A 114,474-nucleotide genomic window follows, 5' to 3' on the forward strand; every position below is an offset into this window, starting at 1 on the left:
GCGCGCACCACGTTGGAGGATCGCCGATGTCAGGCAGAAACCGAGCCGCCGCCCTCCTGTTCTGTCTCTACGCGTCCGGCCCGGTTCTCGCCGACGAGCCGGTGCTCCAGACGGTCGAGTACGCCAACACGCGCTATTCGAAGCTCGACCAGATCAACGCCGGCAGCGTGAAGCAGCTGCAGGTGGCCTGGACGTTCTCGACCGGCGTCCTGCGCGGCCACGAGGGTTCGCCCCCCGTCGCCGGCACCATGATCTACGTCCCCACCCTCTTCCCGACACTCTTCTACACCCTCGACCTCGACAAGGACGGCGTGATCGTCTGGAAGTACGAGCCCAAGCAGGACCCGAGCGTCATCCCGGTGATGTGCTGTGACACGGTCAACCGTGGTCTCGCCTATGCCGACGGCGCCATCATCCTGCACCAGGCCGACACCACCCTGGTGTCCCTCGATGCCAGGACCGGCCGGGTGAACTGGTCGGTCAAGAACGGCGATCCGGCGGTCGGCGAGACCAACACCGCCACCGTGATGCCGGTGAAGGACAAGATCATCGTCGGCATCTCGGGAGCCGAGTACGGAGCCCGCGGGCATATCACCGCCTACGATGCCAGGACCGGGACACGGCTCTGGCGCGGCTATTCGACGGGGCCGGACGCGGACATGATCGTCGACCCGCAGAAGACCACCTCCCTCGGCCGGCCCATCGGTGAGAATTCGTCCCTCGCGAGCTGGGACGGCGACCAGTGGAAGACCGGCGGCGGGGCAACCTGGGGCTGGTACTCCTACGACCCTGAGCTCGACCTCATCTATTACGGCACAGCCAATCCCTCGACCTGGAATCCGAAGCAGCGTCCCGGCGACAACAAGTGGACGACGGCGATCGTCGCCCGCAACCCCGATACCGGCATGATGCGATGGGTCTACCAGATGACGCCCCACGACGAGTGGGACTACGACGGCGTCAACGAGATGATCCTCACGGATCAGACGATCGACGGACGCACGCGTCCGCTTCTCACCCATTTCGACCGAAACGGTTTCGGCTACACGTTGGACCGGAGCACCGGCGAGCTGCTGGTGGCGGAAAAATTCGATCCGGCGGTGAACTGGGCCACCGGAATCGACATGGACACGGCCTCCGGCCGTTACGGGCGCCCCTTGGTCGATCCGCGCCGTTCGCCCGACACCACGGGGGAGGACGAGACCACGACCGGCATCTGCCCCGGCGCCATCGGCGCCAAGAACGAGCAACCCGCGGCGTATTCTCCTGTCACGCGGCTGTTCTATGTGCCGACCAACCACATCTGCATGAGCTACGAACCGTTCCACGTCACCTACACCCCCGGCATCCCCTTCGTCGGCGCCACGGTGACCCTGCAACCGGCCGAGGACGGTCCCGAGACGGGTCGGTTCATCGCCTGGGACGGCGTCGCCGGTAAGGTCGTCTGGTCGAACACCGAGCCGTTCTCGGTCTGGTCCGGCGCCCTCGCCACGGCCGGGAACGTGGTCTTCTACGGCACGCTGGAAGGCTACCTGAAGGCCGTCGACGCACGGACGGGCCGCGAACTCTACCGGTTCAAGACGCCCTCGGGCATCATCGGCAACGTGACGACCTACCTCCATCGCGGCAGGCAATACGTGGCCGTGCTGTCCGGCGTCGGCGGCTGGGCGGGAATCGGGCTCGCCGCCGGTCTCACGGATCCGGCGGACGGGGCCGGCGCGGTGGGCGGTTACGCCGGCCTGTCGCGCTACACGGCGCTCGGCGGGCAACTCACGGTCTTCGCCCTTCCTGAAACCCGGGACTGATGCCTCAGGAGACGCTCGTCACGCCCTCGCGGGCGCGGAGGGCGGCTACGATCTCGTCGAAGCTCTTCTCCGGGATGTGGACATAGGACACGTCGATCGTATCGATGCCGTCCTCCTCGGTCGGCTGCGCCACGAACTGGACGAGGCGGGAGGCGAAGGAGCCGGACATCGCCCGCAGGTGCTCGATGGTGATCGCACCGCGTCTGGCCGTGATGGTGAGCGTCCGTGTCTGCGTGCGCTCACGGTAGCGCTTCTCCAACGGCTTCATTCCGGCGAGGATCAGGAGAACGATCACGGTGGTCGCGATCGCCGCCACGTAGAGGCCCGTTCCCGCAGCCAGGCCGATGGCGGCCACGGCCCACAACCCCGCCGCCGTGGTGAGGCCCTTCACCATTTCCCCGCGCAGCATGATCGTGCCGGCGCCGAGGAAGCCGATGCCAGACACAACCTGCGCCGCCATGCGCGACGGGTCGAGGGCGACGTTGGGCGTACCGAGAATATCCGAAAAGCCGAAGGCCGAGACGATAACGATCAGGCAGGAGCCGACGCAGACGAGCATATGCGTCCGCATGCCCGCCGCCCAGACGAGGCGCTCACGCTCGAAGCCCACGGCGCTGCCGAGCAGCGCCGCGAGGAGGAGCCGACCCAGGATCTCGAGATTGCCGATCACGCGTTCTCTACTCGCTCCAACCTTGTCGGCCGGTCCTAAGCAGAGACGGGGACGGCGACAATCCTGTCACCGGACCCATTTGGCTGTTCGCCCGACCTATTTGTCGGGCTTCTCGGAGAGGATCGCGCCGGTCTTCGGATCGGCGTGGAATTCCATCTTCACGCCGTTCTTCATGCCCTCGCCTTCCCAGTGGCCGTCATCCGCCTCGAACTCGGTGATGTCGGTATAGCCGGCGGCCATCAGCTTTTGCTTGACCTGCTCGGCCGGCATCCAATCCGCACCCGGCTTGTCGGCGAGCGCGATGCCGGCGGACCCGGCGGTGAGGAGAAGCGCGAGGAGCGCGGGTCTCAAGGTCTTCATGAATTCCTCCGGGGTTTCTTTTGCCGTCTAAGGGCAAATATCCGCTCCGGTTCCCCGGTTCCGGAGGAGACTCACCTCAGCGAAGCGGCGATCGCCTGCTGGATGCCGAGGATGTCGGCGCCGCGTTTCAACGTCTTCCTGATCGGCTCGGGTCGTCCGGAAACCCAGATCGCCAGTTCCGAATCGAAATCGAAACTGCCGGCGGTCTCCACCGAGAAGCAGGTGATCGCGCGGTAGGGCACGGTCATGTAGGCGACCTTGCGCCCGGTCACGCCCTGCTTGTCCACGAGGATCAGCCGCCGGTCGGTGAAGACGATGAGGTCGCGGATCACCCGGAAGGCGACCTGCACCGCCTCGCCCTGGGTGAGAACGCCGCCGAGCGCCTCATGTACCTCCTGCGGAGAGAGGTCGCTGCCATGGCCGAACAGGCCGTCGAGAATTCCCATTGCGCCGCCTATCCCGAAAATGCCGCCGTGCCCCTATCTAGGGACGAGCCGGCCCGGCACATCCTCTGCCGGTCGTCCTTTTTGCGGGACTCGCCTGCCGTCCGGAGCCGCATGATGTCCGCCAGCCCCCCCGTTCCCCTGCGCCTCGGGGTGAATATCGACCACGTCGCCACCGTGCGGAACGCCCGTGGCGGCATCCATCCCGATCCAGTCGCGGCTGCACTGCTCGCGGTGGAGGCCGGGGCGGATGGCATCACCGCGCATCTGCGCGAGGACCGCCGCCATATCCGCGACGCGGATATCGAGGCCTTGATGGCGCGACTCTCCGTGCCGCTCAATTTCGAGATGGCGGCCACCGACGAGATGGTGGGGATCGCGACGCGTCTCCGGCCGCACGCCTCCTGTCTCGTTCCCGAGAAGCGCGAAGAGCGCACCACCGAGGGCGGCCTCGACATCGTCGGACAGGCAACCCATCTCGCGCCCCGGATCGCCGCCTTGTCGGCCGCCGGCATCCGCGTCTCTCTGTTCGTCGAGCCCGACGAGGCGGTGATGGACGCGGCTCTCCGCCTCGAAGCGCCCGTGGTCGAACTCCACACGGGGAGCTATTGCGAGGCCGTGGCGGAGGGCGACGGCGCCCGGGTTGCGCATGAACTCGGCCGCATCGCGCGGGCCGCCGCCTACGGCTCGCGGATCGGCCTCGAAGTCCATGCGGGTCACGGTCTCGCCCTCGACAGCGTCGGGCCGGTGGCGGCCCTGCCGCAACTCGCCGAGCTCAATATCGGCCATTCGCTCATCGGCGAGGCGATCTTCTGGGGCCTCGGTCAGGCGATCCGCGACATGCGCGCCGCGATGGATCGAGCCCGGATGGAGGTCGCAGCATGATCGTCGGCATCGGCTCGGACCTCTGCGACATACGCCGGATCGAACGGTCCCTGGAGCGCTACGGCGAGCGCTTCACCCACCGGATCTATACCGATGGCGAGCGTGCGCGGTCGGACGGCCGCGCCGCGCGTGCCCCCTCCTATGCGAGACGGTTCGCCGCCAAGGAGGCCTGCGCCAAGGCGCTGGGCACCGGCATGAGCCACGGCGTCTTCTGGCGCGACATGGAAGTGGTGAGCGCGGCCAGCGGGGCGCCGAGCCTGCATCTCACCGGCGGCGCCGCCGAGCGCCTGCGGGCGATGATTCCCGCCGGGCACAGCGCGAAGATCCACGTGACGCTCACCGACGATCCGCCCATGGCGCAAGCATTCGTGATCATCGAGGCCGTGCCCTCCTCCTTGCCGTCCCCGATGGCGGATGCGAAGCCGGCCACCCCTCGCGTTGCGGCTCAAGACGGCATGGTCTAGACCGCCGGTCATCACCGACAGTCGATCGGGTTCGCGCGTCGAGCCGGAGATTGCAGACAGATGGAACGAGCGCGCGTGGATCACCAGACGAAGCGAGACCTGAGGGCGGCCGATACCGGCGCCTGGGCGAGCATCAAGGAGACGGTCAAGGTCGGCGTCCAGGCGCTGCTGATCGCCCTCGTGGTGCGCACGCTGCTCTTCCAGCCCTTCAACATCCCGTCCGGATCGCTGGTGCCGACGCTGCTGGTGGGCGATTACCTGTTCGTCTCAAAGTACTCCTATGGCTATTCCAAGTACTCGCTGCCCTTGAGCGAGTACCTGCCCTTCAAGGCCGATGGTCGGATCTGGGCGGCGGAGCCGAAGCGTGGCGACATCGCCGTGTTCAAGCTGCCGAAGGACAACGCCACCGACTACATCAAGCGCGTCATCGGCCTGCCCGGCGACAAGATCCAGATGAAGGCCGGCATCCTCTACATCAACGACGTGGCGGTGAAGCGCGAGCGCATCGCCCCCTACGAGACCACCGGTCCGTACGGCGAGGAGACGAAGGTCGAGCAATATACCGAGACCCTGCCCAACGGCGTGGTGCATCAGGTGATCGAACGCGAGGGCGACAACGGATACTGGGACAATACCGAACCCTACCTCGTGCCGCCCGGCCGTTACTTCATGATGGGCGACAACCGCGACAATTCCACCGATTCGCGCGATCTCGCCAATGTCGGCTTCGTCCCGTTCGAGAATTTCGTCGGCCGCGCCGAAATGATCTTCTTCTCCATCGACGAAGGCACGCCCGCCTGGCAGATTTGGCAATGGCCGACGAAGGTGCGGTGGGGCCGCATCTTCAGCAGCATCCATTAGGACGATGGACCGTGGGTGAGGAGGCACGTCCTTCCAGCCGGGCGCGTCGCGCACCGCGACCGAAGCCCGGCCTGAACGTGCTCGAGGAGCGGATCGGCCACGTCTTCGCCGACCGGGCCCTGCTGTCCCTGGCCCTGACCCATGTCAGCAAGGCCGGCGGCGGCGGACGGCTGGGCAGCTACCAGCGCCTCGAATTCCTCGGGGACCGGGTGCTCGGCCTCGCCATTGCCGATCTCCTCTACGAGGCTTTTCCTCAGGCGGATGAGGGCGACCTGTCGCGGCGTCTCGCCGGGCTGGTGCGCCGGGAGACCTGCGCCGCGGTGGCGACGGCCTGGGATGTGGGACCGCATCTCGCCCTCGGCCCGGGCGAAGTCCAGAGCGGCGGCCGCCGCAACCAGACGATCCTGGCCGATGCCTGCGAATCGATCCTCGGTGCGGTCTTCCTCGATGCCGGATACGAGGCGGCCAAAGCCATCGTCGCCGCGGCCTTCGCCCCCGGAACCGACACGGCGGCCCCCCGTGGCCGCGATGCGAAATCCGCCCTGCAGGAATGGGCGATGGGCCGCGCCCTGCCGATCCCGGTCTACGAGGTGGTGGAACGGTCCGGCCCGGATCATGCTCCCGTCTTCCGGATCGCCGCGCGGGTGGAGGGACTGGAGCCCGGATACGGCACCGGTCCTTCGAAACGCCTCGCCGAGCAGGAGGCCGCCCGCCTCGTCCTCGACCGCGAGGTTCACGGCGTGAGCCGGCAGGCAGGCGCGCCCCCCCTCAACGGAATGGAGACGTCGGCGGACGTCGGTGAAGAGAGCAACTCCGATGCCTGACGACCACAACGACTTCGACGACGAGGACGACCTGCCCCGACAGGCCCCGATGCCCGAGATCAAGCCTCTGCCGGTCATCCCGGCGGATTCGAGCGCCGGGTTCGTCGCCCTGATCGGCGTGCCCAATGCCGGCAAGTCGACCCTGCTCAACAGCCTCGTGGGCACCAAGGTCTCCATCGTCTCGCGCAAGGTCCAGACGACGCGGGCCCTGGTGCGCGGCATCGTCATGGAGGGGAGCGCCCAGATCATCTTGGTGGATACGCCCGGCATCTTCGCGCCCAAGCGCCGCCTCGACCGGGCGATGGTGCATTCCGCCTGGAGCGGCGCCGCCGATGCCGACGCGATCTGCCTGTTGGTCGATGCCCGCAAGGGCGTCACCGAGGAGGTCGAGGCGATCCTCGCCCGCCTGCCCGAGGTGCGCCGCCCCAAGGCCCTGATCCTCAACAAGATCGACCTGATCCCGCGCGACCGCCTGCTGGCCCTGGCCGCCTCGCTCAACGAGCGCATCGCCTTCGCCCATACCTTCATGATCTCCGCCCTCAACGGCGACGGCATCGATACGCTCCGGAAGACCCTGGCCGGGATGATGCAGCCCGGCCCCTGGCTCTACCCGGAGGACCAGGTCTCGGACGCGCCGCTGCGCATGCTTGCCGCCGAGATCACCCGCGAGAAGCTCTACGACCGGCTCCACGAGGAACTGCCCTACCGCTCCACCGTGGAGACCGACCAGTGGGTGGCGAAGACCGACGGCTCGGTCCGGATCGAGCAGACGATCTTCGTGGAGCGGGAGAGCCAGCGTTCCATCGTTCTCGGCAAGGGCGGCCAGACCATCAAGGCGATCGGGCAGGCGGCGCGGCGCGAGATCGCCGAGGCGGCCGATCAGCCCGTCCACCTGTTCCTGCACGTCAAGGTGCGCGAGAACTGGGCCGATGACCCGGCGCGCTATCGCGAGATGGGTCTCGAATTCCCGCGCGGATGACGACAGGCCCAATGTGGCACAGCATGATTCGAGGTATCGGACGCTCGTTTCGTGCTGCGCTGCCGCATAAACCACAGTATCGCTCGCGGAATGGCATGCTTCTCGAGGCGTGGTTGCAATTGAGCGGCGTGCTTTGAACGATTCCGTACAGAAGAGCTTGGCAATGACTTGACACGGTGTTGCCAACCGATTCGCTCGATTTTGCGAATTTAGCGGATGCGGCGAAGATAACCTTTCCAACGCGGCCATCGCCGGCTACCAATCGCGAAGCCGGACTCGTTTCCGAGTCGTGGCGCCCAATATCCTTCCCCCCGACGCCCGACTCTCGAGGCGCGCGTGCTGTCGCGCCGGATCCATCAATGATGCCTTCTCCCTCCGTCCCGGATGCCGTCTATGGTTCACCTCCCCCCGAACTCGCCGACGTGTCCGCAGGGGCGGCTCAACTCTCGCCGCTGATCCCCGGATCGGTCCGGCTCGAGGACATTGCCGAGGGCAGTCTCGAGAGCGTGACCATGCTGGCTCCGGCGGGGACGATCGAGCGGCGCTACGCCCTGTCCCTCTCGCTGCGCGCCCTGCGTCCGGGCGGTCGCCTGCGCGCCCTGGCGCCGAAGGACAAGGGCGGCGCCCGCCTCGGTCGCGAGTTGAAGGAGTTCGGCTGCGAGCCGGCCGAGACCGCCAAGCGGCATCACAGGATCTGCGATGTCGCCCGGCCCGCCGCGATCATCGATCTCGACGAGGTGATCCAGGAAGGCGCCCCCCGCCATATCGACAACCTCGCCTTATGCACGCAGCCCGGCGTCTTTTCCTGGGACCGGCTCGATCCGGGCACCGCGCTGCTCCTGGCCAACCTTCCGGCTCTGTCCGGCCGGGGCGCCGATTTCGGCTGCGGCATCGGGGTTCTCGCCCGTGCCGTCCTCGCCTCGCAAGGGGTCACCGCGCTGACCCTGATCGATATCGACCGGCGCGCCGTGGAAATGGCCCGCCGCAACGTGGGCGATCCCCGCGCCGATATCCGCTGGGCCGACATCCGCTCCGCCGACGTTGCCCTGGAGCGCCTCGACTTCGTGGTGATGAACCCGCCCTTCCACGATGGCGGGATCGAGGATCGCTTCCTCGGCGAGGCCTTCATCCGCCGCGCCGCCGAGACCTTGAGGCCCGGCGGCACGCTCTGGCTCACCGCCAACGCGCACCTGCCCTACGAGGCGCCCCTGAAGGCCGCCTTCAAGGCCGTCACGCTGAAAGCCTCGGCCGGCGGCTACAAGATCTACGAAGCCCGCAAGTGAGCGCGGCTCCGTGAGCAAGAGCCCGAGCCTCAGGCTCGATCGCCTGCTGGCGAATCTCGGCTACGGCTCGCGCCGGGAGATCGGTCTTCTCGCCAAGGCCGGTCTCATCGTCCTCGACGGGGCGCCCCTGCGCGATGCTGACCAGCGTATCGCCGTGACGCCCGACCTGTCCGGGCGCATGGTCGTCGACGGCGAACCCCTCGATCCGCCGCCCGGCCTCGCGCTGATGCTGCACAAGCCGTTGGGCGTGACCTGCTCCCACAAGGAGGCCGGCCCCCTGGTCTACGGCCTGCTGCCGGAGCGGTGGCGTCGGCGCGACCCGGCCCTGTCCACCATCGGCCGCCTCGACAAGGAGACTTCCGGCCTGCTTCTCCTCACCGATGACGGGGCGCTCCTCCACAAGGTGATCTCGCCGAAATCGAACGTGGCCAAGCGCTACCGAGTGGCCCTCGACCGTCCGCTCAAGGGCGACGAGGGCATGGTGCTGGGCAGCGGAGCCATGCTGCTCGACGGCGAGGACAAGCCGCTCCTGCCGGTGGAGATGGAGGTCGAGGACGAGACCCATGTGGTCGTGACCCTGCATGAGGGCCGCTACCATCAGGTCCGCCGCATGTTCGCGGCACTGGGCAATCACGTCACCGCCCTGCATCGCGACCGGATCGGCGGCCTGACCCTGCCGGACGACCTGGACGCCGGCGCGTACCGCATCCTCACCGAGGCCGATCTTCGCGCCGTCCTGGATGCGCCGTCGGTGGCCTGACCGACCGAGGAGCGCCGCACGGGCGACTGAACTCCCGTCATCTTGCCTCGGCGGATATCCTCTGCTAAGGCCCCGCCCATTCCACACGCGGAGCCGGCCTCATGCCTGAATGAGGCGTTTCCGGTGATCGTTCCTTTCGGGGGGCGGTCGCTTCCTCCGCGGCGGCATCAACCGGAAGAGAAAGAAGATCATGGCCGTTGATTTCACGATGCGTCAGCTCCTCGAAGCGGGCGCCCATTTCGGACACCAGTCCCACCGCTGGAACCCGAAGATGCAGACCTACATCTTCGGTACCCGCAACAACATCCACATCATCGATCTAGCCCAGACCGTGCCGGCCCTTCACCAGGCCCTGCAGGCCGTGAGCGACACCGTCGCCAAGGGCGGCCGCGTGCTGTTCGTCGGCACCAAGCGTCAGGCCGCCGACACGATCGCGGAAGCCGCCAAGCGTTCGGCCCAGTACTACGTCAATTCCCGCTGGCTCGGCGGCATGCTGACCAACTGGAAGACCATTTCGGGCTCGATCGCCCGTCTGCGCAAGGTCGACGAGACCCTCGAAGGTGGTGGCCAGGGCCTCACCAAGAAGGAGCGCCTGATGCTGTCCCGTGAGAAGGACAAGCTCGAGAAGGCGCTGGGCGGCATCAAGGACATGGGCGGCGTGCCGGACCTGCTGTTCGTGATCGACACCAACAAGGAGCAGCTCGCGATCAAGGAGGCCCAGCGCCTCGGGATCCCGGTGGCGGCCATCGTCGACACCAACTGCAACCCCGACGGCATCACCTACGTCGTCCCCGCCAACGACGATGCCGGCCGCGCGATCTCGCTCTATTGCGACCTCATCGCCCGCGCCGCCATCGACGGCATCTCCCGCGGCCAGGGCTCCAGCGGCATCGATCTCGGCGCCTCCGAGGCTCCCGTCGCCGAAGAGCTCCCCCAGGAAGAGGCCGCCATCTCGGTGGAGTCCGGTGCTCTCGATCCGGCCGACGTGGCCGCCCTCGTCGAGTCCACCGAGCATTTCGAACTGCTCTCCGCTCCCCGCGGCGCTCCGGACGACCTGTCCAAGCTCCACGGCGCCGGCCCGCAGATCGTGCAGAAGCTCAACGATGCCGGCGTCTACCATTACTGGCAGATCGCCGCGATGACCGACGCGGAAGTCGCCAAGGTCGATGCCGACCTGAAGCTCAACGGCCGCATCAGCCGCGACGGCTGGGTCGATCAGGCCCGTGGCTTCGCCGAGGCCGCTGCCGCCGCCTGATCGCGCGGGCATCCCGGTAACGGGCTGCCGCCGCTGACGTCGAAACCATTCACGAAGCCCGGCGCTCACCCTAGCGTCGGGCTCCTTTATCATTTGAGACAGACCCGAAGAGAGGACTCGCCATGGCCAACATCACCGCCGCACTGGTGAAAGAGCTCCGCGAAAAGACCGGCGCGGGCATGATGGACTGCAAGGGCGCACTCAACGAGACGGACGGCGACATCGAAGCCGCGGTCGACTGGCTGCGCAAGAAGGGCCTCGCTAAGGCCGCCAAGAAGGCCGGCCGCGTCGCCGCCGAGGGCCTCGTGGCCGTCGAATCGTCGGGCCATCACGCCGCCATCGTCGAGGTGAATTCCGAGACCGACTTCGTCGCCCGCAACGACAGCTTCCAGGGCTTCGCCCGCGAGGCCGCCAAGCTCGCCCTCGACACCGACGGCTCGCTGGAAGGTCTCGAGTCGGCTCACTTCCCCGGCGGCTCCACCACGGTGAAGGAGACGCTCTCCAGCCTCATCGCCACCATCGGCGAGAACATGACCCTGCGCCGCGTCGCCAAGCTCGACGTGACCAAGGGCGTGATCGCCTCTTACGTCCATGCCCAGGTCGCCGACGGCCTCGGCAAGATCGGCGTGCTGGTGGCTCTGGAATCCGAGGGCGACGTGGACGTTCTTTCCACCCTCGGCCGTCAGATCGCCATGCACGTCGCGGCCACCAACCCTGTGGCCCTGGACGCCGCCGGCGTCGATCAGGCCGTGCTGGAGCGCGAGAGCAACATCCTGCGCGAGAAGAACGCCGGCAAGCCGGACCACGTCCTCGCCAAGATCGTCGAGAGCGGCCTGAAGAGCTACTACAAGGAGGTCACCCTCCTGGAGCAGCCCTTCGTCCATGACGGCTCCAAGACGATCACGCAGGTGCTGAAGGAAGCCGAAGGCAAGGCCGGCGCGCCGGTCAAGCTCACGGCCTTCGTGCGCTACGCCCTCGGCGAGGGCATCGAGAAGGAAGAGGCTCCCGATTTCGCCACCGAAGTCGCGGCCGCCGCCCGCGGCTGACGCCGCCTTCGATCCGAGACGGGTCTTTATCTGGGACGGGCGGCGGCAGCGATGCCGCCGCCCGTTTCGCGTTTCCGGTCCCACGGCCTCGCGGTGTTTCTCCACAGCATGGGGGGCATGATGGGGGATGACGCACGAACGACGTCCTGCCCCTCGACCTTCGCAACCGCCTTGCGATAGACAGCGCACACTTCCGATTGGATCGTTCGGCCTTGCGCCGGTGCTCGAGGGGACTGGCGCCATGCCGGAGACCAAACCGTTTCACCGCGTGCTCGTGAAACTATCGGGCGAGGCCCTGGCCGCCCCGGACGGGTACTGGCTGCATCCCCCGCTCCTGGCGGCCCTGGCGGAGGATATCGCCAAGACCCTGGAGGCCGGCTTCCAGGTCGCCCTCGTGGTCGGTGGCGGCAACATGATCCGGGGCGCGCGCATCTCGTCGGCGGGCTGGATCGACCGTGCCACCGGCGACTCCCTGGGCATGATCGCCACGGTGATGAATTCCCTCGCCCTCGAGACGGCGCTCAATGCCGCCGGCGTGCCCGCCCGCACCATGTCCGCCGTGTCGATGCCGACCATCTGCGAGACCTATGCGCGTCAGCCGGCCCTGCATCATCTCGACAAGGGACAGGTGGTCGTCCTCGCCGGTGGCACCGGCAACCCGTATTTCACCACCGACACGGCCGCCGTCCTGCGCGCGGCCGAGTTGCGGTGTGGGGCCGTGCTCAAGGCGACGCAGGTGGACGGGGTCTACTCGGCCGATCCGAAGAAGGACCCGTCGGCGGTGCGCTACGATCGCCTCACCCATGACGATGCCATCGCCCGCGATCTGAAGATCATGGATACCGCCGCCTTCGCTCTCGCCCGCGAGAGCCGCATCTCCATCGTCGTCGGCTCGATCCACGCCCCGAGTTCGGTGACGGCGATCCTCACCGGGAACGCCCCATCGACGCACGTCGTGCCCTGACGGCGCGGCCACCCCTTCCGTCGGGCGTGAACGCTATTTGCGACGCGCCGGATTTTGGTTCATTGAGGCCGCACGCACGGGCCCCGGCGGCCCAACGCCCTTTCTCCCTAATCTCGTCGGGACACACAGTATGGCGACCCCAGAGTTCGACCTGAACGATATCAAGCGCCGGATGCAGGGCGCCGTGAGCGCCTTGTCGAAGGATCTCGGCTCCCTGCGCACCGGACGCGCCACTCCGAGCATTCTCGATCCGATCAACGTCGATGCCTACGGGTCGTCGATGCCGATGGCCCAGGTCGCCACGGTGAGCGTGCCCGAGCCGCGCCTCCTGTCGATCTCGGTCTGGGATCGCAGCATGGTCGCTGCCGTCGAGAAGGCCATCCGCGAATCCGATCTCGGGCTGAACCCCCAGACCGAAGGCCAGACCATCCGCTTGCGCGTGCCGGAGATGAACGAGCAGCGCCGCAAGGAAATGGTCAAGGTGGCCCATAAATACACCGAGGAGGCCCGCGTCGCGGTCCGCCACGTCCGCCGCGATGCGCTCGACCATCTCAAGAAGCTCGAGAAGGACAGCGCCATCAGCGAGGACGACGAGAAGCGTCAGGCCACCGAGGTGCAGAAGGTGACCGACCAGCACATCGCCGAGATCGACGGCGTTCTCGCCTCGAAGGAAAAGGAAATCATGCAGGTCTAGGTTTTGGACAGGTATGGATTCGACGGAATCAGGGACGGGGAGAAGCGCGTTGGGTCGCTCAGAGGGCGCGCGTCAGATCGAGGTATCTGCGGCCGGGGATAGGGAGAACGCCAGCGTCGCGGTCGGCCTCGCCTCGCGCGGTACCGAAACGCCGGGATCGGGCCCGTCTCCCTCGCCCCGTCCGGCGGCGCCGGCCCATGTGGCCATCATCATGGATGGCAACGGCCGCTGGGCCGCGCGTCGCGGTCTGCCGCGCGTGGAGGGGCACCGCCGGGGCGTCGAGGCCGTCCGCCGCGCGGTCCGCTCCGCGATCGAACTCGGCGTCTCCTATCTGACGATCTACAGCTTCTCCTCCGAGAACTGGCGCCGGCCGCCCGCCGAGATCGCCGATCTCATGGGCCTGCTCAAGCTGTTCGTCCGGCGCGACCTCGCCGAGCTTCACGGCAACAACGTCCGCGTCAGGATCATCGGCGCCCGCGAGGGCCTGAGCGCCGATATCGCCGGGCTGCTCGACGAGGCCGAGACGCGGACCCGCGGCAATACCGGGCTCACCCTGGTCATCGCCTTCAATTACGGTGGCCGCCAGGAAATCCTCCGGGCGGTCCGGACCCTCGCCCAGGCCGTGGCCGACGGTCGGATGAGTCCGGCCGAGATCGGCCTCGAAGCCATCGCCCTGGCCCTCGATACCACCGGCATCCCCGACCCGGACCTCGTCATCCGGACCTCCGGCGAGCAGCGCCTGTCGAACTTCCTCACATGGCAGACGGCCTACGCCGAATACGTCATCGTGCCGGAATTCTGGCCGGATTTCGATCACGCCTGCTTCCATGCGGCCATCGACGAGTATCATCGCCGCGACCGCCGCTTCGGCGGCCTCAGCGGCAAGGCCGGGTGATGGTCTCGCCCGGCGACGCGGCATCCGCGCCGAGGCGCGGCCTCCTCGGCGGCCGCGAGTTCCAACTCCGGACCGCGTCGGCCATCGTGCTGGCGACCATCGTGCTCACGACGCTGTTCCTCGGCGGCTGGGCCTTCGCCGCCATCTGGCTCATCGCCGGCATCGTCTTCGCGGGCGAGTGGATCACGATCAGCCGGATCGTGCCTCTCAGGCTCTCCGTGGCGCTCTCGGCCCTGGGTCTGGCCGGCCTCGGCCTCTGCCTGCGCCTGGATGCATCGCCGCCGATCTGGCTCGCGGTCTCCATCGCCGCCCTCGTGGCGCTCGCCGTCACCGTGCGGGATTCGGACGCTCGGGGCCGCGTCGTCATCGGTTTCCTCGGCGCCGCCGTCCTGGCCCTGGTTCCCCCGGCCCTGCGCGACGACCCCGCCATCGGCATCTTCGGCCCGGCCTGGATGTTCGCCGTGGTCTGGTCCACCGACATCGTCGCCTACATCACCGGCCGCACCTTCGGCGGGCCGAAACTGATGCCGTCGGTGAGCCCCAAGAAGACGTGGTCTGGCTCCCTCGGCGGCCTCGCGGCGGGCGTCGCCGCCGGCACCCTGCTCGTGATGGCGGCCCGCTCGCAGGGGTGGAGCGCCCTCGCCAACGCCAACCTCGCCGTGGTCGCGCTCACCAGCGCCCTCGCCTCCATCCTGAGCCAGGCCGGAGATCTCGCCGAATCGGCCCTGAAACGGCATTACGGCGTGAAGGATTCGGGCCGTTCGATCCCGGGCCATGGCGGTGTCATGGACCGCCTCGACGGCTTCTGCGCCGTGGCCGTCCTCGCCGGCCTCTATCTCATCGCACACCGCTTCGGCGTGGTCTGAAGGAATCGATCCGTTGACCCATACCGTCACCATCCTCGGCGCCACCGGGTCCATCGGTCGTTCCACCACGGACCTGCTGGCCCAGCACCCGGAGCGGTTCCAGATCGGCGCCCTCGTCGGCGGTCGCGACGCCGCGGCGCTGGCCAAGCTCGCCCGCGAGATCGGGGCCGACTTCGCCGCCCTCGCCGACGAGAGCCAGGGGCCGGCCCTGCGCGAGGCGCTCTCCGGCACCGGCATTGCCAACGGGGCGGGGGAGGGCGCCGTCCTCGAAGCCGTGGCCCGTGACGCCGACATCGTCGTGGCGGCGGTGAGCGGCGCGGCAGGCCTGCGTCCGACCCATGCGGCCCTGCGCCTCGGCCGCACGGTGGCGCTCGCCAACAAGGAGAGCCTCGTCTGCGCCGGCGACGCCTTCATGCGCGACGCCGCGCGGTTCAAGGCGACGCTGTTGCCCGTCGATTCCGAGCACAACGCCCTGGCCCAGGCTCTCGGCGATGGCCGGGTCTCGGACGTGACCAAGATGACCATCACCGCCTCCGGCGGCCCGTTCCGCACCTGGACGAAGGAACGCATCGCGGCGGCCTCGCCCACGGAGGCGGCGGCTCATCCGACCTGGTCGATGGGGATGAAGATCAACATCGACTCGGCCTCGCTCATGAACAAGGGCCTCGAACTCATCGAGGCGCATCACCTGTTCGCCATCGAGGCCGAGCGTCTTGACGTGATCGTGCATCCGCAATCCATTGTGCACGGCCTCATCACCTGGCGCGACGGCGCGGTGACGGCCGGTCTCGCCATGCCGGACATGCGTGTCCCCATCGCCCATTGCCTCGGCCTCGGCGACCGTTTGACCATCGAGCTCGGACGCTCCCTCGACCTCGCCTCCGTCGGCAGCCTCACCTTCGAGGCGGCGGACGAGGCGCGCTTCCCGTGCCTGCGCATCGCCCGCGCCGCGCTGGCGGAGGGCAGGGCCGCGCCGACGGTGATGAACGCCGCCAACGAGATCGCGGTGGCCGCCTTCATCCGGGGGGAGATCGGCTTCTACGGCATCGCCGAACTGGTGGAGCGGGCCTGCGAGCATTTCGCCCCCGAGTATCGCCGCGCGCCGGCCGACGTGGACGAGGCTTTGGCCATCGACGCCCATGTCCGCGCCTGGAGCGCCAAGGCGCTGCCGTCCGCCGCCTGAGGCTCCTTCAGAACAGGGCGAAGCGTGGTTTCGCCGTCATCAGCCAGAGAATGGCGAGCATGGCGGCGAAGGCGGGAAACCCGCAGGCGAACCAGATCCGGTACAGCCCGTGATAGCGCGGCGGCAGGGGCGTTCCGGATGCCGCCGCAGCCCTGGCGAGATCGCGCAGGATCATCTGGATCCTGACGACGGGCAGCCAGAACAGGCCGATGACGACGTAGAGGACGAGCGACAGGACGATCCACCCCTCGGTGAGGGGCCAGCCCACCGCGCGCGCCAGGAGCCAGCCCGTCACCGGCTGGATCACGGCCGCGGTCGCCGTGAAGAGCGCGTCGGCGACGACCACCGTCCCCGCCACATGGGCGATCAGGTCGGGCCGCCCCGTCCGATGCGCCATGGTCATGAAGAAGGCGATGCCGGCCCCGGTGCCGAGCAGGACCGTCGCGCCGATGACATGGAGCCAGCGCAGGACCTCGACAGACGCCATCGAGGTCAGCGCTCGTCGGCCAGCGCATAGGCCACGAGGGCCAGCATCGCTCCGGGCAGGGTCTTGAGATAGGCGCCGAGGGGATCGAGCCAGAGGCCGGCGGCGATGGCCGAGCCGAAGAAGAGGTAGATCCCCGTCATCGCCGCCATGCCGAGGGCGGCGAGCGGCATCGTGCGCCTCACCAGGATCGCGGCCCCCAGCGCCAGGTCGACGAGGATGCCGGCGAGCACGGTGACCCGCGCGGTCGCCGCATCGATGCCGTGGGCGGTCATCGCCGCCATGGCGGCGTCGAGATGCGTCAGGGCGATCAGCCCCGAGAGCAGCCAGAACAACGAGAGCGTGACGAGGATCGCCGGCTTCAGGAGCCACAACCGTCCGAACCAGCGCTCCTGCACACCGGACGGCATCCGCCGAAGGCTCTCCGACAGGGAGGAGGGCGGCGACCCGGCGGCCCGCTCCCAGGCGGATGGGTCTCCCCCGATGCCGGCCTCGATCTGGCGCAGAGCCGTGGTGCGGATGGGAGTCCGCCAGCCGAGGCGGCCGACGAGATCGCCCATGCGGAAACCGACGCCGAGAAGCCAGGACGGGACCGGCAGCGCGAGCCAGGCCGGAGGACGCCCGAGCCAGGCACGATAGGCCGCGACGATGTCCGGCAGGGTGTAGCCGCGCTCCTCAACGAGGTCGTAGAGTGCCCGCGCGGCGATCCCTCCCTCCACCGCGAGAAGGACCGCCCGCGCCACCTCCTCCACATGGACGGTCTGGATGGGCCTCAGGGAGTGCATCCCCGTGCAGGCCACCGGAAGCGAAGCCAATCCGCGGATCAGGCCGGTTGCACCGTAGGAGACGGGCGCGAGAACGAGGCCGGGCCTCAGGATCACCCAGTCGCAATCGAGGGCGGCGAGGGCCGTGTCGGCCTCGGCCTTGCTGCGCATGAATTCGGTGGGGGCGTCGTGCGAGGCCCCCGCGGCCGAGACCTGGACGACACGCCGGATGTCCAACCGCCGACAGCATGCGAACAGGGCACGCATGGCGACCGCCTGGACGGCGCGGACATCGTCGCGCGGGCCATCCTGCAGGGCGCCCGAGCAATTCACCACCGCGTCGAACCCGGTTAGGATCGTGGTCCAGTCCTCCGGTGCGACGAGCCCCGCGATGTCGCGTTCGATCCAGTCGGCATCGGGGTGACGCCGTCGCGCTGACCGGACGTCCCGCCCGAGGCCCGTCACCGCATGCCCGGCGGCGAGGCAGCGGGTCACCACCGCCGAGCCGATGAGGCCATAGCCTCCCAGAACCAGGATTCGCATTGCTTGGTGACCTGCCGCTCCGGTCGTGTCTCGAGCCACCCTTGCCCGGTTTGCCTGAATCGAGCGTAACCGTTCGCAAGGCGCCGACTCGTCAGTCCTCGGGCCCGTAGGCTGCGAAGAACACGCGGATGGCCTCGCTCACGCGCGGGCCGATCTCGGCTTGCGTCACCGGACTGCCCGCCGCGAAGAGCAGGCGCGTCAGCAGCCCGGCCTGGCACAGGTGCAGGAAATGCTTGGCCGCGAGTTCGGTATCCGCGCGGCGCAGGCGGCCCGCGGTGACCTGACGGTCGAGATAGGCGGTGAGCCGCGCCACTCCCTGCGCCGGGCCGGCTTCGTAGAAGGCCTGCCCGAATCGCGGAAACTTCTCCGTCGCGCCGATCACCATGCGGATGATCGCCACGTGATCCGGGCGGATCATGTGGACGAGGTAGCTGTGTCCCAGCCGGGTGAGGACCCCGCGCACGTCCGGATCGTCGGCATCGAGCTGGAACAGGGCTTCGGCGAGGCCGCGCTTCTCCTCCAGCGTCAGAGCCCCGAACAGAGCCTCCTTACTGTCAAAATAGACGTAGAGCGTCCCTTTCGAGACGCCGGCCGCCTTGGCGATCTCGCCCATGCTGGCGCCGTCGAAGCCCGACGCCATGAAGACGGAACGCGCACCATCGAGGATCTGGCGGCGCTTATCCGTCTCCGCCACGGATCGTACGCTCGCCTTTTCGCCGCCCAAGCCTTCCACGACTACTGCCACCGCGCCCCTCGATTGACCGAACCGTTCAGTCATTATACCTAGAGGCAATCGACGGTCTCGGTCAATCCGACGTCGAAAATGACCGAACGGTTCGGTCAATTCTCTTTGTTCGGGACGGGATCATGTCTCTGCGTGACGATGACGGGCACCGCGAAGCGCCCTCGGGCGCCGTCCGATCCGACGATGCCGAGCCGGTGGCGACGTCGCCGGCGATCCCTGTCGTGGCCGGACCACCGGTCGCGCCGCCGGCCGGAACGGTCGCATCACCTCCGAAACGGCGTCCGCTGCGCAAGGCCGTTCTGGCGAGCCTCGTCGTCCTCGGCCTCGCCGGTGGCGGCTACAAGGGCTACGAATGGTGGACGGTGGGCCGCTTCTTCGTCTCCACCGACGACGCCTATGTCCAGGCCGACATCTCGATCCTCGCTGCCAAGGTTTCGGGCTATCTCGCCGCCGTGCCGGTGATGAACGGGCAGGCGGTGAAGAAGGGCGATGTGATCGCCCGCCTGGACGACGGCGATTATCGCCTCGCCGCCCAAGCGGCGCACGACAAGCTCCTGACGCAGCAGGCGACCATCGCCCGCATCGGCCGGCAAGTGGAGGCCGCGCAGGCACAGATCCTCCAGAGTGCCGCGCAGATCGACGCGGCCAAGGCCGATTCCATTCGCGCCGCCGCCGATTACGCCCGCCAGCAGCAGCTGGAGAAGGTCGATTTCGTCGCCAAGTCCCGCATCGAGCAGGCCCTGGCCGACCGCAACCGCACCGAGGCCACGGTGAAGGGCGCCGAGGCGAACCTGTCCATGATGAAGGCCAATGTCGAGGTTCTGCGGGCTCAGGGCCGGGAGGCGGAGGGGCTCGCGGCCGAGCTGAAGACCGCCGAGGACAGGGCCGACCGCGACCTCGCCTTCACGGTGATCCAGGCTCCCTTCGACGGTGTCGTCGGCAACAAGGCGGTGGAGGCGGGCGCGTATGTCTCGCCGGGCTCGCGCATCGCCGCCCTCGTTCCCCTCGAGAGCGTCCGCATCGACGCGAACTTCAAGGAGACGCAGGTCGAACGGATGCATCCCGGTCAGCGCGTCCACATTGCGGTGGACGCCTATCCCGGCCAGGACATCGTCGGCGAGGTCGAATCCCTGTCGCCGGCTTCGGGCTCCGTCTTCAGCCTGCTGCCGCCCGACAACGCCACCGGCAACTTCACCAAGATCGTGCAGCGCCTGCCGGTGCGGATCCACGTACCGGCGGATGTTGCCCATGAAGGGCTGCTGCGGCCGGGTCTCTCCGTCACGGTGCGCGTCGATACCCGCGAGGCGGCCGCGCCTGTCCGCACGGCGTCCCGGCACTAGGCGACGAGCATGGCCGCGTCCGCCGCCCTCGCACCCGCCGCCGAGCCGCCCCTCGATCGCCGCCGCATGGTGGCGTTCGTCTGCATGGTGTTCGGGATGTTCATGGCGATCCTGGACATCCAGATCGTTTCGGCGTCCCTGGCCGAGATCCAGGCCGGGCTCTCGGCCTCGGGCGACGAGATTCCCTGGGTCCAGACCAGCTATCTCATCGCCGAGGTCATCGCGATTCCGCTTTCCGGCTTCCTGTCGCGGGTGATCTCGACCCGGTGGATGTTCGTGGTCTCGGCCGGCGGCTTCACCCTGATGAGCCTGATGTGTGCCACCTCCACCTCGATCAACGAGATGATCCTGTGGCGGGCGCTGCAGGGCTTCATCGGCGGCGGCATGATCCCCACCGTCTTCGCCGCTGCCTTCACGATCTTCCCGCCCTCGAAGCGCCCCGTCGTCTCGCCGATGATCGGGCTCGTGGCGACCCTCGCCCCCACCATCGGCCCGACGGTGGGCGGCTACCTCACGGACGCCTTCGACTGGCACTGGCTGTTTCTCATCAACGTGGTGCCGGGCATCGTCGTCACCGTCTCGACCTACCTGCTCGTCGATTTCGACGAGCCCAATCTCGACCTGTTCAAGCGCTTCGACTGGTTCGGCCTCGCCTTCATGGCCGCCTTCCTCGGTTGCCTCGAATATGTGCTGGAGGAGGGGCCTAACCACGACTGGCTTCAGGACGAGGCGGTGTTCGCCTGCGCCATCGTCTGCGTTCTGGGCGGTGTCGCCTTCTTCTGGCGCGCACTCACGGCGGCCGAGCCCATCGTCGACCTGCGCGCCTTTTCCGACCGCAACTTCGCGGCGGGCTGCATCTTCAGCTTCGTGCTCGGTATCGGCCTCTACGGCCTGACCTATCTCTACCCGGTCTATCTCGGGCGGGTGCGCGGCTACTCGGCCTTGCAGATCGGCGAGACGATGTTCGTCTCGGGATTATGCATGTTCGCCACCGCACCCATCGCCGGGCGGTTCTCGGGCAAGGTCGATCCGCGCATCCTCATGGGGGTCGGCTTTACCGGCTTCGCCGCCGGCACCTGGATCGTCACGGGCCTGACCAAGGACTGGGATTTCTGGGAGCTCCTCCTGCCCCAGGTCCTGCGCGGCTGCTCGCTGATGCTGTGCATGATCCCGATCAACAACATCGCGCTGGGCACATTGCCGCCCGCGCGGATGAAGAACGCGTCCGGCCTCTACAACCTCACCCGCAATCTCGGCGGGGCGGTGGGCCTCGCCCTCATCAACACCGTGCTCAACGACCGCTGGGACCTGCATCTCGCCCGGCTCCACGAGCGCTTCTCCTGGACGAGCACCGCCGTCCTGGAGCGGCTCGACATGACCCGGCGCCAGTTCGACGCGCTGGGCCTCGACGGCAACGCCATGGCCCTCAAGGCGATGATGAACACGGTGCGGATGCAGGGGCTGGTGATGAGCTTCGGCGACGTCTTCCTGGTCCTGACATTCCTGTTCCTCGCCATGGCCTGCGCGACACCGCTGATCCGCCGGCCCCGCACCGCCGCGCCGGCGGGCGGCGGCCATTGAAGCGGCCGCTCAAGTCGGGCCCTTAACCGTCCACCGAGGAAATCGGGGACGGTCGGGCCGCATGCGACGATCTCGCAGGCCGCGCCCGGTTTGCGTTCGCTCCACCATGATCCGATCTGCTATGGACGTGTGTTGGCCCCTCGCGAGGCCTTGAGGATCGACGAATGGACTTTCTAGCTTCGATGGGGGGGACGGCCTCCGGCTTCTTCGGGTCGGTGATCCCCTTCGTCATCGTGCTCAGCATCGTGGTGTTCGTCCATGAGATGGGCCACTTCCTCGTCGGCCGCTGGTGCGGGGTCGGCGTCCACGCCTTCTCCCTCGGCTTCGGCCCCGAACTCTTCGGCTTCAACGACCGTCACGGCACCCGCTGGAAGGTGTCGGCGATCCCGCTCGGCGGCTACGTCAAGTTCCACGGCGACGCCAACGGCGCCAGCGTGGCCGATCCCGCGGCCCTGGCGCGGATGACGCCGGAAGAGCGCGCGACAAGCTTTCCCGCCCAGAGCCTGGGCAAGCGTGCGGCCATCGTCGCCGCCGGACCCATCGCCAATTTCCTTCTCGCCATCGCGCTTTTTGCCGGGGCGATCTATGTGTCCGGCCGCTACGAGCTTCCGCCGCGCATCGACGGCGTGATGCCGGGGAGTGCCGCCGAGCGGGCGGGCTTCCAGCCCGGCGACCTCGTCACGTCCATCGACGGGACGCAGGTGACGAACTTCCTCGACATGCAGCGCACCGTCTCCGGCAGCGCCGGCGCCAGCCTCGCCGTCACCGTCGACCGCGGCGGCGAGACCAAGATCCTGACCGCGATCCCCGATGCGGTCGAGGAGCGCACGCCGTTCGGCAAGCATCGCCTCGGCCGTCTCGGCATCAAGGGACCGAACGGCGCCGACGCCCAGGTTCGGCATTACGGCCTCGTCCAATCCCTCGGGCTCGGCGTGTCGGAGACCTACTTCGTCGTCGACCGGACCATGAACTACCTCGGCAAGCTGGTGACGGGGCGCGAATCCGCCGATCAGCTGTCGGGGCCCATCGGGATCGCCCGCGTTTCGGGCGAGGTCGCCAAGGTCGGCGGTGTCGGCGGCCTCATCGGTCTCGTGGCGCTCCTGTCCGTGTCGATCGGCCTGCTTAACCTTTTCCCGGTTCCCCTCCTCGATGGCGGACACCTCCTGTTCTATGCGTTCGAGGCCGTCCGCGGCCGTCCCCTGAGCGAGAAGACCCAGGAGATCGGCTTCCGGATCGGGCTCGCGCTGGTGTTGTTCCTGATGCTGTTCGCTGCCTGGAACGACATCCTGAACCTCGGCGCGTCCTGGTCCGGACGGGGTTCCTGACCGAACGCCGACGTCTCGTCCGCGGCGCGGCGCCCGTCTCCCGCGCGGTTGTGGATTTCTCCATAACGCTTTGATCGGGTTGAATAATCGAAAAGCCCGCCCGGTTCTCCGGGCGGGCTTTTGGCTGCAAATTGATGATTGATTCACCTTATCGAGCGATGAACGGGAACCGTTAAGTGACCGGAAGGCCACGTCTCCCCAAAATCCCCCCTACAGCCCAGGTCCGAGCGTTTGCTTCGCTCGGGAAACTCGGTAGAAGCTGAGCTTGGGACCAGGTGACGGGACGGTCGGATAACGACCGCCTGTCTGCGGGTGCAAACCCGGACTGTTAATAAATAGAGACGGGCGATTACATGATGTCGATGACGGGGAAGCGCCGGCGTAAGTCGGCCGAACGGACCATCGTCCTAGTCGCTGCCGCGGCCGCAGGGCTGGTTCTGGGCGGCACGGCTCAGGCGCAGCAGATCGTCGTCCAGGGTAACAAGCGCGTCGATGCCGACACGATCCGGTCCTACGTGACCGGTACGGCCTCGGGATCTCCCGAAGAGGCCCGCCGCAATCTGCTGGCGAGCGGCATGTTCTCCGACGTCAAGGTCTCGCGCAGCGGCGCCGGGACCGTGGTGACGGTCCGCGAGAACAACCTCATCAACCGGGTCGTTTTCGAGGGGAACAAGAAGGTCGAGAAGGGGACGCTCGAAGCCGAGGTCGAGGCCAAGGCCCGCGGCGGCTTCAGCGAGGGCATCGTCCAGGCCGATCTTCAGCGCATCCGCGAGATCTACCGCCGCGCCGGTCGCGGCACGGCCAAGGTCAGCTTCCGCACCGTCGATCTGCCCAACGGCCGTATCGACCTGATCTACGTGATCGAGGAAGGCGACAAGACCGGCATCAAGGCGATCAACTTCGTCGGCAACAGCGCGTATTCCGACAGCAAGCTGCGCGAGCTGATGAGCTCGTCGGAGATGAACTTCCTGTCGTTCATCAAGACCTCGGACGTCTACGATCCCGACCGGATCACCAACGATCTCGACCTCGTGCGCCGCTATTACCTGAAGAACGGCTATGCCGACTTCCGGGTGGTGAATGCCGATGCGCGCTACGTCGAAGGCGAGGGCGACGCCGGCTGGGTCATCACCGTGACCGTGGACGAGGGTCAGCAATACACCGTCGGCGCGGTGGCCATCGATTCGCGCCTGCCGGGTGTCGACACCCAGATCCTCGACGGTGAGGTCCGCGCTTCCGTGGGCGACGTCTACAATGCCGAGGACGTCGAGAAGACCCTCTCCGGCGTGACCAATCAGGTCGCCCGCCAGGGCTTCCCCTTCGCCCAGGTCCGCCCGACCGGCCAGCGTGACCGTGCGACCCACACCGTGGCCCTCGGCTTCGTCGTCGAGGACGGCCCCCGCGTCTATGTCGAGCGCATCAACATCCGCGGCAACACCCGCACCCGCGACTACGTCATCCGCCGCGAGCTCGATATCACCGAGGGCGATGCCTATAACCGCGTCCTGACCGATCGCGCCGAGCGTCGCCTGAACGGTCTCGGCTTCTTCAAGAAGGTCCGCTTCTCCAACGAGCCGGGCTCGTCGGCCGACCGCGTGGTCATCAACATCGATGTCGAGGATCAGCCCACGGGTTCGTTCTCGGTGGCGGGCGGCTACTCCACCCAGGACGGCATCATCGGCGAAGTCTCGGTCTCCGAGTCGAACTTCCTCGGCCGCGGCCAGTATGTCCGCGTCGCCGGCACCGGCGGCCAGTACTCCCGCGGCGTCGACTTCTCGTTCACCGAGCCGTACTTCCTCGGCTACCGTCTCGCCGCCGGCTTCGATGCCTTCTACAAGTACAGCGACCTGACCCGCTACTCGCGCTACGAGACCACGGTTTATGGCGGTCAGCTCCGCGTCGGCCTGCCGATCACGGAAGAGTTCGGCGTCACCCTGCGCTACTCGCTCTACAACACCGAGTTGCAGATTCCGAACAGCACGAAGCGGCCGTATAACGACTGCTCGAACCCGATCCCGGGCTATACCCAGATTCAAGGTTCTACGGCTACGAACCCGATCCTTGCGACGGGGCTGCCTGGCCAGCAGGCTCTGTACCCAACCTGCGCTTTCGACGGCGAGGCTTCGATCGCGCTCAAGGGTTCCGTCGGCAACACGCTGACTTCGCTCGCGGGTGTGACGCTGGCCTACTCGACTCTGGACAACCTCGCTCAGCCTCGTAACGGTCTCTATGCCGAACTGAAGCCTGAAGTTGCCGGCCTTGGCGGCGATTCCAAGTTCTTCCGTGTGTCCGGCGACATGCGATACTACAAGGAATTCTACGAGGACGTTGTTGGTTTCGTGCGTTTCCAGGGGGGGCATATCTCGGCCCTCACCGACGAGAAGCTGCGCATCACCGATCAGTACTTCCTTGGTCCGTCGCTGGTTCGCGGCTTTGCTCCCAACGGCATCGGCCCGCGTGACATTGGTAGTGCTGACTCGCGCTCGAATGCTGTCGGCGGCACCACCTACTTCGGCGGTACCCTCGAAGTTCAGTTCCCGATCTACGGCATCCCGCGGGATCTTGGTCTGAAGGGCGCTGTGTTCGCTGATGCTGGTACTCTGTTTGGGTACAGCAGCGAGACCCAGTTCGACGTGAACAAAGATAAGGCAATTAACGGATTCGCACCCGGATCGGGATGTAACTTCAGTTCTAACACGATCACCGTCGAGCCGGAGTGCTTGAACGTTCGAGACAAGATGACGATCCGGTCTTCGGTCGGTGCGTCTATCCTTTGGAACTCCCCGCTTGGTCCGATCCGCTTCGATTATGCTTACGCCCTTTCCAAGGACAATGGCGTGATGACCGCCTTCGGCCGCGTCGGCAAGGATCAGCTCCAGGCCTTCCGCTTCTCCGGCGGTTCGCGCTTCTGAGCCAAGACGCACGGGCTTCCTTTCGCGAAGCCCGTGCGTTGTCGCATCATGTCTGATCCCATCTTCTTCGCATCCAACACGGCCCTCAGCCTCGGCGACATCGCCGGGGCTGCCGGCATTTCGCTTCCCCAAGGCGCGGACCCCCATGCGTTGGTCGGCGGGGCGTCCCCCCTCGAGAATGCGGGCCCCGGCGACCTCGCCTATATGGACAATGCCCGCTACGGCGACGTCCTGGCCCAGACCAAGGCGCTGGCCTGTCTCGTCTCGCCGCGCTTCGCGGCGAAGGTCCCCTCCACCACGGTGGCCCTCGTCACACGCGACCCCTACCGGGTCTATGCCGGTCTCCTGGCCCGCTTCCATCCGGAGGCCATGCGGCCTCGATCGCAGTTCGCCACCGAGGGCGTGTCGCCGGGAGCCCATGTCCATCCGAAGGCGCGTCTCGAAGACGGCGTGATCGTCGATCCCGGCGCCGTGATCGGTCCCGGTGCCGAGATCGGCTCGGGCACGGTCATCGGCCCGAACGCCGTCATCGGCCCCCATGTCCGTATCGGGCGCGACTGCTCCATCGGAGCGGGATCGACTTTGGCCTATGCCCTCGTCGGCAACCGCGTGATCCTTCATCCCGGCGCGCGCCTCGGCCAGGACGGGTTCGGCTTCGCCATGGGGCCGGGCGGACATCTCAAGGTGCCCCAGACCGGGCGCGTCATCGTGCAGGACGATGTCGAGATCGGTGCCAACACCACGATCGATCGCGGAGCGGGCCGCGATACCATGATCGGCGAGGGGACCAAGATCGATAACCTCGTCCAGATCGCCCATAACGTGGTCATCGGCCGCCACTGCATCATCGTCTCGGGCGTCGGCATTTCCGGCTCGACCACGCTGGAAGATTATGTGGTCCTCGGCGGTCAGGTCGGCGTGGTCGGGCATCTGCGGATCGGCATGGGCTCGCAGATCGCCGGATCCTCGAACGTCAACCGCGATGTCCCGCCGGGAAGCCGCTGGGGCGGCACGCCGGCCAAGCCCGTGCGCACCTGGTTCCGCGAACTCACCGCGCTCGCCCGCCTCGCGGAGAAATCTGGCCAGGACGGGACTGACCCCGCTAAGGACTGAGCCGGAGCCGGTCCCGGCCCTGGATGACCGGCGACATCCTTCTCCGAGACTTGCATCCGTCGGCGTTTATGCCGATGACGACGTTCGGTTTTCTTCCAAGGGTTGAGGCGAGGCGTCAGGGGCGCCGGGTCGCCATGGGATTGTTCGATCGATGAGTGACATGCCGAAAGATCTGGGCTCGGCCGACATCCAGAAGATCCTGGAACTTCTGCCCCATCGCTACCCGTTTCTGATGATCGACCGCATCATCGAGATTGACGGGGACCGTTCCTGCATCGGGATCAAGAACGTCTCGTTCAACGAGCCGCAATTCACCGGGCATTTCCCGGGCCTGCCGGTGTTCCCGGGCGTCCTGTTGATCGAGGGCATGGCCCAGACCGCGGGCGCCATCTGCTGCCAGCACATCAAGACCGATGACGTGCGCGCCAAGCAGGTCTTCTTCATGACCATCGACAAGTGCAAGTTCCGCAAGCCCGTCGTCCCCGGCGATACGGTGCGCTACCACATGACGAAGATGAACCAGCGCCGGACCATGTGGTGGTTCCGGGGCGAGGCGCGTGTCGGCGACACCCTCGTGGCCGAGGCCGAGATCGGTGCCATGCTGGTGACGGAGTGAGCGCCGTGGCCGAGATCCATCCGAGTTCCGTCATCGAGGACGGGGCCACGATCGGCGCGGGCGTGCGGATCGGTCCCTTCTGCCATGTCGGGCCGGAGGTCGTCCTGGGCGAGGGCTGCGAACTCATCAGCCATGTCGTCATCGCCGGGCGCACCGGGATCGGTCCCCGCACCAAACTCTATCCCTTCGCCTCCATCGGCCATCCGCCGCAGGATCTGAAGTTTCGCGGCGAGGCGTCGACGCTGACCATCGGAGCCGATTGTCTGATTCGAGAAGGCGTCACGATGAATCCCGGCACGGCCGGTGGCGGGCTCGAGACGGTCGTCGGCAATACGTGCACCTTCCTCGCCAATTCCCATGTGGGGCACGATTGCCGGGTGGGCGACGGGGTCGTCTTCTCCAACAACGTCATGCTCGCCGGCCATTGCAGCGTCGGCGATTATGCGATCCTCGGCGGTGGCGCGGCGGTGATCCAGTTCGCCCGTGTCGGGGCCCATGCCTTCGTCGGCGGCCTCTCCGGGCTCGAGAACGACTGCATTCCCTACGGCATGGCCCTGGGCAACCGCGCCTATCTCTCGGGCCTCAACATCATCGGCCTGCAGCGCCGGGGTTTCGCCCGCGAGGACATCCATGCCCTGCGCCGGGCTTATCGCCTCCTCTTTGCCCAGGAGGGCACGCTGATGGAGCGGGTGGAGGACGTGGCTGCGGAATTCGAGTCGCATCGTGCCGTGGCCGAGATCATCGCCTTCATCCGCGAGGGCGGCAAGCGCTCGATCTGCACCCCGCGCGAGAATCCGGGCTCGGCTTGACCGCGTCTCCCCAGCCGGTGTCCCTCGTCGATCCGCGTCCGGAGGAGCGTCTGGTTCTGGTGGCCGGGGCAGGGCGGCTCCCCGAACTCGTGGCCGAATCCCTCGACCGGTCGGGCCGCTCATTCCGGGTCCTCGCCATCCGTGGCTTTGCCGAGCGCCCGATGCGCGCACGCGCCGACGCCACCGTCGATCTCCTCGACATCGCCGGGGCGTTGAAGATCCTGGAGGCCTGGGGGCCGGCCTGCGTCATACCCGTGGGCGGAGTCTCGCGCCCTAACCCCGCCGCCATCCTCAACGCGGCGGCGGCCTTGCGGAATCGCGACGCGCTGAAGGCCATTTCGGGGGGAGGGGACGACCGGCTGCTGCGGGGTGCTCTCGTCCTGCTGGAGGATAACGGCCACCGCGTCGTCGGCATCCACGATGTCGCGCCGGATCTGCTGAGCCCGGAGGGGCAACTCGGCCGCCTCGCGCCAGATCTCGCGGCGCGGGCCTCCATCACCACGGGGTGCGGCATCCTCGCGGCGCTGGCCGCCTACGATGTCGGCCAGGCGATCGTCGTCGCGGCACAGCGCGCGCTCGCGGTGGAGGGGCCGGAAGGAACGGACCGGATGCTCGCCCGTGCGCGTGCCCTCGGGCGCAAGCCCTTCGGGCTGGGGGCGGCCCAGCCCGGTACCGTGCTGGTGAAACTCGCCAAGACCGGCCAGGATCTGCGGGTCGACCTGCCGGCCATCGGTCCGCGGACGGTCAGGGCCGCGGCGGCGGCGGGCTGCGCCGGCATCGCCATCCAGGCGGGCTACACCCTCATCATCGACAGGGACGCGACGGTGGCCGAGGCCGACCGTGCGGGCCTGTTTCTCATCGGTTTGCGGATCGAGGCATGACCATCCATCCGTCCAGACGCATCTGGCTCGTCGCAGGCGAGGATTCGGGCGATCAGCTCGGCGCCAAGCTGATGCGGGCGCTGTCGGACCTCTCCGGTGGGCAGGTGACGTTCGGGGGCGTCGGCGGCGAAGCCATGGTGGCGCAGGGCTTCGTCTCCCTGTTTCCCCTCGATGACGTGGCGGTGATGGGTTACCTGCCCGTGGCGGCACGCCTGCGCACCCTCCTGCGTCGCATCCGCCAGACCGTGCGCGACATCGTCGAATCGCGCCCCGACGTCCTGGTCATCATCGACAGTCCCGGTTTCACCCATGCGGTCGCCTCGCGGGTGCGCAAGCGCCTGCCCGGCCTGCCCATCGTCGATTATGTCTCCCCCAGCGTCTGGGCATGGCGGCCCTGGCGCGCGGCGAAAATGCGGCCGTTCATCGACCACGTCCTGGCGCTCCTCCCCTTCGAACCGGACGCGCATCGCCGGCTCGGCGGACCGGACTGCACCTATGTCGGACATCCGCTGATCGAGCGCCTGGCCGAGCTGCGCCCGGATTCCGCGGAGGCGGCGGCGCGGGAGGGGACGCCCCCGACCCTGGTGATCCTGCCGGGCTCGCGCCGTTCCGAGATCGAACGTCTGATGCCGGTCTTCGGTGCCACCCTCGATCTGCTCGTGCAGCGCCACGGACCCATCCATGCCGTTCTCCCGGCGGTCACCCGTCATCGGGCCATGATCGAGCGATTGGCCCTCTCCTGGTCTCGTCCGGTGACGATCGTGCATGGCGAGGCGGCGAAATACGCGGCCTTCCGGCGGTCCCGCGCAGCCCTGGCGGCCTCGGGCACGGTCACCCTCGAACTGGCATTGGCCGGCGTGCCCATGGTCGTCGCCTACAAGGTCTCCCGTCTCGAGGAGGCGGTGGCGCGGCGCCTGATCCAGGTGCCGACCATCGTGCTGCCGAACCTGATCCTCGGCGAGAATGCCATGCCCGAGTTCATCCAGGCCGAATGTACCCCCGGGCGCCTTGGCGAGGCCCTGCTTCCGCTCCTCAGGGGAGGCGCGGCGCGCGACGCGCAGGTGCGTTCGCTTCAACGCATCGACGGCTCGATGCGCCTCTCGGGCGATGACGAGCCGAGCCGCAAGGCGGCGAGAATCGTGCTGTTGGCGGCCCGCCCGGCGGTCAGCGGACCGTCGTCGACGTAGCGCCCCTCGTTCTCGCGCCCCGCATGACCTCCGAAGCCTGGAGCGCGCTTGGCGGGAGGGCCCGGTCGTCCGCTCCGCGTATCGAGGACGGGGACGGCACGTCCGGTGTTCGCGCGGCCTCGTCACGTCCGAAAGCGTAGCCGGCATTCACGCCGGCATAGAAGCCGGTGAAATCCTCGGCCTTCGCTGGCCCGGCGAAAGCCATCGGCGAGCACAGGATCATCGTCACGAAGACGGCACGCATCGCTGCTTCCGGCACCTGAGATCGTTCCTTCGGATCGGTTCGTTCGGAGACCGCCATCCGGTCTCCCCGACGATGCTGGATACGAAAAACGGCGACCCGAAGGCCGCCGTCGATTCGTCTCTCAGTCGAGAAGACCGCGTAACCGCCGTCTCCCCGGTAACGTTCTCACACCGATCAGTAATCGGCGTTGATGCTCTGGGCCTCGCGGCCCTTCTGGCCGTCGATCACGCTGAGGGTGACCTGCTGACCTTCGGCGAGGGACTCGAGTCCAGCGCGCGACAGGGCCGAGCGATGGACGAACACGTCCTTGCCGCCGTCATTGACGGAGACGAAGCCGAAGCCCTTGGCCGGATCGTACCACTTCACGGTGCCGCTCATTTCGACCGACGGACCGCTGGCGAAACGACCGCCGCCGCCGCCACCACCGCCGAAGCGATCGTTGCCGCCGCCGTAGCTGCCGCCACCGCCGCTGAAGCGATCACCGCCACCGAAACCACCGGCGCGCGGTGCGGGTGCACGACGCGGGGCCTCGGCCTCGGCCGTGGACGTGTCGACGCTGGTCACGTCCGTGACCTGCGGCCCCTTCTGGCCCTGCGCGGTGTGGACGGTCAGGCGCGTGCCGGGAAGCAGGTCGGCATGGCCCGCAGCCTCGACGGCGCGGATGTGAAGGAACGCGTCGCCGGAACCGTCAGCCAGTTCGACGAAGCCGAAGCCCTTCTCCTTGTTGAACCACTTGACCGTCGCGTCACGCTCCGGTCCAGAGGGAGCGGCTGCTGCACGGGACGGACCACGATCGAAACCGCCGCCGCCACCGCCATATCCACCGCCGAAGCCACCGCTCGGGGGTGCCTGATCCGGCCAGCGAGGCTCGGCACCACCCTCATCGAAGCCGCGCTTCTGCGGCCCCCTGAAATCACGACCACGTCCCATCGAAAGCTCGCAAAAACCGTCCGCCGTCCATCTGTCTTTGAATACCGGGTGCGCGCCGTCCCAGACGGGCGCTTCACCACACTATCATCACTCTCAGCAGCGGTGACCAAGAATAACGCCTTAGTCCTGACTGAATCTTGGCTCTCTCGCAAGGTGCTTCTCGCCGGACTCTGCAAGGTTCCGCCGATTTCCTGCGACAGATTGTTAGCTCCGTTGCGCTTCGCGCCTGTCGTCCCTGTCGAGGGCCATTGCGTACAGGATGCGCAAACGCCATGCGGATGAACGACTTCGCGGTTCGAATTTTTCTCGGTCGCGTTAGGAGAATGCACATCGATGGCCGCTAGGATGCGCGCAGGCGCCTGCGAAAGCCGGTAGCCCGGAACCCCTGGCCGATGATCGCAACCCCGTCATTCCCGGACCTTTCGGCCCTCGTCGTGGACGAGAGCCTCTATATCCGCCGAATCGTTCGCGACATGCTGATGCGCGTGGGGATCAAACGCGTCCTCGAAGCGCCGGACGGTGCCGAGGCGCTGGGCGTGCTGGCCGAGAGCAAGCCGGACATCACCATCATCGACTGGGACCTGGCCATCCTGTCCGGCGAGGAGTTCATCCGCCTCGCCCGCACCCCCACCACTTCGCCGTCGCCCACCGTTCCGATCATCCTGATGCTGGCGCAGCCTCGCCGCAACGTCGTCGACCGCGCCATCTCCCTCGGGGTCAACGAGATCATCGCCAAGCCGTTCTCGCCCAAGACCCTGTGGTCGCGCCTGGACGAAGTCATCAACCGGCCGCGGCCGTTCTCCCAGGTGAAGAGCCTCCTGCGTCCGGTCCCAAGAACGACGGCAGCCGGCAAAGCTCTCTGACGGGATCACGGATCGAGGCTTTGCACTGACGCCCAAGGCCTGTAGGCTTCTTATCGCATGATGGCCGATCTATCCCGGTCGGGCCACGATCGAGGATGCCGGCTAGGCCGATGAGGGAAGAGAGCGCCGCCATGATGCCGGCCCGCCCCATGGCAGGCCCGTCTTCACCGAGCGCTCCCGCTGTGCCGAATGCGGGTCCGCCGTCCGTGGTGGGCTACCGTCCCGGACGGCGCAACACCTACGCCGCCCTCGACCTCGGCACGAACAATTGCCGCTTGCTGATCGCGGAACCCGCGTCCCACGGCTTTCGCGTGGTCGATGCCTTCTCCCGCATCGTCCGCCTCGGCGAGGGGCTGGGCACGTCCGACCGTCTCAGCGACGCCGCCGTGGAGCGCACGCTGGAGGCTCTGCGCGTCTGCCGCGCCAAGATGGAGTCGCGCGGTGTCGCGCGTGCCAAGATCATCGCCACGGAAGCGTGCCGGCTCGCCGTCAACGGGGCGGATTTCGTGACGCGCGTGCGCGACGAGGTGGGGCTCGATCTCGAGATCGTCGACCGGCAGACCGAGGCCTACCTCGCCGTCACCGGCTGCGCGGCCCTGGCCGACCCCTACTCGGAATCGGTGGTCATCTTCGATATCGGCGGCGGCTCCACCGAGATCGCCTGGCTCGACGGGGCGGCCACCAACCCTTCGGCGGACCCGACCCTGCGGATCCGTGCCTGGGATTCGCTTCCCGTCGGCGTGGTCACCCTGGCCGAGCGGCACGGAGCTGCCGATGTCACCCGCCTGACCTTCGAGGGCATGGTCGAGGAGGTGGCCGACCTGCTGTCGCGCTTCGCGATTCGCGCCGCGCCGGCGGCCAATGCCCGGCATTTCCACCTTCTCGGCACGTCGGGAACCGTGACGACCCTCGCCGCCATGCACCTGCGACTGGCGCGCTACGAGCGCCGCCGTGTCGACGGGTTGTGGATGAGCGACGGCGAAGTGAGCGATGCCATCGACGATCTGCTCGACACGCGCCTCGACCAGAGGGCAGACAATCCCTGCATCGGACGGGATCGGGCCGATCTCGTGCTCGCGGGTTGCGCCATCCTGGAAGCGATCCGCCGGGCATTCCCCTCCGAACGGCTACGCATCGCCGACCGGGGGCTGCGCGAAGGTCTTTTGATGAACATGATGCGCGAAGACGGCGTCTGGCGCCGCGGAGGCTACCGTTGACCGACAGGCGTGGTGCGGGCGGCGGGTTGCGGGGCGATCTCAAGCAGCGAGTCAAGACGGGGCGCGGCCGCACCGCCTCGCAGAAGCGCTGGCTCGAACGACAGCTCAACGATCCCTACGTGGCGCGGGCCAAGCGCGAGGGATACCGCTCCCGCGCGGCCTTCAAGCTCCTCGAGATCGACGAGCGCTTCAAGATCCTGAAGCCCAACCAGAAGATCATCGATCTGGGCGCGGCGCCCGGCGGCTGGTCCCAGGTCGCCGCCAAGATCGTCGGGCCGAGCGGCAGGATCGTCGGCATCGATCTCCTGGAAATCGAGCCGATGGTCGGCGTCGAGTTCATCACCCTCGACTTCCTCGATCCCGACGCCCCGAAACGGCTGATCGATCTTCTCGGCGGGCAGGCCGATATCGTGATGTCCGACATGGCGGCCAACACGACCGGCCATAAGCAGACGGACCACCTGCGCATCATCGGCCTTGCCGAGACCGCCGCCGAATTCGCCCGCGAGGTGCTGGCGCCGGGGGGAACCTATCTCGCCAAGGTCTTCCAGGGCGGGACGGAGGGGACCCTGCTCGCCGACCTGAAACGGGACTTCACCCTGGTGCGCCACGTGAAGCCTTCGGCGAGCCGCGCCGATTCGAGCGAACTCTACGTGCTGGCCACCGGGTTTCGCGGCGCTGCCGAGACCGCCGAGGACGACGTCTGATCCCGGACGGCGATGCGTTTTCTCATGGGTGATCGTACCGCGGCAGCCGTTCGCCGCTTGCCATGATTCTGACCGTGGGTCGCGGTTGGCGTCCCTCAATGTGAACCGGTGGGGTCAAAGGCCCGGCGGGATCAGGATCGGGTAGCATCGCGCCCCGGCACCCGCCGCCAGGACTTCGACGGCGCCCACCGTGGAGGCGTCGCCGGCCACATGCACGACGTCGGTGGTCTTGAGGCCGGTGAGATGCGCGGTGAGGGGGCCCGGCCGGACATCCGGCGGGCGCTGTCTCGTCCTGTCGGCGACGAGGGTAATCCGCGAGACGCCCGTGGCCCTGAGCCAGTCGAGCGACGGACGCATGTAGAGGTCGAGGGGGTCGCTGGCCCCGATCACCACCACGATCTCGCGCTGTGGCTCGATGTAGCGCGCCGCCCGGGCGATCGCCCAGATCGGCGCGAAACCGGTCTCGCGGCCGACGAGCAGCAGGCGGCCGCCGCCGGGGCGATAGTAGCCGCGACCGACCGGACCCTTGATCTTGACCGGATGTCCGAGAAGGATCTCCTCGCCGAGAGCATGGGCCACCGCGTCGCAGGCATGTCCGAGGCGGAGGTGGAAGACGAGTTCGTTGAGCTCCGTCGTGCCGTCGAGGCGCAGGGTCGGGCTCACGTCGATCGGGTCGAACCCCTCGAACGTGGCGGTGACCTGATGGCCGGGTTCGATGTCGAGACGGCGCGTGATCGTGACGACGACTTCGACCACATGGGCCCCGAGGGGAACGATCTCGGTGACCGTGCCGACCCGGCGTGCCTGGGCGGCCGGCTTCACCTCGGCGAAGACGAGGCTCTCGGCCGCCTTGGAGGCGCGGGGCGTGGAGAGCTTGACGGGCTCCGCACGGTGCAGGCGGGCCTGGGCACGACGCGAGGACGGGCTGGCACCCTGGCCGAGGAGATGGGATCCGTGCAGGCCCGTGGTGGGGGCGATGACGCCGTCGGCAAGGGCGGCTTCGAGCGGCGTATCGCCGGTCGAGACCCGCACGGCCTTGCCGTTGACGACAAGCGAGCAGCGCGCGCTCATGGTCGAGCCTCGAAAGTTGAGAGAAGGCGAAAGGAAGCCGGCGTCGGGTGACGTGCGCCGGCCGATGGCGGAAACCTCAACGAGGTCCGTCGAGGAGCTTGTCCACGAGGGCGGCCCAGCGGTCGCGCACCGCGCAGGCTTCCGGCGAGAGCGGCTCAGGCCCGGCGAGGCGCTCGACGCTGGCGCGGATGCCGGCGTTCTCTTCCCGCTCGGCCCGCAACACCGCCTTCATCACCAGGATCTCGGAGCGCAGGCGCGCCAGATCCGTGTCCGCGGCGATCTCCTCGACCGCCTCCACCGGCGGTTCGGGCGGCAACGCCGCCGGACCGATGTCAACGCGCTTCCGGGTGGGGCCGGTGCGGATCGGCCGCGCCATCAGGCGCTTCACGATATCCGAGCCGAAATCCTCGCCGAGGCCGAAATCGTCGCCCAATCGCAATGCCGCTTCGGCCATCACGCCCGCCTCCTGACGAACGGCATGTCATGCCGCGCCGTTCGATCCATCTCGACCATGACGATGCGCGATCATGGTTAAGGGAGGTTTAATTCAACCGTCGCGGTTTGGCGATCAGGCCGCTTCCGGTGCCGCGCCGACCAATTGCCGGGCCTGGAGCATCGACATCGGATCGCCGAAGGCGGTCCCTTGCGCGTATTCGCACCCGAACTCGGCCAGGGCCTGCGCGTCGGTTTCGTTCTCGGCCCCGTCGGCGATGATCGCGAGGCCGAGTTCCTGGGCCATCTTGACGATGGAGCGCAGCATCACCGAGTGCCCGGCCGCCATCTGGCGTACGAAGGTCGGGTCGATCTTGATCGTGTCGAACGGGAACCGCTGGAGATACGACAGGGCCGAATAGCCGGTGCCGAAATCGTCCAGGGAGAGGCCTGCCCCGAGATCGTGGATGCGGCTCAGCATCTGGGCCGCGTATTCCGGGTTCTCCATCACCAGCCCTTCGCCGAGCTCGAGCTTGAGCGAACCGGGAAGCACCCCCGACCGGGCCAGGATCGTCTTCACGTCGTGAAGGAGGTCGTGTCGGAGGATCTGCCGCGAGGACACGTTCACGCAGGCGAAGATGGGCGGATCGACGTCGAGGGAGCGCTGCCAGGCGGCGAGTTCGAGGGCCGTGCGCTCCAGGGCGAAGATGCCGAGATTGACGACGAATCCGCTTTCCTCGGCAATGGGCATGAAGGTGGAATAGGGAATGCGGCCGAGCTTGGGGTGGTCCCAGCGCAGAACCGTCTCGAACCCCGCCACCGTGCGGTCCTCGAGGCGGACGACGGGCTGGAACAGCACCTTCATCTCGTTTCGGTCCAGGGCGCGGCGCAGGTCGGCCTCGAGCATCAGCCGGTCGCTGCGTTCGTTGCGCATGGAGGCACGGAACACCTCGGTACGGTCCCCGCCGTTGCGCTTGGCCTGGATCATCGCGATCTCGGCGTTCTTGAACACGTCCTCGCGCTTCAGGGCGGCACCGGCCTCGTGCAGGACGATGCCGATGGAGACGGTGAGGAAGATTTCGCGGTCGGCGTAGGTGATGGGCGTGGCGATGGCCCGGCGGATCATGTCCGTGAAGGCGATGATGCGGTCGGGCTCGCGCTCCGAGAGCAGGATCAGCCCGAACTCGTCGCCGGCGATGCGGGCCAGGGAATCCTGCGGGCGCAGGAGCCGCCCGAGACGGCGCGACAGGGTGAGCAGGATCGAATCGCCCGCCGAGAGGCCGATGGCGTCGTTGATCGCCTTGAACCGGTCCACGTCGAGGAGGATCGTCGTCGGCTTCAGGCGTGCGTCCTGGCTGGCGAAAGCGAGGGCGGCGTCGAGGCGGTCGTTGAACAATTCGCGGTTGGGCAGGCCGGTGAGGCTGTCGTGGATCGCGTCGTAGAGCAGGCGCTCCTCGGCGGTCTTCACCTCGGTGACGTCCGAGATGGTGCCGACGATGCGGATGACCTCGCCATCCGGCCCGATCACCGGCCGGGCCTTCAGCCGGTACCAGACATAGAGGCCTTCGGTGGAGCGCAGGCGGAAATCGTGGACGATGCGGCCGCGCCGCTCCTCGATCACCGTGTCCAGGGCAGCGGAATAACGGTCCACGTCGAAGGGGTGGACGAGACCGAGCCAGTTCGAGGCCGGCCCTTCGAGCGTGCCGCGCTTCAGGCCGAGCTGGCTCTCGATCTCCTGACCGGCGAACACCCGGTCCGCCGGTACGTCCCAATCGAACACCACGTCGCCGGCGCCCGTCAGGGCGAGGGCGCGCCGTTCGGTGTCCGAGACCAGGGAATGGGTCATCCCGCCCCCGGTGAAGGCGTGCTGCATCACCGTGAAACCGATGAGCATGACGATGAGGACGAGACCCCCGATGAGCGCCGGCTGGACGAGGTCGCTGCCGATCTGGCCGGTGATGGCGAAGCCCGCGGCCACGACCCAGACGAGGAGGAGGAACCAGGTCGGCACGAGCAGGATGGCCCGGTCGTAGCCGTTGTGGATGGCGAGATAGACGATCAGCAGCAGGCCGACGCCGGCGACCGCGGCGATCGAGATGCGGGCGACGCCCGCCGCCACCGGCGGATCGAACACCGCCAGCCCCACGAGGCCGGCGAGGAACGCGAGCCAGAAGAACGCCACATGGCCGTAGCGCACGTGCCAGCGGCTCAGGTTGAGATAGGCGAACAGGAAGACGAGGAGCGTCGCTCCCAGCACCGCCTCGGCGGAGGCCCGGTAGACCCGCTCGGCCACTTCGGTGACGGGAAAGACCCGCTGCAGGAACCCGAAATCGATGCAGGCATAGGCGAGCACCGCCCAGGCGAGGGCGGCGGCCGCCGGAAAGATGATCGCGCCCTTCACCACGAAGATGATCGTGAGGAACAGGGCGAGAAGGCCGGCGATGCCGATGATGATGCCCTTGTAGAGCGTCAGGCCGGTGGATTTCTTACGGTAGGCTTCCTGGTCCCAGAGATAGACCTGCGGCACGTTGGGCCCGTTGAGCTCGGCGACAAAGGTTACGGTGGCGCCGGGATCGAGGGTGATCACGAACTGGTCGGCTTCCGGGTTCTCGTCGCGCTCGGGCCTGATGCCCTGGCTCGCCGTGATCGCCGCGATGCGCGAGCCGCCGAGGTCCGGCCAGATCACGCCCGAGCCGACGAGACGGAAATGGGGCGCCACGAGGACCCGGTCGATCTGTTCGTCCGTGTCGTTGGTGAGCGCGAACACCATCCAGTCGGGCCGCGCGCCGCTGTCGCGGGCCTTCACCACGATGCGGCGGACGATGCCGTCCTTGCCCGGAGCGGTGGAGATCTGGATCAGGTCACCGTCCGAGCGGTACCGCTCGATCATCGGTGTCAGGTCGATCGCCGGAGCGTCGAGGGTCACGCGCACGGCTTCCACCGCCGAAGCCGGCGTCCCCATTCCCAGGAGGCCGATCAGGAGCGAAACAAAGGCGGTGAGGACGAAGAGGGATCTGCGCAACGGGCGAGTGTTCCGGCCGGGCGGGCACTGACGAGGAATACGGCTCAGCTTGTGGCCCAGTCGTACCGGCGGGAGGGTCCACGGACAAGGCGAGCGGTCTGCCCAACGTCGCGGCACCCACTGCTTCTTGGCGTAGCGCCGAGAAGGGTTCGATCGCGTCCCTTTGCGGCCAAAACAAGCCGGACGAGCTTTTGAGCCAGGGATCCGGGACGGGGAACGCTGCCGGGGGCGGCCATCGCCCGTATGGAATCAGACCCACGCAGAAGCTCCGGGCGCCCGACCCAAGGTCCGGCACCTGACGGTCATCGCCAGGTCGCCGGACCGGGACAGGCCCTCAATGCGCCTGGAGCACGCCCCTCATCTTCTCGAGGGACGGCAGTTTCTTGATCGGTCCGATCGCCGCGAGGGTCGGGGCGCCCGAGAGCAGGCGCAATCCCGCCGCCCTGACATCATCCACGGTGACGGCATCGATCTTGGCGATGACCTCCTGCGGCGGGATCACCCGGCCCCAGGCGAGCATCTGTCGGGCATTGCGCTCGATCCGGCCGCCGGGGGTCTCCAGGGCCGAGAGGAGCGCCACCTTCACCTGCGCCTTGGCGCGGGCGACCTCGACGGAATCGGCGTCGCGGGCCGCCTTGGCCGTGGCGGCCAGCGTCACGTCGACGAGTTCGGCGAGATCCGAGCCGGAGGTGCCGGCGCCGATGCCGAACAGGCCGCAATCGACGAAGGACCAGTGGAACGCCTGGATTTCATAGGCGAGGCCGCGGGTCTCGCGCACCTCGTGCCAGAGCCGCGAGGTGAGACCGCCGCCGAGCACCTGCGCGAACATGTGCAGGGCATAGTAGCCTTCGTCGCGAAAGGAGAGGCCGGGCAGGCCCAGCACGAGATTGGCCTGTTCGAGCTTCTTCTGAATCCGCTTCTCGCCGCCGACATAGGTGCCGGGCACCATCTCCGGGGCGACCGTCGCCGGCATTCCGCCGAAATGGTGCTCCGCCGCCTCGACGATGGCCTCGTGCGAGATGGCGCCCGCCGCAGCGACGACGATGCGGTCCGGGGTGTATTCGCGGGCGAGATAGGCCTCGATCGCGTCGCGGTCGAAGCTGGCGATGGTCTGCGGCGTGCCGATGATCGGACGGCCGATCGGCTGGTCCGGAAACGCCGCCGCGGTGAAGGCCTCGTAGACCACGTCGTCGGGCGTATCCTCGATGGCGGCGTATTCCTGCAGGATCACGCCCTTCTCGCGGGCGAGTTCGCCCGCATCGAAGACCGAGCGGGTGAGGATGTCGCCGATGACGTCCAGGGCGACGCCGGCATCCTCGCCGAGGACGCGCGCCGTGTAGCTGGTGCCCTCAGCGCTGGTGGCGGCGTTGATGTCGCCGCCGACATTCTCGATGTCCTCGGCGATCCGGCGGGCCGAGCGGGTCTCGGTTCCCTTGAACGCCATGTGCTCGATGAGGTGGCTGAGGCCGCCCTCGTCGGGCCGCTCGTGGCGCGATCCGGCCCCGACCCAGACGCCGAGGGTCGCGGTGGCGACGCCGGGCATCGTCTCCGTGGTGACGGTGATGCCGTTGGAGAGGCGGGACACCTTCAGGCCGGGAGACGCACCATGGGTCGCGAAATGCTGGTTCATGGGTTCTCAGTTCCCCGCCGTGATACGTGAATGTGCGCGGATGAAAGCTTCCACGGCCGCCTGGTCGTTGGCGACGCGGGTGAAACGCTCCTTGCGATCCAGCAGATCGGCGAGGTGCGGCGGCAGGACCGGACGAAGGCCGCCCGTCGCCTGAGCGACCGCATCCGGAAACTTCGCCGGATGGGCGGTGGCGAGGGCGACGACGGGGGTCCTGGCGTCCTTCTCCAGAAGTCGCCGGCCGGCATGGACGCCGATGGCGGTATGCGGGTCGATGACCATGCCGATCTCCCGGTGGACCCGCGCGATCTCGGCGACGACGGCTTCCTCCGGAACGGACGCAGCGTCGAACTCGTCGCGGACGGTCTTGAGCACCGCCTCGTCGAGATGGAAGCCGCCCGATTGCTTGAGCCCGGCCATCAGCCGCGAAAGGCTCGACGCGTCGCGGCCCAGGGCCTCGAACAGCAGGCGCTCGAAATTCGAGGAGATCTGGATGTCCATGGACGGCGACGTGGTCGGCTGGACGCCACGAACCTCGTAGGCGCCGTGCTCCAGGGTACGGGCCAGGATGTCGTTGGCGTTGGTGCCTATCATCAGGCGCTCGATGGGCAGGCCCATGCGCTTGGCGACCCATCCGGCGAGGATGTCGCCGAAATTGCCCGTCGGTACCGCGAAGGAGACCGGGCGGTGCGGCGCGCCCAGGGCCACGGCACTGGTGAAGTAATACACCGCCTGCGCGGCGACCCGCGCCCAGTTGATCGAGTTGACGCCGGAAAGCCGCAGCTCGTCGGCGAAATCCGCGTGCTGGAACAAAGCTTTGACGATGTTCTGGCAATCGTCGAAATTGCCGTCGATGGCGATGGCGTGGACGTTGTCCGCGCCCACCGAGGTCATCTGGCGCCGCTGGACCTCGGAGACGCGGCCATGCGGGAACAGGATGAAGATGTCGACCTGATCTAGCCCTCGGAACGCCTCGACGGCGGCGCTGCCGGTATCACCCGAGGTGGCGCCGACGATGGTGGCGCGGGAGCGGCGCGACCGCAGGACGTGGTCCATCAGCCGCCCGAGGAGCTGCATCGCCACGTCCTTGAACGCCAGCGTCGGACCGTGGAAAAGCTCCAGCAGGAACAGGTTGTCGTCGAGTTGCACCAGCGGGCACACCGCCGGGTGGCGGAAGGTGGCGTAGGAATCCTCGATCATCCGGTCGAGATCGGCATCGGCAATCTCGCCGTCGATCAGCGGACGCAGGACGAGCTTGGCCGCGTCGGCGTAGCGCTGTCCGGCGAGCCCGGCGATCGCGTCACGGGAAATCTGCGGCCAGCTCTCGGGCAGGTACAGGCCGCCGTCGCGGGCGAGGCCGGCGAGGAGAGCATCGGAAAAGCTGAGGGGCGCCGCGGCGCCGCGGGTCGAAACGTGTAGCAAAGGGGCCTCCGGGAAGGGGGCCGGTCTACACGAAGTGGATGGCGCTGTCGAAAGCGGGAGATCGCCGCCCGCGCGACGAGGGACCGCCGGCCCGCGACGCACGCGACGTGGGCCCCGTCATTCGGGCTCAATCAGGACGTCCTGACCTCGCCGAGAAACCGTTGGATCGACCGTTCCGTCTGAGTCTTCGTCCGGTGCTGAGCGATGTAAGCCAGCCCCGCCTCCGAAAGCGCCTCGGCGAAGGATTGCTCAGTGCAGAGGCGCTCGACCGCCTCGACCAGATCGTCCAGCGTCTCGGTCAGAGCGGGATAGGACGCCGGAAGCTCCTCCTCCAGATCGCCCCAGATCAGCCCCGCCAGCGGAACGCCCGCCGACAGGCACTCGTGCTGCGCGAGGCCAAACCCGGCCCAGGGAGGCAGCGGACTGACGTAGCACGAACACGCACCCTGCAAGTCGTACTTGGCACGTGAGTCGAGAAAGCCCCCCGCCGTCTCCTGCCCGTACATGACGATGTCGACCGATCGCTGTTTTGCCAGTTCGATGACTTGGTGAGTCAGCGCCAGATCGTAGCGATCGCGCGTGCTCGGCCGCGACTTCATCGTCCAGGCACGGTTCGCGCTCCAACGGTAGCGCCGCTCGGCCTCGTACCAGGGGCCGATCACCCAGGACGGTTTGTGCAGCAGAGCCGGATGATGGGTTCGCTGAAGGGCCAGGACCTTGCGGGACAAGGTGATGACGCCGTCCACCTCGTCGATCAGCTTCGGCGGGAGAAGGCCCGCGCGTCCGTTGTGGATGATCCAGACAATGGCGGCCCGGGGGAAATGCTTCCTGGCCTCTTCCAACTGCAACGGCGTCGTCACCAGGACCGCAGCGACGTCGGTGTCGCTCCCGTCCCAGGACGGTACCTCAAGCAGGGCCGTTTCCGCCAGGCCGTCATGGTCGCCGAGCTTGGCCGTTTCCAGGCTCCACCCTCCGGCGGATGCCCAGTTGTTGAGGAGCGTGGGCGATTGCAGGGCCGCGACGACGCGCGGTGACGCTCCCAGACTCGTAGACCGCACCGGACGCCGCAGGAGGGGCCGGGTTATCTCCGAGCGCCGGGACGATGGCCGTCCGGCGTCGAGATCGGATTGGGAGAGGTGGTTGGTGAGATCGATCTCGAACGATCTCACGTGATCGGATTGACTCTGTTCCAGACGGAAGACGACGAAGACCTCGTTCGAGAAGGTGAGTTTGGCCCTTCCGAAACTGGCGGCGAGAAGACGGACCGGAATCTGCTCGATCAGGCCCTTGTGGCAAACCACCTGCCGGACGGAGGAAATATCGTCGATGTCAGAGAAAGCGATCAGGTCCGGGCGAAATTCCTGAAGTCCGTCCGGTGCCGCCGTGGCGGAAAGAAGCGCACGATCCTCATCGAGGAAAGCGAGAAGGGCCGCCCAATACGGATCCGCCGGCTGCGTTTCGTTCATTCCACCCTCGTACCCTGTCCCTCAGCGAGTGCCTTATCGGCGAACGCGGCGTCGCGCATCCTTCGGCGTAGGAGAGGTCCGGGAATTCTGAGCCAATCACGCCTCGTCCGCGGCTCGGGAGGGGGAGTTGCCGCCCGGGATCCTAAGTGGCGGTGCCCGCTGCCTTGACGAGGCGGCAGCCATTGATCCGCCAGGCGCCGTCGCTCTGCTTCTCGAGGCTGTAGAGCGCCATCCAGTCGATGCCGTTCTCGTCCTGAAGCGTCATGCCCAGGGTGAGCCCGTCCTCGCCGCTCTCCTCCACGCGATCGATGCTGAAGCTGCGGGCGCGGTAAACCGCACCGTATCCCTTCCGGACCATCTCGATGAACGTGTCCGGTGAGGCGAACATCCCCTGGATCGACGGGGCGGCCTGGGCATAGGCAGTGGCCGCGTCGTCCTTGCGGAACGCCTCGATCTGCCGCTCCACCGTCGCCCTGGCTTCGAGCTTCGCAGCCTCATCGGCGGCATGGGCCGGCGAGACCCACTGGATCGCGATCAGACAGAGACAGGCGGTCAGCAGGGAGAAGATGGGGCGCATGGACCACACTCCGCTATGGGGGCGACCGGACGCAGGATAGGGCGATGCGTCCGGCCGGCAAGAGCGGGTCCATATCCTTGGCCCCGTCGAGCGAAGCTACGCGGCCGGGTTGCCTGCGGCGCCGTGCCGATCTTCCGACAAACGTTTCCACGCGAACACACCGAAGACGCCGACGAGGCAGGCGGCGATGCCGAACCACGTGAAGGCGTATTGCATGTGATTGTTGGGAAGGTCGACGCGAAGCTGTCCGCCCTTGGGCCAGCCGCCAGGGTTCGGCGTCGCATCCGCCTCGATGAGATACGGCATCACGGTGATGCCCTTCGCGGCGGCGATCCCGTCGATGTCACGATGAAACCATTCGCCCTTGGCGGGCTCCGGCGCCGGCACGAACATGGTCCGTATCTCCGGACCGCGCAGCATGCCGGTGATCGTGACCGATCCCGCCACCTGTCCCGCCTCACGCCGCGCCGCATCCTTCAGTTCGGTGGGTACGAAGCCCCGGTTGACGAGGACGAGGCTGCCGTCGTCCCGCTTCAGCGGTGTCAGGACGTAGAAGCCCTGGAGCGCCTTGCCCGGTACGGCACCCGCCGCGAGACCATGGACGAGGGTCTCCTGGTCGTTCAACAGCGTGCCGGTCACGCGCACGCGCTCGAACTCGTCCCGCGCGGGGTTCCAATCCCCACGGGCGGGGAGAGGGGCAGGAGGCTCGGCGCGCGAGCGGGCGACGATGCGGCCGATCAGGGCCTCCTTCTCCCCCTTGCGCTGCAACTGCCACACGCCGAGGCTCAGCAGGATGGCAAGACAGATCAGAGAAGCGAGGGCGGGCGCGGCCAGCGACCGCACGGCATCCGGACGAACAGGCCTCGGCATCAGCGAAAGCGCCCCTCCTCGGCCTTGTTGGCGAACTGGAGCGCTGCCAGCATGCCCTTGAGGGGGCGCACGAGAGCCAAACTCAGCCCCACCGACAGGGTGATGGCCACGAGGGCGTGGACCCAGATCGGCGGCTCGAAGGTGATCTCCAGCCACAGGGCCAAGCCGACGACGACGATGCCGACGATGGACATGACGAAGAAGGCCGGGCCATCGCCGGAATTGAAGTTCGAATAGTCGAGGCCGCAGACTTCGCAGGACGGCCGGAACGTGAGGAAGCCGTCGAACATCGCGCCCTTGCCGCAGCGGGGGCAGCGGCAGCGCAACCCGGTGGGAACTGCCGGCGGTAGCGGCCGAGGATGATTCACGATGCTTGCTCCACGGCGGCAGGTAAATCCGCCCTCCGTCCCATATGGGATTCCGGACGTGTCATGACACGAAAAAGGGCGGCTCGCGCCGCCCTCATTCTCATACCTGTGTCGCTTCGCCCCCATGGGGCATGACTTGTGTCAGTGAGCGGCGGTGCCGGCGCCCCAGACGTAGATCGAAGCGAAGAGGAACAGCCAGACCACATCGACGAAGTGCCAGTACCAGGCGGCGAACTCGAAGCCGAGATGCTGCTGGACCGTGAACTGGCCGAGATAGACGCGGTAGAGGCAGATCGCGAGGAAGATCGTGCCGATGATCACGTGCGCGCCGTGGAACCCAGTCGCCATGAAGAAGGTCGCGGAGTAGATGCTGCCCGAGAAGCCGAAATGCGCGTGGCTGTACTCGTAGGCCTGGCAGGCCGTGAACAGCACACCGAGGATGATCGTCAGCCACAGGCCATATTTCAGGCCCTTGCGGTCGTTGTGCAGCAGGGCGTGGTGGGCCCAGGTGATCGTCGTGCCGGAGGTGAGCAGGATCAGCGTGTTGAGGAGCGGCAGGTGCCAGGGATCGAACGCCTCGATGCCCTTCGGCGGCCAGGTACCCCCGGTGAAATCCAGGCGGGTGGTCTGGATCGGGTCGGCGGTGTAGAGCGCCGCCTCGAAATAGGCCCAGAACCAGGCGGCAAAGAACATCACCTCGGAGGCGATGAACATGATCATGCCGTAGCGGTGGTGAAGCTGGACGACGCGGGTGTGATCGCCGGCATTGGCCTCGTGCACGACGTCGCGCCACCAGGAGAACATGACGTAGAGCACGCCGATCGTGCCGGCACCGAAGATGTAGGGACCGGGGGTGAGCGTGCCGATCTGCAGGCTCTTCATCCAGAACACGGCGCCGAACGCCATGAGGAAGCCGGAGAAGGCACCCAAGAGCGGCCACGGGCTCGGGCTCAAGATATGGAAATCGTGATTCTTGGCGTGCGCCTCGGCCATCTGAACTCTTCTCCTCACCCCGGGCCCAATGCCGCGAACGGCTCTGACCTTCTGAACGTTCGGCTACACCGGAACCCTTAATCGGGACGGCGCAGTGTTGTCACGCTTGAGACCTCAAAAATCTGGCGCGTTGAAAACGCGTCCCGCCAAATTATCCGACGGCCTCAAAAATTGGTTTTCGCACCCCTGCCGTCCGTCGTCGCGAGAGCGGCCGAGGGCTGGCCGTTCTTCGACGCGAAGTAGGTGTAGGAGAGCGTCATCTCCTGCAGATGAGCGGTGTTCGAATCGGCGCGCACGGCCGGGTCGATGTAGAACACCACCGGAAAATCCATCGTCTCGCCGGGCTGCAGCGTCTGCTCGTTGAAGCAGAAGCACTGGATCTTCACGAAGAAGCTGCCCATCAGACCCGGCTGGACATTGTAGGTCGCGATCCCCGTGGAGGGGGTCGTGCCGGTATTCTTAACGCGGAAGAACACGGTCTTCGTCTCGCCGAGACGCGCCTCGATTTTCGGAGACTCGGCGACGAAGCGCCAGGGCAGGGTCGAGGCGACGTTGGTGTCGAAATGGACCACCATGCTGTCGTCCAGCGCCACCTGCGTCGGGGCGAGCCCGACCCGAGGCGTCCCGTCATAGCCCGTGGCCTTGCAGAACATGTCGTAGAGCGGGGCCGACGCGAAGGCGAGGCCGACCATGCCCAAAGCCAGACCCGCGCAGGCGAGGGCCGTGACCGACGCCTTGCGGTTGGGGGTGCTGCTTCGCTTCGGGGGCATGTCGGTCATGATGACGTCCGACTCTTTTCGCTGAACGGTCCGGTCGCTCGGGTCACAGGGGGCGGTTGAGGATCTGCGGTCCGAGCTTGGCGATGGTCAGGGCGTAGAAGATCGCCACGAGGACGAACAGCACCGTGGCGATGGCGATGGAGCGCCTGCGCTGGCGCTGCTGCTCCTCGGGCGTCAGGCGCCGCGGCGGCGTGGATTTCTCCGGCATCGAGGTCACGCGAGCACCGCGCGGAAGAGCCCGAGCCCCTGCTCGGCCAGGACCGCCGAGAACAGGAGGAACAGGTAGAGGATCGAGAAGCCGAACATGCCGAGGGCGGCCTTGCGTTCCGCCTCGCCCTCGCGGTTGCGGTAGACGTGGACGCTGAAGGCCAGCATCCCGAGGCCGCCGATGAAGGCGGTGACGCCGTAGAGCCAACCGCCGAAACCGAGGAAGACCGGCGCGAGGCCCACCGGGAACAGGACGATCGAGTAGTAGATGATCTGGCGGCGGGTCGATTGCGGCCCGGCGACGTTGGGCATCATCGGGATGCCGGCCTTGGCGTATTCGCCGGCTTTGATCAGGGCCAGCGCCCAGAAATGCGGCGGCGTCCAGATGAATATGATGAGGAACAGGATCGTCGATTCGATGCCCACCGATCCCGACACGGCGGCCTGGCCGATCATCGGGGGCAGGGCGCCTGCGGCGCCGCCGATGACGATGTTCTGCGGCGTCGCCCGCTTCAGCCACATGGAATAGACCACGGCGTAGAAGACGATCGTGAAGGCCAGCAGCGCGGCGGCGAGCCAGTTCGAGGCGAGGCCGAGCACCAGCACCGAGCCCACCGACAGGACGATGCCGAAGGCCAGGGCCTCGCCGGGCTGGATGCGGCCGCCAGGAATCGGGCGGGTCGCGGTGCGGGTCATGACCGCGTCGATGTCGGCATCCCACCACATGTTGAGGCAGCCCGAGGCGCCGGCGCCCACCGCGATCATCAAGAGCGAGATCACGCCGACGACGGGCTGGATGTGAACGTGCGAGACCACCATGCCGACGAGGGCGGTGAAGATCACCAGCACCATCACGCGCGGCTTCAGCAGTGCGAAGAAATCCGCGACCTCACCGCCGACCATCATCGGGGTCGGCGCGAAATCGTGCGGCTCGGCGGCAGCGGAGACGCTGTTCGACAGGCTCGTCATGGGGTCCCGATACTGTTGTCGGTATGGCCGGAATTCGGATTACGCCGTCCTTGGCGCCGCCCTTTGCGGGATGTCGCTCGATGACGAGGGGCATCCGGTAAAGAGCGAGGACCGCTCGCGCGATCCTCGCAATCCCTAGTGTCGTTTTAGAACAATCGCAATTTCGAGGCCGATCGCGATCGTGGAGACGGCAGCGTCTCAGTGACCGTGGTCGTCGACGATGGTCGGCAGCGTCTCGAACTGGTGGAAGGGCGGCGGCGAGGAGAGCGTCCACTCGAGGGTGGTGGCGCCTTCGCCCCAGGGATTGTCGGCGGCGCGGACCTTGGACCGGAAGGCGAGGACGACGCCGATGAAGAACACCACCATGCCCAGCGCGAAGATGTGCCCGCCCCAGGTGGAGACCTTGTGCCATCCGGCGAAGGCTTCCGGGTAGTCGGCGTAGCGACGCGGCATGCCGGCGAGACCGAGGAAGTGCATCGGGAAGAACAGGACGTTCGCACCGATGAAGGCCAGCCAGAAGTGCAGCTTGCCGGCCCATTCCGGGATGACGTAGCCGGTCATCTTCGGGAACCAGTAGTAGACGCCGGCGAAGATGATGAACACGGCGCCGAGCGACAGCACGTAGTGGAAGTGGGCGACGACGTAATAGGTGTCGTGCAGGTACTTATCGACCGCCGAGTTCGCCAGCACGACACCGGTGACGCCGCCGACCGTGAACAGGAAGATGAAGCCGACCGCCCAGTGCATGGCCGCCGTGAAGCGGATCGAGCCGCCCCACATCGTGGCGATCCACGAGAAGATCTTCACGCCGGTGGGCACCGCGATGACCATGGTGGCGAAGACGAAGTAGGATTGCGTCTGAAGCGACAGGCCCACCGTGTACATGTGGTGCGCCCACACGACGAAGCCGACGACGCCGATGGCGACCATGGCGTAGGCCATGGCGAGGTAGCCGAAGACGGGCTTGCGCGAGAAGGTCGAGATGATGTGGGAGACGATGCCGAAGGCCGGCAGGATCATGATGTAGACTTCGGGGTGGCCGAAGAACCAGAACAGGTGCTGGTAGAGCACCGGATCACCACCGCCGGCCGGGTCGAAGAAGGTCGTGCCGAAGTTGCGGTCCGTGAGCAGCATCGTGATCGCGCCGGCGAGGACCGGGAGCGACAGGAGCAGCAGGAACGCGGTCACCAGCTCGGCCCAGGCGAACAGCGGCATCTTGTGCAGGGTCATGCCCGGGGCGCGCATGTTCAGGATCGTGGTGATGAAGTTGATGGCGCCGAGGATCGAGCCGGCCCCCGAGAGGTGGAGGGCGAAGATCGCGAAGTCCACGGACGGGCCGGGATGGCCGGAGGTGGAGAGCGGCGGGTAGACGGTCCAGCCCGTGCCGGCACCGGTGGTTCCGGGCGCGCCTTCGACGAACAGCGAGCAGACGAGGCTCGCGAAGCCGGCGACGGTAAGCCAGAACGAGATGTTGTTCATGCGCGGGAACGCCATGTCGGGCGCGCCGATCATGAGCGGGACGAACCAGTTGCCGAAGCCGCCGATGAGCGCCGGCATCACCATGAAGAACACCATGATGAGACCGTGGCCGGTCACGAACACGTTGTAGGTGCCGGGATTCGAGAAGTACTGCAGGCCGGGCTCTTCCATCTCCATGCGGATGCCGAAGGAGAGGAACGCGCCGATGATGCCCGCGCAGAACGCGAACAGGAGGTAGAGGGTGCCGATGTCCTTATGGTTGGTCGACAGGAACCAACGGGCGAAGAAGGACGGCGTATGGGAGGCGTGGGCGTCGTGATGCCCTGATTGTGCTGTGGCGGTTGCCATCGTTGCAGACCCTGTTCAGGTTTCTCTAAATCTCTCGATTTGCGAATGGACCGACCCAATGAAGGGCCGGTCCAGCCGGTGCCGTCGGGCGGCGCCGGAAAAAGCCGTTACTTGGCTTCCGCGAACTTCGAACCGTCGTCGAGGCGGGCGAACTTGGTCTTCCCCTCGGCGAGCCAGGTGGCATAGGCCTCGTCGCTCACCACCTGCACCGTGATGGGCATGTAGGCGTGGCGGGCGCCGCAGAGCTCCGAGCACTGGCCGTGATAGGTGCCCTCGCGCTCGGCCTTGAACCAGAACTGGTTCAGGCGGCCGGGGATCGCGTCGATCTTGAAGCCGAAGGACGGCATCGCCCAGGAATGCAGCACGTCGGCGGCGGTCACCTGGATCTTCACGATCTTGTTCACCGGAACGACCATGTCGTTGTCGGTGCCCAGCAGCTTGGGCTGCTTGTCTTCGTCGATGTTGGCGTCGAAGGTGAAGCCGCCGCCATTCTCCACGGCCGGGTACTCGTAGGACCAGTACCAGGCATGGCCGATCACCTTGACGATGACATCGGCCTTCGGGTCCGAGAGCTGGGTGCGCAGCAGGCGGAACGAGGGGATGGCAACCGCCACCAGGATCAGAACCGGGACGATGGTCCAGGCCACTTCGATCATGGTATTGTGGGTGGTCTTGGAGGGGACCGGGTTCGCCTTCGCGTTGAACTTGAAGATGCAGTAGACGATCAGCCCCAGCACGAAGGCCGAGATGCCGAAGGAGAGCCAGTGCATCCCCTGCTCGAACGTGTGGATGTCCCGCGCGTTCTCCGTGACGGCGACCTGACGGTCCATCTGCCACGGCTCGGGCTGGCCGATGCCGGCCGCCAGAGCGGCTGTGGAAACGAGGGTGGTGCCGAGCGCAGCAAGAGCGCCCGCAGCAAGTCCCCATGATGACCGGTGTTGCGCCTGCGTGGTCCGCATGTGCCTCTCGTGGCTCCCCATTGGTATCGTTCTACGTCGTCCCGCAGCGTCTTGCGACTTTTGACGTCGCGCGCAAGTCCTTGCTCAACGGGAAAGGCAAGCCTCGATCAGGAAATCCGGGCCGGCATTGCCGGTGTCAGACCACATGGAGGTCGGCGGCGCAACCGCAACAGCGTCGCATGGATGTGGCTTTCCCCGTAGTCCAGGCTCGGCCGGGCTCGAATGACCACGGGGGTTCAAGGCGATTTTGCTCGGCGGCAAACTTAAATTTGTCTTACCGGCGTCTTCGGGGCCGAACCCCTCGCCAGTATAGCGCCGTCCCCGCTATGGAGAGGGGCCGGCCCCACGCGAGACATGCGGGCGTCCATTCCGAGAAGCGAAGTCGGGCATGAATGCGATGAGGTCCCGGCGGTGATCGAGCGTCTCGAATTTCTCCTTGCCCTGGCCCGCGAGCGGCATTTCGGCCGGGCGGCGCAATTCTGCAACGTGTCGCAACAAACCCTCTCGGCCGGGGTGAAGCAGCTCGAGGAACGGCTCGGTGTCCTGCTGGTGGAGCGCGGATCGCGCTTCCAGGGCTTCACGCCCGAAGGCGAGCGCGTCCTCGATTGGGCCCGCCGGATCGTCGGCGACGCGCGCGCCATGCGGGAGGAAGTCGCCAATTTGCGCCGGGGGCTGTCCGGCACCCTGCGGCTCGCCGCGGTTCCCACCGCGACGCCCATCGTCGCCTCGTTGACCACGCCCTTCCGCGCCCGCCACCCCGACGTGCGGTTCTCCGTCCACTCGACGACGTCCGGCGAGATCGGCCGTCTGATCGCCGACCACGAGATCGATGCCGGGATCACCTATCTCGAGAACGAGCCCCTCGGGAAAGTCATCGCCGTACCGCTCTACCGTGAGCGCTACCGCCTGCTCACCGCCATCGACGGCGTCTACGGCAAGAGGGATTCGGTGAGCTGGGAGGAGGTCGGGCGCCTGCCCCTGTGCCTGCTCACGCCGGACATGCAGAACCGCCGCATCATCGACGGTCACCTCCACAATGCCGGGCGGGACGCCGCGCCCCTGCTTCAGTCGAACTCGATGATCGTTCTGCTCACCCATGTCAGGACCGCGAAATGGGCGAGCGTGATGCCCGCGGTCCTCGCGGACAGCTTCCGCCTGAGCGAGCGTGTGCGCTCAGTCCCGATCGGGGAGCCCGACGTGAGCCACATGATCGGCCTCGTGGTGCCGGAACGGGACCCCATGACGCCTCTCTGTGCCGCTCTCATCGTCGAGGCCCAGGCGATCGCCCCGACCGTCGCCGACGACATAGCTTCGCTCTGACAGCCGCCCAACTGGCTCGTCACACTGATATTTTGCACTGCACAATAGAATTATAACAAAAAAGCATTGTCGTCCGACCGAACCGCGCGATTGATTCACGGTCGGAGATATACCACCTTGGAACGACAACAAGGTCACTGGGTAGGAACAATGCTGCAGCACGAGCCCTGGAGCGCACAGCGTGCGGCCGGCATCATCGCCGACCATACGCATCTCGAAGGCGCCACGCTCCCCATTCTCCACGCCTTGCAGGAGACTTTCGGCTACGTGGACGAGGGCGCGGTGCCACTGATCGCGGATGCGCTGAACCTGTCCCGAGCCGAGGTCCACGGCTGCATCACCTTCTATCACGACTTCCGCCGCGCCCCCTCGGGCAAGCATCAGGTGAAGCTGTGCCGGGCCGAGGCCTGTCAGGCCATGGGGTCGGACGCGCTTCACGCGGACATCCTCGCCCGCCTCGGGATCGATTGGCACGGGACGACGCCGGACGGTCAGATCACCGTGGAGCCGGTCTACTGCCTCGGCCTCTGTGCCAACGGCCCCGGCGCCCTGGTCGACGACGAGCCGCTGGCGCGCCTCACCGCCGATTCCCTGGAATCGGCCCTCACGGAGATGAAGTCGTGAGCATCACCATCTATGTCCCGCGCGACGCCGTCGCCCTCGGTCTCGGCGCCAACCGCGTCGCCCGCGCGATCTTCGCCGGTGCCGAGCGCCGCGGCCTCGACATCACCATCGTCCGCACGGGTTCGCGCGGGATGCTGTGGCTGGAGCCCATGGTCGAGGTCGCGACCCCGGAGGGCCGCATCGCCTACGGGCCCGTCACGCCCGGCGATGTCGACAGCCTCCTCGACGCCGGCCTCGTGAACGGCGGCGAGCATGCCCTTCGCCTCGGCAAGCCCGAGGACATGCCCTATTTCGCCCGTCAGCAGCGCCTCACCTTCCATCGCTGCGGCGTGGTCGATCCCGTCTCGGTGGAGGATTACCGGGCGCATGGCGGCTATAACGGCCTGGACGCCGCTCTGAAGCTCGATGCCGCCGGCATCGTCGCGCAGGTGCGCGATTCCGGTCTGCGCGGTCGCGGCGGCGCCGGCTTCCCGGCCGGCATCAAGTGGAACACGGTGATGCTCGCCCAGTCCGAGCAGAAATACGTCGTCTGCAACGCCGACGAGGGCGATTCCGGCACCTTCGCCGACCGGATGATGATGGAGGGCGACCCCTTCAACCTCATCGAGGGTATGACCATCGCCGGTATCGCGACGGGCGCCACGCGGGGCTACATCTACCTGCGCTCGGAATATCCGCAGGCCTTCGCGACGCTGAAGGAAGCCATCGTCAACGCCAACGCCGCCGGCTATCTCGGCGCGAACGTGGCGGGCTCGGGCAAGGCCTTCCACCTCGAAGTCCGCCTCGGCGCCGGCGCCTATATCTGCGGCGAGGAGACCTCGCTGCTGGAGAGCCTGGAGGGCCGTCGCGGCATCGTCCGCGCCAAGCCGCCGATCCCGGCGTTGAAGGGCTTCCTCGGCCAGCCGACCCTGGTCAACAACGTGATGACCTTCACCGCCGTGCCCTATATCCTGGAGCACGGCGCCAAGGCCTATGCCGATTACGGAATGGGCCGCTCGCTCGGCACCCTGGCGATCCAGCTCGCCGGCAACATCAAGCATGGCGGCCTGATCGAGTTCGCCTTCGGCATCACCCTGCGCGAGATCATCGAGGATTTCGGCGGCGGCACCCAGAGCGGCCGTCCCGTCCGCGCCGTGCAGGTCGGCGGCCCGCTCGGGGCCTACTTCCCCGATCATCTCCTCGACACGCCCCTCGATTACGAGGCCATGGCCGCCAAGAAGGGCCTCGTCGGCCATGGCGGCATCGTGGTGTTCGACGACACCGTGGACATGGCCAAGCAGGCCCGCTTCGCCTTCGAGTTCTGCGCGGTGGAATCCTGCGGCAAGTGCACCCCCTGTCGTATCGGTGCGACGCGCGGCGTCGAGACCATGGACAAGGTTATCGCCGGCATCCGTCCCACCGAGAATCTCGCCGTCGTGGCCGACCTTTGCGACGTCATGACCGATGGGTCGCTCTGCGCCATGGGCGGGCTCACACCGATGCCCGTCATGAGCGCGATCACCCATTTCCCCGAGGATTTCCAGCAGCGCGGACCGATGTCCGTGGCCGCTGAATAAGGAGGCGCGACCCATGGCCCTCATCAAAGAGATCGATTACGGCACCCCGATCCGCGTATCGGAGCAGACCGTCACCCTCAACATCGACGGCATGAGCGTCACCGTTCCGGCCGGAACCTCGGTGATGGCTGCGGCGATGCATGCGGGCACGCAGATCCCCAAGCTCTGCGCCACCGATTCGCTGGAAGCCTTCGGTTCCTGCCGCCTCTGCCTCGTGGAGATCGAGGGACGGCGCGGCACGCCCGCCTCCTGCACCACCCCGGCCGAGAACGGCATGGTGGTCTCGACCCAGACGGACAAGCTCGCCAAGCTCCGCAAGGGCGTGATGGAGCTCTACATCTCCGATCACCCCCTCGACTGCCTGACCTGTGCCGCCAACGGCGACTGCGAATTGCAGGACATGGCCGGCGCGGTCGGCCTGCGCGACGTGCGTTACGGCTATTACGGCGCCAACCACGTCAAGCCGACCTCGGACCAGTACCTGGCCAAGGACACGTCGAACCCGTACTTCACCTACGACCCGTCGAAGTGCATCGTCTGCAACCGCTGCGTCCGCGCCTGCGAGGAGACGCAGGGCACCTTCGCCCTGACGATTTCGGGCCGCGGCTTCGACAGCCGCGTCGCCGCCGGCCCCACCGACTTCTTCAACTCCGAATGCGTGTCCTGCGGCGCCTGCGTCCAGGCCTGCCCCACGGCGACGCTCCAGGAGAAGTCGATCATCGAGCACGGCCAGCCGGACCATTCCGAGGTCACCACCTGCGCCTATTGCGGCGTCGGCTGCTCGTTCAAGGCGGAGATGCAGGGCACCCGCATCGTCCGCATGGTCCCCTACAAGGACGGGAAGGCCAACGAGGGCCATAGCTGCGTCAAGGGCCGCTTCGCCTACGGCTACGCCACCCACAAGGACCGCATCACCAAGCCGATGATCCGCGACAAGATCACGGACCCCTGGCAGGAGGTGTCGTGGGAGGTCGCCATCGACCGCGCGGCGTCGGAGTTCAAGCGCATCCAGGCCAAGTACGGCAAGGATTCGGTGGGCGGCATCACCTCGTCGCGCTGCACCAACGAGGAAGCCTACCTCGTCCAGAAGCTCGTGCGTGCCGCCTTCGGCAACAACAACGTCGATACCTGCGCCCGCGTCTGCCATTCGCCCACCGGCTACGGCCTGATGTCGACGCTCGGCACCTCGGCCGGCACGCAGGACTTCGCCTCGGTGGCGCATTCCGACGTGATCCTGGTCATCGGCGCGAACCCGACGGACGGCCACCCGGTCTTCGGCTCGCGCATGAAGAAGCGCCTGCGCGAGGGCGCCAAGCTCATCGTCGCCGATCCGCGCAAGATCGACCTCGTGAAGTCGCCCCACATCGAGGCCGATTACCACCTGCCGCTGAAGCCCGGCTCCAACGTCGCCTTTATCAACGCCATGGCGCATGTCATCGTCACGGAAGGGCTCATCGACGAGGCCTATGTCCGCGAGCGCTGCGACCTCGGCGATTTCGAATCCTGGGCCCGTTTCATCGCCGAGGAGCGTCACTCCCCCGAGGCCCAAGCCGACAAGATCGGCGTGAACCCCGAGGACATCCGGGGCGCCGCCCGCCTCTATGCCACCGGCGGAGCCGCCGGCATCTATTACGGGCTGGGCGTCACCGAGCACAGCCAGGGCTCGACCATGGTCATGGGCATGGCCAACATCGCCATGGCCACCGGCAATATCGGCATGCTGGGCGCCGGCGTGAACCCGTTGCGCGGCCAGAACAACGTCCAGGGCTCCTGCGACATGGGCTCGTTCCCGCACGAGCTGCCGGGCTACCGCCACGTCTCGGACGATGCCACCCGCGAGACCTTCGAATCCCTGTGGGGCGTCCAGCTCGACAAGGATCCGGGCCTGCGCATCACCAACATGTTGGACGAGGCCGTCGATGGCGCCTTCAAGGGCATGTACATCCAGGGTGAGGACATCGCCCAGTCCGACCCGGACACGCACCACGTCACCGCCGGCCTGATGGCGATGGAATGCATCGTCATCCAGGACATCTTCCTGAACGAGACCGCGAAATACGCCCACGTCTTCCTGCCGGGCGCCTCGTTCCTCGAGAAGGACGGCACCTTCACCAATGCCGAGCGCCGCATCTCCCGCGTGCGCAAGGTGATGCCGCCGCTGGCCGGCTACGGCGATTGGGAGGGCACGATCCTGCTCTCCAACGCGCTGGGCTACCCGATGAACTACTCGCATCCCAGCGAGATCATGGACGAGATCGCCTCGCTCACCCCGAGCTTCAAGGGCGTCAGCTTCGCCAAGATCGACGAGCTCGGCTCGATCCAGTGGCCGTGCAACGACGCCGCCCCCAACGGCACGCCGATGATGCACGTGGACCGGTTCGTGCGCGGCCTCGGCAAGTTCATGATCACCGAATACGTCGCCACCGAGGAGCGCACCGGCCCGCGCTTCCCGCTCATCCTCACCACCGGCCGCATCCTGTCGCAGTACAATGTCGGCGCGCAGACCCGCCGTACGGAGAACTCGCGCTGGCACGAGGAGGACGTGCTGGAGATCCACCCGTTCGACGCGGAGGTGCGCGGCATCGTCCACGGCGATCTGGTGGCCCTGGAGAGCCGCTCCGGCGACATCGCCCTCAAGGCGATCGTCTCCGAACGGATGCAGCCGGGCGTGGTCTACACCACCTTCCACCACGCCAAGACCGGCGCCAACGTCATCACCACCGACTTCTCGGACTGGGCCACAAACTGCCCCGAGTATAAGGTGACGGCGGTCCAGGTGCGGCGGACCAACCGGCCGTCCGATTGGCAGGCGAAGTTCTTCGAAGAAGACTTCTCGCTCACGAGAATCGCGACCCAACTGAATGCTGCCGAGTAGACGAGACGAAATCGGGATCGCTCAAAACGATGCGTCGGCTCCCACGAGCCGGCGCGTCCCGACCCTGGTCGTGGCCTACGAGGATCCGACGCCCAGCGACGGGCATCGTGATCTCGCCGTCGAGATGCCGGTCAACCTCGTCTATGGCAGCGTGCCCTACGCCGTCATGATGACGACCCCGTCCGACCTCGTGGATTTTGCCTACGGGTTCAGCCTCACCGAGGGTATTGTCGACGCCGTCGACGAGATCAGGTCGGTGGAGGTCGAGGACGGCGAGGGTGGCCTTCGCCTCGTGGTCGATCTCGCACCGGGGCGATTGCGCGAGCACCTCGCCCGGAAACGCGCCATCTCCGGGCGTACCGGATGCGGTGTCTGCGGCATCGACGATCTCGCATCCCTTCCCAGGGCCGAGCCTCGTGTCCACGCGGCCGCTCAGGTTGGGATCGGGTCGGTCCAGCGGGCGCTGCTCGCCCTGGGCGACGCGCAGGTTCTCAACCATGCCACCCGCGCGGTCCACGCGGCGGCCTGGGCCGATCTCGAAGGCAACCTTCTCGCCGTGCGCGAGGATGTCGGCCGCCATAACGGCCTCGACAAGCTGATCGGCGCGCTGATGCGTGCCGGGACCGATCCACGCGATGGCTTCGTCGTGATCACCAGCCGCTGCTCGTTCGAGATGGTGGAGAAGACCGCGACCTTCGGTGCTGCGGTCCTCGTGGCGATCTCCGCGCCGACGTCGCTGGCCATCGACCGGGCGCGCCTGCACGACATGACGCTCTGCGCCATTGCCCGGTCGGACACTCTCACGGTCTTTTCTGGCCGCGACCGCCTTCGTCTTGCCGCCGAACGCTAAATCGCGCGCGGCCGTCCTTCACCCGTCGACAGAGCCAGTCCCATGAGCGCCCTGACCACCAACGACAAGCTCGTCCGCATGGCGAACCAGATCGCCGGCTTCTTCCGATCCTATCCGGACGAGGAGGCGGTTGCCGGCATCCATAAGCACATCGTGGCCTTCTGGACGCCGAAGATGCGCCGCGCCCTCGAAGCGCATGGCCCCACCGAGGGAAGCGGTCTCGATCCGCTGGCGTTGAAGGCGATCACGACATCGCCGAACCAGAGCGACAGCCCCGTCCGGGCGGCCACGAACGACCCCCACCTCCAGGGGGCGGGCGCCAGCGACGCCGGCTGACCGGCGCTTTCGTGTCCGCATGAGAGAAAGGCGCCGAGCCTGTTGTCGCTCGACGCCTTTCTTCATCATGGTGGGATTCGAGATGACGGCTACTCGGCCGGGCGGTCGCCCTGCTGATCCTTGTCCGTCGCTCCGGGAACCACCGTCGCGCCGCCGATGACCCGAACGGCCTTCCTGTCGGCCGGGGGATCGCTCCAGGTCTGGGCCGCCTTGGTCGACGGGGCCTGCGCGGCGTCGCGTCGGGGCTGATTCGCGGCAGGTGTCGGCGGTTCGGCCTTCGGCTGCTCGATGGCGGCGACCGGCGGCGTGGTGGTCCGAGCGTCGGAGGCTGCATCCGTGGCGGCCGGCGAGGGGGCTTCCGGAGCGAGCCGCGGCGCGGCCGGTTTTGCCGGCGGGGCCAACCGGGTGACCTTGCGGGGCGACGGCGCGTCCATCGGGCGTCTCGCGTCGCCGGTCCTGGCATCCGGGTTGAGGCCCGATGGGTTGCGGTCGAAAGGCTCCGCGCGCGTGCCGGCCTCGGGGCGCGCCGCCACGTCGAAACGCGGCTGCCGGCCGACGCCGTCTCCGGTCGGGATCCTGGCGGGAGGAACCAGCCGTTCCGCTTCGCGCATCGGTCGACGGGGCTGCTCGTCCGCCTCGGTCCAGCCATAGCCGGGGGCTGCCGGACGAGCGACCGGAACCGGCTGCATCGGTACGCCGAGACGCTGGCGGTCGAGGACCGCGCCGTCCCGTGCATCCACGAACAGCCGCACCCGGTCGCCATAGGGGCCGGTCGCCTCGACGATGTAGGCCCGGCCATCGAATCGCGGCCGCGTCACCTCGGTGAAGCCCCGGTCGTTGAGACGCCAGACAACGGCGCGAGGGGGGAGGAGCAGATCGGGCTCGTAGCCGTACTGGGCCTGGGCAGTGCCCGTCCCCAGGGCCGACAGGGTGATGAACCCCGCCAGCAGGGACAGGCTGATCGTATGGGAGCGCACAGGCGCCCTGCGGCTCGATTCCATGGTGCCTCGTCTTGCTTTGTCGTTCGTTCCGTAGCCCACTGTTGGCGCAGGTCTATGGAGGTCTCGGTGCGGTCCATCACCCCGCATGCCGCTTGTGCTTGGCCCATCCTGTAGACCGCTCGAATGGGGCGGGAATGCGGGTGAAGCGCGGCAAGTCGCGGGCGTCGCGTTTCTGTCGGTTTTCCCAGTCCCGTCGCCCGTCCGGGCGTCCCGGTGCATGCGTATCGCGAACCTCGATCCGTCCGCGAGGTCGCACTGCGCATCAAACCTGTCCAACACGCGCGCGAGCCTCTTGCTGGACCGTTTAAAATCTGTCACCTTCCGTAATTAGGACAGTACGGCTGTCCCATTTTTGGCAGGGCATCCCGGCGGCGAGCGATCTCCCGGGACGAGGTGCCTTCGAGGAACGTGGAAGGTCTGAAGCGGGTGTTGGGTCTCACGAAAAAACGAGATTCCAAGCCGGTCGCCATCGCGGCGATCCGGGCCCGCACGGCTTGAATTCAAGCCGGCGCTGAGCCCGCGGAGAGCGGGCGCTTCCTCACCGAAGATCCTGCCCGAATCCGACCGCGTCGAGGACGGAGCCTGAGTGCCGGATGGCATTTGGGCATGAAACATGCTCGCATGCGGGCACGGACGAACGAGGCTGAGGGGTTATGAACATGGCCGCATCTGAGGTTGCCGGGGTCGTCCAGAACCCGATCCCCGCCACGCGGGACGGCGTCGCGCCGCTCGTCGTCCGCGATCACGCCCTCCCGCCCAAGCAGGGTCTCTACGATCCCGCCCGCGAGGGCGATGCCTGCGGCGTCGGCTTCGTGGCGGACATGCATGACCGGCGCACCCATGCCATCGTCGCGCAGGGCCTCCTCATCCTCGAGAACATCGACCATCGCGGCGCCGTGGGCGCCGACCCGAAGATGGGCGACGGCTGCGGCATCCTCACCCATATCCCGCATTTCCTCCTGAAGGAGGAGTGCGAGAGCCTCGGCATCGCCCTTCCGGAGCCGGGCCATTACGGCGTCGGGCAGTTCTTCATGCCCAAGGACGCGGAAGGCCGCCGCATCGTCGAGGAGATCGTCGAGAAGGCGCTGCACGACGAGGGCCTGCCCTTCCTCGGCTGGCGCGACGTGCCGGTGGATTCGAGCGACCTCGGCGTGCGCGTCAAGGAGACGGAGCCGCATCACAAGCAGGTCTTCATCGGCCGTCCCGCCGCGGTCACGGACGAGGACGCGTTCGAGCGCCGCCTGTTCATCGCGCGCAAGGTGATCTCCAACAAGGTCTACGGCCTCAACGATCCGCGGGTGAAGGCCTATTACCCGGTGTCCGTCTCCACCCGCACCATCGTCTACAAGGGCATGGTGCTGGTCACGCAGCTCGGCCATTACTTCAAGGACCTGCAGGACGAGCGCTACGTCTCGGGCCTCGCCCTCGTGCACCAGCGCTTCGCCACCAACACCTTTCCGACCTGGCAGCTGTCGCATCCCTACCGGATGGTCGCCCATAACGGCGAGATCAACACCCTGCGCGGCAACGTGAACTGGATGGCGGCGCGTCAGGCCAGCGTCGACTCGGATCTGTTCGGCAACGACATCTCGAAGCTCTGGCCGATCTCCTACGAGGGCCAGTCCGACACGGCCTGTTTCGACAACGCCCTCGAGTTCCTCGTGCAGGGCGGTTACTCGCTCGCCCACGCCATGATGATGCTGATCCCGGAAGCCTGGGCCGGCAATCCGCTCATGAGCGAGGAGCGCAAGGCGTTCTACGAGTATCACGCCGCCTTAATGGAGCCGTGGGACGGCCCCGCCGCCGTCTGCTTCACCGACGGCCGCCAGATCGGCGCGACCCTCGACCGCAACGGCCTGCGCCCCGCGCGCTACATCGTCACCGAGGACGGTCTCGTGGTGCTGGCCTCCGAGATGGGCGTGTTGCCGATCCCGGACGAGAGCATCGTCGAATCCTGGCGCCTGCAGCCCGGCCGCATGCTGCTCATCGACCTGCAGAAAGGCCGCATCATCTCCGACGAGGAGATCAAGAGCGAGTTGGCCGCCGCCAATCCCTACGCGCAATGGGTCAAGAACACTCAGATCGTGCTCGAGGACCTGAAGCCCGTGATCCCGCGCGCTTCGCGCTCCGACGTGTCGCTGCTCGATCGGCAGCAGGCCTTCGGCTACAGCCAGGAAGACCTCAAGCTGCTGATGGCCCCCATGGCCGTCACCGGCCAGGAGGCGGTCGGCTCCATGGGGACCGACACGCCGCTCTCGGCCCTCTCGGACAAGCCGAAGCCCCTCTACACCTACTTCAAGCAGAACTTCGCCCAGGTCACCAATCCGGCGATCGACCCGATCCGCGAGGAGGCCGTGATGAGCCTCGTCTCGTTCATCGGGCCGCGGCCGAACCTGCTCGACATGGAGGGCGCCTCCCGCAAGAAGCGCCTGGAGGTGCGTCAGCCGATCCTGACCAACGGCGACCTCGAGAAGATCCGCTCGATCTCCCATTTCGAGGACCGTTTCGACACCAAGACCCTCGACATGACCTTCCCGGCCGAGTCCGGCGCGGTGGCCATGGAAGGCGCCGTCGACCGGCTCTGCGATCGGGCCGAGGCGGCGGTGCGCGGCGGCTACAACATCATCATCCTGACCGACCGCGGCGTCGGCCCGGATCGCATCGCGATCCCGGCTTTGCTGGCCACGGCGGCGGTGCACAACTACCTGATCCGCAAGGGGCTTCGCACCTCGGTCGGTCTCGTGGTCGAATCCGGCGAGCCGCGCGAGGTGCATCACTTCGCCTGTCTGGCCGGCTACGGCGCCGAGGCGATCAACCCCTATCTCGCCTTCGAGACCGTGATCGCGATGAAGGCCGAGTTCCCGCCGGATCTCACCGACGACGAGATCGTCTATCGCTACATCAAGTCCATCGATAAGGGCCTGCTCAAGGTCATGTCCAAGATGGGCATCTCGACCTATCAATCCTATTGCGGCGCCCAGATCTTCGACGCGATCGGCCTGAACTCGTCCTTCGTCGCCCGCGACTTCTTCGGCACCAAGACCACCATCGAAGGCATCGGCATGGCCGAGGTCGCCGAGGAGACGGCCAGGCGCCACGCCGACGCGTTCGGCGATGCCCCGGTCTTCCGTCACGCCCTCGATGTCGGCGGCGAGTATGCCTATCGCCTGCGCGGCGAGAGCCATACCTGGACGCCGGATTCGGTGGCGACCCTGCAGCACGCGGTGCGCCTCGGCCTGCCCGAGCGCTACCGCGAGTTCGCCCGGCTGGTGAACGAGCAGGAGAACCACCTCAAGACCATCCGCGGCCTGTTCCGGATCAGGCAGGCGGCCGAGCTCGGCCGCGCCCCCGTCGACATCTCCGAGGTCGAGCCGGCGGTGGACATCGTCAAGCGGTTCGCCACGGGCGCGATGTCCTACGGCTCCATCTCGAAGGAGGCGCACGAGACGCTGGCCATCGCGGTGAACTCGTTCGGCGGTCGCTCGAATTCGGGCGAAGGCGGCGAGGAGGTCGAGCGCTTCAAGCCGATGGCCGATGGGCGTTCGCGCCGCTCGGCGATCAAGCAGGTGGCCTCCGGCCGCTTCGGCGTGACGACGGAATATCTCGTCAATGCCGACATGATGCAGATCAAGGTCTCGCAGGGCGCCAAGCCCGGCGAGGGCGGCCAGCTGCCCGGTCACAAGGTCGATGCGAAGATCGCCAAGGTTCGCTACGCCACCCCCGGCGTCGGCCTGATCTCGCCGCCGCCGCATCACGACATCTATTCGATCGAAGATCTCGCCCAGCTGATCTTCGACCTGAAGAACGTGAACCCCGACGCCGACGTGTCCGTGAAGCTCGTCTCGGAGGTCGGTGTCGGCACGGTCGCCACCGGCGTCGCCAAGGCGCGCGCCGACCACATCACGATCTCCGGCTTCGACGGCGGCACCGGCGCCGCGCCGCTGACCTCGATCAAGCATGCGGGCGGCCCCTGGGAGACGGGTCTCGCCGAAACCCAGCAGACCCTGGTGCTCAGCCACCTGCGCGGCCGTGTCGTGCTCCAGGCCGACGGTGGCATCCGCACCGGTCGCGACGTTCTCGTCGCCGCCCTGCTCGGCGCCGACCAGTTCGGCTTCTCCACCGCGCCGCTGATCGCGGCCGGCTGCATCATGATGCGCAAGTGCCACCTGAACACCTGCCCGGTGGGCGTGGCGACACAGGACCCCGTCCTGCGCAAGCGCTTCAAGGGCACGCCGGAGCACGTGGTCAACTACTTCTTCTTCGTGGCGGAGGAGTTGCGCGAGCTGATGGCGGCGATGGGCTACACCAAGCTCGAAGACCTCATCGGCCGCTCCGACTTTCTCGACACGCTGGAAGTGATCAACCACTGGAAGGCGCGGGGGCTCGATTTCTCGAAGCTGTTCCACCGTCCCGATGTCGGTCCCGAGGTGGCGATCCGCCATACGGAGAAGCAGAAGCACCCGATCGACACGGTCCTCGACCGCCGCCTGATCAAAGGCGCGAAGTCGGCCATTGAGAACGCCGAGCCGGTGGTGCTCAACGAGGCGATCCGGAACTCGGACCGCACGGCGGGGGCGATGCTCTCGGGCGTCGTGGCCAAGCGCTACGGCCACGAGGGCCTGCCCGACGATACCATCACCGTGAACCTCGCCGGCACCGCCGGTCAGAGCTTCGGAGCCTGGCTCGCCGCCGGCATCACCGTGGTCCTCACCGGCCACGCCAACGATTACGTCGGCAAGGGCCTCTCGGGCGGCAAGCTGATCATCCGGCCGAGCGACGCGTTGCGGTCGCCGGCCGGGCGGACGATCATGGCGGGCAACACCGTGCTCTACGGAGCCATCGCGGGCGAGTGCTACATCCGTGGTTCAGCCGGCGAGCGTTTCGCCGTGCGCAATTCCGGCGCCATCACCGTGGTCGAAGGCATGGGCGACCATGGCTGCGAGTACATGACCGGCGGCGTCGTCGTGTCCATCGGCGAAACCGGGCGCAACTTCGCGGCCGGCATGTCGGGCGGCATCGCCTACGTGCTCGATGCGGACGGCTCGTTTGCCGCGCGCTGCAACCTCTCGATGGTCGATCTCGAACCCATCGAGGAGGAGGACGACGTCATGCGGCGCTTCCACCAGGACGGCGACCTCGAGACCAAGGGGCGCGTCGACATCCTGGCCGACATGTCCGGGCACGACGAGGAGCGCCTGAGCCAGCTCATCACCAATCACCTGAAGTACACGGGCTCACCGCGTGCCAAGGCGATCCTCGATGATTGGGCCGGCTACCGCACCAAGTTCGTGAAGGTCATGCCGGTGGAGTACCGCCGCGCCCTGCGCGAGATGGAGATGGCGCGGATGCCGGTGGCGGCTGAGTGAGGCTGGCATGCGGATCTACGGTGATCTCGTCTCGGGCAATTGTCTCAAGGTCAAGATCGTCGCCGATTACCTGCGCCTTTCCTATCGCTGGGTGCCGATCGACATCCTGAAGGGCGAAAGCCGCACATCCGACTACCTGTCCCGCTTTCCAGCGGGGCAGGTGCCGGGGGTCGAGTTCGAGGACGGGCGGTATCTCGCCCAATCGAACGCGATCATCCGGTATCTCGCCCGCGGGAGCACGTTGATCCCGCAGGACGCGTTCCTCGCGGCGAAGATGGACGAGTGGCTGTTCTGGGAACAGTACAGTCACGAGCCGGCCATCGCGGTCTGCCGGTTCGAGATGCGCTACCTCGGCAAGCCGAAGCAGGCGCGCGATCCGGCCCGGGTGGCGCGCGGCGAGGCGGCCCTGGACCTGATGGAGGGCCATCTCGGCGGGGTCAAGTGGCTGGTTGGAGAGGAGCTCAGCGTCGCCGACGTGTCGCTCTTCGCCTATACGCAATGGGCCGACGAGGGCGGATTCGACCTCGCGGCGAGACCGTCGATAAGGGCGTGGCTCACCCGTTGCGCGAATGTTTTCGAGCGCGCCGACCACGAGCCGGGGACGGGTTAGTCGGCGGCACCGGGCGGCACAACAGGGATGACGAGCTGAGGCGGACCGGGCCGGTCAACCGCCGCTCGACGGATCAGACAGACTCGCGAAAGACGATCACGATGGGCAAGATCACCGGTTTCCTCGAGTTCGACCGGCAGGAGCAGAAGTACCAGCTCGCGGCGGATCGCGTGCGGCACTTCCGCGAATTCACCCTGCCCCTCGACGAGCACGACCTGAAGAAGCAGGCGGCGCGCTGCATGGATTGCGGTATTCCGTTCTGCCACGGCCCGACCGGTTGCCCCGTGCACAACCAGATCCCCGATTGGAACGAGCTCGTCTTCCAGTCGGACTGGGAGGAGGCCGCGCGCAACCTCCATTCGACCAACAACTTCCCGGAATTCACCGGCCGCGTCTGCCCCGCGCCATGCGAGGAAGCCTGCACCCTCAACCTCGAGAACCAGCCCGTCGCGATCAAGACGATCGAGCAGGCCATTGCCGACCGCGCCTGGAACAACGGCTGGGTGAAGCCGGAAATCCCGGCGTCCCGCACCGGCAAGAAGGTCGCCGTCATCGGCTCGGGACCGGCAGGCATGGCTGCGGCTCAGCAGCTCGCCCGCGTCGGCCACGACGTCCATGTCTTCGAGCGTGAGCCGAAGGCCGGTGGTCTGCTGCGCTACGGCATCCCCGACTTCAAGATGGAGAAGCGCCATATCGACCGGCGCGTGAAGCAGATGGAAGCGGAGGGGGTGACCTTCCATTACGGCGTCAATGTCGGCGTGACGAAGCCGCTCGACGAACTCACCGCCGAGTTCGACGCGGTGCTGTTCGCCGGCGGCGCCGAGGACCCGCGCAACCCGCAGCTTCCCGGCCAGGAGCTCGCGGGCGTGCATTACGCGATGCCGTTCCTCGTCCAGTCGAACCGCCGGGTCGGCGCCGAGCCCATGCCGGGCAACGGCGAATTGCCGATCCTCGCCACCGCCAAGAACGTCGTCGTGATCGGCGGCGGCGATACCGCGTCGGATTGCGTCGGCACCTCGTTCCGCCAGGGCGCCCTGTCGGTGACGCAGCTCGACATCCGTCCGCGCCCGCCCGAGCGCGAGGACAAGCTCTCGGTCTGGCCCTATTGGCCGACCAAGATGCGGACCTCGTCGAGCCAGGCGGAAGGCGCCGAGCGTGAGTTCCAGGCCGCCACCCTGCGGTTGGAGGGCAACAAGAAGGGCAAGCTCACCGGCGTCGTCTGCACCCGCGTGGACGAGAAGCGCCAGCCAGTCCCCGGCGGCGAGTTCACCCTGCCGGCCGATCTCGTCTTCCTCGCCATCGGCTTCGCCGGCTCGGTCCGCAAGGGTCTGCTGGAGGAATCCGGGGTCGTCATGGACAAGCGCGGCAACGTCACCGCCAACGAGCTCGATTACCGCACGTCCAACGAGAAGATCTATGCCGCCGGCGACATGCGCCGGGGCCAGTCCCTCGTGGTCTGGGCGATCCGCGAAGGCCGCCAGGCGGCCCGCTCCATCGACGAGGCGCTGATGGGATCGAGCGTTCTTCCGCGCTGAGGTATCGACACCGGGACCGGCTCCCTGTCGGGCCCCGGTGATAGGATCGCTTTCCCCATCCCTCTAGCCCCGAGCCGGGATCAGCCCGGCGGCCATTTGAAATCGTCGGCCCGGCCCGGCTGCGGCATGGGCGCCGAGCCGCGCTGAAGCACCCTTTCCACGTTGCCCGATGCGTCGCCGTCGCGCGGTCGCCCGCTGATCAGCGTGCCGCCGGGGGTCACTTCGGCGCGGCCGAGGGGAATGACCGGGCCGGCCGCCGGCTTCACCGGAAGGGCCGGGATGCCGGGGGGCTCCGGCAGGCTCGGCAGCATCGCCGTGATCTGGCGATCAATCGCGGCGGTATCGTCGAGCTTCGGCGCTTCGCCATCCAGAAGGGGGCCGGGAACCGTCGCCACGGGCGCGACGGCCGGAGCCTCCGTGGGATTGGCGCCCATGAGACGTTTCAGTTCGACGTCGGCGAAATGTGCGACCTTGCGGGCGCCCGCCTTGGTGAAATGCACGCCGTCCGACGTCCGCAGCTTGGCTTCCTGCCCTTCGAGGTCGGGGCCGGTCATGGTGAAGCGGTTGCGGTCGTCGACGAAGCCCGGCCAGATGTCGACATAGGTCCCGCCCGCCTTGGCGACCCGGTCGCGGATCAGGTCGTTGATCGTGGCGATGTCTTTCGTTAGCGGCTCGCTGCGCATCGGCGGTGCGCCGACCCAGATCAACGGAATCTTCTGGGCGGCGAAGACCTTGGCCAGGGCGTCCACGCGGTCGCGGTAGATCTCGCGCCAGCGTTCCGTCCCGGGGTCCACGGTCTCCGTCCCGTCACGGATGGGCTGGCGATCGTTGGCGCCGAGCATCACCACCGCATAGGAGACCTTGGGGCTGGTTTTCAGAAAATCCTCTGCCGCCTTCGGCCAGTCGACCACATCCTTCCGGACGAGACCGCTATCGGCTTTCGAGCGGTCGAGGATCGCCACGTCGGTATTGTCCTCGAACACGTCGTCGAGGCCGCGGCCGAGATAGGTCGCCAGCGAGTCGCCGAACACCGCGATGCGGACCGACGGCTCCGCCTTGGGCTGGACCGGCTTCGGCTGGGCGATCACCGGAGCCGGGCGAGGCCGCTTCGTGTAGGAGCGCTGGCTCTCCCCGATGGTCGGCGGACGCGGACGGGTGGGGCGGGCCGACGGCACCGGGGTCGGGGTCGGCTGGACCTGCTGCGGCCGATCCTCCCAGGGCCAGTAGAACTGGCGCGGCGCTTCCTGGGGGGGAGGGGCGTAGCGGCGGTTCGCCTGCCTGCCGCCGTAATCCCCCTCCTCGCGGGGCCGGCGGCGTGGCGCGTAATAGGAATCGCCGCGAGAGGTCTCGTAGGAATCCCCCCATTGCGCCACGGCGGAAGGGCCTGACGTGAAGAGCAGGGGCGTCGCGAACAGGGTGAGGAAGCAGGCGCGGAGAACGGCGTCCCTCACTCGTCCCGCAACGGCCACCCCGTGCGATAGGGTCTTGACGGTCCTTGATGCCACGCTGCGACCTGCCTGCTGATCGTCGGACGACGACACCCCTCCATCTTAGCCGACGATCCGCCCCGCGTCTAAGCGTGCCTCACGAAACGCCCGATCACCCTCGGTCCCCGCTCTGAGCACGGCGGCCCAGCGGGTGTTCTGTGAGAGACGCCAAGGATACCTTGCGAGGCGAAACATCATGGACGCGCCGACAGGTGCTCCAGAAGGGCCGGGGTGGCGTAGCCGTCGGCCACGAGACCTTCCTTGATCTGATACCGGCGGACCGCCTCCCGCAGCTTCGGTCCGGCCCGGCCGTCGGCGTCGCCGACATAGAGGTCGCGGGCGGCAAGGCCCTTCTGCAACGCCTGCAGGCCCGCCTTGTCGAGGCGGGGCGCATTCGTCGGCCAGGGCGCCGCCAAGGCCGGGCCGCCGGCGAGCCGGTCGGCGAGATGGCCGACCGCGAGCGCATAGGAATCGGACGTGTTGTAGGCCCGGACCACCTCGAAATTGTCGGTGATCAGGAAGACCGGCCCGCCCGAACCGCCGGGCAGGAACAGGCTCGCCGCGCCCGAGGCCGGCAGGGCACCGCCATCGATCCTGCGAACGCCGCGCTTGGTGAAGTCCGACAGGTCCGCCCGGTACCGCGTCAGGTCGAACCCGCCGGGAAGCGTCACGGCGTAGCCCCACGACAGGTCCCGATTCCAGCCGAGGGCCTGGAGATAGGCGGCGATGGAGGCGAGGGCATCGGCCTCGGAGCGCCAGATGTCGCGGTGGCCATCCCCGTCGAAATCGACCGCGTGTTTGAGGAAGGTCGAGGGAAGGAACTGGGTCTGACCCATGGCGCCGGCCCATGAGCCTTTCATCGCCTCGGGGGCGATGTCGCCGCGCTGAAGAATGGTCAGGGCGTCGAGGAGTTCGTCGCGAAACAGCGTGCCGCGGAAGCGCGCCTGCGCCAGGGTCGCCAGGGCGCGGATGGTCGGGACGGTCCCGCCGCTCGCCCCGAAATCCGATTCGACCCCCCAGAAGGCGAGGACGATCCAGCGCGGCACGCCCGTGCGCGCCTCGACCGCCGTCAGGGTATCCGAAAGACGCGCCGCCTGGGATCGCCCTTTGGCGATCCGTCCGGTCGACACCGCGCCGACCAGATACTCCCAGACCGGGCGTCCGAACTCGCCCTGCGCCGTGGTCCGGGCGAGGATGCCGGGATCGGGTGAGGATATTCCGCGAAACGCCGCGTCGAAGGTCGCCGCGCTGATCCCACGGGCCTTCGCATCGGGTCGCAGGGCATCGATGAAGCTGCGGAACGATGCGTTGGCCGCGATATCCGGTTTCGCGGCCGCGGCGGGGCGGACGGCGTCCTGTGCCCTGGCCTCGACCGCCAGGAGGACGCAGACGGTCGTGGCGGCGCGAAGGAGCGTCCTCATAAACGGTTGCGCCGGGCCAGGGTCTCTTCCCAGGCGAGGGCCTGGGACACGATCCCGTCGAGGTCGTCATGGCGCGGCCGCCATCCCAACTCGTCGCGGATCCGGTCCGCCTTCGCCACGATCTGCGCCGGGTCGCCCGGCCGGCGCGGCGTCAGCCTCACCTCGAAATCGCGGCCCGAGATACGCTTGACCACCTCGATGACGTCGAGGACCGAATAGCCGCGACCGTAGCCGCAATTGAGCGTCTTGCTGGCGCCGCCCGAGCGCAGATGCGCGATCGCCACGCAATGGGCATCGGCGAGGTCGGAGACCTGGATGTAGTCGCGCAGGCACGAGCCGTCGGGGGTGGGATAATCCGTGCCGAACACGTCGAGATGGGTGCGCCGGCCGAGTGCCGCCTGCGTGGCGACCTTGATGAGGTGGGTCGCGTCGCTGGCCGATTGACCGCTGCGCCCGCGCGGATCGGCCCCGGCGACGTTGAAGTAGCGCAGAATGACGTAGCTGAAGCCGTGCGCCTTGGCCGCGTCGGCGATCATCCATTCGCTCATCAGTTTCGAGCGGCCGTAGGGGTTGATCGGCGCGGCGACGAGATCTTCGGGAACCGGGACGATTTCCGGCTCGCCGTAGATCGCGGCGGTGGAGGAGAAGATGACGTGCTTCACCCCGCCCGCGACGGCGGCCTCGATGAGCGCCCTCGTCTTCACCGTGTTCGACAGATAGTAGCCGAGCGGGTCCGCCACCGATTCCGGCACCACGATCTTGGCGGCGAAATGCGCCAGGACGTCGATTCCGTGCTCGGCGATGACCCGTTTCACCAGGGCCTGATCGGCCACGTCACCCACCACCAGGGTGACCTGGGGCGGGAGCACCCAGTCGAAACCGGTGGACAGATCATCGAGGACGACGACGTCCTCGTGGCCGGCATCGAGCAGTGCCAGCACCATGTGGCTGCCAATATAACCCGCGCCTCCCGTCACCAGAATCGCCATGGCCCCACTTCCATTCCCGCGGACTTCGCGGAAGATATACCTGAAACCCTCCGCATGATCATGTGGTGAGTTGCGCCGCCTCGGCCGTGGAAATGGTTTTGTTCTTGCTCGCGCGGTCACGACAACGTGCTATCGTTCTTCGCCTCCGGGTTGTTCCCACCGCATTTTAAGAGACCGGGTCCCGCTTGATGAAACCGATTCGTAAAGCCGTCCTGCCTGTCGCAGGGTTGGGTACCCGCTTCCTGCCTGCCACCAAGGCCGTCCCGAAGGAAATGCTCACCGTGGTCGACCGGCCGGTGGTCCAGCATGTGGTGGACGAGGCGCGCGAGGCCGGGATCGAGCATTTCATCTTCGTCACCGGACGCGGCAAGGCCGTGATCGAGGATCACTTCGACATCGCCTTCGAGCTCGACCGGATGCTGCAGGAGCGCGGCAAGGAAGCGGTCTACGAGGAGCTGAAGCGGGACCTCCCCGCCGCCGGGCAGACGAGCTTCACCCGCCAGCAGGCTCCCCTCGGCCTCGGCCATGCGGTCTGGTGCGCCCGCGAGATCGTCGGCGACGAGCCCTTCGCCGTGCTGCTGCCGGACATGCTGAGCAAGGGCTGCATGCAGCAGATGCTCTCGGCCTACGAGCGCCATGGCGGCAACGTCATCGCCGTGGAAGAGGTGAAGCCGGAGGAGACCCACCAGTACGGCATCGTCGGCGTCGGCGAGACCTACGGGCAGACCTTCGAGATCAACGGCATGATCGAGAAGCCCAAACAGGGCACCGCCCCGTCGAACTTCATCATCTCCGGGCGCTACATCCTCCAGCCGGAGATCTTCTCGATCCTCGAGCACGGCGAGAAGGGGGCCGGCGGCGAGATCCAGCTCACCGACGCCATGATCCGGCTGGCCGAGAAGCAGTCCTTCTACGGCATGCGCTACGAGGGCCGGACCTACGACACCGGTTCGAAGCTCGGCTTCCTCACGGCGAACATCGCCTATGCCCTCGAGCGCAAGGATCTGGCCGGGCCGCTGAAGGCCGAAATCGCCCGTCTTCTCAAGGAATTGTGAGCCGAAACGGCCGAGACCTGCAAGCTGCGCCGTATGGTGCATCCGACGCGGGCGGGGCATGCGCCGTGCGCAGCCTTTCGGCGGCGAAACACCCTTGCGTTTTGTGCGACGCACTTTACATTGTGCATTGCGAGATCGCGATGGCGTCGCGGTCCCGTAGCCCTTCTTGGGCGTTTCCTCCCTAGACTTCGGGCCGCTCTTCGGAGCGGCCTTTTTTCTTGGGCGCCTCGTTTTCCGCCGGGTTCGGGCTGAGCGCGGCGATTGAGGCGCGCACGAACCCTGGATGTGCCTGGCCTGGAAACGCGGGCCTATTCGGCCGCCATCCTGCGCGGCGTGAGGCTGTCCATCTCCTCGGCGACCGCCTTCACCACCTCGCGCAGCATCCAGACCAGATCGGCGAAGCCCTGCGTGACCGCGAGGGTGGTCTCGTTCATGTAGAGACCGCGATTGATCTCGATCTGAAGCGCGTGACGGCCGATATTCGGCTCGCCGTAATGTTCGGTGATGAAGCCGCCCGCATAGGGCTTGTTGCGCAGGGTGCGGAAGCCGCGCGCGCGCAGATGATGTTCGAACGCCGCGATCAGGGCCGGCGTGCAGCTCGTTCCAAACCTGTCGCCGAGGACGAAATCGGCCTTGGAATCCTCCTCGCGCAGCAGGCTCGACGACGGCATCGAGTGGCAATCGATCAGGAGGGCGTGGCCGAAGACGCGGGCCGTGCGCTGGACGAGGCCGCGCAGGGCACGGTGATACGGTTTGTAGAGGTCCTCGATCCGCGCGACCGCCTCTTCCACGGGAAACCGCCCGCGGTAGATCTCCTGACCGTCGGCGACCACCCTCGGCACCGTGCCGAGGCCGCCGGCCACCCGCATGGACCGCGTGTTGGCGAAGGGCGGAAGGCGCCCGTCGAACATGCGCGGGTCGAGCTCGTAGGGCTCGCGGTTCACGTCGAGATAGGCCCGTGGGAAGTTCGCGCGCATCAGCGGCGCGCCGAGATCGACCACCGGCGCGAACAGCCGGTCGACATAGGCGTCCTCCGAGCGCCGGAGCGCCAACGGGTCGAGGCGCGACGTCGCCAGGAAGGCCTTCGGGTAGACCGCCCCGGAATGAGGCGTGTTGAACACGAAGGGAAGCGTGTGTTCCCGCGGCTCGTCGATGGCGAAGGGGGGCGCGAAATCTCCTGGAGTCGCGGCATCCCGGCGAGGGTTCGGCTCGGTCATCGCGGCGTGGGCGCCCAGGGGCTCAAGGGGAAACGCATGGTCACACTGTGCGGCGCGCGAGGGGGCGTGTCCACTGTGACACGGACCGTGGTGAAGCGACCGGCGTGCTCCTGTGCACGCGGCCCGGCCCCCGATCGCAACACCTTGTTTACCAAGTCTGCGCTTTATGAAAAGAACACAGCGACTCAAGGGTGCGGGACACCGACCGATGAAGATCCTCCTGGCCGAAGACGACAACGACATGCGCCGGTTCCTGGCCAAGGCGTTGCAGAATGCCGGCTATGACGTGCTGTCGTTCGACAACGGCCTCTCGGCCTATAATCGGCTGCGCGAGGAGCCCTTCGAACTGCTCCTTACCGACATCGTGATGCCCGAGATGGACGGGATCGAGTTGGCCCGCCGCGCCACCGAACTCGATCCGGACATCAAGGTGATGTTCATCACGGGTTTCGCGGCGGTCGCCCTCAACCCTGACTCGAAGGCTCCGAAGGACGCGAAGGTTCTGTCCAAGCCCTTCCACCTGCGCGATCTCGTCAACGAGGTCGAGAAGCTGCTGGCCGCCTGAGACGGGACATGCTCCCCCGGCCGACGACGGCTTTGTCATAGGAAGGTGGCGGCCGTTCCCCTATATGCTGAGGGGAGCGAAGCGGGACGTCAGCAAACCATGCCTCCGGTGACCATCTACACGACAGCCTGGTGCCCTTACTGCACCGCCGCCAAGACCTTGCTGCGGGAGAAGGGCGTTTCTTTCACGGAGATCGACGTCGAGAAGACGCCGGGCTCGCGCCTCGCCATGATCCAGCGTGCCGGCGGCCGGACCAGCGTGCCGCAGATCTTCATCGGCGAGACGCATGTGGGCGGCTGCGACGACCTCTATGCCCTCGACCGGTCGGGCAAGCTCGATCCGCTCCTGTCGACGCCGGCGGTGCCGTCATGAGCGACGCGTCGCCGATGCCCGAGGCGAAAGCCGAGCCCCGCTTCGTCGCGGCCTGCATCCAGATGCGCTCGGGGCGTGATCCCCTCGCCAACCGCGATGCCGCCGTCGCCCTCGTGCGGGAGGCGGCGTCACAGGGGGCACACTACGTACAGACGCCGGAGATGACCTCCCTGGTGGAGCGGGACAAAGCCAGCCTGTTCGCCAACGTGCGCGAGCAGGACGAGGATGTGACCCTGGCGGCCCTGCGCGACGTGGCCCGCGAACGCCGCATCGTCGTCCATATCGGCTCCCTAGCCGTGCGGAACGGCGACAAGATCGCCAACCGTGCCTTCCTCATCGATGCGGAGGGGGCGATCACCGCCTCTTACGACAAGCTCCACCTCTATGACGTGGACCTTCCCAACGGCGAGCGCTGGCGGGAATCCAACACCTATACGGGTGGTGCCTGCGCGGTCGTCGCCGAGACGCCCTGGGCCCCCCTCGGCATCGCGATCTGCTACGACCTTCGGTTCCCGGCCCTGTACCGGGCTCTCGCGGAAGCCGGGGCGACGATCCTCAGCGCACCGGCCTGTTTCACCAAGCAGACCGGCGAGGCGCATTGGCATGTCCTTCACCGCGCCCGCGCCATCGAGACCGGATCGTTCATGCTCTCGGCCGCCCAAGGCGGTCGTCACGAGGACGGACGCGAGACCTACGGTCACTCGATCATCGTCGATCCCTGGGGCAAGGTGCTGGCGGATGCCGGCGGGGCGGAGCCCGGCGTGATCCTGGCCGAGATCGACCTCGCCCGCGTCACCGAGGCACGGGGCCGGATTCCCGCCCTCAAACACGCGCGTCCCTTCACGGTGGAACGGGTCGGGCGGACGGGTCGAGCATGAGACCGGTCCGGTCCCGCCGATGATCCGCTACACCCTCGTCTGCGACAACGGCCACGGTTTCGAAGGTTGGTTTCGCTCCAGCGATTCCTATGACGCTCAGGCGGCGAGCGGCCTCGTGGCCTGTCTCGCCTGTGGCTCCGTCAAGGTCACGAAGGCCATGATGGCGCCCGCGCTGGCGAAGACCGCGGCCTCGGTGCCGGACAAAAGCCGCTCGATCGCCGAAGCGTCCGCGAGCGAGCCCGTTGCCGTGCCTTCGGCGGACGTGCCGGCGATGGCCGAGCCGGAGCGACAGTTGCGCGCGCTGATGCGCGCCGTGCGCGAGCATGTGACCCGGACGGCCGACAATGTCGGCCCCCGCTTCCCGGAGGAAGCCCGCCGCATGCATTACGGCGAGGCCGAGTTCCGGCCGATCTACGGCGAAGCGAGCCCCTCCGAGGCCCGCGCCCTCGTGGAGGAGGGGATCGACGTCGCGCCGCTCCCCGCCCTGCCCGGCGACCTCAACTGAGCGGTCGCCGCACTCCGCTCACCGCTTGAGGGCGGCCGTACCGGCGATGGAGGCCAGGACGAAGGCGATGGCCGCGTTCCAGCCGGCGAGCGAAATTCCGAGGAAGCGCCAGGCGGCGGTGGAGCAATCGGCGACCCGCGTCGCCTTCAGGGTATCGAGGAAGTCGCCGACATCGCTGGGATTGGCGCCGCTGCCGCCGCCGCAATCCGACGGACCGGCCCAGAACGCCCATTCGGCGCCCGCGTGATAGATGCTAAGGCCGGCTCCATAGAGCAGCCCGAGGGCGGCGATCCCGAGGATCAGCCGCGTCACGCGCTCGGGCGTGAACAGGGCGAGCAGGGCCAGCGGGATCGCCGCGTAATAGGGCAGGCGCTCCGTCAGGCAGAGCTTGCACGGTACGTAGCCGAGGACCCACTGGAAATAGAAGGCGCCCGCGAGCGCCAGTGCGGAGCCGATCAGGACCGCCAGCGCGGCCCGGCGAAGACGGAGAAGTATGGAGTAATCGATCACAGCAGCACCTTGAACAGGACGAAGCCGAGGATGATGACGGCCACCGTGATGGCCGCGACGACGTTCAGATGCCGGTCGAGGACGGCGCGAATGGATACGCCGTAGCGCTTCAGAAGCCCAGCCAGCAGGAAGAACCGCAGGCCGCGGGTGATGAGCGAGAGCACGACGAACCAGAACAGGTCGTAATGGGCGAAGCCCGAGGTGATCGTCACCAGCTTGAAGGGGATCGGCGTCAGTCCCTTCAGCAGGATCACCCAATGCCCGTACTGGGCGTAGGAGGCCTGGAAACTCGCCGCCTTCTCGTTCAGCCCGTAGAGCGAGAACAGCCAGACCCCGAGGGAATCGTAGAGCAGGGCGCCGATCGCGTAGCCGAGCAGCCCGCCGGCGACGGAGGACAGGGTGGTGATCGTCGCGTAGAGCCAGACCTTGTCGGGCCGGCTCACGGCCATCGGCACCAGCATCACGTCGGGCGGGACCGGAAAGAACGAACTCTCCGAGAACGCCACCGCACCGAGCGCGTAGGGGGCCGACGGCTTGCCCGCGAGCGCGAGTATCCACTCGTAGAGGCGGCGGATCATGAAGGGCTTCTATCCGATGGGGGAGGGCGCGAGGCCCTTTGAGCACAACCCGGCCGGACTTGCGAGCCGGAAGCGTCGGTACGGCACCCGGCGGTAAAACCCCTCTGGCCGTCCGCGCGAACCTGTGCCATGAGGCGGATGTTGCGGGCGTGGTGGAACTGGTAGACGCGCCGGACTCAAAATCCGGTTCTGGTGACAGAGTGTCGGTTCGATTCCGACCGCCCGCACCATTCGCCCCTGCGTCGCAGGCCGTGAGCCAGCCCCGGGCAGACCCTATCTCGCTTGCAGGAAGCGGCGGATCCAGCCGCCGACGCGGGGAGCGTCGCTCTCGCCGCGCAGCGAGGCGACCGCGGCAGCCTGAAACGCTTCGTCGTGAGGCAGAGCGGGCCGATGCCCGGCGATCAGAGCCGTGGCGTAATCGCTCTCGAATTCCGGATGGACTTGGAACGAGATCGCCCGTCGTTCCGGGTAGGACAGGATGCCGTAGGGCGTGAAATCATTGCCGCCGAGAATGCGCGCGCCCGAAGGGGGAGCGATGACCTGATCCTGGTGGATCGCCGGCACCGAGACGCGGGTCGCCCCGTCCATCCATGCCGCGCGTTCGAACACGTCGTAGGTGTGGAGGCCGATCCCCCAGCCCTTGGCCGATTTCTCCACCGTGCCGCCGAAGGCCGCTGCCATGATCTGGTGGCCGAAGCACAGGCCGACGAGCTTGGCGCGCCCGTCGACCGCGCGCAGAAAATGCGCGAGCGGCGCGATCCACGGCAGGTCGTCATAGACCCCCGCCGCCGAACCCGTGACGACGAACGCGTCGAAGGTCTCGGGAGCGGTCGGGAACCGCCCCTCCGCCACCGGAAAGGTGGTCACCTCGGCAGGGTTGCCGAGGAGTCTCTCCACCATCCGGCCATAGGACGGGTATTCCTCGGCCAGGCGGGCGGGCGGTGCCCCCGCCTCGATGATTCCGATCTTCATCGTCGCCTTATGGCCAAGACCGCGGATCGATGCGAGCCCCAGCCCTTCAGATGACCGGATCGAGCGTGGTGACGGGAGCAGCCGCCACCGGCTTCGCCAGGACGTGCGAGGCGGCGACCGCGACCACCATCACGGCGAGGAAGATCGCGAAGATCACCGGGTTGAAGATGACCAGGGCGATGAAGCAGATGCCGGCCATGGCCAGGGCGAAGGCGGGTGCGACGGGAAAGAACGGCGCCCGGTAGGGACGGGCGAGGTCGGGCTCGCTGCGGCGCAGCTTGAACAGGGCCGCCATGCTCATGCCGTACATCACCAGTGCGCCGAACACCGCCATGGTGACGATGCTCGCCGTGAGGGACTGGCCCGCGATCTCGATGAGATTGTCGCTGTAGATGGCGGCGATGCCGATCAGGCCGCCGGCGACGGTGGCCACGTGCGGGGTCTGGAAGCGCGGATGCACCTTGGCCAGGAAGGCGGGGAGGTAGCCGGCGCGGCCGAGGGCGAAGATCTGGCGCGAATAGCCCATGATGATGCCGTGGAACGACGCCACGAGGCCGAACAGCCCGAGCCAGACCAGCATGTGCAACCAGCCGCTCGACTCGCCCACCACCGTCTTCATGGCCTGGGGCAGCGGGTCGTTGAGGTTGCTCAGCGTCCGCCAGTCGCCCGAGCCGCCCGCGAAGATCATCACGCCGAAGGCGAGGACGGTGAGCGTCAGCACGCCGGTGATGTAGGCGACGGGGATCGTGCGCTTGGGGTCCTTGGCCTCTTCCGCCGCCATGGCGACGCCCTCGATGGCGAGGAAGAACCAGATGGCGAAGGGAATGGCCGCGAACATCCCGCCGATGGAGGCCAGGGTGAAGGTCGATTCGCCGGCCCAGCCATGGGCGGCAAAATTCGAGAAGCTGAAGGCGGGGGCAACGACGCCCATGAAGACCAGCAACTCGCCCACCGCCAGGATGGTGACGAACAGCTCGAACGTGGCGGCGATCTGCACCCCGACGATGTTGAGGGTCATGAAGATCAGGTAGGCGCCCAGCGCCGCGTGTTTCGGGTCGAGGCCCGGAAACTGGACGTTGAGATAGGCGCCGATGGCCAGGGCGATGGCGGGCGGCGCGAAGACGAACTCGATCAGCGTCGCGTAGCCGGCGATGCAGCCGCCGATGGGGCCGAAGGCGCGTCGGCTGTAGGCGAAGGGGCCGCCGGCCTGCGGGATGGCCGTGGTGAGTTCGGTAAAACTGAAGATGAAGGCGACGTACATCGCGGCGATGAAGGTCGTGGTCACTAGGAAGCCGAGGGTCCCGGCGCTGGCCCAGCCGTAGCTCCAGCCGAAATACTCGCCGGAGATCACGAGGCCGACGGCGATACCCCAGAGGTGGAACGCGTTCAGGCCCTTATGCAGGCCGGTGGATTCGCTTTGCATGGTGGGATCCCGTCATCGGCGATGGCTGCCGTCGGGAAACCATAAAGCAAGAGTTTTGCCGGAAGAGAAAGAGGGCGTGCGAAGCGCGTATCCCGCCTCACGCCGCCGTGGCGCGGGTGCGCAGACGGGGCGTCTCCTTGGGGCGGATGTCCATGGCGTTTCCGCGCCAGACGATGGCGCGCTGCATCCAGGCGCTCCCCCACATGACGGGCAGGAGCGCGTCCCGCAGAAGGAAGGCGAGGAGCAGCCGGGGAGAGCGGTGCCACCCGGCGCGAGCGGCGAGGGCGTATTCGGCGCCGTACCAGAGCATCGCCAGGGCGACGGTGCCGAGTAGGACCGGAACGGTCGGGACGGCGAGCGCCGCGATGGCGAAGGGCAGCACCGCCCCGGAGCCGATCTCGGGCGCGAAGAAATGCGGGAAGGTGACCCTACGCAGGCGCGCCCAGCGCACCTGCCGCGACCAGACTTCGCGGAATGCCCGGCTGCCCAGGGGTTGCTCGAAGGGCGCGGCCACGAGATGGACCCGCTTGCCGGCGGCGCGGACGAGCTTGGTCGCCGCCGCATCCTCGGCGATCTCGGCGGCGAGCGCCCGGATGCCGCCATGCCCGTCGAGGAACGGCTTGTGCCAGAGCATGCTCTTGCCCTGGGCGAAGCCGAGGCCGAGGCTCTCCCCCGTATATTGCCAGCGCGCCTGGAGCGTATTGAGGAAGGCGCATTCCAGCTCGGCGAAGAAACCGTGCGGCCGCGAGCCGATGGGCGTGGAGCAGACGAGGCCCGTATCCGGTCGCCAGGAGGCCTGCAGACGCTGCAGGTAGTCCGGCGGCATCAGGACGTTGGAATCCGCCAGCACCACCCATTCGTGCCGGGCCGCCTCCCAGCCGCGCACGCAATTGTTGAGTTTGGGATTGTCGCTGATCCGCTCGTCCCCGACGATGAGCCGCGCCGGCACCGCCGGATGGGCCGTCATCAGCCGGTGCAGCAGCGGGACGATGGGATCGCGGCCGTCGGCGACGCAGAAGATGAGTTCGTAATCCGGATGGGCGAGATGGAAGCCGCGCTCCAGCATCTCCTCGCTGAACGCCTCGAGGCCGCAGACCGGGCGCACCAGGGAGACCGGCGCGGCGGCGGGAAAGCTCGGGAGCCCGCGATTGCGGCCGATGCGCCATGCGGCGATGGCGATGCTGAGACAATTCACCAGGGTCAGTGCGGCACAGAGCGAGAGCGCGACGATCGCGCCGGTCTCGAGACTGCCGAACATGCCGCGCTCCCTCCGGGCCTCCGCCGCCTGACGGAACCAGCCCCCGCCGGAGGCCGTAACAGGCGGGCTGTTTCAGTCGTATGACAAAGGCGCGGCTCCCGTCTGTCGCCCGTCGCAGGGAAGGTCACGGCGTGAGCGAGACGAGACCCGTGGCCGCTCGCGGAACCGAGGTCAGGCCCGGCCGGTTCGACCCGGCATGATCCCGCCCATCGTCGCCCACCCCGCCTATCAGGCCGTCCTGCCGGACGGGCACCGGTTCCCCATGCGGAAATATGGGCGGCTGGCCGAAACCCTGGCGCGACTCGGCCTTGCCCCCTCCGGCTTCGTCAGGCCGGAACCAGCGGACGCGGCCCTGCTGATGCGCGCGCACCGGCCGGATTACGTCGAGGCCGTCCTGGCCTGTTCGGTCTCGCGGGAGATCGAGCGCAACATCGGCCTGCCGGTGGACGAGAGCGTCGTGGCCCGTTCGCGGGCGTCCGCCGGCGGCACCCTCGCGGCGGCGCGGCTGGCACTGGACCACGGCCTCGCCGGAAGCGCCGCCGGCGGCAGTCACCATGCACGGCGGGAGACCGGCGCGGGGTTCTGCGTGTTCAACGACGTCGCCGTCGCCGCCCTGGCGCTCCAGGACGAGGGCGCGATCCGCCGGGCGCTGGTGGTCGATTGCGACGTGCATCAGGGGGACGGTACCGCCGATTGCCTCGCCGGGTCGCCGGACCTGTTCACCTTCTCGATCCACGCCGAGAAGAACTATCCGACGCGCAAGATCCCCGGCGATCTCGACATTGGCCTCGTCGACGGCGTCGACGACGCGGCCTACGCCGCCGTGCTCGCGGCGCACCTGCCGGGCCTCCTCGACGGGCTCTCGCCGGACATCGTGTTCTACAATGCCGGGGTCGATCCGCACGGGGACGACCGGCTCGGTCGACTGGCCCTCACCGATGCGGGCCTGGCCGCGCGGGATCGCTACGTCGTCGGGGAGGCGCGCCGGCGTGGCATCCCCCTCGTGGCGGTGATCGGCGGCGGCTATGCCACCGATATCGACGCCCTCGCCGCCCGCCACGCCCTCGTGTTCCAGGCCATGGCCGCCCTGGCGTGATCCCGCTCAGGGCGTGCCGCACGAGTCGGGCGGGACGCCCTCGGTCACGCATCGCGCCACCTTCTCGAGTCCGTCAAAGAGCCGCTCCAGCTGCGCGCCTTCGAGGGAATGGAAGCCCAGCGTCCGGGAGATCAGCAGCCCCAGCGTCGAGAAGACGAGGGCCGCGCCGATCCCCGGACAGGTCTCGATCTTTTCGAGAGCTGCGAGCCGCTCGCTGAGGAAGAGGTTGAACCCGGCGAAAGCCTCCGGGTTCTCGGCCGACGCCAACAGGAAAGCCCGCGGAAACCCCTCTTCCTCCGCATAGACCTGCCGCGCATGGGCGATCAGGGCGAGGGGGAGGGCGGAGGGGCCCGGCACCTGCTCCGCTTCGAGCCGGGCGATGCCCTCCTTGACTTGCCTGAGCTTGCGCTCGGCCATCGCCGAGATCAGCGCGTCCTTCGAGGAAAAGTGGTGGAGCACCCCGCCCTTGCTCAGGCCCGCCTCGGCCGCGACCGCGTCGATCGTCAGGGTGCGCGTGCCCGCGCGACGGATCAGGCTCTCGGCCGCATCGAGGATGACGCTCGGCCGATCCTCCCGCCGTGTGCGCGGCTTGACCATGTTCCCTCTCTAAAAACCGTCTGGACGGTCGGTAAGATAACCGATAGAGAGGCGGTTCGATAGAGCTGTCGCGGGGTGGGTCACAGTGTCTGGTCCGGCCATGTCCATTCGACGGTACCGAGGTGTGCGGACGGCGGTCTGCCTCGGCTTCGCTGCCCTGGCCTGCCTTCCGGCTCGGGCCGAGGGCGAGTCCGGCCAACCCGGCCCGACGCCCTCGAACAAGAGCCTCGCCACGGTCCGCACGGCGAAGGCCGAGCGCAGCACCATCTCGGCCGATCTCGTCTTCACCGGCGACATCCAGGCCCAGTCGCAGGTGAACGTGGCCTTCCGCAACAACGGCAAGATCGCCACGCGCCTGGTGGAGGTGGGCGATCACGTCACCGCCGATCAGGTTCTGGCCAAGCTCGATCCGCAGGAGCAGCGCGCCAACCTCAACAACGCGCAGGCGGCGTTGACCTCCGCCGAGGCGCTGCTGACCCAGGCGAAGGTCAATTTCAAGCGCCAGGAGATGCTGCTGTCCAGCGGCTTCACCACGCGGCCGAGCTATGACGATGCCGAGCAGCAGCTGCGCACCACCCAGGCCTCGGTGGAATCCGCCAAGGCGGCCCTGGGCACGGCCCAGGAGCAGTTCTCCTATACCGACCTGAAGGCGGGCGTCGACGGCATCGTGCTGAGCCGCAGCTTCGAGGTTGGCCAGGTGGTCCAGGCCGGACAGACCGTCCTCACCATGGCCGAGGACGGGCCGCGCGACGCGGTGTTCAACGTGTTCGAGGCGGTGCTCGCGACCCCACCCGAGAGCAAGCAGGTGGACATCACCCTTCAGGCGGACCCGACGGTGCACACCGTCGGCACCGTGCGGGAGATCTCGCCGAGCGTGGACGCCGCCTCCGGCACCGTGCGGGTGAAGGTCGGCCTGAAGGACACGCCCGCCGCCATGTCCCTCGGGGCCATCGTCATCGGCACCGGCAAGTTCAGGCCGCAGACGGCCATCGTCCTCCCCTGGTCCTCGCTCTACCGCTGGGAGAACGGACCCGCCGTATGGGTGCGTGATCCGGCCAGCGGCAAGGTCGCCCCGCGCAACGTGACCATCGACCGGTATTCGCCCAACACCATCGCCCTGTCCGGCGGTGTCGAGCCGGGCGAGGAGGTGGTCATCGCCGGCATCCAGTTCCTCCGGCCGGGCCAGACCGTGGCCGTCGCCGAGGAGATCGCCCGATGATCCGCTCCGGCATCCGCGTCGTCCTCATCGGGGCGGCCCTGTCCGGCCTCGGTGCCTGCCATGGCGCCGAGGACGAGGAGGCCGGCCCGCCGCCGGTGCGGCCCGTGCTCTATACGGAGGCCAAGCCCGTCGACACGATCGTGTTCGGACCCTTCGCCGGGTTCGTGGCCCCCCGTTACCAATCGGAGATCGGGTTCCAGATCGCGGGCCGTGTGATCGCCCGCGACGTGACGGTGGGCGACGTGGTGAAGAAGGGCCAGCGCATCGCCGCCCTCGACCCCATCGTCACGCGCTTCGCTCTCACCCGCGCCGAGGCGGAACTCGCCGACGCGACGGCGCAGTCGGAGAATGCCAGCGCCACCGAGCTGCGGCAGCGGCGGTTGATCGCCAACGGCAATGTCAGCCAGGCCCGCCTCGACAGCGCCGTGGCGAGCCGCGACACGGCCCAGGCCCGGCTCGCCCAGGCCCAGGCGAACCTGCAGAAGGCCCGCGACCAGATGGGCTATACCGAGCTGCATGCGGATTTCGACGGCGTGGTCACCGTCCGCAGCGCGGAAGTCGGACAGGTTCTCTCCGCCGGACAGGCGGTGGCGACCCTGGCCCGGCCCGAGGAACGCGAGGCCGTGGTCGACATCCCCGAGGATCTCGTGGGCGCCATGCCCAAGGACGCGGTCTTCACCGTGGCGCTCCAGAGCGCGCCCGACGTGACAGCCACGGGCAAAGTCCGCGAGATCTCGCCCTTCGCCGACCAGAAGACCCGCACCCGGCGGATCCGGATGACCCTGCTCAACCCGCCGGAGGCGTTCCGCCTCGGCTCCACCATCACCGTCGAGCTCTCGCGCCACATGAAACCGCGGTTCCCGCTGCCGGCGACGGCGGTCTTCGAGGCCGATGGCCGAAGCGCGGTCTGGATCGTGAACCAGGCCGGGGATGCCGTGGCCCGCCGCGACGTCACCGTGGCGGACAGGAACGGCGAGCGTGTCTCCATCACCGAGGGCCTGAAGCCGGGGGAGCGCGTCGTGCTCGCCGGCGCACTCAGCCTCAGCGAGGGCCAGCGCGTCCGCCTCGCCGACACATCGCAATAGCCGCGCCGATCCGAACAGTCTCACGCGAGAGCCGCCCGTGAAGAACTTCAACCTGTCCGAATGGGCGCTCGAGCATCGCTCCTTCGTCTGGTTCCTGATGCTGATCTCGATGGTGGCGGGCTTCCTCGCCTACGAGAAGCTCGGCCGCGAGGAGGACCCGCCCTTCGCCATCAAGACCATGATCGTGCAAGCGCGTTGGCCCGGCGCCACGATCAGCGACACCCTCGATCAGGTCACCGAGCGGATCGAGAAGGAGTTGCAGCAGATCGACGCCGTCGATTTCAGCCGCAGCTACACCACGCCGGGCCAGACCACGGTCTTCGTCCAGCTGCGCGAGACGACGCCGCCCAAGACGATTCCGGGCATCTTCTATCAGGTGCGCAAGCGTATCGGCGACATCGGCAACACCTTCCCGCAGGGGATCCAGGGGCCGTTCTTCAACGACGAGTTCGGCGACGTGTTCGGCAACGTCTACGCGTTTACCGCCGACGGGGTCTCGATGCGCCAGCTGCGCGACTACGTGGAGCGGGTGCGGGCCGACCTGAAGAAGGTCAACAATGCCGGCAAGATGCAGCTTCTCGGCGCGCAGGACGAGGTCATCTACCTCGACTTCTCCACCCGCAAGCTCGCCGGTCTCGGAGTCGATCAGGCCGCGGTCATCAAGACCCTGCAGGCGCAGAACGCCATCGCCCCCTCCGGCGTGATCCAGGCCGGCCCCGAGCGCGTCTCCGTGCGGGTCGGCGGTCAGTTCGTCTCCGAGGACAGCCTCAGGACCATCAACCTGCGGGTGAACGACCGCTTCTTCCGCCTCTCGGACGTGGCCGAGATCTCGCGCGGCTTCACCGATCCGCCCACCGCCCTGTTCCGGTTCAACGGCCAGCCCGCCATCGGCCTCGCCATCGCCATGCAGCCCTCCGGCAACCTGCTGACCTTCGGCCACGACCTCAAGGCGCGGATGAAGAAGCTCGAAGGCGAATTGCCCTACGGCGTCGGCATCCATCTCGTCTCCGACCAGCCGAAGATCGTCGAAGAGGCGGTGGGCGGCTTCACCAAGGCGCTCATCGAGGCCGTGGTCATCGTGCTGGGCGTCAGCTTCATCAGCCTCGGATGGCGCGCGGGGCTCGTGGTCTCGTTCTCGATTCCCCTCGTCCTCGCCGTGGTCTTCGTGGTGATGCAGGTGATGGGCGTCACGCTGCAGCGCATCTCGCTCGGCGCTCTCATCATCTCGCTGGGCCTCCTCGTCGACGACGCGATGATCACCGTGGAGATGATGGTGGCGCGGCTGGAGGTGGGCGACACCCTGAAGAAGGCGGCGACCTTCGCCTATACCTCCACCGCCTTCCCGATGCTCACGGGCACGCTGGTCACCGTGGCGGGCTTCCTGCCCATCGGCTTCAACGGCTCGGCGGCGGGCGAATACACCTACAGCCTGTTCGTGGTCATCGCGGCCTCCCTCCTGATCTCATGGGTGGTGGCGGTGCTGTTCGCCCCCCTCATCGGCGTGAAGCTCCTGCCGAAGACGATTAAGAAGCATCACGATCGCCCAAGCTTCCTGCTCCGCAGCTTCCGCGCGATGCTGCTGCCGGCCATGCGCTTCCGCTGGATCACCGTGGCCTTCTGCGTCGGCCTCCTCGGCCTGTCGCTCTACGGCATCCAATTCGTTCAGCAGCAATTCTTCCCGGCCTCCGACCGTCCCGAAATCCTCGTGGACATGACGCTGCCGCAGAATGCCAGCATCGCCGAGACCAAGGCGCAGATGGACCGGTTCGAGGCGACCCTGAAGGGCGACCCCGACATCCTGCGCTGGAGCTCCTATGTCGGGCAGGGCGCGGTCCGCTTCTATCTTCCCCTCGACCAGCAGCTCGGCAACGCGTTCTTCGGCCAGGTCATCGTCGTGACGACGTCGCTCGAGGCGCGCGACAAGATGATCCAGAAATTCGAGGCGCTGGCGGCCAAGGAATTCGTCGGCACCGACGTGTTCGTCCATTCCCTCGACCTCGGGCCCCCGGTGGGCCGGCCGATCCAGTACCGGCTCAGCGGACCCGATCTCCAGAAGGTGCGCGGCCTCGCGCTCCAGCTCAGCACCATCGTCGCCTCGAGTCCGAATGTCGGTCTGCCGAACCTCGACTGGAACGAGCCGGGCAAGGTGCTGAAGGTCGACATCATCCAGGACAAGGCGCGCCAGCTCGGCGTGACCTCGGAAGACATCGCCGGCCTGCTCAACGGCATCGTCGGCGGCCGTTCGATCACGCAGGTGCGCGATTCGATCTACCTCGTGGACGTGGTCGGCCGCGCCCAGGCGGTGGAACGCAACTCCGTCGAGACGCTGCAAAGCCTGCAGGTGCCGCTGTCGAACGGCAGCGTCGTGCCCCTGCTGGCCTTCGCCACGGTGAGCTACGAACTCGAACAGCCCATCGTTTGGCGCCGCGACCGCCTGCCCACCATCACCGTGCGGGCGGCGATCGTCGACGACACTCAGGCGCCCACCATCGTCAAGGCCCTCGATCCGGCCATCAAGGCGTTCGAGAAGACCCTGCCGGACGGCTACACCCTCGCCGTCGGCGGTGCGGTGGAGGAAAGCGCCAAGGGCAGCGGACCCATCGCGGCGGTGGCGCCGGTGATGCTGCTCGCCATGGCGATGTTCCTGATGATCCAGCTTCAGAGTTTCCAGAAGGTGTTCCTGGTGGCGAGCGTCGCGCCGCTGGGCCTCATCGGCGTCGTCGCGATCCTGCTGCCCTTCGGCAAGCCGCTGGGCTTCGTCGCCATCCTCGGCGTGCTCGCCCTCATCGGCATCATCATCCGCAACTCGGTGATCCTGGTGATGCAGATCGACGAGTACGACCGCGAGGGCTACGCCCCGTGGGACGCCGTGGTGGAGGCGACCTGCCACCGGATGCGGCCCATCCTCCTCACGGCCGGGGCGGCGAGCCTCGCCCTCATCCCGATCGCCCGGGAGGTGTTCTGGGGGCCGATGGCCTACGCCATGATCGGCGGCATCATCGCGGCCACCTTCCTGACCCTGTTCTTCCTGCCCGCGCTCTATGTCGGCTGGTACCGCATCAAGGCGCCGAAGGGTGAGAGGCCGGACGGCGGTGCATCGACGGCGGCGCCCCGTCACGCCGAGGCCTGATCAGGGCGAGACCGCGCAGAGAGCGGGCTCCAGGGCCCGCATGACGCGGCGGTAATCTGCGATGTGCAGATCGTCGCGCAGGACGCCGGGCAGGGCGAACCCGGTATCGCCGTCGCGCAGGTCTGCGAAGGGGTCGGCGTAAGCGCAGGAGAGGCGCCGACACAGGGCCTCGATCCGGGCGGAATAGGCCGCCACCGCCGCAGGCTCGAAGCGCTTCTCCACCGAACGAGAGATCGGCGGGACGGCGGCGACCACGACACGGTCGCTGCCGGCCTGCAGCCGCTTCACGATCCGCTCCACCGCCTCGTCGAAACGCAAGGCCGTCTTGTCGGACAGCGGCTCCTTCTTCCGCAGCAGGTCGTTGGTTCCGATGAAGACGACCACCGCGCGGGCGCGGGTCTTCACGGACAACTTGGCCACGAGATCGGCGTAGACGGCGGCCGATGCGCCGCTGATGCCCCCATTGACGATCTCCATGCCGCAGACCCGTTGGGCCGGGCTCTGCAACTCCGCCTGCGAATCGCCGGCGAGGAAGATGTAGCCCTGCGGCGCGTCGTCGAGATGCGCCTGGACCGAAGGCAGCCTGTCCGTGGCGTAGAGCTGGGTGTTGAGCCGCTGGGGCTTCTCGATCCAGCCGATGGCGAAGCCGATTCCCAGAATCGCCAACCCGGCAAGGCCGAGGCGCAGCGCCCTCACCGGGTCGCTCCCGGCAAGTCCGAAGTCTTCGAGACCTCCGAGGTCTTCGAGACCTCCAAGGTCTTCGCCGTGCCGGCCCTGTCGACGGTGGCGTCCGGCCGAGAATCCGTTGTCGCGTAATAGGGCTTGATGTCGAGGAGCGGCGTGCCGTCGAGGCAGTCGAGCCCTCGGACGCTCAGGGTCGCCCCGTCGATGCCGAGGAGTTCCACCACCGAGAGCGCGATGGGATTGGGACGCGCCGGCGAGCGCAGGGAGAACGTGCCGCGGCTGCCCTCCGCATGGCGCGGCCTCTGGCGCACGATGTCCCGCGCCGCCCGGTCCATCCAATAGAGCACGATGAGGTGGCTCACCCCCTCCACGTTCTGCAGACCGGGGGCGAAGGCGGCATCGACCTCCAGGGTGCAGACGGCGTCGGTCTGCAGCCCGTTCTTGGGGCATTCGGCCCTGCTCGCCCACGGGGTTCGGACACGGCCGATGAAATAGAGCCCGGCATCGTGGGACTCGGGCAGCGTGACGGTCTCTTCGCCGGGCCGCCGGTCGATCGGGTCGCTCATCATGCGTATCGGTCTTGGAGAGGCGTTACCCGGCGGGACCGCGCGAGCCGTTCGAACTGAGCATGTCGGACAACTCGCCCCCGTTCGCAAGCCGGACGACGACGCGCCGCCATGCGGGCCGCGTCGTTCCATCGGGCGACGGCGCGGTATAGGTTTCCGTCGGCGGCGCCATCCGCCCCCCCGGCCTTCGGGCCGAAGCCTTTCGAGGAGAGAGCGTGACCACCAGCGAATGGCGCCCGATGGAATCCGTGGGCGATGCCGAGACCGCCGTCGACCGCCTCGCCGCCCTGTACGCGGGTGCGATCCAGTCGCTCCAGACCGCCCTGACCCGCTATCTCGACGGGGGAGCCGCCCCCGACCATGCGGAGCGGCTCCAGTTCCGCTATCCCGAATTGCGGATCACGTATCACCCGTCCGGGCCGATCCCGCGTTTTTCCCGCGCGACGGCGAAGTTCCAGTCTCCCGGCACCTACGCCACCACGGTGACGCAGCCGGCGCATTTCCGGCCGTATCTGCTGGAGCAGCTGACGCCCCTGGTGCGGGATTACGGGGCGACCCTCGAAGTCGGCCTGAGCGCGCAGGAGATTCCCTATCCCTACGTGCTGGAGCCGGGCGCCAACCTCTCGGGCAGCGGGATCACTCCGCGCGATCTGGCCACCTACTTCCCCGTCCCGCTGCTCTCGGTGGTGGGAGACGAGATCGCCGACGGTCTCTGGGTGGCGCCGGTCGAAGAGCCCAAGCCCCTGGCGCTGTTCGACGCGATCCGGGTCGACTATTCCCTCCGCCGCCTCGTCCACTACACCGGCTGCGATTGGCGCGACGTCCAGCCGTGGATCCTGCTGACGAACTACCACCGCTACGTCGACGGCTTCATCCGCCACGGATTGGAGCAGCTCGCCGGCGGCCGGGACGGCTACGAGCGCATGATCCTGCCCGGCGGCATCACCGTCTCGCGGGAGGAGGCGGCGAGCATCGACCCGGCGGCCCTCATCGCCGCCTCGCCCTGGCACAAGTTCCAGATGCCGGCCTATCATCTCGTGGCGCGCGGTGCCGACGGGTCGATGCAGGGCACGACGCTGGTGAATATCGGCGTCGGCCCCTCCAACGCCAAGACGATCACCGACCATCTGGCGGTCCTGCGTCCGCATTGCTGGCTCATGGTCGGCCATTGCGGCGGGCTGCGGCAGTCGCAGACCATCGGCGACTACGTCCTCGCCCATGGCTATCTGCGCCGCGACCGTATCCTCGACGAGCTTGTGCCGCCGGACGTGCCGGTGCCGGCCCTGGCCGAAGTCCAGCTCGCGCTCCAGGCCGCCGCCGCCTGCGTCACCGGGGAGACCAGCGACGACCTGAAGCGCCGCCTGCGCACGGGCACCGTGGTCACCTACGACGACCGCAACTGGGAGCTCCGCTTCAGCCAGGAGCGGCGGCGGATCAACCTGTCCCGCGCCATCGGCGTCGACATGGAGAGCGGCACCATCGCGGCGCAGGGCTATCGCCTGCGGGTTCCCTACGGCACGCTCCTTTGCGTCTCCGACAAGCCGCTCCATGGCGAGATCAAGCTGCCGGGGGCGGCCAACGCCTTCTACGAACGGGCGGTGGCCGAGCACCTGCTCATCGGCCTGTCGGCCCTCGATATCCTCCGCGCCGACCGCAACGGCCTGCATTCGCGCAAGCTGAGGAGTTTTGACGAGCCGCCGTTCCGCTGACCGTCCGGCGATTCGCAAGATCGCCGGATCGACGGGATCAGCGCTCGCGCCGCCACAGACCGGCCCGTTCGGAGCGGGCCTGCTCCTCCGCCGCCAGGAGGTCCGACGGGGCATCCTCGGACGCGCGCGCGCCGCCGGCCGTCAGGATCAGGGAGGCGAGGTCATCGCCGTCGATCTGGCAGCGCAGGCCCGCAGGCTGCGCCTCGTCGGTCGCGCCGCCGGCCGCCGGCGCACAGACGACTTCGCGCCGGCGCAGATAGCGCGCGAGCTGGCGCGCCAGGGCACCGCGCTCGCCGTCGACGCCCAGCAGGCGCACCGTCCGGCCGCGGAACGACAGGGTTCCGGTATCGATCACCTCCGGCACCCCGCGCAATGCCCCGGCGGCGGCGGTCTCCTTGGCGGCCGGAGCCGGCTCGGCGCGGGCGGCGGAGGGGCGCTTGCGCCGTGACGCCATCTGGATCGTGGCGCGCTGGGTGAAATCCTTGAAGATCGCCGCCGGCAGGTCGCCGCCACCGACCTTGTTCATGGAGGAATTGTCGTCGTTGCCGACCCAGACGCCGACCACGAGGTCCGGCGTCACCCCGACGAACCAGGCGTCCCGGTAATCCTGCGTCGTCCCGGTCTTGCCGCCCACCGCGAGGTTGGTGATCCGCGCGGCCCGCCCGGTTCCGCTGTCCACCACGGCCTGGAGCGAATCGAGCATCATCGCGCGGCTCTCCCCCGGCAGGGGCGTCGTCGGCTTGGCGTCGGGGCGCAGGTAGAGCGGGTCGGGGCCGGGGCCGCGAATGGCATGGACGCCGTAGGTGTCGAGGGGCTGCGCGCTTGCCAGCACGCCGGCATAGGCCCGTGTCATCTCCAGCAGGGAGACTTCCGCCGAGCCGAGGGCGAGGCTCGGAACGTTGGGCAGGTCGGAGGTGACGCCGAGCTTGCGCGCGGTCTCGATCACGGAGGCCATGCCGATCTCGTCGGCGAGCTGCGCGGCGATGGTGTTGATCGATTGGGCGAAGGCGGTGCGGAGAGGGACCGCCCCCCGGAACCGGCCGCTCGCATTCTGCGGCTCCCAATCCCCGATCTGGATGGGCCGGTCCACCAGCACCGTCTCCGGCGAAAGGCCCTTCTCGTAGGCGGTGAGGTAGACGAACAGCTTGAACAGCGAGCCGGCCTGCCGCTTGGCCTGGGTCGCCCGGTTGAACTGGCTGTCTTCGTAGTCGCGCCCGCCCACCATGGCGAGGATCGCGCCCTCCTTGTTCAGGACGACCATGGCGCCCTGGCTCGCCTTTTTCTTCGTCCCTTCCGCATCGAGCCGCCGGGCGATGACGCCCTCCGCCAGGCTCTGCAGATCGAGGTTGAGGGTGGTGCGCAGGGTGACGTCGCCGGATGTGTCCGACAGGCGCTTGGCGTCCGCCGACACCATATCGAGGAAGTAGTTGGTGCCCGGCGGAGTCTCGGGCGGAGTCCGCAGGGTGATCGTCTCCGCACGGGCCTTGTCGGCCTCGGCGGCGGTGATCGCGCCGGTCTCGACCATGGTCTGCAGCACGATGTCGGCGCGCTCCTTGGCGCCGCCGAAATTGCGCGTCGGCGCCAATTGCGACGGCGCCCTGACGAGGCCCGCCAGCATGGCCGCCTCGGGGAGCGTCAGCGCCTTCGCGCCCTTGCCGAAATAGCGCCGGGACGCGGCGTCGATGCCATAGGCGCCGGCCCCGAAATAGGCGGTGTTGAGATAGCCGAGGAGGATGTCCTCCTTCGAGAGCGTGCTCTCCACACGCAGGGCCAGGAACGCTTCCTGGATCTTCCGGCGCAGCGTCTTCTCCTGGGTCAGGGAGGTGAGCCGCACATATTGCTGCGTGATGGTGGACGCACCCTCGCGCACGCCGCCGCTCACCGTGTTGCGCCAGAGTGCCCGTGCCAGCCCGCGCGGATCGACCCCCCAATGCGAGTAGAACCGCCGGTCCTCGATGGCGACCACGGCCTGGGCGAGATGGGCCGGCATGTCGGCCGCCGTGAGCTTCTGGCCCTGGAAAGCGCCGCGCGTGGCGAAGACCCGTCCGTCATCCGCCTCCACCGTGAGGGCGCGCTGGCCGCCTTCCGGTACCACGCCGCCCAGCGGCGGCAGCGTCGCAAAGCTGTAGAGGACGAGACCTGCAACGAAGACCAGCGGCAGGGCGAGGGCCGCAAGACCGGCGGCGAAATAGGGCCGCTGCTGCAATCGGCCGCGCCAGCCCGCGCCTGCCGTCGGCGCGGCCGGACCGATCCCGGCCGGAGGCGGCGCGACCGTGCCGTTCGTTTGCGGGGAAGCGGTGCGCGCCCGGAGTCTCGAGCCGAGGGCGCTGAGCCTCCGTCCCGCCGCGCGCCCCATCGAAAGCAGGCCCCGCGCGAGACCGCGCAGCGCCGTGGCGAGGAGGAATCCGAGATGCCCGAACAGGACACGCGCCGCCTGTCCGGCTTCACGGGCGGCGGTTCGGGCATCCGGCGCGCCAGGGGGCTTCGGCCGTTCCGGTTCTTGATCTGTCATCGGCCGCCGGTCGTGATCCAGGAGCGCAGGTCCCGTCGGCTTACCGTCGGCGCTGGCTCGGCGGTTCTAGACCGGAAAGAACCCCGGGCGCCATGCCGGAGGCGGCGTCACCAGAGCTCCCTGGGGGTTGTCCCTCGCCGTCATTCCGGGTCGCCACAGGCGAGCCCGGAATCCAGAACCGCCAATGCGGCCATGTCGAGCACGCGTAGCGGGTGCGGATTCCGGGTTCCGCCGCGCGGCCCCGGAATGGCGGAGGTGTCTGCTCGAAGGTCATGGCATGCCGCGTCGGCCAGCATTCGCAACCCCGACGGTATCACTCCTTTTCGGCGGCCCGGTTCGCCGACCGAGCAACGAACCCGGCCGAGGCGTCACTCCTTCGGCAAGGCCTCGGTCATCTGCATCCGGTGGGTCGGGGCCGAGACGCGCAGGCTGGCATCGAGGAGGGCGGAGGCCTGGCTTGGATCGCCGGCGATGTCCGGGGCGGAGTCCTGCGTGCCGACCAGGGCGGTGACGCCCTCATACTGGTCGAGGCGGCGGTCGATCATGTCGCCGAGACGCTCGCGGACTTCCGCGACGGTGAGGCTGCGCCGGTGCTTGCCGGCTTTTTCCGTGAACAGGCTGCGGTTGGCGCGGGCGGCGGCGCGGAACGCCTGCTTGGCCAGCGCATCCGGGTTGTCGGTGCTGAGCGCCAGGAACTTGCCGGCGCTCGACGTGCCGAGGAAATGGGCGAGATAGAGTTCCGAGGTCTTCAGTTCGCGGCCGATGCGCTGCTCGATGCGGGCGCGGTCGCGCTTGATCAGCTCGCCGGCCATCAGGGCGGCCACATAGGGGTCCTGGCGCAGGCGCAGCACGCGGGTGCGGGTGGCGTCGTCCTGAATGGTGATGGCGCCGCCGCGGCCGGTGATGGCGTTGGCCTCGGCCTCATAGCCGTAGCGGGCACCGTAGGTCCGCACCAGTTCCAGCCAGGTGGCGGACAGGAACTGGAACAGCCCCTCGGCCGACGACGTCGACGCCTTCACCGTGGTCGAAAAGCTCGATTCCTTGTCGGCGAGCGCCATCATGTAGACCGGATCGACGCCGGTCTCGGACGACGCCTTCAGGATCGTCTCCACGATGTCGCGCGGCACATTCATGTCGCCGAACCGGAGAACGTCCCGCCCGGCGCTCTCGCGGCTTTGCGGAAGCGAGGCGAGATCGGACTCGATCAGGCTCGCCGTGGCGGGTTCCTGGTCGAGGAGGGGAACTCCCTGCCAATCCGAGGGTTTGTCGATGGTGGCGGCCGAAAAATCACTCGCCACCGAGGCCCGCAGGTCGATGCGGTCATGGGCCGTGGCGGCCGGTGCCAGGGCACTCTGCGGCAGGCCGGAGCCGAGCAGCAGGCCGATCGCGATCTTCGCGACGGTGAGTCGGGCCGATACCGTGGTGCGTGCCTTCCTTGCGCCGCGAAGGAAGCCGGGCTTGAGCCAGGCCACCGTCTCTTCACGATCCAGGGTCTCGTTGGGCACGAGACGGCACGCGTCGTCGGCGCAGTGCGCCGGCTCCGGGAAAAGCCCCATCATTGTTCCTTGTTCGTGCCGCGGCGTTCTAGGACGCGGCTTCGATCAGTTCAGCGAGCGGACATCTCGCCGGGAGCTGTGACCACAATGGGACAGCTCCGTGATTCAAGCGTGGCACGCTTAAGGAACGGTTAAGGCTATGATTTAACGATATTTTAAGTAATCGTTCGGATGCGGTTCAGAGAGGCCGCGTCAAAAAGGCATTCTGGCCGGGGTTGGAACGAAGGCTCCGTAGCCCAGTTACGATGGTCCCAGAGGGCGATGTCGAGACATCGACGAGACTCGCCCCGATGGACCCATTGAAGGAAGCCTTTTTCCAATGAGCATGCAGACCGGTCGCCGCGTCGGCGTTGCCTTCGTCGGTATGGGTGGCGCCGTCGCCACCACAGCCATCGCCGGCATCGAGATGATCAAATCTGGATCGAACCGCCTCGACGGGTTGCCCCTCGCGGGTCTCTCGGTCGCAGGGATGGCCGATTACAAGGATCTCGTCTTCGGCGGCTGGGATCTGAACGACGACGATCTCGCCTCTGCCGCCACCGGTCACGGTGTGTTGACCAAGCAGGATATCGAGAACGGCGCCCAGGTGCTCAAGGGCATCAAGCCCTGGCCGGCTGTCGGCAGCGCCAAGTTCTGCAAGAACATCGAGGGTGCCAACCGCATCGTCGCCGCCGATCACCGCGAGGCGGTATCCGTCATCGCCAACGACCTTCGCCGCTTCCGCCTCGAGAGCAATCTCGACGAGGTCGTCGTCATCAATCTCGCCTCCACCGAGCGCTGGCCCGACCTGAACGCGCCGGCCCTCAACTCGCGCGCCGCCTTCGAGAAGGGTCTCGATTCGAGCGACGAATCCATCAGCCCGGCGATGCTCTACGCCTATGCGGCGATCCAGAGCGGCGTGCCCTACGCCAACTTCACCCCGAGCGTGGCGGCCGACGTACCGGCACTCATGGAATTGGCCCGCGAGATGGGCGTGCCGCTGGCCGGCAAGGACGGCAAGACCGGCCAGACCATGATGAAGACGGTCCTCGCGCCGGCCCTCAAGGCCCGTGCGCTGCACGTCGATGGCTGGTTCTCCACCAACATCCTCGGGAACCGCGACGGTCTCGCCCTCAACGACAAGGACTCGCTCCAGTCGAAGCTGAACACCAAGGGCACGGTGCTCGACTCGATCCTCGGCTATCCCGTGGAGGACCATCTGGTCCACATCCACTATTACCGCCCGCGCGGTGACGACAAGGAAGCCTGGGACAATATCGACGTCACCGGCTTCCTCGGTCAGCGGATGCAGATCAAGGTTAACTTCCTCTGCAAGGATTCCATCCTGGCCGCCCCCCTGGTGATCGAGATCGCCCGCGTCCTCGACCTCGCCAAGAAGCGCGGCGAGAGCGGCCCGCAGGAGCAGCTGTCCTCGTTCTTCAAGGCCCCCATGGTCGCCAACGGCCACGGTCCGGAGCACGATTTCGGCAAGCAGCAGCACATGCTCCTCGATTGGCTCGGCGTGCGTCAATGACGTCATCCGATACGGGGGGCGGCATGGCTGCCCCCTTCGCGTTGCGTGAGCTGTTCGTCGAGCTCAACGACCTGAAGCGCGTGCATTCGGCCGGGCGCATCGGCTCCATCGCCGAGCGGCTGTTCGCGCAGGGCTGGTCGGGCCTGACGGGCGGCTCCGATCCCGAGGCCGTCGCCCTCGACATCACCGCCAAGGCGCTGGCGGCCTCTCGGCTCTGCGATCTCGACGCCGCCTTCCTCGCCGCCGCCGGGCTCGGCGAGACGGAAATCGGTGACGTTCTCACGTCCGGGCTCGACGCCGTCACCGCCATGGTCGACCCTGAACTGAAGCGGCGATTGGCCGTCGCGTTGCGCACGAACGGGGGTGTGCATGGCGGTCCTTTGCCGGGCTTCGTGGCGGCACTGAACCATCAGCCGCGCGCCGGTGTGACCTGTCCCGGCAGGCCCCGCATCCTGCTGGAACCGCCGGAAAACCATTCGGAACATTGCCTGATGGTGGCGGTCTACGGTGTCGTTCTGAGCCCGTTCTACCGGGCCGACCCCGCCCTCGTCTTTCTCGCGGCCATGAGCCACCACTTCCACAACGCGGCGATGCCCGATGCCGGTTTCACCGGTGAGATGCTCCTCGGCGACCATCTCGCGCCGATCATGGCGCGGACCACGCAATGGGCCCTCGACGAGCTCGATGCACCCCTGCGCGAGACCGTGGAGCGAGCACGTGCGATCCTCCCCGACGATGCCACGGCCGAGGGCCGTGCCTTCCACGCTGCCGATTGCATCGACCGTGTTCTTCAGATTTCCCAGCACCTTAAGGCCGCTTCGCTGACCATGGAGACCGTGCTCGACGACATGGAGCTGGTCCATGCCGGCCCGGTGAAGGGCTTTCACGACAGGGTCCTCAGGGATATGCGAATCCCGTGATGGTCCGCTGCGGCAGGATGGACCGCGTGTCATGATTCCATTCGACCTCCTCTCCCCTCAGACGGGACACGCGCTCAAAGCCGACACGCCGCATTCCCTGCGCGATGTGGTGACCAATGCGCGCTGGCCGGTCGTTGACGGCATTCCCTATCTCCGGACCGGGCGCGACGAGCTCGTGGCGGCGACCCTCGCCCTTTTGGACGGCGATCAGCACGATCTCGCCCTGGAGGGGCTGCTCGCCGATCAGGACGATTGGTGGACCGGCCCGCCGGCCGATCCCCTGGATCTCCATGCCCTGGTCCGCGACCGGAACAAGGCGAGCCTGCGGGACGCCGTGCGTTGTCTCGGTTGGGGCCGGGTCGGCGACTATTTCCTGCACCGCTGGACCGATCCGACCTTCCTCGCCGGCCTGACGCTGCTCGAAGCGCATTGGAACGACCCTCTCTGCGTCTTCGAATTCGCCTGCGGCATCGGCCATTACCTGCGCGAGATCCAGGCCCGCGGCGTCAAGGTGGCGGGGGCCGACGTGGTCTTCGCCAAGCTCTGGGTGGCGCGCCATTGGGTCGTCGGCGAGACGGCGCAGTTCGTCTGTTTCGACGCGGGCTCGCCGCATTGGCCGATCCCCGGCGCGCCAGTAGATCTCGTCGTCTGCAACGACGCATTCTACTTCCTCGACGACAAGCCGGCCGTTCTCGAATGCCTCCGCCAGAATGCCGGCGACGACGGCTGGCTCGTTCTCAGCCACATCCATAATTCCGAACGACCAGGCTTCTCGGCCGGTCGCGCGGTGTCGGCGGACGAGATCGAAGAGCTGTTTCCGGACGCTCTCGTCTACGACGACGACGAACTCACCCGCGCCCTCGTCGAGAAACGCGCGCCGTCGCCGCGACGCCCGGCCGATCTGCGTCATGTCGAGGCGTTCTCCGTGGTGGCTGGCGCCGGGATGCGGCCCGCTCCCCGTGCCATCCTCGACGGTTTGACCTTGCCGAGCGAGGGAACCTCCCTTCGCCTCAACCCTCTCTACGAGCCCGATCCGGCGGGCGGCTACACTATCGCTTGGCCCTCCGAACGCTACGAGGCGGAATACGCGCCTCGGGTGACCTATCCGTCGCATTCGGACGGACCCGAGATCCTCGACTGGGTCGGCGGCGAGCAATCGCCCCACGAGGACCGTGTCCGCCGCCGCGAATTCGTCGATCTGCCGGAGCGCTGGTGATGGGCGATTGCATCGGTTGGGGCATCGTCGGCTACGGCTGGGTCGCGCGGGATTACATGGCACCGGGCATCCGCGGCGCCGGGCATCGGCTGGTCGCCGTGTCCGATCCCGGTCAAGCCTCGCGCGCGGCGGCCGAGGCCGAGGGCGCGCGCGCTCATGCGGACATCGCGGGTCTGCTCTCGGAGCCGGAGGTCGAGGCGGTCTACGTGGCGACCCCGAACCACCTCCATCGAGAGGCGGTGGAGGCCCTGGCCGCATCGGGCAAGGCCGTGCTCTGCGAAAAACCGATGGCGGCTTCGCTCGCCGATGCCGAGGCGATGGTCGCGGCGGTCCGGAAAGGCGGCATCTTCTACGGCACCGCCTTCGACCAGCGCCATCATCCGGCCCATCGAGCCATGCGCGACGCGATCCGCCAGGGTCGCATCGGGGCCGTGACCACCATTCGTGTTGTCTATGCCTGCTGGCTCGACCGGGCCTGGACCTCGTTTGCCGGCCAGGACAATTGGCGCATCGATCCGGTGAAGGCGGGCGGCGGCGCCCTGATGGATCTGGCGCCCCACGGCATCGATCTCGTGGATTTTCTCCTGGACGAATCCATCGAGGACATCGCCGCCCTGACCCAGGCGAGGGCGCAGGATTACGCCGTTGACGATGGCGCCCTTCTCATCGGCCGCACCCCCTCCGGGATCCTCGCCAATCTGCACGTGGCCTACAATTGCCCGGACGTCCTGCCGCGCCGCCGCCTCGAGGTGATCGGCACCAGCGGGGCGCTCACCGCCATCGACACCATGGGGCAGGTGGCAGGCGGTACGCTCGCCTTCACCGACGGTGTCAGCGGGCAGGCGCAAGCGATCTCATTCGACGCGGAGGCCTCGCCCTTTCTTGAACAAGTCCGCGCCTTCGGCTCCGCCCTGCGCCGGCCGGCTGAGCGCGATGCGTACAGTGCCGAACGCGACCTTCACACGATGCGGCTTCTGGCGCGGGCTTACGAAGGTCTATCCGGCGGTGGCGATCCGAAGCCGGAGTCGAGATCGGGGTTTCGACCGCGTAACAACATCCTACCCCTTCCCTCATCCTGAGGCGCCGCCGCAAGCGGCGGCCTCGAAGAAGACCTCCAGTTCATACATGCATGTTGGAGGCCTCCTTCGAGGCCGCTGAAGCGGCACCTCACGATGAAGAGGGATGATCAGAGCAACCGGGAAGTGACCGACATGAGCGAACACGACCAGGACGCCCGGGCGCGCGACCCGCGCATCAAGTCCCCCCGGCCCTACACCTACGGCGGTCCACGGGCCATCGAAGGACTGCCCGCGTCGTTGCCCGAGCCGGTGCGCGCCTATCTCGACATCCTGCCGAAGGGGCGCATCGTCGGCTTTCCCCTGGCTCCCCTCGACCGGACCGGTATCCCAGTCTGGTTCGTCTCGCTGTTCCTCGACGATCCGTTCTTTGTCGGCGCCATGCCGAGCGGCATCGGTTACGGCGCCACCGACGACGAGGCGTTGATCGGCGCAGTGGCCGAAATCGCCGAGAACCTGATGCCGTCGCTGGCGGTGATGCCGCGCAAGAAGGAGCGCGGTTCCTACCACGACCTCGCCAAGGTCTTCGGCGCTGGCTCGGTGGCCGATCCGCTCACCCTGTGCCTGCCCGCCGGCTCCCCGGTTGGCCGCGATTCGGTGCTCGAATGGACACCGAGCGTCCGGGCGCGCACCGGTGAGACCGTTCTGATGCCCCTCGACATCGCGGCCACGGACTATTTCGAACTGTCGGAGGGTTACAAGCCCTTCACCAACCTCATCACCAATGGCCTCGGTGCCGGGCCGGACGTGGATTTCGCCCTCGGTCACGGCCTGCTCGAACTGCTCCAGCGCGACGGCAACGGTCTGCTGTTCCGCGCCCTCGACCAGGGCGTGATGCTCGATCTCGACGGGATCGGCCCGGAGAACAGGGCGATGCTCGCCCGTCTCGATGATCTCGGCATCCGGGCACTGCCGAAATTCGCCACCGACCAGTTCGGCCTCGCCAATATCTATGTCGTCGGTCACGACCGGAATCCCGCCGACGCGCCGGTCCCCGTGGCCCTCTCCGCCTGCGGCGAGGCCTGTGATCCGGACCGCGAGCGGGCCTTGCGCAAGGCGCTCCTCGAATTCCAGGCGGCTCGCGTGCGCAAGGCCTTCGGCCACGGCCCCCTTTCCTTCGCCGAACGGGTGACGCCGCCGGGCTACGTCAAAGCCTTCATCCAGAAGGCATTGCCGAGCCTCGACTTGGAGGAGAGCCGTGCCCTCAAGGCGATGCTCGAATGGATCGTCCTGCCACCGGAGGGGCTGCGCGACGTCCTGAAGGACACGGTCTATTCCGAGCGCAGCACCAAGGCGTTCACGGACCTGCCGACGACCGAGGCTCCCGATGGCCATGCCCGTGGACGGATCGCCCGCGAGCGGCTCGAAGAGGCCGGTTTCGACGTGCTCTACGTCGATTGCTCCCCGCCCGGCGGCAGCGTCGGCGTGGTCAAGGCGATCGTGCCGGGGCTGGAAGTCGAGACGATGAGCTATCACCGCATCGGCGAACGCAATGCCGCCAAACTGATCGCGCGCGACCATCCGCTGATCTCGTTCGGCAAGGCCAGCGAGACGAAGCTTCCCGTGCGTCTCACACCGGAAGCGATCGAGCGCCTCGGCGGCCAGCCGCTCTTCGACGTTGCCCTGGCCGACGAGATCGTCGGGCGGCATTACCCGCTCTACCGCGAGCCGGAATCCCACCACGCGCCGTTTCGTCTCGAGCAGCAGGGACGCGCCGCATGAGCCTGCGCTACGCCTACAACACCAACGGCACGGCCAACCACCGCTTGGACGACGCCATCGATCTCATCGCCGATGCCGGCTACCAGGGCGTGGCCCTGACCCTCGACATCCACCATCTCGATCCGTTCGCGGAAAACTGGATCCAGGAGGCCCAGCGCGTGTCGAGCCGGCTGCAGCGGCTCGGCCTCGGCAGCGTCATCGAGACCGGTGCCCGCTTCCTCCTCGATCCAAAGGCCAAGCACGAACCGACCCTGGTGAGCGGAGACGCGTCCGGGCGCGCCCGGCGCATCGGCTTCTTGAAGCGTGCGGTGGACATCGCCGTCATCCTGCATGCGGAGGCCGTGTCGTTCTGGGCCGGCGTGCCCAAACCCGGCATCGATCGTGACGAGGCGAAACTCTGGTTCGCGGATGGCGTCGCCGAAATCGCGGCCTACGCCCGTGAGCAGGGCATCGTCGCCTGCCTCGAGCCCGAACCCGGCATGCTGGTCGAGACTCTCGACGATTTCGCCGCCTTGAACATCGAAGGCCTGAGACTCGCCCTCGACACCGGCCATTGCCTTGTCACCGGCGAGCGCGATCCGGCGGCGGCCGTGGTGGAATTCGCGGATGCGATCGGCACCGTGGCGATCGAGGACATGGCGCGGGGCGAGCATATCCATCTTCCCTTCGGCGAGGGCGACATGGATGTCGCGGGCGTTCTCGATGCCCTCGACGCCATCGGCTTCCAGCGTCTCGTCTGCGTCGAACTCTCACGCGAGAGTCATCGGGCCGACGTGATGGTGCCGAAGTCGCTCGACTATCTGCGGACCTGCCGCAATCACAAGGCAGAGGTGAACGCGTGAGGATCTGCTTCGTCAGCCGCCGCTACTTCCCGGCGATTTCCGGCATGAGCGTGTACGCGCAGAACCTGTTGCGCGAACTCGTCGAGGCCGGCCACGACGTGACGATGATCAGCCAGTACCGGGGCGATGAATTCGGTACCCGCGTCTATGGCGGCGGGCCACCCCCCTCCGTGCCCGGCGTGCGTGTCATCGGTCTCGAACAGGTCGGCGAGCAGGCGAACGGCGATTTCGAGCGCGACATCGAGACGATGGTGGAGACCATCGTGGCTGAACACGCGCGCCGGCCCTTCGATCTTCTCCACGCCCAATACGGCTATCCAACCGGCTGGGCGACGCTGATCGCCTCAAAGCGGATCGGCATTCCCAACGTCGTCTCGATCCAGGGCGGCGACGGCCATTGGGTCGGCTCTTGCTGCGAGACCCATCGCGTCGCCATGTGCGAAGTGCTGGCCCAGGCCAACGCCCTTCTCATCGGCGGCCGCTCCTTCGTGGAGGAGGTCTGCGATCGGCTGGGGTCGGACCCGGACCGCTTCACCATCGTACCCGGCGCCGTGGACACGGCTCGCTTCACCCCCGGATCTGCCGAACATGATGGGCCGGTGAGGCTGTTCTATCACGGCCGCGTCGACCGCCGGAAAGGCGTGCTCGACTTCATCGATGCGCTCGGCCTGCTGCGCTCTCGCGGGGTCCCGTTCGAAACGATCGTCTCCGGCATCGGGCCTGACGTAGAATCCTCGAAAGCCCGTGCCGCCGAGCTGAACTTTTCCGAGGCCGAGATCCGCTTCACCGGCTACGCGGACTACCACACCGTGCCCGACCTCTACCGACAGGCAGACGTCTTCGTCTCGCCGACCTATGCCGAAGGCTTTTCCAACACCATCCTGGAAGCCATGGCGGCGGGGCTCGCCGTGGTCTCGACCCACGCCGTGGGCGTGTCCGACTGCCTGCGCGATGGCGAGAACGGATTGCTGGTCAAGCCCGGCGATGTCACCGCCTTGGCGGATGCGCTTCAGCGTGTCATCGAGGATGAGCCCCTGCGGCGGCGTCTTGCCCGAGACGGGCTCGACGAATGCCGCCGCGTCTACTCTTGGACAGCGGTTGGCCGCCAGATCATGGACGTCTATGCCGAGGTAGCGGGCGAGCGGCCCCGGACCGACTTCGCCGACACCCTGCCGCATGACCCGAACTGCCGGTTCCGCGCCGAGCCGCATCTGCTCTGACCATGCCCGTCGCCCTCGCGCTCTCACCCCATCTCGACGATGCCGCCTTCTCTTGCGGCGGAACCTTGGCGACCTTGGCCGAAGCCGGGTGGCAGGTGGTGATGGCGACGATCTTCACCGGCACCGTCCCCGACCCCAAGGGCTTTGCCCTCGCCTGCCAGACCGACAAGGGCTTGGGGCCGGAGATCGACTACATGGCCCTCCGGCGGGAGGAGGACCGGCGGGCGGCCGAAGCGCTTGGTATCGCGCCGCCCCTGCACCTGCCGTTCCGGGAAGCACCGCATCGCGGCTACGGCTCGGCACGGGAGCTGTTCGCGGATCCTCGCGGCGACGACGAGATCGTCGATAACCTCGGCGATGCGGTCTCTCGCCTCGTCGCCGACGTCTCTCCCGATTTCGTCCTCGCCCCGCAGGCAGTCGGCGGCCATGTCGATCATGTCCAGCTGGTCCGTGCCATATGCCAGGCGCGATGGAGCGTCCCGATCCTGTGGTGGCGCGACTTTCCCTACACCGTTCGCGACGCCGCGCCGAAGGAGCCGTTCAAGAGCGATTTCCATGCGTTGCCGGAGCGCGCGTGTCGCTATTCCGCCACGGCCGAGGCGCGGAAGGGCGCTTCCTGCTCGGCCTATGCGACGCAACTCGGGTTCCAGTTCGGTGGAGTGGAAGGGTTGATGGAGCGTCTCACGGTCGAGGCGCGGACCGAGCGGTTCCGCCTTACCGGTACGTTGTCCGCCGGTGCCGCCGCGCTGTTCGAGGTCCATGGCGCCCGAGCCTGACGCGGTCCGTCCCAAAAGCCTCGCCGATCCGGAGCAAGTCGCCCTCCGTCGCGCATGCCGAGATGCGGCGCATGTCGCTCCGTTGCGCGCGCTGGCGCGACGGATCTCGGCGGAGCAGGCGGCGGAGGTGCCGGACGCGGATCCACGGGATGGCGGGATCGGGGCGCGGATTCTCCTGCTGCTAGAGACGCCGAGCTCGAGCATCGGCCGCACCGGCTTCGTCTCGCGCGACAACCCCACCGGTACCGCCGCCAACCTGTTCCGCTTCATGGCGGAGGCGGGTATTGCACGGCGCGACAGTCTCATCTGGAACGCCGTTCCCTGGATCATCCACGCGCCCGGCGCCCCCAATCGAGCGCCGGGGAAAGCCGAGATCGCGTCCGCCGCTACATATCTGGCGCCGCTCATCGATCTGCTTCCGTCCCTCGCCGTCGTGGTGCTGGCCGGGCGCGTGGCCGGCCTGTCGCGCGAACCGCTCTCACGGCTCCGGCCGGGGATACCGATTCTCGCCATTCCGCATCCGAGCCCAACCTTCGTCTGCACCTCGCCCCTGGTGGCGCAACGGATCGTCGAGGGTCTCGGCCAGGCCGCCGCGATGCTGCTGCCAGATCGTCCGTCACCAGCGGAAGGGCCGAGGTGACTGGCCATCCGGACACAAAGACCCTAAATGCCGGAGCACGGGCCGCGGTCCGGCAAAAGCTCGGTCCCAATCCACGCCGCCGTCTAGGTTGGGCGGGAAGGCCGGCGGAGGCGGACGCCGACGACATGAACTTTGCGGGAGACCATCATCGGCAGGCCGACGTGAAGCCGGCCGCCGTCGTGACGACGGCCGAGGCCGAGGAATGCGCTTCGCCCTCTCCAAAGCGATCCTACAGAAACCGCTACGCCTGGCTCGGCACCGCTGCCAGCATCGTCATCTTCGCGGTGTCACTCGGCGTGCTGTGGAAGCTGTCGCAGCAGGTCACCTGGGCCGAACTCCATACGGCGTTGACGGCGGCCACCGGCGAACAGCTCGGCTTCGCCTTTCTGTTCGTCGGGGTGAGCTATCTCTTCCTCACCTGCTACGACGCCCTTGCCCTGAGACAACTCAAGATCAAGGTTCCCTACAGTACGACGGCTCTGGCCTCGTTCACCAGCTATGCGGTCAGCTTCACCCTGGGCTTCCCACTCCTGACGGCGGGGACGATCCGCTACTGGATCTACTCGAAGAAGGGCTTGAGCGCGGCCAAGATCGCGGCGCTCACTGTCATTGCGGGCTTTACCTTCTGGCTCGGCATGGGCGTCGTCCTCGGGCTCAGCCTCGTGGTTGAGGCGGGGCAACTGGCGGCACTCACCTTCACCAGCATACGTCTCAACCAGGGCGTGGGCTTTGCGGCCTTGCTCATGGTGTTCGGCTATCTGGGCTGGGTCTCGCTCAAGCGCCGCCACGTCAAGGTCAAGGGCTGGTCCCTGGAACTGCCCGGCGCCACGGTGTCCATGAGCCAGATGGTGGTGGGCATCGGCGATGTCTGCGCTGCGGCGGCGACGCTCTATGTCCTACTTCCGGCCGGTTCGACCATCGGGTTCACCACCTTCGTCGGTGTCTACGTGCTGGCGGCCATGCTTGGCATCGCCTCCAACGCACCCGGTGGGCTCGGAGTGTTCGAGGCGACGATCCTGCTCGCCCTGTCGAGCCTTCCGCGGGACCAGGTTCTCGGCTCTCTGCTGCTGTTCCGAGTCTGCTATTACCTCGTCCCGTTCGTGGTCGCCCTGGTGATGCTCGGACTCTACGAGATCGTCCGGCGCCTGCGCGGAACATCGCCTTCCGCGTCCAGCAACTCCTGAGCAATGTTTCCGGTCGTGGAACGGTGAACGATGGCCCCTGGCGCGCGAAGATCGGCCTGGATCGGCGCAGGCATCGCCGCCACGATCACGGTCGTTGCCTCGAGCATGAGAGGCGACCTCGATCCCGCCGTCGTCGCGGCGGGTGTGGTGGCGGTCATTGCGGGTGGCCTCGTCGGCAGCCTGAGCCGGCCAAGGAGGGTGGCCCCGACCGAGGTCGCTGCCCGTACGCGCCATTCCATCGCCGAGGCCCTTCTGGCCAACATCCCCGATCCAGTGATCCTCGTGGATCGGCGTAGCGTGGTGATCGAAGTCAATCCGGCCGCGCGCATGCTCCTGCCGGCCCTCAAGCTCAAGCACCCGCTCTCCTTTGCCCTGCGGGCGCCGGACGTGCTCGACGGAATCGAGGAGGTGCTCCGCACCGGTGCCCCGCTGAAGACCCTCTATACTACGCGCGTGCCGACCGAACGGGCGTTCGAGGTCCAAATCGGCGCATTGCCCATGCCGGACGGCCCGGGGGGCGGACAGCCCAACGTCGTCCTGTTCCTGCGCGATCTCACGGCCGCGCGTCGCCTGGAGGCGATGCGGGTCGATTTCGTCGCCAATGCCAGCCATGAGCTTCGCACGCCGCTCGCCTCCCTCCTTGGCTTCATCGAGACCCTGCAGGGGCCGGCCAAGGCGGATGCACCGGCCCGGGAAAAGTTCCTCGGCATCATGAAGACTCAGGCCCAGCGCATGACGCGCCTCATCGACGACCTGCTGTCGCTCTCGCGCATCGAATTGCGCGAGCACGTGCCGCCGACGCAGGTCGTCGATCTCGGCCAGATCGCGCGACAGATGGTGGACATGCAGGGGCCGCTTGCCCGAGAGCGCGGCGTGAGCGTGACCCTCGACGCGCCGGATCCCGCTTATCACGTGCTTGGCGAACGCGATGAACTCGCTCGCGTGGTCGAGAACCTCGTGGAGAATGCGGTGAAGTATGGGGGCGGTAACGTCGTCGTTGGCCTCGAACGGACCTTTCGTCCAGCGTCGGGAAAGCCGCAGATCGCGCTCAGCGTGCGGGACGATGGACCGGGTATAGCACCCGAGCACATCCCCCGACTGACGGAGAGGTTCTACCGGGTCGATGTGGCTTCGAGCCGCCAGAAGGGCGGGACCGGCCTCGGCCTCGCCATCGTCAAGCACATCGTCAACCGCCACCGCGGCAAGCTCGTCATCGAGAGCGAGCCGGATCGGGGCACCACTGTCCGCGCGCTGCTGCCAGAGCAGTCATCGGCCGCGGTAGCGTCCACCATCGGCTGATCCGAGTCGGTCAGTTCCGGCTGGTGCCGAGGCGCTTGTACTGGGCTTCGATGATCGTCTTCAGCACGGGCAGGAACGGGGAGGGGCTCAAGCGCTGGTCGACCGCATGGTCGAGCATGCTCAGGGCCGCCACCTGCTTCGCCGGACCGGGAAACGTCGCGAGATAGGTCTCGATGCAGGCACTGGCCTCGGCCTCACCCGCCGGGATGTCGGAGGAGATCAGCGCGCTCAAGGTTCGCATGCAGGTGTCGAGAGGCTGTATCATCGCCTTCCTATGACGCGGAAACGCCCCGGACGCCATGCGTACGCAACGCCATGAGCCATGCGTCGCAGCCTTGACCTTCCCACGATGGGAAGCCCCACATAGGGCCGTATGGATACCGTGATCGCTTCCCCCAAGCAGCGCCCCGGCACGGGACGTCGTCTCGACCTTCCGGTCGTCGGCATGAGCTGCGCGTCCTGCGTCGGCCGGGTCGAGCGCGCCCTCGCCGCGCTCCCCGGCGCATCGGACGTCGCCGTTAATCTCGCCACCGGCCGGGCCAGCCTGATTCTGGACGGTGACCCGGCGAGCGTCGTCGCTGCCATTGGTAAGGCCGGCTACGAGGTGCCCGAGGCCGTCACCGAGTTGTCGGTCGGCGGATTGTCCTGCGCGTCCTGCGTCGGCCGCGTGGAGCGCGCGCTTCTCGCGCTGGACGGGATAAGGGGGGCCGATGTGAACCTTGCCACCGGGCGGGCCACATTGCGCCATGCCGAAGGAGCGGTCGACGTCGCGGATCTCGTCGAGGCCGTGACGGCCGCCGGCTACGAAGCCTCTCCCATTGATGAGGGAAGCGTCGGTGTGCCGGAGGACCGGCACGAGCGCGAGGCGGCGGCGCTCCAACGCGACGCCATCATCGCCGCCACCCTGTCGGCCCCGATCGTCGTCCTCGACATGGGGGGGCACCTGGTCCCTGGCTTCGGCGAGGCCATCCACGCCCATCTCGGCACGGCGGCCGGCCTGTTTCAGGCCTTCCTCGCCACCCTCGTCTTCGCATGGCCCGGACGGCGCTTCTTCCGGCAGGGCATCCCGGCCCTGCTGAAAGGGCATCCGGACATGAACGCCCTCGTCGCCCTCGGCGCCGGGGCCGCGTACTCGTATTCCCTGGTCTCGGTCCTCACGCCGTGGATCCTGCCGCCGGGGACGGCCCATCTCTATTTCGAAGCCGCTGTTCTCATCGTCACACTGATCCTCCTCGGCCGCACCCTGGAGGCTCGGGCCAAGGGCCGTACCGGCGCGGCCATCGCGCACCTCGTCGGGCTGGCGCCGACGACCGCCCGCATCATCCGGGACGGGCGCGAAAGCGACATTCCCCTGGCGTCCCTTCGGCGCGGCGACATCGTCCGTGTCCGTCCCGGCGAGCGCATCGCCGCCGATGGCGTGGTCGTCGCGGGGGGCAGCTTTGTCGACGAGAGCATGGTCACCGGCGAACCTTTGCCCGTGCGGAAGCGCGAGGGTGACCGCACGGTCGGCGGTACGCTGAACACCCATGGCGGCTTCGATCTTCGCGTGGACACGATCGGCGCCGGAACGGTGCTGGCGCAGATCGTGGCCATGGTCCAGGCGGCGCAGGGCGCCAAGCTGCCGATCCAGGCCCTGATAGACCGGGTGACCGGTTGGTTCGTGCCGGCCGTCATCGCCGCATCCCTGACGACTTTCGTCGGATGGCTCGCCTTCGGTCCGAGCCCCGCCCTCGGTCTCGCCCTCGTCAACGCGATCGCCGTCCTCATTATCGCCTGCCCCTGTGCCATGGGACTTGCGACGCCGACCTCGATCATGGTCGGCACGGGCCGCGCGGCGGAACTCGGCGTGCTCTTCCGCAACGGCGCCGCCTTACAGGCCCTGCGCGACGCCAAGGTCGTGGCATTCGACAAGACCGGAACCCTCACCGAGGGCAGGCCCGCCCTCACCGACCTCGTCACGGCAGAGGGATTCGAGCCCGATAGGGTGCTGCTTCTCGCGGCCTCGCTGGAAGCGCGGTCCGAACATCCCATCGCGCGCAGCTTCGTCGAGGCGGCCGGGGAACGGGGCCTTTCCCTGCTTGCCGTCGACCGGTTCGAGGCCGTGCCGGGCCACGGCGTCGAGGGGAGTGTCGGCGGGCGGGCGATCATCGTCGGCGCACGGCGCCATCTGGAGGGGCACGGCATCGCCGTGGCCGATCTCGCCGAGGCGGCATCCCGACTGGAGGGGGAGGGAAAGAGCCCCCTCTACATCGCCATCGAGGGTCGCCTTGCCGCCCTCGTGGCTGTGTCGGATCCGATCAAGACGGATGCGGCCGAGGCGGTCTCGGCCCTGAAGGCGCGGGGCCTCGTGGTCGCCATGGTCACGGGCGATGCGAGGGGAGCGGCATCCGGGGTGGCCGCCCGCCTCGGGATCACCGAGATCGTCGCCGAAGTGCTTCCCGGCGGCAAGGTCGAGGCCGTTCGCGACTTGCGCGCCCGCTTCGGCCCGGTCGCCTTCGTCGGAGACGGCATCAACGATGCGCCGGCCCTCGCGGAGGCGGAGATCGGCCTCGCCATCGGGACGGGTACGGACATCGCCGTGGAGAGCGCCGACGTGGTGCTCATGGCGAAGACACTGTCCGGCATCGTCTCCGCCATCGGACTGTCGCGCGCGGTGATGCGCAACATCACGCAGAACCTGTTCTGGGCCTTCGCCTATAACGTCGCGCTGATCCCGGTGGCGGCAGGCCTGCTCCACGCGTTCGGCGGCCCGTCCCTCTCACCGGTCCTGGCCGCGGGCGCCATGGCGCTGTCCAGCGTGTTCGTCCTCGCCAATGCCCTCCGACTGCGGAATGCGGGTAGCCGGGTGGGAGGCCCGGGATGAGCGGCGCCGTCACCATTGGCGGGGCGGCGAAGGCCACCGGCGTCTCGGCCAAGATGATTCGGTACTACGAGGAGACCGGCCTGCTGCCGCCGGCCGACAGGACGGCGTCCGGCTACCGGCTCTATGGCGAGGAAGATCTCCACACCCTCCGCTTCGTGCGCCGCTCCCGCGATCTCGGCTTCTCCGTGGAGGATATCGCCGGCCTGCTCGCCCTCTGGCAGGATCGCCGACGCGCCAGCGCCCAGGTAAAGGCCCTGGCCCTGCACCACGTGGCGGACTTGCGTCGCCGCATCGCCGAATTGGAAGCCATGGCGCGAACTTTGGCGTCGCTGGCGGACCATTGCAGCGGCGATTCCCGGCCGGATTGCCCCATCCTCGACGATCTCGCAGCAGGGCATGCACCGTTTCCACCACGGCCGCGTAGGTCAAAGCCGCCCTCCCGCTAGCACCCGGCTCACGTTCTGCACATGAACCAGCGGCCGCGTCGTTTGAAACGGATCTAAATGGCCTCGCCTTTGCTGGGATGCGCTATGCTCGGCGGCCTCGACTTGAGACGAGTCAAGACGCGCAAGAGACGTGAACCATGCCTATCGTCGACCGGATCGCAGCCCTGGCGGATGAGATCACCGCATGGCGGCGCGACCTCCACGCCCATCCGGAGTTGCAATACGACGTTCATCGCACAGCCGGCTTCGTCGCCGACAAGCTACGGGACTTCGGCTGCGACGAGGTCGCGACGGGGATCGGCCGGACTGGCGTCGTCGGCGTCATTCGCGGGCGCTCGCACGGTTCGAACCGCGCCATCGGGCTGCGCGCCGACATGGACGCGCTGCCGATCCAGGAGGTGCGTGACCTCGCCTATCGTTCCACCGTGCCGGGTCGGATGCATGCCTGCGGCCACGATGGCCATACTGCGATGCTGCTCGGCGCCGCCAAGTACCTCGCCGAGACGCGCGATTTCGACGGCACGGCGGTGATGATCTTCCAGCCTGCCGAAGAAGGAGGCGGCGGCGGCGAGGCGATGGTCCGTGACGGGATGATGGAGCGGTTCGGCATCGAGACCGTCTACGGCCTGCACAACATTCCCGGATTGGCACTCGGCCGCTTCGCCATCCGCCCCGGCCCGATCATGGCCTCCACCGACCGCTTCACCATCACGATCGAAGGGCGCGGCGGTCACGCGGCGCAGCCGCATCTCGCCATCGACAGCGTGCTGGTGGCGAGCCACATCGTCGTCGCGCTGCAATCGGTGGTGGCGCGCTCCGTCAACCCGCTCGAGAGCGGTGTCGTGTCGGTCTGCGCCCTCGAGGCCGGAGACGCCTTCAACGTCCTGCCCCAGCAGGTGACCATGCGGGGCACCATGCGTGCCCTCTCGAAGGCGGTGCGCGCCACCATGCAGGAGCGCATCGGCGCCATCGTCACGAACACGGCCGCCGCCTATGGAGCCAGTGCCCGCGTGGATTACAGCGGCGGATATCCGGTGACGGAGAACCACCCGGCCGAGGCGGAGTTCATCGCCGACGTGGCGGCGGGAATCGTCGGGGACACCCATGTGGAGCGGGATGTGGCGCCGATGATGGCGGCGGAGGATTTCTCCTACATGCTGGCCCACCGGCCCGGCGCCTATATCTTCATGGGCAACGGGGACAGTGCGGGGCTTCACCATCCTCACTACGATTTCAACGATGCCGCCATCCCCTTCGGGGCCTCACTCTGGGCGAGGGTGATCGAGACGGCGCTGGCGGCTCCCTGACAGTCACTCCGATCGCACTCCGGGGACTGCCATGCCCTTCACGGATCAGGTCGCCGGGCAGGTCACGCCACCGGGCAGGATGATCGGCTTTCCGTTCGTCGCGCGGATGGGCCACGTCACTTCCTTCTCGAACGAGAAGGAAGTCAGCGCCGGGAAGATATCGAAGATCGGCCTATACTCGATCGTCATCTTGGCGATGACGTAGCGCGCCTTGTCGACCGCCTCCGAGGGCGGCGGCACCCCGAGATCCGTGGAAGCCGCGTATTTCTGGGCGTTGGACGCCGTGCTGGAGCAGACCTTGGCTTTGAACGAACCGTCCTTCTGCTGGTAGACGCCCGCTGACGTCAGGATGATCTTCGCCGCGGTGGCGTCGTATGGCGCCATCATGCTGCGACCCGTGGTGTAGACGCCGTCCACCTCCTGAGCGGTCAGGGACGTGCGTGAGATCAGATCGGCCATCGAGCGCGCGGCGCGGTTGGCATGTTGCCCGGTCGTGTAGGCACGGGGCAATTCGATCGTTCCCATGAACAGAAGGATCATTACCGGCGCGACGAGGGCGAATTCCACGGCGGACACACCCGACCGCTCGGTGACGAATCGCCGACAATGGAGGATCGCCCGCATCAATTCGCCTGACATTTTCCCTGTGCGTATGGCTCCGCGCGAAACACGACCATCGACCGGATCATCTGCTCGTTGTTCGGAAGCGGCGGCAAAGTGAGTTTCGACGTCGGAAAGTAACGGGGGATCGCAGCCATCGCGCAGATCGTGACGATGTCATCGCCGTTGGGACACTGGAATTTCGTGCCGAAACCGGTGGAGATCGACTGGCTCGTGCTGTCGTAGGGTGAGCACGTGACGGGCGTGTCGCCGGGTTCCGACGTGGTGACCTCCAGTTTGATCTTGTCCGGGTTGCACGTGAACAGCGTGGCGTCCTTGCACATCTCCTGGATGAGGCGGGTCGCTGGATCGCTGCCGGTGGAGCCCTGTTGAAACGTGCCGGTGAAGACGGCCCGCGCGGCCCGATCGAGGGCGTTGTCGAAGGAGACCTGGGCGACCATGAACATGAAGCCCTCCAGCATCGCGCCGAGCAGCACGAAGAAGGGGAGGCTGATGAGCCCGAACTCGACGGCCGTCGCACCGCTTCGGTCGCCTGAGAGATCCTGCAGCGCGCACTTGAGCCGGCGTGAGCGTCCTACGACCTTCATCGTGAGATCCGCATTTCGCTCATCTGCGCTCCGATCGCCTTGAAGGCATCGGTGAGCGTCGCGGAGTTCTGAACGTCATAGAACTTGTCGGTACTGGTGGCGCAGTTGCGCAGGATGTCACTGGTCCCCTCGGTCACCTCGACGCGAACCGTGAAGATGGTGATGCCGGCATTCTTCATGTTGGAGCAGAGCGTCGACAGGCGGGCATTCATGGCGTTCGTACGGGTGGTTGTATTCGTCGACGTGGTCCCGATCCGGTTCTGCCAGATGAAGCCGAGGCCGGAATAGATCGACGCGTTCGCAGACGATCCGACATAGGAAGTATTCTGGCCGTCCGTCATCAGGACGACGAACTTTCGCGTCTTGTCATCGTCGTAGGGCACCCCCTCGGCGAAGGGCGCGTTCGGAGACAGAAGGTGCCACCCCCAGACCAGTCCCATGGCGATATTCGTGTCGCCGACGACGGTCATCGCATTGATCGCGTTCGTGAGCGTGGATTGCGACGTGGTGAGACGCGTAATGGGCTGGAGTTCGCAACCGGAATTGGGCCCGTAGAGGTAGGGTATGGTGGTGCTGATCCGGCCCTTCTGTAAGATAACGTTCTTTGAATATTTCGCGATCTGGCCCTGTCGTGTGCGGTAGTCTGTCACCGACGACGTGGTTGGATAGTCCAGCATGTAGTCATTGACGGCGTTGTTGTCCTTGTCGGATTCGTCAGGCGCGAAGTAGGGCACGAACAGGGTATTGGGAGTTGCGATCGACGGCGGCGTGTCCTGAACATCGTAGGGTGACGGGCGACTCTCGACGCACCCGCCCCATGCGACCCCCATCTGGCTGAACAGGGTCAGGCGGTTCGCCGGCGAAACGAAGATCTCCGAATGATAGGAGGCCTTCGCATCCTTATCGAGCCATGGCTGGGTCGCATTCCCGGGCCCGACATTCACGGTCATCGAGAACGGGACGATTCCGATCTTCAGGGCGTTGGGCTTGCTGGGGTCGGCTTCCTTGAACAGCGTCGTAACGAGGTCATTGGCGGCAGATTTCAGGTTGGTAATCTTCGTGCCGCTCATCGATCCGGTGTTGTCGAGGACGAGGGCGATCTCCAGATTGCCCGATCCGCGTGTACCCGCGGCCGTGACGGAGACCGGAAAAGTATCGTAGCCGGCGATCTTGGACACGCTGGTCGGGCTTTTGCCGACCACCGTGACGGTGATCGTATTCTCCACGCGCGTGGCGGTAACTATGGTGCCGGCGTCCACGAGCTTGGGGGCGGCAGCCCTGATCTGCTTGTCCGCCTTCGCCTGGAGGTCGGCATTCGTGGTGGAGACCGGCAACTTCAGCAGGGAGATCACGGTGGAATCCGCGGCATCCTGGAGGCCCTGCTGGGCCATCGAGTTCACGCCGTAATCGATCACCAGCCCCGACAGCATCAACAGGGGAATCGAGAGCAGGGCGAACAGCAGAGCGATGGCGCCATCGGTCTCCTTGCGGAAGCGACCGAGCAGATTGATTACCGGCTGTCTGATGCGCGTCGTCATGCCCGAAGGCGTAAGGCGAACCTTCTAATGGACTACTAAATCCCGCCGGCCCTTCGCGGTCGGCGGGAGGCAAGTTCCGATGAGCGTCAACAACTCGTGAGTCAAACGCAGGATAGTGAAGGTCTTCTTACCATCCTACGTCGACGGATTGTTACCGGTG

102 protein-coding genes and 1 tRNA gene are annotated in these 114,474 nt (G+C 67.4%); 61 read left to right on the forward strand and 42 right to left on the reverse strand.

What is annotated here, in order from left to right; all coding sequences use genetic code 11:
* The first annotated feature begins 26 nt into the window (after positions 1 to 26).
* Positions 27 to 1,805, forward strand: a complete 1,779-nt coding sequence (locus MKK51_RS08645; protein ID WP_243976384.1) for a PQQ-dependent dehydrogenase, methanol/ethanol family — start codon at positions 27 to 29, stop codon at positions 1,803 to 1,805.
* A gap of 4 nt (positions 1,806 to 1,809) precedes the next feature.
* Here MKK51_RS08645 and MKK51_RS08650 read toward each other — a convergent pair whose 3' ends face one another.
* The 3 genes from MKK51_RS08650 to MKK51_RS08660 all read right to left on the reverse strand — a co-directional run bounded on the left by MKK51_RS08650 (position 1,810) and on the right by MKK51_RS08660 (position 3,281).
* Entirely contained in the window at positions 1,810 to 2,475 is a 666-nt protein-coding gene (locus MKK51_RS08650) for an MgtC/SapB family protein (RefSeq protein WP_243976385.1), read from the reverse strand.
* Between the two features lie 96 nt (positions 2,476 to 2,571).
* Entirely contained in the window at positions 2,572 to 2,835 is a 264-nt protein-coding gene (locus MKK51_RS08655) for a PepSY domain-containing protein (RefSeq protein WP_243976386.1), read from the reverse strand.
* A gap of 71 nt (positions 2,836 to 2,906) precedes the next feature.
* On the reverse strand, positions 2,907 to 3,281 hold the full coding sequence (locus MKK51_RS08660) for a PH domain-containing protein (protein WP_243976387.1): 375 nt from the start codon (positions 3,279 to 3,281) through the stop codon (positions 2,907 to 2,909).
* Positions 3,282 to 3,395: 114 nt separating this feature from the next.
* Here MKK51_RS08660 and MKK51_RS08665 point away from each other — a divergent pair, with 114 nt between their 5' ends.
* The 14 genes from MKK51_RS08665 (at position 3,396) to dxr (ending at position 16,237) form a co-directional block, all read left to right on the forward strand.
* Entirely contained in the window at positions 3,396 to 4,163 is a 768-nt protein-coding gene (locus tag MKK51_RS08665) for a pyridoxine 5'-phosphate synthase (protein WP_243976777.1), read from the forward strand.
* Entirely contained in the window at positions 4,160 to 4,627 is a 468-nt protein-coding gene (gene acpS / locus MKK51_RS08670; protein WP_243976389.1) for a holo-ACP synthase, read from the forward strand. The genes MKK51_RS08665 and acpS overlap by 4 nt, the downstream gene beginning before the upstream one ends.
* Before the next feature lie 60 nt (positions 4,628 to 4,687).
* The gene (gene lepB / locus MKK51_RS08675; RefSeq protein ID WP_027172155.1) at positions 4,688 to 5,488 is read left to right on the forward strand and encodes a signal peptidase I; all 801 of its coding nucleotides are present in this window, start codon (positions 4,688 to 4,690) and stop codon (positions 5,486 to 5,488) included.
* A gap of 11 nt (positions 5,489 to 5,499) precedes the next feature.
* Positions 5,500 to 6,312, forward strand: coding sequence for a ribonuclease III (rnc, locus tag MKK51_RS08680; RefSeq protein WP_243976391.1), 813 nt, complete (start codon positions 5,500 to 5,502; stop codon positions 6,310 to 6,312).
* Between the two features lie 49 nt (positions 6,313 to 6,361).
* Positions 6,362 to 7,291: a GTPase Era gene (era, locus tag MKK51_RS08685; RefSeq protein WP_085984279.1), complete on the forward strand. Its 930-nt coding sequence runs from the start codon at positions 6,362 to 6,364 to the stop codon at positions 7,289 to 7,291.
* 359 nt (positions 7,292 to 7,650) lie between these two features.
* Positions 7,651 to 8,574 (forward strand): class I SAM-dependent methyltransferase, encoded by a 924-nt coding sequence (locus MKK51_RS08690; protein WP_243976394.1) that lies wholly within the window; start codon positions 7,651 to 7,653, stop codon positions 8,572 to 8,574.
* A gap of 10 nt (positions 8,575 to 8,584) precedes the next feature.
* Complete coding sequence (locus tag MKK51_RS08695) at positions 8,585 to 9,334, forward strand: pseudouridine synthase (protein WP_243976396.1); 750 nt, start codon at positions 8,585 to 8,587, stop codon at positions 9,332 to 9,334.
* Between the two features lie 190 nt (positions 9,335 to 9,524).
* Positions 9,525 to 10,589 (forward strand): 30S ribosomal protein S2, encoded by a 1,065-nt coding sequence (locus MKK51_RS08700; protein WP_243976398.1) that lies wholly within the window; start codon positions 9,525 to 9,527, stop codon positions 10,587 to 10,589.
* A gap of 122 nt (positions 10,590 to 10,711) precedes the next feature.
* A complete protein-coding gene (tsf, locus tag MKK51_RS08705) occupies positions 10,712 to 11,635 on the forward strand; it encodes a translation elongation factor Ts (protein WP_243976400.1) in 924 nt (307 codons plus the stop codon).
* A 241-nt stretch (positions 11,636 to 11,876) separates the two neighbouring features.
* Entirely contained in the window at positions 11,877 to 12,599 is a 723-nt protein-coding gene (pyrH, locus tag MKK51_RS08710; RefSeq protein WP_243976401.1) for a UMP kinase, read from the forward strand.
* A gap of 130 nt (positions 12,600 to 12,729) precedes the next feature.
* A complete protein-coding gene (frr, locus tag MKK51_RS08715; protein ID WP_018045031.1) occupies positions 12,730 to 13,293 on the forward strand; it encodes a ribosome recycling factor in 564 nt (187 codons plus the stop codon).
* Between the two features lie 49 nt (positions 13,294 to 13,342).
* Entirely contained in the window at positions 13,343 to 14,188 is an 846-nt protein-coding gene (locus MKK51_RS08720; protein ID WP_243976403.1) for an isoprenyl transferase, read from the forward strand.
* Positions 14,188 to 15,054 (forward strand): phosphatidate cytidylyltransferase, encoded by an 867-nt coding sequence (locus MKK51_RS08725; protein WP_243976405.1) that lies wholly within the window; start codon positions 14,188 to 14,190, stop codon positions 15,052 to 15,054. Before MKK51_RS08720 ends, MKK51_RS08725 begins: the two co-directional genes overlap by 1 nt.
* A 13-nt stretch (positions 15,055 to 15,067) precedes the next feature.
* Entirely contained in the window at positions 15,068 to 16,237 is a 1,170-nt protein-coding gene (gene dxr, locus MKK51_RS08730; protein ID WP_243976407.1) for a 1-deoxy-D-xylulose-5-phosphate reductoisomerase, read from the forward strand.
* Positions 16,238 to 16,244: 7 nt separating this feature from the next.
* On the opposite strand, the gene MKK51_RS08735 is transcribed toward dxr, so the two are convergent.
* From MKK51_RS08735 to MKK51_RS08745, 3 genes are all read right to left on the reverse strand, one after another.
* Positions 16,245 to 16,724: a DUF2269 family protein gene (locus MKK51_RS08735; protein ID WP_243976409.1), complete on the reverse strand. Its 480-nt coding sequence runs from the start codon at positions 16,722 to 16,724 to the stop codon at positions 16,245 to 16,247.
* A 5-nt stretch (positions 16,725 to 16,729) separates the two neighbouring features.
* Positions 16,730 to 18,028: an SDR family oxidoreductase gene (locus MKK51_RS08740; protein WP_243976411.1), complete on the reverse strand. Its 1,299-nt coding sequence runs from the start codon at positions 18,026 to 18,028 to the stop codon at positions 16,730 to 16,732.
* 91 nt (positions 18,029 to 18,119) lie between these two features.
* Entirely contained in the window at positions 18,120 to 18,806 is a 687-nt protein-coding gene (locus MKK51_RS08745; protein ID WP_279601045.1) for a TetR/AcrR family transcriptional regulator, read from the reverse strand.
* Positions 18,807 to 18,895: 89 nt separating this feature from the next.
* Here MKK51_RS08745 and MKK51_RS08750 point away from each other — a divergent pair, with 89 nt between their 5' ends.
* From MKK51_RS08750 to lpxB, 9 genes are all read left to right on the forward strand, one after another.
* Entirely contained in the window at positions 18,896 to 20,113 is a 1,218-nt protein-coding gene (locus tag MKK51_RS08750) for an HlyD family secretion protein (RefSeq protein ID WP_243976413.1), read from the forward strand.
* Positions 20,114 to 20,122: 9 nt separating this feature from the next.
* Positions 20,123 to 21,694, forward strand: coding sequence for a DHA2 family efflux MFS transporter permease subunit (locus MKK51_RS08755; RefSeq protein WP_243976415.1), 1,572 nt, complete (start codon positions 20,123 to 20,125; stop codon positions 21,692 to 21,694).
* A gap of 164 nt (positions 21,695 to 21,858) precedes the next feature.
* On the forward strand, positions 21,859 to 23,019 hold the full coding sequence (gene rseP, locus MKK51_RS08760; RefSeq protein WP_243976417.1) for an RIP metalloprotease RseP: 1,161 nt from the start codon (positions 21,859 to 21,861) through the stop codon (positions 23,017 to 23,019).
* Positions 23,020 to 23,372: 353 nt separating this feature from the next.
* Positions 23,373 to 25,931: an outer membrane protein assembly factor BamA gene (gene bamA, locus MKK51_RS08765; RefSeq protein ID WP_243976419.1), complete on the forward strand. Its 2,559-nt coding sequence runs from the start codon at positions 23,373 to 23,375 to the stop codon at positions 25,929 to 25,931.
* A 48-nt stretch (positions 25,932 to 25,979) separates the two neighbouring features.
* The gene (gene lpxD / locus MKK51_RS08770; protein ID WP_243976420.1) at positions 25,980 to 27,044 is read left to right on the forward strand and encodes a UDP-3-O-(3-hydroxymyristoyl)glucosamine N-acyltransferase; all 1,065 of its coding nucleotides are present in this window, start codon (positions 25,980 to 25,982) and stop codon (positions 27,042 to 27,044) included.
* A gap of 160 nt (positions 27,045 to 27,204) precedes the next feature.
* Complete coding sequence (gene fabZ, locus MKK51_RS08775) at positions 27,205 to 27,660, forward strand: 3-hydroxyacyl-ACP dehydratase FabZ (protein ID WP_409565651.1); 456 nt, start codon at positions 27,205 to 27,207, stop codon at positions 27,658 to 27,660.
* Positions 27,657 to 28,469, forward strand: coding sequence for an acyl-ACP--UDP-N-acetylglucosamine O-acyltransferase (lpxA, locus tag MKK51_RS08780; RefSeq protein WP_409565652.1), 813 nt, complete (start codon positions 27,657 to 27,659; stop codon positions 28,467 to 28,469). The genes fabZ and lpxA overlap by 4 nt, the downstream gene beginning before the upstream one ends.
* Complete coding sequence (locus MKK51_RS08785; protein ID WP_243976426.1) at positions 28,466 to 29,350, forward strand: LpxI family protein; 885 nt, start codon at positions 28,466 to 28,468, stop codon at positions 29,348 to 29,350. Before lpxA ends, MKK51_RS08785 begins: the two co-directional genes overlap by 4 nt.
* The gene (gene lpxB, locus MKK51_RS08790; protein ID WP_243976428.1) at positions 29,347 to 30,537 is read left to right on the forward strand and encodes a lipid-A-disaccharide synthase; all 1,191 of its coding nucleotides are present in this window, start codon (positions 29,347 to 29,349) and stop codon (positions 30,535 to 30,537) included. Before MKK51_RS08785 ends, lpxB begins: the two co-directional genes overlap by 4 nt.
* Here lpxB and MKK51_RS08795 read toward each other — a convergent pair.
* Both MKK51_RS08795 and MKK51_RS08800 read right to left on the reverse strand, forming a co-directional pair.
* Positions 30,515 to 30,781 carry a hypothetical protein gene (locus MKK51_RS08795; RefSeq protein WP_243976430.1) on the reverse strand — a complete coding sequence of 89 codons (267 nt, stop codon included), beginning with the start codon at positions 30,779 to 30,781 and terminating at the stop codon, positions 30,515 to 30,517. The genes lpxB and MKK51_RS08795 overlap by 23 nt on opposite strands.
* Positions 30,782 to 30,955: 174 nt before the next feature.
* Positions 30,956 to 31,711, reverse strand: a complete 756-nt coding sequence (locus tag MKK51_RS08800) for a cold-shock protein (protein ID WP_243976432.1) — start codon at positions 31,709 to 31,711, stop codon at positions 30,956 to 30,958.
* Between the two features lie 392 nt (positions 31,712 to 32,103).
* Between MKK51_RS08800 and MKK51_RS08805 the strand changes: the two genes are divergently transcribed.
* The 3 genes from MKK51_RS08805 (at position 32,104) to MKK51_RS08815 (ending at position 34,498) form a co-directional block, all read left to right on the forward strand.
* Positions 32,104 to 32,574 carry a response regulator gene (locus tag MKK51_RS08805; protein ID WP_243976433.1) on the forward strand — a complete coding sequence of 157 codons (471 nt, stop codon included), beginning with the start codon at positions 32,104 to 32,106 and terminating at the stop codon, positions 32,572 to 32,574.
* A gap of 110 nt (positions 32,575 to 32,684) precedes the next feature.
* Positions 32,685 to 33,791, forward strand: coding sequence for a Ppx/GppA phosphatase family protein (locus MKK51_RS08810; protein WP_243976436.1), 1,107 nt, complete (start codon positions 32,685 to 32,687; stop codon positions 33,789 to 33,791).
* Positions 33,788 to 34,498, forward strand: a complete 711-nt coding sequence (locus MKK51_RS08815; RefSeq protein ID WP_243976438.1) for an RlmE family RNA methyltransferase — start codon at positions 33,788 to 33,790, stop codon at positions 34,496 to 34,498. The genes MKK51_RS08810 and MKK51_RS08815 overlap by 4 nt, the downstream gene beginning before the upstream one ends.
* A gap of 114 nt (positions 34,499 to 34,612) precedes the next feature.
* Here MKK51_RS08815 and MKK51_RS08820 read toward each other — a convergent pair whose 3' ends face one another.
* The 15 genes from MKK51_RS08820 to coxB all read right to left on the reverse strand — a co-directional run bounded on the left by MKK51_RS08820 (position 34,613) and on the right by coxB (position 51,087).
* Entirely contained in the window at positions 34,613 to 35,569 is a 957-nt protein-coding gene (locus MKK51_RS08820) for a ferredoxin--NAD(+) reductase (protein WP_243976441.1), read from the reverse strand.
* Between the two features lie 76 nt (positions 35,570 to 35,645).
* A complete protein-coding gene (locus MKK51_RS08825; RefSeq protein ID WP_243976443.1) occupies positions 35,646 to 36,023 on the reverse strand; it encodes a hypothetical protein in 378 nt (125 codons plus the stop codon).
* 114 nt (positions 36,024 to 36,137) lie between these two features.
* Positions 36,138 to 38,963: an EAL domain-containing protein gene (locus tag MKK51_RS08830; RefSeq protein WP_243976779.1), complete on the reverse strand. Its 2,826-nt coding sequence runs from the start codon at positions 38,961 to 38,963 to the stop codon at positions 36,138 to 36,140.
* Positions 38,964 to 39,357: 394 nt separating this feature from the next.
* Positions 39,358 to 40,653 carry a M16 family metallopeptidase gene (locus MKK51_RS08835; RefSeq protein WP_243976445.1) on the reverse strand — a complete coding sequence of 432 codons (1,296 nt, stop codon included), beginning with the start codon at positions 40,651 to 40,653 and terminating at the stop codon, positions 39,358 to 39,360.
* A 6-nt stretch (positions 40,654 to 40,659) separates the two neighbouring features.
* Entirely contained in the window at positions 40,660 to 42,072 is a 1,413-nt protein-coding gene (gene thrC, locus MKK51_RS08840) for a threonine synthase (RefSeq protein ID WP_243976446.1), read from the reverse strand.
* A 131-nt stretch (positions 42,073 to 42,203) separates the two neighbouring features.
* A complete protein-coding gene (locus MKK51_RS08845) occupies positions 42,204 to 43,538 on the reverse strand; it encodes a glycosyltransferase (protein ID WP_243976448.1) in 1,335 nt (444 codons plus the stop codon).
* Between the two features lie 142 nt (positions 43,539 to 43,680).
* Positions 43,681 to 44,115: a DUF4864 domain-containing protein gene (locus MKK51_RS08850; protein ID WP_243976449.1), complete on the reverse strand. Its 435-nt coding sequence runs from the start codon at positions 44,113 to 44,115 to the stop codon at positions 43,681 to 43,683.
* Between the two features lie 96 nt (positions 44,116 to 44,211).
* Positions 44,212 to 44,985 carry an SURF1 family protein gene (locus tag MKK51_RS08855; RefSeq protein WP_243976451.1) on the reverse strand — a complete coding sequence of 258 codons (774 nt, stop codon included), beginning with the start codon at positions 44,983 to 44,985 and terminating at the stop codon, positions 44,212 to 44,214.
* Positions 44,985 to 45,356 (reverse strand): DUF983 domain-containing protein, encoded by a 372-nt coding sequence (locus MKK51_RS08860; protein WP_243976780.1) that lies wholly within the window; start codon positions 45,354 to 45,356, stop codon positions 44,985 to 44,987. The genes MKK51_RS08855 and MKK51_RS08860 overlap by 1 nt, the downstream gene beginning before the upstream one ends.
* A gap of 138 nt (positions 45,357 to 45,494) precedes the next feature.
* Positions 45,495 to 46,346: a cytochrome c oxidase subunit 3 gene (locus MKK51_RS08865; RefSeq protein ID WP_243976453.1), complete on the reverse strand. Its 852-nt coding sequence runs from the start codon at positions 46,344 to 46,346 to the stop codon at positions 45,495 to 45,497.
* A gap of 164 nt (positions 46,347 to 46,510) precedes the next feature.
* Positions 46,511 to 47,125, reverse strand: a complete 615-nt coding sequence (locus tag MKK51_RS08870; protein WP_243976455.1) for a cytochrome c oxidase assembly protein — start codon at positions 47,123 to 47,125, stop codon at positions 46,511 to 46,513.
* A gap of 43 nt (positions 47,126 to 47,168) precedes the next feature.
* Complete coding sequence (locus MKK51_RS08875; protein ID WP_162238932.1) at positions 47,169 to 47,333, reverse strand: hypothetical protein; 165 nt, start codon at positions 47,331 to 47,333, stop codon at positions 47,169 to 47,171.
* Positions 47,334 to 47,338: 5 nt separating this feature from the next.
* Entirely contained in the window at positions 47,339 to 48,301 is a 963-nt protein-coding gene (locus MKK51_RS08880; protein ID WP_243976457.1) for a heme o synthase, read from the reverse strand.
* 198 nt (positions 48,302 to 48,499) lie between these two features.
* The gene (ctaD, locus tag MKK51_RS08885; RefSeq protein WP_018044997.1) at positions 48,500 to 50,128 is read right to left on the reverse strand and encodes a cytochrome c oxidase subunit I; all 1,629 of its coding nucleotides are present in this window, start codon (positions 50,126 to 50,128) and stop codon (positions 48,500 to 48,502) included.
* Between the two features lie 107 nt (positions 50,129 to 50,235).
* A complete protein-coding gene (gene coxB, locus MKK51_RS08890) occupies positions 50,236 to 51,087 on the reverse strand; it encodes a cytochrome c oxidase subunit II (protein WP_243976459.1) in 852 nt (283 codons plus the stop codon).
* Between the two features lie 411 nt (positions 51,088 to 51,498).
* Here coxB and MKK51_RS08895 point away from each other — a divergent pair, with 411 nt between their 5' ends.
* The 6 genes from MKK51_RS08895 to MKK51_RS08920 all read left to right on the forward strand — a co-directional run bounded on the left by MKK51_RS08895 (position 51,499) and on the right by MKK51_RS08920 (position 58,648).
* Positions 51,499 to 52,407: a LysR family transcriptional regulator gene (locus MKK51_RS08895; RefSeq protein WP_243976461.1), complete on the forward strand. Its 909-nt coding sequence runs from the start codon at positions 51,499 to 51,501 to the stop codon at positions 52,405 to 52,407.
* A gap of 150 nt (positions 52,408 to 52,557) precedes the next feature.
* Entirely contained in the window at positions 52,558 to 53,031 is a 474-nt protein-coding gene (locus tag MKK51_RS08900; RefSeq protein WP_018044994.1) for a formate dehydrogenase subunit gamma, read from the forward strand.
* Positions 53,028 to 54,587: a formate dehydrogenase beta subunit gene (locus MKK51_RS08905; protein ID WP_243976463.1), complete on the forward strand. Its 1,560-nt coding sequence runs from the start codon at positions 53,028 to 53,030 to the stop codon at positions 54,585 to 54,587. The genes MKK51_RS08900 and MKK51_RS08905 overlap by 4 nt, the downstream gene beginning before the upstream one ends.
* Positions 54,588 to 54,600: 13 nt before the next feature.
* The gene (gene fdhF, locus MKK51_RS08910) at positions 54,601 to 57,462 is read left to right on the forward strand and encodes a formate dehydrogenase subunit alpha (RefSeq protein WP_243976465.1); all 2,862 of its coding nucleotides are present in this window, start codon (positions 54,601 to 54,603) and stop codon (positions 57,460 to 57,462) included.
* Positions 57,449 to 58,312, forward strand: a complete 864-nt coding sequence (fdhD, locus tag MKK51_RS08915; protein WP_243976467.1) for a formate dehydrogenase accessory sulfurtransferase FdhD — start codon at positions 57,449 to 57,451, stop codon at positions 58,310 to 58,312. Before fdhF ends, fdhD begins: the two co-directional genes overlap by 14 nt.
* A 42-nt stretch (positions 58,313 to 58,354) precedes the next feature.
* Positions 58,355 to 58,648, forward strand: a complete 294-nt coding sequence (locus MKK51_RS08920) for a formate dehydrogenase subunit delta (protein WP_243976469.1) — start codon at positions 58,355 to 58,357, stop codon at positions 58,646 to 58,648.
* Positions 58,649 to 58,737: 89 nt separating this feature from the next.
* On the opposite strand, the gene MKK51_RS08925 is transcribed toward MKK51_RS08920, so the two are convergent.
* Entirely contained in the window at positions 58,738 to 59,649 is a 912-nt protein-coding gene (locus tag MKK51_RS08925) for a hypothetical protein (protein WP_243976471.1), read from the reverse strand.
* A 653-nt stretch (positions 59,650 to 60,302) separates the two neighbouring features.
* Between MKK51_RS08925 and gltB the strand changes: the two genes are divergently transcribed.
* The 3 genes from gltB (at position 60,303) to MKK51_RS08940 (ending at position 67,160) form a co-directional block, all read left to right on the forward strand.
* Entirely contained in the window at positions 60,303 to 65,015 is a 4,713-nt protein-coding gene (gltB, locus tag MKK51_RS08930; protein WP_243976473.1) for a glutamate synthase large subunit, read from the forward strand.
* 7 nt (positions 65,016 to 65,022) lie between these two features.
* A complete protein-coding gene (locus MKK51_RS08935) occupies positions 65,023 to 65,625 on the forward strand; it encodes a glutathione S-transferase family protein (protein ID WP_243976474.1) in 603 nt (200 codons plus the stop codon).
* A 101-nt stretch (positions 65,626 to 65,726) separates the two neighbouring features.
* Positions 65,727 to 67,160, forward strand: coding sequence for a glutamate synthase subunit beta (locus tag MKK51_RS08940; RefSeq protein ID WP_243976476.1), 1,434 nt, complete (start codon positions 65,727 to 65,729; stop codon positions 67,158 to 67,160).
* Between the two features lie 80 nt (positions 67,161 to 67,240).
* Here MKK51_RS08940 and MKK51_RS08945 read toward each other — a convergent pair whose 3' ends face one another.
* The 3 genes from MKK51_RS08945 to galE form a co-directional block, all read right to left on the reverse strand.
* On the reverse strand, positions 67,241 to 68,575 hold the full coding sequence (locus tag MKK51_RS08945) for a DUF459 domain-containing protein (protein ID WP_243976781.1): 1,335 nt from the start codon (positions 68,573 to 68,575) through the stop codon (positions 67,241 to 67,243).
* 266 nt (positions 68,576 to 68,841) lie between these two features.
* Positions 68,842 to 70,068, reverse strand: coding sequence for a lytic murein transglycosylase (locus tag MKK51_RS08950; RefSeq protein ID WP_243976478.1), 1,227 nt, complete (start codon positions 70,066 to 70,068; stop codon positions 68,842 to 68,844).
* Positions 70,065 to 71,057 carry a UDP-glucose 4-epimerase GalE gene (galE, locus tag MKK51_RS08955; protein ID WP_243976479.1) on the reverse strand — a complete coding sequence of 331 codons (993 nt, stop codon included), beginning with the start codon at positions 71,055 to 71,057 and terminating at the stop codon, positions 70,065 to 70,067. Before galE ends, MKK51_RS08950 begins: the two co-directional genes overlap by 4 nt.
* A 188-nt stretch (positions 71,058 to 71,245) precedes the next feature.
* Between galE and galU the strand changes: the two genes are divergently transcribed.
* Positions 71,246 to 72,112, forward strand: a complete 867-nt coding sequence (galU, locus tag MKK51_RS08960) for a UTP--glucose-1-phosphate uridylyltransferase GalU (RefSeq protein WP_243976482.1) — start codon at positions 71,246 to 71,248, stop codon at positions 72,110 to 72,112.
* A gap of 308 nt (positions 72,113 to 72,420) precedes the next feature.
* Here galU and MKK51_RS08965 read toward each other — a convergent pair whose 3' ends face one another.
* Positions 72,421 to 73,329 carry an N-formylglutamate amidohydrolase gene (locus MKK51_RS08965; protein WP_243976483.1) on the reverse strand — a complete coding sequence of 303 codons (909 nt, stop codon included), beginning with the start codon at positions 73,327 to 73,329 and terminating at the stop codon, positions 72,421 to 72,423.
* A gap of 208 nt (positions 73,330 to 73,537) precedes the next feature.
* Here MKK51_RS08965 and cpdR point away from each other — a divergent pair, with 208 nt between their 5' ends.
* The 4 genes from cpdR to MKK51_RS08985 all read left to right on the forward strand — a co-directional run bounded on the left by cpdR (position 73,538) and on the right by MKK51_RS08985 (position 75,649).
* Positions 73,538 to 73,894, forward strand: coding sequence for a cell cycle two-component system response regulator CpdR (gene cpdR, locus MKK51_RS08970; RefSeq protein ID WP_003603128.1), 357 nt, complete (start codon positions 73,538 to 73,540; stop codon positions 73,892 to 73,894).
* 99 nt (positions 73,895 to 73,993) lie between these two features.
* Positions 73,994 to 74,266, forward strand: coding sequence for a glutaredoxin 3 (grxC, locus tag MKK51_RS08975; protein ID WP_243976485.1), 273 nt, complete (start codon positions 73,994 to 73,996; stop codon positions 74,264 to 74,266).
* Entirely contained in the window at positions 74,263 to 75,144 is an 882-nt protein-coding gene (locus tag MKK51_RS08980; RefSeq protein ID WP_409565653.1) for a carbon-nitrogen hydrolase family protein, read from the forward strand. The genes grxC and MKK51_RS08980 overlap by 4 nt, the downstream gene beginning before the upstream one ends.
* 19 nt (positions 75,145 to 75,163) lie before the next feature.
* Complete coding sequence (locus tag MKK51_RS08985; protein ID WP_243976487.1) at positions 75,164 to 75,649, forward strand: DUF1178 family protein; 486 nt, start codon at positions 75,164 to 75,166, stop codon at positions 75,647 to 75,649.
* An 18-nt stretch (positions 75,650 to 75,667) separates the two neighbouring features.
* On the opposite strand, the gene MKK51_RS08990 is transcribed toward MKK51_RS08985, so the two are convergent.
* Together MKK51_RS08990 and MKK51_RS08995 are read right to left on the reverse strand one after the other, a co-directional pair.
* Positions 75,668 to 76,159, reverse strand: coding sequence for a disulfide bond formation protein B (locus MKK51_RS08990; protein ID WP_243976489.1), 492 nt, complete (start codon positions 76,157 to 76,159; stop codon positions 75,668 to 75,670).
* Complete coding sequence (locus MKK51_RS08995) at positions 76,156 to 76,737, reverse strand: YqaA family protein (protein ID WP_243976491.1); 582 nt, start codon at positions 76,735 to 76,737, stop codon at positions 76,156 to 76,158. Before MKK51_RS08995 ends, MKK51_RS08990 begins: the two co-directional genes overlap by 4 nt.
* A gap of 143 nt (positions 76,738 to 76,880) precedes the next feature.
* Between MKK51_RS08995 and MKK51_RS09000 the strand changes: the two genes are divergently transcribed.
* Positions 76,881 to 76,967, forward strand: a tRNA-Leu gene (locus tag MKK51_RS09000).
* Positions 76,968 to 77,010: 43 nt separating this feature from the next.
* Here the strand turns inward: MKK51_RS09000 and MKK51_RS09005 are convergent.
* The 3 genes from MKK51_RS09005 to MKK51_RS09015 form a co-directional block, all read right to left on the reverse strand.
* Complete coding sequence (locus MKK51_RS09005) at positions 77,011 to 77,709, reverse strand: glutamine amidotransferase-related protein (RefSeq protein ID WP_243976493.1); 699 nt, start codon at positions 77,707 to 77,709, stop codon at positions 77,011 to 77,013.
* 46 nt (positions 77,710 to 77,755) lie between these two features.
* Complete coding sequence (gene eat, locus MKK51_RS09010; protein WP_243976494.1) at positions 77,756 to 79,132, reverse strand: ethanolamine permease; 1,377 nt, start codon at positions 79,130 to 79,132, stop codon at positions 77,756 to 77,758.
* Positions 79,133 to 79,229: 97 nt separating this feature from the next.
* Complete coding sequence (locus tag MKK51_RS09015) at positions 79,230 to 80,390, reverse strand: ceramide glucosyltransferase (protein WP_243976495.1); 1,161 nt, start codon at positions 80,388 to 80,390, stop codon at positions 79,230 to 79,232.
* A 196-nt stretch (positions 80,391 to 80,586) separates the two neighbouring features.
* Between MKK51_RS09015 and MKK51_RS09020 the strand changes: the two genes are divergently transcribed.
* Positions 80,587 to 81,486 (forward strand): histone deacetylase, encoded by a 900-nt coding sequence (locus tag MKK51_RS09020; RefSeq protein WP_243976496.1) that lies wholly within the window; start codon positions 80,587 to 80,589, stop codon positions 81,484 to 81,486.
* A gap of 6 nt (positions 81,487 to 81,492) precedes the next feature.
* Here MKK51_RS09020 and MKK51_RS09025 read toward each other — a convergent pair whose 3' ends face one another.
* Positions 81,493 to 82,083: a TetR/AcrR family transcriptional regulator gene (locus tag MKK51_RS09025; RefSeq protein ID WP_243976497.1), complete on the reverse strand. Its 591-nt coding sequence runs from the start codon at positions 82,081 to 82,083 to the stop codon at positions 81,493 to 81,495.
* A gap of 100 nt (positions 82,084 to 82,183) precedes the next feature.
* Here MKK51_RS09025 and MKK51_RS09030 point away from each other — a divergent pair, with 100 nt between their 5' ends.
* Genes MKK51_RS09030 through MKK51_RS09040 form a run of 3 tightly spaced genes read left to right on the forward strand, consistent with a single transcriptional unit; the run spans position 82,184 to position 87,517 of the window.
* On the forward strand, positions 82,184 to 83,302 hold the full coding sequence (locus MKK51_RS09030; RefSeq protein ID WP_243976498.1) for an efflux RND transporter periplasmic adaptor subunit: 1,119 nt from the start codon (positions 82,184 to 82,186) through the stop codon (positions 83,300 to 83,302).
* Complete coding sequence (locus MKK51_RS09035; RefSeq protein ID WP_243976499.1) at positions 83,299 to 84,387, forward strand: efflux RND transporter periplasmic adaptor subunit; 1,089 nt, start codon at positions 83,299 to 83,301, stop codon at positions 84,385 to 84,387. Before MKK51_RS09030 ends, MKK51_RS09035 begins: the two co-directional genes overlap by 4 nt.
* A 37-nt stretch (positions 84,388 to 84,424) precedes the next feature.
* The gene (locus MKK51_RS09040; protein ID WP_243976500.1) at positions 84,425 to 87,517 is read left to right on the forward strand and encodes an efflux RND transporter permease subunit; all 3,093 of its coding nucleotides are present in this window, start codon (positions 84,425 to 84,427) and stop codon (positions 87,515 to 87,517) included.
* On the opposite strand, the gene MKK51_RS09045 is transcribed toward MKK51_RS09040, so the two are convergent.
* Entirely contained in the window at positions 87,518 to 88,213 is a 696-nt protein-coding gene (locus MKK51_RS09045; protein ID WP_243976501.1) for an SGNH/GDSL hydrolase family protein, read from the reverse strand.
* Positions 88,210 to 88,767 carry a tRNA (N6-threonylcarbamoyladenosine(37)-N6)-methyltransferase TrmO gene (tsaA, locus tag MKK51_RS09050; RefSeq protein ID WP_243976503.1) on the reverse strand — a complete coding sequence of 186 codons (558 nt, stop codon included), beginning with the start codon at positions 88,765 to 88,767 and terminating at the stop codon, positions 88,210 to 88,212. The genes MKK51_RS09045 and tsaA overlap by 4 nt, the downstream gene beginning before the upstream one ends.
* Before the next feature lie 239 nt (positions 88,768 to 89,006).
* Here tsaA and MKK51_RS09055 point away from each other — a divergent pair, with 239 nt between their 5' ends.
* Positions 89,007 to 90,476: an AMP nucleosidase gene (locus MKK51_RS09055; RefSeq protein WP_243976783.1), complete on the forward strand. Its 1,470-nt coding sequence runs from the start codon at positions 89,007 to 89,009 to the stop codon at positions 90,474 to 90,476.
* Between the two features lie 37 nt (positions 90,477 to 90,513).
* Here the strand turns inward: MKK51_RS09055 and MKK51_RS09060 are convergent, their stop codons facing one another.
* Positions 90,514 to 92,988 (reverse strand): PBP1A family penicillin-binding protein, encoded by a 2,475-nt coding sequence (locus tag MKK51_RS09060; RefSeq protein WP_243976505.1) that lies wholly within the window; start codon positions 92,986 to 92,988, stop codon positions 90,514 to 90,516.
* Positions 92,989 to 93,356: 368 nt separating this feature from the next.
* Positions 93,357 to 94,547: a transglycosylase SLT domain-containing protein gene (locus tag MKK51_RS09065; protein WP_243976507.1), complete on the reverse strand. Its 1,191-nt coding sequence runs from the start codon at positions 94,545 to 94,547 to the stop codon at positions 93,357 to 93,359.
* A 316-nt stretch (positions 94,548 to 94,863) separates the two neighbouring features.
* On the opposite strand from MKK51_RS09065, the gene MKK51_RS09070 reads away from it, so the two are divergent.
* From MKK51_RS09070 to MKK51_RS09120, 11 genes are all read left to right on the forward strand, one after another.
* Positions 94,864 to 96,057 carry an inositol-3-phosphate synthase gene (locus MKK51_RS09070; RefSeq protein ID WP_243976509.1) on the forward strand — a complete coding sequence of 398 codons (1,194 nt, stop codon included), beginning with the start codon at positions 94,864 to 94,866 and terminating at the stop codon, positions 96,055 to 96,057.
* A 23-nt stretch (positions 96,058 to 96,080) separates the two neighbouring features.
* Positions 96,081 to 96,977, forward strand: a complete 897-nt coding sequence (locus MKK51_RS09075) for an HD domain-containing protein (RefSeq protein ID WP_243976511.1) — start codon at positions 96,081 to 96,083, stop codon at positions 96,975 to 96,977.
* 31 nt (positions 96,978 to 97,008) lie between these two features.
* Positions 97,009 to 98,193 (forward strand): class I SAM-dependent methyltransferase, encoded by a 1,185-nt coding sequence (locus tag MKK51_RS09080; protein ID WP_243976512.1) that lies wholly within the window; start codon positions 97,009 to 97,011, stop codon positions 98,191 to 98,193.
* Positions 98,193 to 99,272, forward strand: a complete 1,080-nt coding sequence (locus tag MKK51_RS09085; protein WP_243976514.1) for a Gfo/Idh/MocA family protein — start codon at positions 98,193 to 98,195, stop codon at positions 99,270 to 99,272. The genes MKK51_RS09080 and MKK51_RS09085 overlap by 1 nt, the downstream gene beginning before the upstream one ends.
* A gap of 132 nt (positions 99,273 to 99,404) precedes the next feature.
* Positions 99,405 to 100,991, forward strand: a complete 1,587-nt coding sequence (locus MKK51_RS09090; protein ID WP_243976515.1) for a YcaO-like family protein — start codon at positions 99,405 to 99,407, stop codon at positions 100,989 to 100,991.
* A complete protein-coding gene (locus MKK51_RS09095) occupies positions 100,988 to 101,833 on the forward strand; it encodes a sugar phosphate isomerase/epimerase family protein (RefSeq protein WP_243976516.1) in 846 nt (281 codons plus the stop codon). Before MKK51_RS09090 ends, MKK51_RS09095 begins: the two co-directional genes overlap by 4 nt.
* Positions 101,830 to 103,053: a glycosyltransferase family 4 protein gene (locus MKK51_RS09100; protein WP_243976517.1), complete on the forward strand. Its 1,224-nt coding sequence runs from the start codon at positions 101,830 to 101,832 to the stop codon at positions 103,051 to 103,053. The genes MKK51_RS09095 and MKK51_RS09100 overlap by 4 nt, the downstream gene beginning before the upstream one ends.
* A gap of 2 nt (positions 103,054 to 103,055) precedes the next feature.
* Positions 103,056 to 103,829 carry a PIG-L deacetylase family protein gene (locus tag MKK51_RS09105; RefSeq protein WP_243976518.1) on the forward strand — a complete coding sequence of 258 codons (774 nt, stop codon included), beginning with the start codon at positions 103,056 to 103,058 and terminating at the stop codon, positions 103,827 to 103,829.
* Positions 103,813 to 104,469: a uracil-DNA glycosylase gene (locus MKK51_RS09110; protein ID WP_243976519.1), complete on the forward strand. Its 657-nt coding sequence runs from the start codon at positions 103,813 to 103,815 to the stop codon at positions 104,467 to 104,469. Before MKK51_RS09105 ends, MKK51_RS09110 begins: the two co-directional genes overlap by 17 nt.
* A gap of 125 nt (positions 104,470 to 104,594) precedes the next feature.
* A complete protein-coding gene (locus MKK51_RS09115; RefSeq protein WP_243976520.1) occupies positions 104,595 to 105,653 on the forward strand; it encodes a lysylphosphatidylglycerol synthase domain-containing protein in 1,059 nt (352 codons plus the stop codon).
* 30 nt (positions 105,654 to 105,683) lie between these two features.
* Positions 105,684 to 106,952, forward strand: a complete 1,269-nt coding sequence (locus MKK51_RS09120; protein ID WP_243976521.1) for an ATP-binding protein — start codon at positions 105,684 to 105,686, stop codon at positions 106,950 to 106,952.
* A 10-nt stretch (positions 106,953 to 106,962) separates the two neighbouring features.
* On the opposite strand, the gene MKK51_RS09125 is transcribed toward MKK51_RS09120, so the two are convergent.
* A complete protein-coding gene (locus MKK51_RS09125) occupies positions 106,963 to 107,217 on the reverse strand; it encodes a hypothetical protein (protein ID WP_243976523.1) in 255 nt (84 codons plus the stop codon).
* A gap of 108 nt (positions 107,218 to 107,325) precedes the next feature.
* On the opposite strand from MKK51_RS09125, the gene MKK51_RS09130 reads away from it, so the two are divergent.
* From MKK51_RS09130 to MKK51_RS09140, 3 genes are all read left to right on the forward strand, one after another.
* Positions 107,326 to 109,815 carry a heavy metal translocating P-type ATPase gene (locus tag MKK51_RS09130; RefSeq protein WP_243976525.1) on the forward strand — a complete coding sequence of 830 codons (2,490 nt, stop codon included), beginning with the start codon at positions 107,326 to 107,328 and terminating at the stop codon, positions 109,813 to 109,815.
* Positions 109,812 to 110,261 (forward strand): Cu(I)-responsive transcriptional regulator, encoded by a 450-nt coding sequence (cueR, locus tag MKK51_RS09135; protein WP_243976528.1) that lies wholly within the window; start codon positions 109,812 to 109,814, stop codon positions 110,259 to 110,261. Before MKK51_RS09130 ends, cueR begins: the two co-directional genes overlap by 4 nt.
* A gap of 137 nt (positions 110,262 to 110,398) precedes the next feature.
* Positions 110,399 to 111,568, forward strand: a complete 1,170-nt coding sequence (locus tag MKK51_RS09140) for a M20 aminoacylase family protein (protein ID WP_243976529.1) — start codon at positions 110,399 to 110,401, stop codon at positions 111,566 to 111,568.
* A gap of 45 nt (positions 111,569 to 111,613) precedes the next feature.
* Here MKK51_RS09140 and MKK51_RS09145 read toward each other — a convergent pair whose 3' ends face one another.
* The 3 genes from MKK51_RS09145 to MKK51_RS09155 are packed head-to-tail and all read right to left on the reverse strand — an operon-like array spanning position 111,614 to position 114,314.
* Complete coding sequence (locus MKK51_RS09145) at positions 111,614 to 112,192, reverse strand: TadE/TadG family type IV pilus assembly protein (RefSeq protein WP_243976532.1); 579 nt, start codon at positions 112,190 to 112,192, stop codon at positions 111,614 to 111,616.
* On the reverse strand, positions 112,192 to 112,776 hold the full coding sequence (locus tag MKK51_RS09150) for a TadE/TadG family type IV pilus assembly protein (RefSeq protein ID WP_243976533.1): 585 nt from the start codon (positions 112,774 to 112,776) through the stop codon (positions 112,192 to 112,194). The genes MKK51_RS09145 and MKK51_RS09150 overlap by 1 nt, the downstream gene beginning before the upstream one ends.
* Complete coding sequence (locus MKK51_RS09155; RefSeq protein WP_243976535.1) at positions 112,773 to 114,314, reverse strand: TadE/TadG family type IV pilus assembly protein; 1,542 nt, start codon at positions 114,312 to 114,314, stop codon at positions 112,773 to 112,775. The genes MKK51_RS09150 and MKK51_RS09155 overlap by 4 nt, the downstream gene beginning before the upstream one ends.
* Positions 114,315 to 114,474: the final 160 nt, after the last annotated feature.

This window comes from Methylobacterium sp. E-045 (assembly GCF_022829685.1).
GTDB lineage: Bacteria > Pseudomonadota > Alphaproteobacteria > Rhizobiales > Beijerinckiaceae > Methylobacterium.

Bases quoted from the DNA above. Each gene is read 5' to 3' on its own strand.
- MKK51_RS09110 (WP_243976519.1), top strand. From the start codon at position 103,813: ATGGCGCCCGAGCCTGACGCGGTCCGTCCCAAAAGCCTCGCCGATCCG.
- lpxB (WP_243976428.1), top strand. From the start codon at position 29,347: ATGACCATCCATCCGTCCAGACGCATCTGGCTCGTCGCAGGCGAGGAT.
- eat (WP_243976494.1), bottom strand. From the start codon at position 79,132: ATGCAAAGCGAATCCACCGGCCTGCATAAGGGCCTGAACGCGTTCCAC.
- MKK51_RS08865 (WP_243976453.1), bottom strand. From the start codon at position 46,346: ATGGCCGAGGCGCACGCCAAGAATCACGATTTCCATATCTTGAGCCCG.
- MKK51_RS08825 (WP_243976443.1), bottom strand. From the start codon at position 36,023: ATGGCCGAAGCGGCATTGCGATTGGGCGACGATTTCGGCCTCGGCGAG.
- MKK51_RS09105 (WP_243976518.1), top strand. From the start codon at position 103,056: ATGCCCGTCGCCCTCGCGCTCTCACCCCATCTCGACGATGCCGCCTTC.
- MKK51_RS09085 (WP_243976514.1), top strand. From the start codon at position 98,193: ATGGGCGATTGCATCGGTTGGGGCATCGTCGGCTACGGCTGGGTCGCG.
- MKK51_RS08900 (WP_018044994.1), top strand. From the start codon at position 52,558: ATGCTGCAGCACGAGCCCTGGAGCGCACAGCGTGCGGCCGGCATCATC.
- MKK51_RS08665 (WP_243976777.1), top strand. From the start codon at position 3,396: ATGTCCGCCAGCCCCCCCGTTCCCCTGCGCCTCGGGGTGAATATCGAC.
- MKK51_RS09005 (WP_243976493.1), bottom strand. From the start codon at position 77,709: ATGAAGATCGGAATCATCGAGGCGGGGGCACCGCCCGCCCGCCTGGCC.
- MKK51_RS08805 (WP_243976433.1), top strand. From the start codon at position 32,104: ATGATCGCAACCCCGTCATTCCCGGACCTTTCGGCCCTCGTCGTGGAC.
- tsf (WP_243976400.1), top strand. From the start codon at position 10,712: ATGGCCAACATCACCGCCGCACTGGTGAAAGAGCTCCGCGAAAAGACC.
- MKK51_RS08855 (WP_243976451.1), bottom strand. From the start codon at position 44,985: ATGCCGAGGCCTGTTCGTCCGGATGCCGTGCGGTCGCTGGCCGCGCCC.
- MKK51_RS09075 (WP_243976511.1), top strand. From the start codon at position 96,081: ATGGCTGCCCCCTTCGCGTTGCGTGAGCTGTTCGTCGAGCTCAACGAC.
- MKK51_RS09150 (WP_243976533.1), bottom strand. From the start codon at position 112,776: ATGAAGGTCGTAGGACGCTCACGCCGGCTCAAGTGCGCGCTGCAGGAT.
- grxC (WP_243976485.1), top strand. From the start codon at position 73,994: ATGCCTCCGGTGACCATCTACACGACAGCCTGGTGCCCTTACTGCACC.
- MKK51_RS08700 (WP_243976398.1), top strand. From the start codon at position 9,525: ATGGCCGTTGATTTCACGATGCGTCAGCTCCTCGAAGCGGGCGCCCAT.
- MKK51_RS09125 (WP_243976523.1), bottom strand. From the start codon at position 107,217: ATGATACAGCCTCTCGACACCTGCATGCGAACCTTGAGCGCGCTGATC.
- MKK51_RS09030 (WP_243976498.1), top strand. From the start codon at position 82,184: ATGTCCATTCGACGGTACCGAGGTGTGCGGACGGCGGTCTGCCTCGGC.
- fdhF (WP_243976465.1), top strand. From the start codon at position 54,601: ATGGCCCTCATCAAAGAGATCGATTACGGCACCCCGATCCGCGTATCG.
- MKK51_RS09115 (WP_243976520.1), top strand. From the start codon at position 104,595: ATGAACTTTGCGGGAGACCATCATCGGCAGGCCGACGTGAAGCCGGCC.
- MKK51_RS08735 (WP_243976409.1), bottom strand. From the start codon at position 16,724: ATGGCGTCTGTCGAGGTCCTGCGCTGGCTCCATGTCATCGGCGCGACG.
- MKK51_RS08645 (WP_243976384.1), top strand. From the start codon at position 27: ATGTCAGGCAGAAACCGAGCCGCCGCCCTCCTGTTCTGTCTCTACGCG.
- MKK51_RS08995 (WP_243976491.1), bottom strand. From the start codon at position 76,737: ATGATCCGCCGCCTCTACGAGTGGATACTCGCGCTCGCGGGCAAGCCG.
- MKK51_RS09065 (WP_243976507.1), bottom strand. From the start codon at position 94,547: ATGATGGGGCTTTTCCCGGAGCCGGCGCACTGCGCCGACGACGCGTGC.
- MKK51_RS09055 (WP_243976783.1), top strand. From the start codon at position 89,007: ATGGAATCCGTGGGCGATGCCGAGACCGCCGTCGACCGCCTCGCCGCC.
- MKK51_RS08820 (WP_243976441.1), bottom strand. From the start codon at position 35,569: ATGAGCGCGCGCTGCTCGCTTGTCGTCAACGGCAAGGCCGTGCGGGTC.
- ctaD (WP_018044997.1), bottom strand. From the start codon at position 50,128: ATGGCAACCGCCACAGCACAATCAGGGCATCACGACGCCCACGCCTCC.
- rseP (WP_243976417.1), top strand. From the start codon at position 21,859: ATGGACTTTCTAGCTTCGATGGGGGGGACGGCCTCCGGCTTCTTCGGG.
- MKK51_RS09020 (WP_243976496.1), top strand. From the start codon at position 80,587: ATGATCCCGCCCATCGTCGCCCACCCCGCCTATCAGGCCGTCCTGCCG.
- MKK51_RS09025 (WP_243976497.1), bottom strand. From the start codon at position 82,083: ATGGTCAAGCCGCGCACACGGCGGGAGGATCGGCCGAGCGTCATCCTC.
- frr (WP_018045031.1), top strand. From the start codon at position 12,730: ATGGCGACCCCAGAGTTCGACCTGAACGATATCAAGCGCCGGATGCAG.
- cpdR (WP_003603128.1), top strand. From the start codon at position 73,538: ATGAAGATCCTCCTGGCCGAAGACGACAACGACATGCGCCGGTTCCTG.
- MKK51_RS08800 (WP_243976432.1), bottom strand. From the start codon at position 31,711: ATGGGACGTGGTCGTGATTTCAGGGGGCCGCAGAAGCGCGGCTTCGAT.
- MKK51_RS08875 (WP_162238932.1), bottom strand. From the start codon at position 47,333: ATGCCGGAGAAATCCACGCCGCCGCGGCGCCTGACGCCCGAGGAGCAG.
- tsaA (WP_243976503.1), bottom strand. From the start codon at position 88,767: ATGAGCGACCCGATCGACCGGCGGCCCGGCGAAGAGACCGTCACGCTG.
- galE (WP_243976479.1), bottom strand. From the start codon at position 71,057: ATGGCGATTCTGGTGACGGGAGGCGCGGGTTATATTGGCAGCCACATG.
- MKK51_RS08870 (WP_243976455.1), bottom strand. From the start codon at position 47,125: ATGACCGACATGCCCCCGAAGCGAAGCAGCACCCCCAACCGCAAGGCG.
- MKK51_RS08660 (WP_243976387.1), bottom strand. From the start codon at position 3,281: ATGGGAATTCTCGACGGCCTGTTCGGCCATGGCAGCGACCTCTCTCCG.
- era (WP_085984279.1), top strand. From the start codon at position 6,362: ATGCCCGAGATCAAGCCTCTGCCGGTCATCCCGGCGGATTCGAGCGCC.
- MKK51_RS08655 (WP_243976386.1), bottom strand. From the start codon at position 2,835: ATGAAGACCTTGAGACCCGCGCTCCTCGCGCTTCTCCTCACCGCCGGG.
- MKK51_RS08965 (WP_243976483.1), bottom strand. From the start codon at position 73,329: ATGACCGAGCCGAACCCTCGCCGGGATGCCGCGACTCCAGGAGATTTC.
- MKK51_RS08795 (WP_243976430.1), bottom strand. From the start codon at position 30,781: ATGCGTGCCGTCTTCGTGACGATGATCCTGTGCTCGCCGATGGCTTTC.
- gltB (WP_243976473.1), top strand. From the start codon at position 60,303: ATGAACATGGCCGCATCTGAGGTTGCCGGGGTCGTCCAGAACCCGATC.
- bamA (WP_243976419.1), top strand. From the start codon at position 23,373: ATGATGTCGATGACGGGGAAGCGCCGGCGTAAGTCGGCCGAACGGACC.
- MKK51_RS08940 (WP_243976476.1), top strand. From the start codon at position 65,727: ATGGGCAAGATCACCGGTTTCCTCGAGTTCGACCGGCAGGAGCAGAAG.
- MKK51_RS08835 (WP_243976445.1), bottom strand. From the start codon at position 40,653: ATGAACCAGCATTTCGCGACCCATGGTGCGTCTCCCGGCCTGAAGGTG.
- MKK51_RS08725 (WP_243976405.1), top strand. From the start codon at position 14,188: ATGGTCTCGCCCGGCGACGCGGCATCCGCGCCGAGGCGCGGCCTCCTC.
- coxB (WP_243976459.1), bottom strand. From the start codon at position 51,087: ATGCGGACCACGCAGGCGCAACACCGGTCATCATGGGGACTTGCTGCG.
- galU (WP_243976482.1), top strand. From the start codon at position 71,246: ATGAAACCGATTCGTAAAGCCGTCCTGCCTGTCGCAGGGTTGGGTACC.
- MKK51_RS08925 (WP_243976471.1), bottom strand. From the start codon at position 59,649: ATGGAATCGAGCCGCAGGGCGCCTGTGCGCTCCCATACGATCAGCCTG.
- lepB (WP_027172155.1), top strand. From the start codon at position 4,688: ATGGAACGAGCGCGCGTGGATCACCAGACGAAGCGAGACCTGAGGGCG.
- MKK51_RS09140 (WP_243976529.1), top strand. From the start codon at position 110,399: ATGCCTATCGTCGACCGGATCGCAGCCCTGGCGGATGAGATCACCGCA.
- MKK51_RS09080 (WP_243976512.1), top strand. From the start codon at position 97,009: ATGATTCCATTCGACCTCCTCTCCCCTCAGACGGGACACGCGCTCAAA.
- MKK51_RS08950 (WP_243976478.1), bottom strand. From the start codon at position 70,068: ATGAGGACGCTCCTTCGCGCCGCCACGACCGTCTGCGTCCTCCTGGCG.
- MKK51_RS09035 (WP_243976499.1), top strand. From the start codon at position 83,299: ATGATCCGCTCCGGCATCCGCGTCGTCCTCATCGGGGCGGCCCTGTCC.
- MKK51_RS08740 (WP_243976411.1), bottom strand. From the start codon at position 18,028: ATGCGAATCCTGGTTCTGGGAGGCTATGGCCTCATCGGCTCGGCGGTG.
- MKK51_RS08750 (WP_243976413.1), top strand. From the start codon at position 18,896: ATGTCTCTGCGTGACGATGACGGGCACCGCGAAGCGCCCTCGGGCGCC.
- acpS (WP_243976389.1), top strand. From the start codon at position 4,160: ATGATCGTCGGCATCGGCTCGGACCTCTGCGACATACGCCGGATCGAA.
- MKK51_RS09130 (WP_243976525.1), top strand. From the start codon at position 107,326: ATGGATACCGTGATCGCTTCCCCCAAGCAGCGCCCCGGCACGGGACGT.
- MKK51_RS09090 (WP_243976515.1), top strand. From the start codon at position 99,405: ATGAGCGAACACGACCAGGACGCCCGGGCGCGCGACCCGCGCATCAAG.
- MKK51_RS09155 (WP_243976535.1), bottom strand. From the start codon at position 114,314: ATGACGACGCGCATCAGACAGCCGGTAATCAATCTGCTCGGTCGCTTC.
- cueR (WP_243976528.1), top strand. From the start codon at position 109,812: ATGAGCGGCGCCGTCACCATTGGCGGGGCGGCGAAGGCCACCGGCGTC.
- MKK51_RS08935 (WP_243976474.1), top strand. From the start codon at position 65,023: ATGCGGATCTACGGTGATCTCGTCTCGGGCAATTGTCTCAAGGTCAAG.
- MKK51_RS08745 (WP_279601045.1), bottom strand. From the start codon at position 18,806: ATGACTGAACGGTTCGGTCAATCGAGGGGCGCGGTGGCAGTAGTCGTG.
- fdhD (WP_243976467.1), top strand. From the start codon at position 57,449: ATGCTGCCGAGTAGACGAGACGAAATCGGGATCGCTCAAAACGATGCG.
- MKK51_RS09095 (WP_243976516.1), top strand. From the start codon at position 100,988: ATGAGCCTGCGCTACGCCTACAACACCAACGGCACGGCCAACCACCGC.
- MKK51_RS09120 (WP_243976521.1), top strand. From the start codon at position 105,684: ATGGCCCCTGGCGCGCGAAGATCGGCCTGGATCGGCGCAGGCATCGCC.
- MKK51_RS08845 (WP_243976448.1), bottom strand. From the start codon at position 43,538: ATGAACGAAACGCAGCCGGCGGATCCGTATTGGGCGGCCCTTCTCGCT.
- fabZ (WP_409565651.1), top strand. From the start codon at position 27,205: ATGCCGAAAGATCTGGGCTCGGCCGACATCCAGAAGATCCTGGAACTT.
- pyrH (WP_243976401.1), top strand. From the start codon at position 11,877: ATGCCGGAGACCAAACCGTTTCACCGCGTGCTCGTGAAACTATCGGGC.
- MKK51_RS08690 (WP_243976394.1), top strand. From the start codon at position 7,651: ATGATGCCTTCTCCCTCCGTCCCGGATGCCGTCTATGGTTCACCTCCC.
- MKK51_RS08980 (WP_409565653.1), top strand. From the start codon at position 74,263: ATGAGCGACGCGTCGCCGATGCCCGAGGCGAAAGCCGAGCCCCGCTTC.
- MKK51_RS09070 (WP_243976509.1), top strand. From the start codon at position 94,864: ATGAGCATGCAGACCGGTCGCCGCGTCGGCGTTGCCTTCGTCGGTATG.
- MKK51_RS08985 (WP_243976487.1), top strand. From the start codon at position 75,164: ATGATCCGCTACACCCTCGTCTGCGACAACGGCCACGGTTTCGAAGGT.
- MKK51_RS08810 (WP_243976436.1), top strand. From the start codon at position 32,685: ATGAGGGAAGAGAGCGCCGCCATGATGCCGGCCCGCCCCATGGCAGGC.
- MKK51_RS08830 (WP_243976779.1), bottom strand. From the start codon at position 38,963: ATGGGGACGCCGGCTTCGGCGGTGGAAGCCGTGCGCGTGACCCTCGAC.
- MKK51_RS08755 (WP_243976415.1), top strand. From the start codon at position 20,123: ATGGCCGCGTCCGCCGCCCTCGCACCCGCCGCCGAGCCGCCCCTCGAT.
- MKK51_RS08850 (WP_243976449.1), bottom strand. From the start codon at position 44,115: ATGCGCCCCATCTTCTCCCTGCTGACCGCCTGTCTCTGTCTGATCGCG.
- lpxD (WP_243976420.1), top strand. From the start codon at position 25,980: ATGTCTGATCCCATCTTCTTCGCATCCAACACGGCCCTCAGCCTCGGC.
- MKK51_RS09145 (WP_243976532.1), bottom strand. From the start codon at position 112,192: ATGCGGGCGATCCTCCATTGTCGGCGATTCGTCACCGAGCGGTCGGGT.
- MKK51_RS09015 (WP_243976495.1), bottom strand. From the start codon at position 80,390: ATGTTCGGCAGTCTCGAGACCGGCGCGATCGTCGCGCTCTCGCTCTGT.
- MKK51_RS09060 (WP_243976505.1), bottom strand. From the start codon at position 92,988: ATGACAGATCAAGAACCGGAACGGCCGAAGCCCCCTGGCGCGCCGGAT.
- MKK51_RS08880 (WP_243976457.1), bottom strand. From the start codon at position 48,301: ATGACGAGCCTGTCGAACAGCGTCTCCGCTGCCGCCGAGCCGCACGAT.
- MKK51_RS08920 (WP_243976469.1), top strand. From the start codon at position 58,355: ATGAGCGCCCTGACCACCAACGACAAGCTCGTCCGCATGGCGAACCAG.